Genomic DNA, 115343 nt, shown 5'->3' on the forward strand with positions numbered 1-115343 from the left:
CTCCCGGTCGACCCCGCCCGGGGCACCGCGACTGGCGCCCCGGGCGGGGTCGACCGGGAGCGTGGGGTTCATCGGCGTCCTCCACGACCACGGCGTCCGCCCAGCAGACCGAGGGACTCGACGACCTCGTCTGCTGCCACGTCCTGTCCGGAGACGATGCGCCGCCACAGCTCCGGGTCCGGTACGCCCGCCGGCAGGCTCCGACGTCGTGCCGGCTCGGTGTCGTCCGTGCCGGGCCAGGGGGTGCCAGCCCGCTCGGCCAGGACGACGTCCTTGCGCAGCGGGTGGGGCGGCGTCGTGCCGGGGTGGATGAGGAGCGGGGACAGGTCGTCGCCCTCGAAACGGACGCCGAACTCGTCGTGGACCTCACGCTGCCACCAGGCCAGGCCCGCGATGAGGTCGGACAGGCCCGGCAGGACCGGGTTCTCGCGAGCGACGGCAGTGACGAGACGCCGCCCGGCACCCTGTCGGTCCTCCAGCCGGAGGTGCACCTCGATCGTGGGGAGGGGGTCGTCGGCAGCGTCGTCGCCGGCAGGTCCGTGGGCCGCGCCGATGGCGTCGACACCGACGAGGGCGTCGAGCCAGGTGAACCCGTCGGCCAGGGCCCGGGCGACCTCCTGCCGCCAGGTCTCGGCCGTGACGTGACGGACCTCGTCGCGTCGGGCGGCGTCGGTGCTCATGCGGCCACCCCCGCGCGCACCGTGTCGAGATGGGCCCGGAGTGCCTCGGGGGTGGGCGGGCAGCCTGGTATCCACGCATCGACGTCGATCCCCAGCCGGGTCACCCCGTCGACGACCGGGAGCGAGTCCCAGTAGGGTCCGCCGGCGCAGGCGCAGGCCCCGAAGGCGACGACGTGCACCGACCCGCGGGCCCGCCACGACTCGACCGCGGCACGGACCCGACCGGCGAGCGCCCCGGCCACGGTGCCGGAGACGACAAGGACCACCCGGGCGCCGTCCGCCAACTCCTCGACCGGCCGGACGGGACGGCGTCGCGACGCCGGATCGGGCGTCCAGGCCGCAGCCCCCGACTCCACCCCGCAGCACGCCAGGGCGAGGTCGACGACGGCGACGGACCCGTCCCCGAACCAGTCGATGAAGTGCACCCGGCAAGACTACCGATCGGGCACGGGCCCCGACACCTGCACCGGTGAGGATCGTCGTACCCGAATGCTAGGCTCGAAGGCCGAGTCGAGGTCTCACGGAGGGCCGCCCGTACGGGCGTCGCCCCCGGGGCCGGACCCCGGCGTCGCAGACAGAAAAGAGGTCCCCGTGCCCTCCACCACGGCACCACAGAGCGTCCAGACCCTCGACCGCGTCGTCATCCGCTTCGCCGGCGACTCCGGTGACGGGATGCAGCTCACCGGCGACCGGTTCACCGCCGAGTCGGCCCGTCACGGCAACGACATCTCCACCCTGCCGAACTTCCCGGCCGAGATCCGCGCACCCCAGGGCACCATCCCGGGCGTCTCGAGCTTCCAGGTGCACTTCGCCAACTACGACATCGCGACCCCCGGCGACCAGCCGGACGTCCTCGTCGCCATGAACCCGGCCGCCCTGGCGGCCAACATCAAGGACGTGCGACGCGGTGGGCTCATCCTCGTCGACGTCGAGCAGTTCACCCCCAAGAACCTGCGCAAGGCGAACTTCGACGACAACCCCCTCACCGACGGCACCCTCGACTCCTTCCAGGTCGTCGAACTCAAGCTCACCAGCTTGGCCGTCGGAGCCGTCGAGGGCTTCGACCTGGGCCGCAAGAACTCCGAGCGGGCCAAGAACATGTTCGCCCTGGGTCTGCTGAGCTGGCTCTACGGCCGTCCGCTGGAGCCCAGCGAGTCGTTCCTCGCCTCGAAGTTCGCCGCCAAGCCCGACATCCGCGACGCCAACATCGCCGCCCTGCACGCCGGTGCCGCCTACGGCGAGACGTGCGGGCTCTTCGCGGTGCGCTACGAGGTGGCCCCGGCCCCCATGCCCGCCGGCACCTACCGTCAGGTCACCGGCAACCTCGCCACCGCCTACGGACTCATCACCGGTGCCAACCGGGTGGGCCTGCAGCTCTTCCTCGGCTCCTACCCCATCACCCCGGCCTCCGACATCCTCCACGAGCTGAGCAAACGCAAGGCCCACGGCGTCGTCACCTTCCAGGCCGAGGACGAGATCGCCGGGGTGTCCGCGGCGATCGGCGCCTCCTTCGGTGGTGCCCTCGGTGTGACGACGACCTCCGGCCCCGGCATGAGTCTCAAGTCCGAGGCCATCGGCCTGGCCGTCATGACCGAACTGCCGCTCGTCGTCGTCGACGTCCAGCGTGCCGGCCCCTCCACCGGCATGCCGACGAAGACCGAGCAGGCCGACCTGCTCCAGGCCATGTTCGGGCGCAACGGGGAGTCACCGGTCGTCGTCCTGGCCGCGAAGTCGCCGTCGGACTGCTTCACCACCGCCATGGAGGCGTGCGTCCTGGCGGTGAAGTACCGCACCCCGGTCATCATGTTGTCGGACGGGTACCTGGGCAACGGCGCCGAGCCGTGGAAGGTGCCCGACCTGGCGTCGATCCCCCGCGTCGACCCGCACTTCGCCACCGCCCCCAACGCCAAGGCGGCCGACGGGAGCGACCGGTTCCTGCCGTACAAGCGCAACCCGCAGACCCTGGCCCGCGACCTGGCGCTGCCCGGCACCCCCGGCCTGGAGCACCGCCTGGGCGGCCTCGAGAAGGCCAACGAGCTCGGGTCGATCTCCTACGACCCGGCCAACCATGAACTCATGGTCGGCCTGCGGGCCCGCAAGATCGCCGGCATCGTCCGCGACATCCCCGACCTTGAGGTCGACGATCCCAGTGGCAGGGCCGACGTCCTCGTCCTGGGCTGGGGGTCCTCGTACGGTCCCATCACCGCCGCGGCCCGCCGGGTGCGCGCCGCCGGGCACGACGTCGCCCAGGCCCACCTGCGCCACCTCAACCCCTTCCCCGCCAACCTCGGCGAGGTCCTGCACCGCTACCGCAAGGTCGTCGTCCCCGAGATGAACACCGGCCAGCTCGCCCTGCTGCTGCGAGCCCGGTACCTCGTCGACGTCACCTCGGTGAGCCGGGTGCGCGGCCTGCCGATCTCCCCCGTCGACCTGTGCGAGGTGCTCACCGGGCACTGCGTCGAGGTCGCCGACACCAAGGAGGCCTGATGTCCTCGATCACCGTCCCCTCCGCCGATCTGACCGCCTCGGGCCTGGCCCAGGTGCCGCTCACCGACGTCACCCTCAGGAGGCGCGACTTCGCCTCGGACCAGGAGGTCCGGTGGTGCCCCGGATGCGGCGACTACTCGATCCTCTCGACCTTCCAGGGAGTCCTGCCCGAGCTGGGCATCAAGCGGGAGAACGCCGTCGTCATCTCGGGAATCGGCTGTTCCTCGCGATTCCCGTACTACATGAACGCCTACGGCATGCACACCATCCACGGGCGGGCCCCGGCCATCGCCACCGGGCTGGCCATCGCCCGGCCCGATCTGGCGGTCTTCGTCATGACCGGCGACGGGGACGCCCTGTCGATCGGCGGCAACCACCTCATCCACGCCATGAGGCGCAACGTCAACCTCACGATCCTCCTGTTCAACAACCAGATCTACGGGTTGACGAAGGGCCAGTACTCGCCGACCTCCGAGGCCGGCAAGGTGACCAAGTCGTCGCCCATGGGGTCGGTCGACTACCCCTTCAATCCGCTGTCGGTGGCCCTGGGGGCCGGCTGCGGGTTCGTCGCCCGGGCCCTCGACTCCGACCGCAAGGGGCTCGACGAGGTGCTGCGGGCGGCCGCCTTCCACCGCGGGACGTCGTTCGTCGAGATCTACCAGAACTGCCCGATCTTCAACGACGGCGCCTTCGACGGGTACAAGGGGCCCGAGGCGGCCGAGAACATCGTCCGGCTCGTCGACGGCCAGCCCATCCTCCTGGGCACCGACCGGTCCAGGGGCGTCGTCCGCGACCCGGTCTCGGGCAGCCTCGGTGTGGCCGAGGTGGCCCAGGTCGGCATCGACCACGTCGTCGTCCACGACGCGACCCGGGAGGACCCGTCGCTGGCCTTCGAGCTGGCCCATCTGCACGACTCGGGGCAGATCCAGCAGATCCCGCTGGGCGTCCTGCGCAGCGTCGACCGGCCGACCTACGACGACATGGTCCGCGACCAGCTGCGCCTGGCGGCCGGGGAGCGGACCTCGCAGGCGGAGCGTGACGAGGCCCTCCAGCAGCTGCTGCTCGGCAACGACACCTGGGAGGTCCACGACTGAGTCGGAGGCGACGGGGCGCTGCCGGCGGTCGGCTTGCGCGCCGCGGCAGGGGCCGGTCGAGCCGACTCACGAGTCGTCGGGGGCCCGCTAGGGTGGCTCCATGACAGCGCTCTTCGACGACCTCGACCCCTCCGTCCGCCCCGCCGACGACCTCTTCCGACACGTCAACGGCCGGTGGGCGGCGACGGCGACTATCCCGGACGACCAAGCCTCCACCGGTTCCTTCCGGCAGCTGCGGGACGCCTCGGAGGCCGCCGTCCACGAGATCCTCGAGGAACTGGGCCGTGACGCGGCCGACCTGCTCTCCGCCGCACCGGAGGCCACCGAGCACGAGGTGCAGGTCATGGCCGAGCTGTACCGCCGCTTCATGGACGTCGACGCCGTCGAGGCCGCGGGTGCCGCTCCCCTGTCCCCGCTGCTGGCCCGCATCGACGCGGTGACGACAACGTCCCAGCTCATGACCGTCCTGGGCCAGGAGCATCGCCAGGGCATCGGCGGGCTGTTCTACCTCGAGAGCGAGTCCGACCCGGCCGACCCCACCCGCTACGTGCCGTGGACCGGCCAGGCCGGTCTGGGGCTGCCTGACGAGGCCTACTACCGTGAGGACGACAAGGCGCCGGTGCGCGAGGCCTACCTGGCCCATGTCACCCGGATGTTCGAGTTGGCCGGGCTGGCCGAGCCAGCCACGCAGGCGCGCGCCGTCATGGACCTGGAGACCGAGATCGCCTCGCACCACTGGGACCGGGTTCGCTGCCGCGACATGAAGGCATCGTTCAACCCCAAGGCCTTCGACGACCTGGCCGCCGCCCACCCGGGCCTGCACTTGGACCTGTGGCGGCAGGGGGCGGGCATCCCGGAGTCGGTCCTGGCGACCGTCATCGACAACCAGCCGTCCTTCTTCAACGAGGTCGAGGCCATGGTCGTCGACGAGCGGATCGAGCAGTGGAAGTCGTGGGCCCGCTGGCACGTCGTCTCCTCGCTGGCCCCGTTCCTGTCCCAGGACTTCGTCAAGACGAACTTCGACTTCCACGGCAAGGTGCTCAACGGCACCCCGACCCTCAAGGCGCGGTGGAAGCGGGCCGTCGGCTTCGTCGAGGCCGCCATGGGCGAGGCCCTGGGCAAGCTCTACGTGGCGCGGCACTTCCCACCGGCGGCCAAGGAGCGGATGGACGCCCTCGTCGCCACCCTGCTGGAGGCCTACCGCAGGTCGATCCAGACCCTCGACTGGATGGGCGAGAACACCCGTGCCGAGGCCCTGGACAAGCTGTCGACCTTCCGCCCGAAGATCGGCTACCCGGCCCGCTGGCGTGACTTCTCGGGCCTGACGCTGCCCGAGGGCGGGCTCGTCGACGCCGTGTCGGCGGTGGCGTCGTTCGGCCTCGACCACACCATCGAGAAGCTGTCGGGCCCCATGGACCCCGACGAGTGGCTCATGTACCCCCAGACGGTCAATGCCTACTACCACCCGCTGCGCAACGAGATCGTCTTCCCGGCCGCCATCCTCCAGGCACCGTTCTTCGACGTCGAGGTGGACGACGCGGTCAACTACGGCGGCATCGGTGCGGTCATCGGCCATGAGATCGGCCACGGCTTCGACGACCAGGGCTCGACCTGTGACGGGCAGGGCAGGCTGCGCGACTGGTGGACCGAGGCGGACCGGGCCGCCTTCGAGGAGCGCACCAAGGCGCTCATCGGCCAGTACGACGCCCTCGTCCCGCTGCAGCTCCAGCCCGACGGGCCGCACGTCAACGGGGCCCTGACGATCGGCGAGAACATCGGTGACCTCGGTGGGGTGGGGATCTCCTTCAAGGCCCTCCGGATCGCCCTGGCCGCGGATCCCTCGGTGCCCGAGTCGGGCCCCGAGCCGATCGACGGGTTCACCTGGCAGCAGCGGTTCTTCCTGTCCTACGCCCGGATCTGGCGCGAGAAGGAGCGTGACGAGGCGATGCGCACCGGGATCGCCACCGACCCGCACTCCCCCGCGGAGTTCCGGGCCAACCAGATCGTCCGCAATGTCGACGCCTTCCACGAGGCCTTCGGGGTCGTCGAGGGCGACGGGCTCTGGCTTGATCCCGCCCAGCGGGTGAGCATCTGGTGACGGTGGCTCGGCATCGGTGACGGTTCGGACTCGGCGGTGGCGGCGCGGACCGGCCAGTGGCGCGCAGGTCGCACACGATTAGAAGCCTTTCGACCGGTGTGAGGTCGATTCACGAGTCGACGTCACACCGCACCTACGTGGATTCCTCCGCGACGCGCAGGAATCATCGATCCATATTTCACCTTTTCCAGAATGGTCGTGCCAGGAATGAGCTGCTCCATCAAGCTTTACCGGCTCTTCAGGATCCAGGGTGTAGTTGTGACTTGACTGTGTGAGAGTCTGCTGTAGTTGGCCTGTGGGGCCGGGGTGCGTGGGGGGAGGACCCTGCGCGAGGATCGGAGTGTCTTAAGTCCCGTCCTCGTGAATCGCAAGGTCCTCCATGAACCACGCTACCTTCGGCGCCCCCGACCTGACCACATTCGCCCGTCTCGACGAACTCGGTCTGGAGGTCACCGGCCAGCTGATCAGTGACGAGGAGACGGTCCTGGCCTGCCGGGTCGTCGCCCCCGACGACTGGTGCCACTGGTGCGGATGCCAGGGGGTCCCTCGTGACACGGTGATCCGCCGGCTGGCCCATACCCCGATGGGCCACCGGCCCACGATCCTTCAGATCCGGGTGCGCCGGTACCGGTGCACCGGCTGCGGACACGTGTGGCGCCAGAACACCGACCAGGCCGCCCAGGCCAGGGCGAAACTGTCGCGGGGAGGGCTGGCCTGGGCACTGGAGGGCCTGGTGCTCGATCACCTGCCGGTCTCCCGTATCGCCGCTGGTCTGGGGGTGGACTGGACCACCGCCAACGATGCGGTGCTGGCCGAGGGCACCCGCCGGCTCATCGACGACCCGCACCGCTTCGAGGGCGTGGAGGTCATCGGGGTCGACGAGCACGTGTGGCGCCACACCAGCCGTGGTGACAAGTACGTCACCGTGATCATCGACCTGACACCGAGACGCGACGGCACCGGGGCCTCCCGGCTGCTCGACATGGTGGCGGGACGTTCCAAGAAGGTGTTCAAGACCTGGCTGGCCGGCCGCGACCAGGCCTGGCGCGACCGCATCCAGATCGTGGCGATGGACGGGTTCACCGGCTTCAAGACCGCAGCCGCCGAAGAACTCCCGGCCGCGGTCGAGGTCGTGGATCCGTTTCACGTCGTGCAGCTCGCCGGCGACCAGCTCGATGTCACCCGCCAACGCGTCCAGCAGGACACCACGGGCCATCGGGGCCGGGCGGGCGACCCCCTGTTCGGGGTCAGGCTGACCCTGCACACGGGCCGGGACCTGCTCACCGACCGGCAGGCCGCCCGCCTGGAACAGGTGTTCGCCGCCGACGCCCACGCCCCGGTCCAGGTCACCTGGGCGGTCTACCAGGAGATCGTGGCCGCCTACCGCGCCGAGAACCGTGCCGAGGGCAGACGCATCATGGCCCACCTCATCGACGCGATCGCCACCAAAGTCCCGAAGGCCCTGCCCGAAGTCACCACTCTGGGCCACACCCTGAAGAAGCGGGCCGACGACATCCTGGCCTACTTCGACCACCCCGGGACCTCGAACGGGCCCAGTGAAGCCATCAACGGCAGACTCGAACACCTCCGCGGCATCGCCCTGGGATTCCGCAACCTCACCCACTACATCACCAGATCACTCCTGGAGACCGGAGGATTCAGACCCCGACTACACCCTGGATCCTGAAGAGCCCCTTTGGCCGGGCGTCTCCTCAAACGCGCCCGCCCCTCGAGCCTCGTCGCCGCCGGTATGGCTGGGGCCGGCGTCGCCCTCGTCGCCATCTGTGCCTTGGTACCCAACGTGTTGGCGGTGGCCATGTGCATTGGCATCGGCGGAATCGCCATGACCGTGCTCGATATTGCCTCCGGATATGCCATTCAGAGGCTCACTCCCGAAAACGTCATCGGTCGAGTTCAGGCTGCCTCCAACGCCATGACCCTCGTCCCCGGCGCCGTCGCCGTCACGGCAGGTTCGTTGGCCATCGCCTTCGTCTCGTTCCGCGTCCTCTATCTTGCGTCCGCCGCTGCATGCGCCCTGGCGTGCGTCGTGCTGCTCATGGAGCGACGCGCGGGCGGCACGTCCGCACCGGCACCGGAGGGCCCGCTGATCGGCGCACCGCATCCCTGACACGGGCCCGGGGGCTCACGCGCAGCCTCACCGGGAGCGAAGCAGGTCGTACGGCCGGTTCGACCACACGGCCTTGAGGGCCCCCGGCAGGGACCCGAGCACCAGCCCGACCATGACGATGACCGGCAACCACCCGCCGCGGCTCACGACCTCGCCCACGTCGACGGAGCGGACCGCCAGCATCGCCGGCACACCGCCCATGGAGGTCAGCAGTGCAAGGACCCCTGTCGCCACCGCTGCTGCGACCACCATGCCGACGGCCAGCACGAACCCCATCATCAAGGACTCCGCAGCCAGCGAGGCGAGGATGACCGACGCCCGTCGCCCGAACGCCTTGGCCACCGCGATCTGGGGCCCGCGCTGGCGCACCATCGACGATCCGATGAGTGCTCCAAGCACCGCCGCCGCAATCCCGACGACGACCGCCAGGGCGGTGCGCAACGTCTGGAGATTGGCGGTGATCGGATCGACGAAGCTCACCACGTCCGCTTCACTGGTCACCGAGAAGCCCATCGACACCAACGTCGTATGGGTCGGGCCGACCGCGTCACGCCCGGTGGCCTCGACGTAGAGCTTCCCATAGCCGTCGCGATGGAAGGTCGCGGCGTCAACCCCCGCCATTGCCTGCTCCCACGACTCAGCATCGCTGTGCGCCACATAAGCCACCTGGGGCCCGTCATTGTTGGGCGCGGTCGCGTCGAAGGCGCCCACGACGGTCAGCGTGACCGGCACACCGTCGACGTTGTCGGCCTTGACCCGTCGTTGGTATGTGAACGTCACGTGCTGACCGACGAGGTCGAGCAGTGACTTTCCGTTGGCTCCGACGGACGGAAGGAGGATCTCGCCGGGCCGCAACGGACGTACCGACCCTTGGAACTTCACGATGGGCGGGTCGACGGCATGGATCTGCGATGTGGCCCAGACGACATCTGGCAGCCGACTGGCAGCCGCCCCCTCAGGAAGCAGCCCTGCCTGACTCCAACCCACGACGGACCTGACAGTCCGAATACCCTTGATCTCGGCGATGGCTTCGGCGTTCAATGTCGAGCGCGTGCCCTTTCCGGCGGCGTCGACCACCAGATAGTTGAGGCGGGTTCCGTGGTCCACGCGGGCGAGGGACTCACTGATGTGGCTGACGACGACGGCCTGCACGGTGAGTGCCAGCCCGCCGAAAACGGCAATGACGACGAGAAACGTCCGGAACCGCGGCACGCTGGAGCGCCACAGGCTGATCCACGCACTGCGCACCACACCAGTCGTCATGACGCCACCGCCTCGACATCGACTTTCACATGGGGAAGATCCACGGATTCATGCGTGGCCATGAGCAATGCCCCGCCATCCTCGACGTGCCGGGCCAACAACTCGGTCACCAGCCGCGCATTCTCCTCGTCGAGCTGAGACGTCGGCTCATCGGCGAAGAGCACCTGAGGCCGTGACGCAAGGGCCCGCACCACGGCGACTCGGCGCTGCTGTCCTCCCGACAAGGTGCCGGCGCACTGGGACATACGCCCGGCCAACCCGCATGTTTCCAGGAGCGACGCGGCCACGTCACCGTCACGAGAGAACATCGTCGCGTTCTCCCACACCGTCAGATACGGGGTCAGGCACGGATCCTGGAAGACGAAGGCGAGCTCTCGCCGCCCAGTGGTCCGGGACGCCTCCTTCGACCAGGTGACGGCGCCGTCGGTCGCCGGTAGAAGACCGCCGATGATGGCGAGCATCGTCGATTTCCCGGAGCCAGATGGCCCCGCCAATCGGTACACCTGTCCCGCCTGCACCTCCGCGTCCTGGCAGGTCACCACACAGTGCGGCTTGGAAAACACCTTCTTCAGCCCTCGCCACGACACGAGGATCGCCGAATCCGTCACCATGGAAATCCCCCTGCAAGTCTGAGCTGAGCTGCGGCATGGATGGTGCACACCGAGGCACCCGGCGTTCCATTGCGCATGAGCGCCGGTGCCATCGCCGGCGACGGGCACCCCTCACGACGCGACAACGTGTCGAGGACCTTCGAGGTGACGCCCGCCGGCAGGTTCGAGGCAACATTACTCGCCTGAAGCGCCACCAGGAGTGTCTCGGTCGGTCCGGTGTAGGAACTCGCCTTCCTGATATACCCATCGGAGATTGCCGCCCACGACCACTTGGCCAAGACGTCGCCATTGTCCAGGACATCGCTGTGCGCGAGGGCGAACATCGCCCAATAGGCATCGTCATGCGGCACCGAGAAGTCCGTGACCACGACCCTCCACGGCGCGATGGCGAGTCCTCGGGTCGACAGGTTCATGTGCTGCCGCAGAACTGCAATCGGAAGGAGGAGCGGAGCCAATGACGCGGTGACAACCTTTCCAGACACCGACGTCATGTGGTCGACGCTCGTGCGTTGCGCGTCCGTCAATCGTCCGAGCCGATTCAGCACCGTGGCGGCCATGAGCGCTCCGACCTGACTCTGGTCATCTGATCCGTGGGCGCCTGCGCGAAGGTCGTCATCAAGTTCGGCCTTGGCCTCCGCCGCCATCGCGTCACGATCCGGCCCTGCTGGCGGGGCTCCGTCGTCCTCGACGACGCGAAACACATCGTAGGTCGCGGAAATGGTTCCAAGAATAGTATGCGGTGGGTACCCCAGCCCGGACGCAGAATCCAGCCTCGCCGAGGCGGCCTCCTTGAGGCGGTGAACGCAGTCCTGTTGACCCAGATCTCCAGACACGAGCGCATCAACAAGCGTGTACATCGTCAGCGAATCAAGGCTCTCCACTCCCTTGTCTTGGACCTGGTCACACCAAGAAGCCACCACGAGCCGTTCACTGTCATTGATGGCTCGTTTCAGATGAATCTCCCCTTGAACATCCATCAACTGTTCAGTCGGCGAATCGTCGCGATCCACATCTTTCGCACTTCCGGACCCGCCGGAACAACGCAAGGAAATCCCTTGGCTGGCATATCTCCACGTCAGATACGGGCTCGCACACGCTATTTCCATCATGCTCGCGCGAGTCAGATCCTGCCGAACACTCGCCGCGTCATTGGCATGTACCGCACCAGACTGCATAAATGCCTCACGAATGTTCAACTCGAGGCCAATGCGATTTGCACTCTCCGGCATCCCACGGATGGTTTCAAAGCCATCCGCGACGATGAAATATTGCGCGGACGCTCTGGTCGCATCAATTGATTGGCCGACGTCACCAGCAGGAAGTGACGATCGCAGCGCCGACAAATCCACGGGGGGCAGCTTTGAATCATCAAGCTTGGTGAGCGCTCGACGGATGTAAAGTGTGTCGGTTGCCGTGGCTCGGGCCTGGGCTGCATCATTCGGTTCATAATAGAGGTGGTTCGCGCCGCTGACATATCTTCCAAGGCTCAATCCTGCGGCATGACGAGCTTTTTCATAACCGGGCTTCGCACCAGGAGTGGAACACCCTTGCACCGCGGCGAGAGCACCGAGCAAGGCGATCACGATCACCCTGCTCGGTGCACCTCTGAATCGCACCATCAGACCGACGCCGATGCGATTCGAATATTTCCGTATGCCAGCGCACTCGCCGTTGCTGTGTACCGGACAGAGATCGCAGTCAGGCCGGCGCACACACGACCTGAAAGATATGCGCCGGTTTGTCCGCGATTATTGGTCACGGTTGCATGGCCATTAGCGCCACTGAAAGTAGCACCTGCACCGTGGAGTGCGACGTTGAAGCCAGTGGCATGTATATCCACGGCATCTTTGATCCACGTCGGTTTGATCGAACTCACCGCGCTCGACTTGAAGTCGTTGCACGAACCCATGTTGAACTCGCTGCTCACCCAGATATTGGCAGTCAATGTTCCACCATTGTCAAAACGAGCCGTACTAGAACTTGACCATGCCCATGCTTGAGACGCGCCCAGCATGGAGAGTGCGACAGACCCAGCAACGGCGATGGCACCACATGACCGCTTCCACATGGCTCCTCCTTGAGAGCAGGTGACGGGACCGCTGGCGCAACCTTTGCGCCTCCGCCCGGGAGGACGTTATATCGCCCCAGTGGCAGTGTCAACTCCCCGACGAGACTCACGTAAAAGGTCCGGATGCGGCAGCACGTGCCTCAGATGAGGATGTCCGCGTACTGACGGTGTAGGCCCGGGCCATGGATCGGGAGCTGTCGATGGCCGCACGCCGTGAGATCACCAAGAAGTACGCCCACCAGTACCGGGCCGCATCGAAGAAGGACAAGTCGGTGCTGCTGGACTCCCTGACCGCCACCACAGGCTGGACCCGTGACCACGCCCGCCGCGCGATCCGGGCAGCCCTGACGCGGAAAGGTGCCGCGTCCCAGCAGAAGCGCCGGCCCCGGCCCCGCAAGTACTCCTACGACGCCGTGAAGGTCCTCCAGCACGTGTGGAGCGTGACGGGTCAGCCCTCCGGGAAGTACCTGGCCCCCGTGATGGACGACACCCTGAACAGGCTGGAACGCTTCAAGGAGTTCGGGAAAGTCACCCGCCGGGCCACCCCCGCGGTGCTGACCGAACTGCGCTCCATGTCGGCGGCCACCATCGACAGATACCTGAAACCCTTCAAGGACGCCGCCTCCCCGGCCGCCGGCCTGTCGGCCACCCGACCCGCCCCTCACATCCTGCGTGCCGCGGTGCCCCTGCGCACCAGCCTGGACGGGCCGATCACCGATCCCGGGCTGGTAGAGGTCGACACCGTGGCCCACTGCGGCCACACCCTGGTCGGGGAATTCCTGTGGACCTTGTCGGCCACCCTGCCCGTCTCCGGCTACACGGTCCTGACCACGGTCAAGAACAAGGCATTCGTCCACATCGGGGCCGGCATGGACCGGATCGTCGACCAGATGCCCGTGCCCGTGGCGGAGGTCCACGTCGACAACGGGTCGGAGTTCATCAACTGGGGCCTCATCGACTGGGCGAAGGGCCACGACATCGCGATGTCCCGCTCGCGGCCCTACAAGAAGAACGACAACGCCCACGTCGAGCAGCGCAACGGCGACTGGGTCCGCCGCCACGCCTTCAGATACCGCTACGAGACCGCAACCGAGCTTCAGCTGCTCAACCAATTGTGGCCCCCGGTGATGGCCCGCAAGAACCACCTACTACCCTGCGTCAAGGCCATCGGCTGGACCACCACCTCCGCGGGGCGCAAGAAGCGGGTCTACGACAAGCCCAAGACCCCTTACCAGCGGCTGGTCGACTCCCGTGTCCTGGACCCCGCCACACGGGCCCGCCTGGCAGCCGAGCACGACAGGCTCAACCCCGCCGATCTGGCCCGGCGGATCACCGACATCCAGAACCAGCTCATCCGCCTAGCCGAACGTCGCACCCAGACCGACCAACCCGCCGCCTGACTCATCTCCATCCGGACATTTCAGTTGAGGCAAGCGCTGCGCTCATCCGGACATCTTGACATGAGGCAAGACGCTCCCCGACGAGACTCACGTAAGGTCCCCGCGTGGTGGGGGCCCGTGCCTCACATGCTTTTCCCCGCGAAGGGGTGGGAGCGACGACGATCGGGGGTACGGACGTAGGGGGGTGTAGATGGATGCACGTGTCGCGGGGACCACGCGGCGTCGGCGAAGCTCGACGGCTGGGTCCTGGGCCATCTGGCCGAGGTCACGGGCTGGGACCGGGACCATGCCAGCGCCGGGATGCATTACCCCTGGGGCCGGGCAACGGCCGGTTCGACCGCTACCTGGCCCCGTCCGGCCGGTGACCCGATCCACGGCACACGACCACCGGACCCGGGGACCTCGACCAGGATGCGGCGAGCCGGTGACCAGGTCGAGGCCATACCCGGCTTCGTCGACGTCGACGCCCTCGCCCATTGCGGCCGGTGACGGGCGAGTTCTGTCGCAGCGTGCACGCCACCGAGATCCGCACCGGGTGCGTCGTTACCCGCTCCGGAGCCTGCACCTCGGTGTGGTCCGGCACGCGCCCCGCTCCGGAACTGGCAGGTTCATGGCATCGGAGACCCACTTTGCTCCCGACCCTGCGCACTGGCGACATCCGGGACCCACCTTGCTCCCGACCCTGCACACTGGCGACGTCCGGGACCGACTGTGCTCCGGAACCTGCACCTTGCTCCGAGAACCACCACTCCACCGTCCCCCCGAACCCACCAAGCGCCAGAAAATGCACCTTGCTTCTGAAATACACGGCGCAGAGTGCAGATTCTGGCGCAAGGTGACGACAAGGCGAGAAAAGGTGGTCGTTTCCGGAGCAGAGTGCCAGGACGCGGGAGCACCAGGTCGTTTCCGGAGCAGAGTGCCAGGACGCGGGAGCACCAGGTCGTTTCCGGAGCAGAGTGCCGAGGAGGCCAAGCCGACCGGTCGTTTCCGGAGCAGAGTGCGAGGTCAAGTCCCTTTGAGTGGTGTCACTTCGTCTGCTGGGTGGGGGTCAGGCGGTGAGGTGAAGTTGGGGTCTGGTGGCGTCGTGGTGGTCGGTGAGGGTGTGGATGAGTTTGCGCATGGAGGTGTCGGAGAAGTAGCGNGTCAAGTCCCTTTGAGTGGTGTCACTTCGTCTGCTGGGTGGGGGTCAGGCGGTGAGGTGAAGTTGGGGTCTGGTGGCGTCGTGGTGGTCGGTGAGGGTGTGGATGAGTTTGCGCATGGAGGTGTCGGAGAAGTAGCGGCGTTCGCCGTACTGCCATTCCTCGTGCTGTTCGATCAGGACGGCTCCGATGAGGCGGGTGACGGACTGGCGGTCGGGGAAGATCTGGACGACGTCTGCGCGGCGCTTGATCTCGCGGTTGAGCCGCTCGATGGGGTTGTTGGACCAGATCTTCTGCCAGTGCTCCCTGGGCAGGGCCGCGAAGGCCGTCAGGTCGGCCTCGGCGTCGGCGAGCATGTGGGCGATCTCGGGGAAGGAGCCGGTCAGGGAGTCGGTGACCGCTTGGTACTGGGCGGTGACGGCCTCGGGCGTGGTCTGGGCGAAGATTGTGGAGATCAGCGCGTTCACGGGCTTGGAGCGCGCCGACCCCAGGCGCTGGGTGACGTTGCGCGAGAAGTGCACACGGCACCGCTGCCAGGCCGCTCCCGGCAGGATCGCCTTGACCGCGGCCTTCAGGCCGGCGTGGGAGTCGCTGGTGACCATCGCGACCCCAGCGGGGTCCGCCGGAGAGGCGACCTTCAGGCCCCGCTCGCGCAGGGAGCGCAGGAAGCTTGTCCAGAAGTCGGTGGTCTCGGCGTCCCCCAGGCTGATCCCGAGGATCTCGCGGCGCCCCTGACCGGAGACGCCGGTGGCGACCACCAGGGCCTGGGAGACGACGCGGCCCCGCACCCTGACGTCGAGGTAGGTGGCGTCCAGGAACAGGTAGGGGAACCAGGTGTGGTCCAGGGGTCGGGTCAGGAACTGCGCGACGGTCTCGTCGATCTCGGTGCAGATCCGCGAGACCGTGGAGCGGAAGATGCCGGTGTCGTTGCCCAGGGCGCGCACCAGCTGGTCGACCTTGCGGGTGGACACGCCGTCGATCCAGGCAGTGGCGATCACGGCGTACAGGGCCTTGTCGACCCTCCTGCGTGGGGACAGTAGGGACGGGAAGAACGACCCCTCCCTCAGCTTGGGGATCGCAAGGTCCACCTCGCCGGCTGGAGTGGCCAGCGTCTTGGAGCGCGTCCCGTTGCGGCGGGTCGTGCGCTCCGGGGTGCGCTCGTGCGGGGCCGCGCCGATCCTCGCGGTCGCCTCGGCGTTGATCAGGTCCTGCAGCCCCGCCTGCAGCATCCGTCGGAACACGTCCGAATGAGCGAGGTCGGGATCGGTCAGGACTTCCTGAATCAGCGCGGACAGGGCAGACTGGTTGTGGGTCATCGTGAGATCACTTCTTTGCTTCTTGCCGGAAACAACAGGTCCTCCCACGATGACCCCTCTACGTCAACGCCGACGAGGGACCCGCAGGAAGTGACACCACACTAAGAGACGCACCCGAGTGCGACAGGTCCGGGCGGACTGGCCACAACGATGGCTTCGGCATCACGGACCAGGCCCTGTCCACGGCGGGGCTTCCTGCCGATCCTGTCGCTCCCCGCCGGCCCCGAGCAACCCGTGTGCGTGTGGGCCGTGACTACATGGCCCACACGCACGGAGGTCGGAGCACTTCGAGCTCCGAGGGGACCCAGCAGGGTGGGACACGGCCCAAACGCACAGCGGTCGGAGCCGTGAGCTCAGTCGAGGGGCTGGCCTGCCGCCTCGGCCAGGGCGAGGATGCGCTCGGCTTCCTCGACGTGGAGCTGCTCGATCATCCGACCGCGGTACGTCGCCACCCCGCCATTGCCGGCCTGCCAGGCCTCGATGAGGCCGCGGGCGTCGTCGATCTCGTCATCGCCGGGGGTGAAGACCTCGTTGGCCGGGCCGATCTGCGAGGGATGGACGAGGGTCTTGCCGTCGAACCCGAGCAGCCCGGCCTCGCGGGCCTGCTTGGTGAAGCCGATGGGGTCACGCACGTCGTTGTAGACCCCGTCGAGGATGACCTTGTCGGCGGCACGGGCGGCCAGGACGCAGGTCTGCAGGGCCGTGGCCAGCGGGGCCCTGCCGGGGACGTGCCTGGTGTGGAGCTCCTTGACGAGGTCGTTGGTACCCATGACGAGCACCTGCAGGCGTGGCGAGGCCTCGGCGATCGCCAGGGCGGACAGCACGGCCCGCGGCGTCTCGATCATCGCCCACAGGGCCAGCTGTGGGCCGGCACCGGCGGCCTCCATGTCGGCGACGATGCGTCGCACCTGCTCGGCCGAGTCGACCTTGGGCACGGCGATGGCGTCCGGGCCAGCGGCGACGGCCGCCGCCAGATCGTCGGCGTACCACGGGGTGTCCATGCCGTTGACCCGGATGACCACCTCACGGCGACCGTAGGGGTGCTCGGCGACGGCCCTGGCGGCGGCGGCCCTGGCCTCCGGCTTGGCCTCGGGGGCCACGGCGTCCTCCAGGTCGATGATGATGGCGTCGCACGCCAGGGTGCGGGCCTTCTCGAGGGCGCGGGCATTGGCGCCGGGCATGAAGAGGACGGAACGACGAGGACGCAGCACAGGATCCATGGACCCATTGTGCCGCAGGGCGGTCGTCGAGGACGCCCGACGGTGTCGATGGTCGGCAGAGCCTGCACGCCGCGACGGGACTGGCCGCCGAGCCCTCAGCGACGCCGCAACAGGTACGTGTCGAAGACCCAGCCGTGCTCGGCCAGGGCGGTGGCCCGGGTGGCGAGGATCTCGTCACGGACCTCCTCCAAGGGCCCGGACCGGAGGATCTCGTCGGGAGTGCCGATGTAGGCCGCCCAGTAGATGTCGATCCCGGTCGGGTCGATGAGGCTGAAGGTCTGCTTGCCGTCGAGCATGACGAGGACGTCGTCGACACCGACCGGCATGCCGCCCTCGAGCAGTCGGGCCGGGCTGATCTGGACGGCCCTTCCCTGACGGTTGATCGGGATCCGGAACCGCGAGGCCAGGGACAGCGAGGAGCTGATCCCCGGGATGACCTCGAGTTCGATCGGCACCTCACCGGCCTCGTCGACCTGCTCGATGAGCGATGTGACGATGGCCAGAGTCGACTCGAACAGTCCCGGGTCTCCCCAGACGAGGAACCCGCCACGCTGACCGTCGGCCAGGGCCTCACCGACCGCCCGGCTCCACTGCTCGAGGCGCTGGGCACGCCACGTGGCGACGGCCCGCGGGTAGTCCGGGGTCGACCGCCAGGGGCGGGGCGAGTCCTGCAGCTCGACGATCCGCAGCCCCGCGGCGTCCGGCCGGTGCCGACGCAGGATCTCGCGGCGGAACTCGACGAGGTCGTCGACGTCGTGCTCCTTGAGGACGACGAAGAGGACGTCGAGGCGCTCGATGGCGTGGACGGCCGCGAGGGTGATCCACTCAGGGTTGCCCGGGCCGATCCCGATGAGGTCGAGGTGTCTGGTCATGACGCTGTCCTGCCCCGACGCTCAGGACGAGCGGGTGACGACCTCGTCGCACAGGGCCTCGAGGGCCCGGCGGGACTCTCCGTCCGGCAGGGTCGACAGGAGGGACCGGGCCCGGTCGGCGCGTCGCTGGATCTCGGCCCGGGCCTCCTCGATGACGTGGTTGGACCGCAGCCCCGCCAAGGCCCGGGCCAAGGTGGCGTCGTCGGACAGGTCGGCGTCGAGCAGCCCCTGGAGCTCGGCATCGGCGGGGTCCGTCGAGGCGCGCAGCATGAGGGTCGGCAGCGTGGGGACGCCCTCGCGCAGGTCGGTGCCGGGGGTCTTGCCGGTGCGGGTCGAAGTGACGTCGATGATGTCGTCGGAGAGCTGGAAAACCTGCCCGATCTCCTCGCCGAAGCGGCCCAGGGTCTCCAGCACGGTGGCGTCGGCCCCCGAGACCATGCCGCCGAAGACGGCCGCCGCGGCGATGAGGGAGCCTGTCTTGTCGGCGACGACCGACAGGTAGTGGGCCAACGGGTCCTGCCCGTCCTGCGGTCCGCGGGTCTCGGCGATCTGTCCCTGGACGAGTCGGGCGAAGGTGCGGGCCTGGAGGCGCACGTAGTCGGTGCCCAGTTCGGCGACGACCTCGGAGGCGCGGGCGAAGAGGAAGTCGCCGACCATGATGGCCACCGAGTTGCCCCAGCGCAGGTTGGCCGACTCGGCCCCCCGTCGCATCGACGCCTCGTCCATGACGTCGTCGTGGTAGAGCGAGGCGACGTGGGTGAGCTCCATGACGACGGCCGCCCGCACGAGGTCGGCGTCGTCGACCGGCCCCCCGAACCGGGAGCACAGGACGACCAGGAGCGGGCGGAAGCGCTTGCCACCGGCGGAGATGATGTGGTTGGCGACCTCGGTGACGAAGGGGGTGTCGGCGCCGGCCTGGCGGGACAACTCGTCCTCGACCAGGGCGAGTTTGGCGGCGACGTCGTCGGTGAACTCGCTACTCACGTTCTGCGACACGGTACTCCTTGCCGTCGGGCCGCCGGGCGACCGAACGGATGGTCAGGACGAGCGCGGCGCCGGTGGGCACCACGGTCCCACCTTAGTGCCTGGCATCGGGACCTGCCCACCCGAGGCCAGCGACCCTCGGGACGGGCCCGGGAACGGACGAGGGGGTCGGGGCCACCGGCCCCGACCCCCAGCGCTCACCGGATCGGCCTCACCTCAGGAAGGTGGCCGCGTGGTTGAACATGTCGATGATCGGCTGCGGGAACAGGCCCAGGGCCAGGGTGCCCAGGGCGCAGACGACCAGGACGATCCAGCCGACGGTGCTCGGACTGCCCACCTCGACGTCCTCGGCCTGCTCACCGGGAGCACGGAAGAAGACGACGACGATGACCCGCAGGTAGAAGAACGCCGCCACCAGCGAGAAGATGACGCCGAGCAGGACGAGCCAGGCGAAGCCGCCCCGCCACCCTGCCAGGAAGACGACGAGCTTGCCGGTGAACCCGGCCGTGAGCGGGATGCCGGCGAAGCTCAGCATGAAGAGGACGACGAGCGCACCCAGAGCCGGGTGGGAACGACCCAGACCGGCCCACGAGGCGATCTCGGTCGACTCGCCGCCGGCCTTGCGCACCATGAGGACGATGACGAAGAACCCGATCGTCGCCAGACCGTACCCGGCCAGGTAGACGAGCACCGAGGACACCGACCCGGTCTGGCCGGCGGTCATGCCGGTCTGCACGGTGAAGGCGCCGACGACGCCGACGAGGATGAACCCGGCGTGGGCGATGGACGAGTACGCCAGCAGACGCTTCATGTCGGACTGGGCCAGGCCGACGATCGACCCGACGGCCATGCTGGCCACCGCGACGACCGCCAGGATGATCTGCCAGTCCCACCTCATGCCGCCCAGGGCGACGTAGAGGACGCGCATGAGGCCGACGAGGGCCACCATCTTCGTGGCGATCATCATGAACGCCGTCACCGGCGACGGGGCACCGGTGTAGACGTCGGGGGTCCAGTTGTGGAAGGGCACCGCACCGACCTTGAAGAGCAGCCCGACCGCCACGAGGATCATGCCGGCGGCCAGGAGCCTGGACCCCCCGGCCACGCCCATGACGGCCTGCGCGATGGCTCCGAGCTGGAACGAGCCGGAGGCCCCGTAGAGCAGCGCGATGCCGTAGAGGAAGATCGCCGAGGACAGGGCGCCCAGGAGGAAGTACTTGAGCGCCGACTCCTGGGAGACCATACGGCGACGTCGCGCCATGCCACACAGGAGGTAGAGCGGCAGGGAGAAGATCTCGAGGGCGACGAACATCATGACGAGGTCGTTGCTGGCCGCGAAGGCCATCATGCCGAAGATGCTGAAGAGCAGCAGCGGGTACACCTCGGTGTGCTCCTGGTGGGCCTCGACGGCTTCCTGCTCCAGCGGCGAGCCGGGGACGGTGGAGGCGCTGGCCACGAAGGAGGTCTGCACCCCACCCATCCGCTCGGCGAAGAGGGCGACCGTCCCCAGCGAGAACACCAGGAGCAGCAGCCACGTCGCGTAGGTCGGGGCGTCGAGGGCCAGGGAGCCCACGCCGGCCAGCTTGTAGCCGGCGTGCGTCCACCCGGTGAGCACCGAGCCGAGCGCGGCGAGCAGGACGATCGTCGTGAGGCCGAGCTGCACCGGACGGCGGGAGGCGCGGGGCACGAAGGCCTCGACGAGGGTCTCGATCGCGGCTCCCCCGACGACGAGGAACAGCGGCATGAGCGCCGACCACTCGATGTGGGGCGCCTGGATGTCCAGGGGAACGATCTGCATGGCGGTCAGGCCGAGGATCGCGGACTGGGAGATCACTTGACACCCTCCTTGACGACCGGGGCCGGATCAGTCATGCCGATGGCCGACATGGTCTGCTGGGCGACCGGTTCGATGACGTGCAGCATGGGCCGCGGGAAGAAACCGAAGACCAGGAGCAGCAGGACCAACGGCGCCAGGGCCGCCTTCTCCAGACCGTCGAGGTCGCGGTTGACGTGCTCGGCGGTGGCCTCGGTGACCGGCCCGGTCATCGTCCGCTTGTAGGCGAGCAGGACGTAGACGGCGGCCAGCACCATGCCGAGGGTCGACACGGCGACGTACACCGGATGACGCGACCACGACCCGGCCAGGACCATGAACTCACCGACGAAGTTCGACAGGCCCGGCAGGGACATCGTCGCCAGGCCGGCGAAGAGGAACAGCCCGGCGAGCACCGGGGCCGTCCTCTGGACGCCACCGAAGTCGCGCACGTCGGCCGAACCGCGCCGCCGCACAAGGAAGCCGAGGACGAGGAAGAGGGCCGCGGTGGAGAACCCGTGGTTGAACATGTAGAAGACCGATCCGGTGATCGACGTCGTCGTCACCGCGAAGATCCCCATGACCATGAAGCCGAAGTGGCTCACCGAGGTGTACGAGACGAGCCTCATGAGATCACGTGACGTGGCCGCCATGGCGGCACCCCACAGGACCGAGATGATGGCCAGGACGAGGACGAACGGCGTCGCCCAGTGGGAGGCCTGCGGGAAGAGCCCCAGGCACAGCCGGAGCATCCCCAGGGTGCCGATCTTGTCGAGCAGGCCCACCAGCAGGGTCGAGGCCCCGGGGTTGGCCTGTTCGGCGGCGTCCGGCAGCCAGGTGTGCACCGGCACCATCGGGGCCTTGACCGCGAAGGCGATGAAGAAGCCGACGAAGAGGTACTTGCCGATGGCTCCGTCGAAGGACACCTTCGCCAGGTCGGACAGGAGGAAGGTCCCGCCGTGGACCCCGACCCCGATGACCGCGAAGAGCATGACGAGCCCGCCGGCCAGGGAGTACAGGAGGAACTTCATGGCCGCGGCCCGACGACGGGGTCCGCCCCACCCGCCGATGAGGAAGTACATCGGCAGCAGGCTGGCCTCGAAGAAGAGGTAGAACAGGAGGACGTCGACCGAGGTGAAGCAGTAGATCGCCAGGCCCTCGGTCATGAGCGCCAGACCGAAGAAGGCGTTCGTCGACCACGGGGCGGTGCCATCGCCCAGGGTGCCCTCGCCGACGTTCCACTCGGCGAGCAGGACCACCGGCACGAGGATGACGGTGAGCAGGACGAGGGTCATCGACAGACCGTCGGAGCTCAGCGCGTACCAGGCTCCGATGGCGCGGATCCAGTGATGCGTCTCGGAGAGGTTCGTGCCGGTGGCGGCCATGACGAAGGCGATGATGCCCAGGACGAGGGTGACGACCGAGATCGCCAGGCCCAGGGTGCGTCCGGCACGGCCCTTGAGGGCGATGACCACGGCGCCACCGATGATCGGCAGCAGGGCCAGGATCGAGAGGATCGGGAAACTCATCTCATCTCCTCCCTCAGGCCATCCGGCCGAGGATCAGGACGAGGCCCACGAGGATGGCCCCGTAGACCATCGTCAGGCCGTAGGTGCGTACGGACCCGTTCTGGAGCTTGCGCAGGCCGCTGGAGGCGGCGGCGACCACCCCGGCCGAGCCCATGACGAGGCCGTCGAGGACGCCCTTGTCGAGGGCCCGGACGCCGCGTCCGGTGGCCCGTGCCGGGGTCAGGACGAGGACGTCGTTGACGGTGTCGCCGTACACGTAGTTGCGGGACGCCAAGGCCAACGGATTGCGCGTGGCCGGCTCCTCGTCGGGGACGTCCCGACGGTTGAGCAGCCAGCCCAGGAGGATGCCCAGGGCCACGACGACGAGGTTGACGATGCCGATGAGGCTCCAGTGGAAGGCCCCACCGGACTCGGCCTCGGCTCCGGTCGCCGGGGCCAGCCAGCCGAGGATCCAACCGTTCATCGCGAATCCCATGACGATCGAGAGGATCGCCAGGATGATGAGCGGCACGGTCATCGTCAGCGGCGACTCGTGCGGGTGGACGTCGTCGCGCCACCGCTTGGACCCCAGGAAGGTGAGGACCATGAGGCGGGTCATGTAGTAGGCGGTGATGCCGGCACCGATGAGGGCCAGCAGACCGAAGACCCAGCCCTTCTCCCAGGCGGCCTCGATGATGGGGTCCTTGGAGAAGAAGCCGGAGGCACCGGGGAACCCGATGATGGCCAGGTAGCCGCAGGCGAAGGTCCAGAAGGTCACCGGCATGACCCGGGCCAGGGCCCCGAAGTGGTACATGTCGGTGTCGTCCTCGGTGCCGTGCATGACCGAGCCGGAGCCGAGGAACATGTTGGCCTTGAAGGCGCCGTGGGTGATGAGGTGGAAGATCGCCAGGGCCGCGCCGGCCGGGCCGAGGCCCGCGGCGAGCATCATGTAGCCGATCTGCGACATCGTCGAGCCGGCCAGGACACGCTTGATGTCCTTGTGGGCCGAACCGATCCAGGCACCGGTGAGCAGGGTCACCGTACCGACGACGGCCACCGCCAGGGAGGCCGCGGCGGTGTGCGCGTAGATGGCGTGCGACCTCACGACGAGGTAGACGCCGGCCGTGACCATCGTCGCGGCGTGGATGAGGGCCGAGACCGGGGTCGGGCCCTCCATGGCGTCCATGAGCCAGGCCTGCAGCGGCACCTGGGCCGACTTGCCGCAGGCGGCGAGCAGGAGCATGAAGCCCAGCAGGGTGGCCCAACCGCTCGACAGCCCGCCGGCGGCGGCGCTCACCTTGGCGAAGTTCACGGTGCCGAACTGGGCCAGCATGGTGAAGATCGCCATCGTCAGGCCGAGGTCGCCGACGCGGTTCATGATGAACGCCTTGTTGCCGGCCGCGGCGGCCGCCGGGCGCTGGAACCAGAACCCGATGAGGAGGTAGGAGCACAGGCCCACGCCCTCCCAACCGACGAAGAGGATGAGGTAGTTGTCGGCCAGCACGAGGGTCAACATCGAGGCGATGAAGAGGTTGAGGTAGGCGAAGAAACGACGGCGGTCGGTGTCGTGGGCCATGTAGGCGATGGCGTAGACGTGGATGAGCGAGCCGACGAAGGTCACCAGGAGGACGAAGAGGATCGACAGCTGGTCTACGAGCAGGCCGACCCGCAGATCCCACGACCCGGTGTCGATGAACGAGTACAGCGGCACCGACACCGCCCGACGGGAGGCGTCCCGCCCGAGCAGGTCGAGGAAGAGGACGAGGCCGATGACGAAGGACACCATCGGGGCGACGGTGGCCAGCAGATGGCCCCAGGCGTCACTGCGGCGTCCCAGGACGAGCAGCAGGCCGGCGACGACGAGCGGCACGGCGATCATGAGCCACGACAGGCTGAACAGACCGTCGGCCGGGACCGGAGTCACGGATTCCAGAAGGTACACGCCGACACCCCTCAGAACTTCAACAGGTTGGCGTCGTCGACCGAGGTCGTGCGACGGGATCGGAAGATGGTGACGATGATCGCCAGACCGATGGTCACCTCGGCGGCGGCCACGATCATGACGAAGAAGGCACCGATCTGGCCGTCAAGGGCCCCGTGGACGTGCGAGAAGGTGACGAGCACGAGGTTGGCGGCGTTGAGCATGAGCTCGACCGACATGAGCGCGACGATCGCGTTGCGCCGCAGCAGGAAGCCGAGCATCCCGATGGCGAAGAGGATCGCCGACAGGACGAGGTAGTCGTTCGGGTTCATTCGAGCTCTCCTTCGACCTCGTGCCGGGCACTCGCGATGGAGGCGAAGGTGCTCTGGGTGGGCGCCTTGAGCTCTCCGGCGTCGATGATGCCGCCACGCGAGCGGATGGCCTGCGAGATGGAGTCGGGGGCGGGGGTGCCGTCGGGCAGCAGCGCCGGGGCACCGATGGCATTGCTCCGGGCGAAGACGCCGGGGCTGGGCTTGGAGGCGAGCTGCTCACCGCGGGTGAGGTAGGCCTCCATGCGGTCGGCCAGACGCTCCTTCTGGCCCTTCTTGCGACGCAGCCGTTCACCGTGGGCCAGGACCATGGTGCCGATGGCCGCGGTGATGAGCAGCGCCGAGGTCGCCTCGAAGGGGATGACGTACTGGGTGAAGATGAGCTCGGCCACCGAGTGGACGTTGTCCCCACCGGCCGCATTGGCCTTGTCGAGCCCGACCGCGGCGTCCTGCCCGATGCTCGCCACCGTCACCGCGTGGCCGACGGCCACGATGAGCATCGCCGCGATGCCCAGCGCGGCGACGACCGAGGCGACCCGGTGACCCTTGAGGGTCTCGACGATCGAGTCGGTGGTGTCGACGCCGACGAGCATGACGACGAAGAGGAAGAGCATGAGGATCGCGCCGGTGTAGACGATGATCTGCACGACGAAGAGGAACGGTGCCTGGAGGCTGGCGTACTGCACCGCCAGGCACACCATGACGACGGCCAAGGACAGGGCCGAGTGCACCGGCTTGCGGGCCAGGACCATGGCCAGGGCGGCCAGCACCATGATCGGCGCCAACAGCCAGAAGGCCACCTGGGATCCGGTGACCAGAGGTGCCACCATGAGCGGGTTCATCGGGTCGCCCCCTGGGAGTCATGGGCCTCGTCGGAGCGGGTCCGCGCCGACCGGGTGGGGGCACCCGTGCGGGTGTCCGGCTGGCCGGTGGGCGGCAGGCCGAGGAAGTAGTCCTTCTCGTCGTCACCGAGACGACGCGGATGGGGCGGCTGCTCCATGCCGGAGACCAGCGGGGCGAGGAGCTCGTCCTTGGTCCAGATGTGCTTGGCACGGGTCGTGTCGGCCATCTTGAAGTCGTTGGTCATGGTGAGGGCCCGCGTCGGGCAGGCCTCGATGCACATGCCGCAGAGGATGCACCGCAGGTAGTTGATCTGGTACACCCGGCCGTACCGCTCGCCGGGCGAGTACCTCTCGTCCTCGGTGTTCGAGGCGCCCTCGACGTAGATGGCGTCGGCGGGGCAGGCCCAGGCGCACAGCTCGCAGCCGACGCACTTCTCGAGTCCGTCGGGCCAGCGGTTGAGCTGGTGGCGCCCGTGGAAGCGGGGCGCCATGACCTTCTCCTTGCCCTTCTGCGGGTATCCTTGGGTGAAGGTCTTGCGGAACATCGTCCGGAAGGTGATTCCGAACCCGGTCCAGGCTCCCATCAGTTCTCTCCCCTCATGGTCGCTCCGGTGGTCGGTGTCGGCTCCTCGGTCGTCCCGGACAGCACGCGGGTGCCGGACAGGCTCTGGCCGGGCAGCGGGGGCACCGGGTAGCCGCCGGCGAAGGCGTCGAACGGCGCCTCGGTCGCGACCGGCTCCGGCTTCTCCTTGCCGCCGAGGAAGAGGTAGGCCAGCAGGGCCAGGACGACGACGCCGAGGATGACGACGAAGATCGGGCTGCCGAACCATCCCTGGTCACCCGCGGTGCGCATGAGCGCCACGAGGAGCACCCACACCAGGGAGATCGGGATGAGCGCCTTCCAGCCCATCTGCATGTAGTGGTCGTAGCGGAAGCGCGGCAGCGCACCGCGCACCCACACGAAGAAGAAGATGACGAGCTGGGCCTTGATGAAGAACCACAGCAGCCCCCACCAACCCTGGTCGATGAAGGCCAGGTGGTTGAACGGCCACGGGGCCCGGTAGCCCCCGAGGAAGAGGGTGACGCAGACCGCCGAGAGGGTCGCCATGTTGATGTACTCGGCGAGGTAGTACATGCCGTACGGAAAGCCGGAGTACTCGGTGCTGAACCCGGAGACGAGTTCCGACTCGCACTCGGGCATGTCGAACGGGGTGCGGTTCGACTCGCCGAGCATCGTGATGACGTAGATGACGAAGCTCGGGGCCAGGAGCAACCAGTAGTGCCCGGGGATGCCGGTGCTGAAGCTGCCCAGCATGATCGGGCGGGCCTGGGCGGTGACGATGCCGGAGGTCGACATCGTCCCGGAGAACATGAAGACCGCGACGAGGGACAGGCCCATGGCCACCTCGTAGGAGATCATCGAGGCCGAGGAGCGCAGGGCACCGAGCAGCGAGTAGCTGCCGGCCGAGGACCACCCGGCCAGGACGATGCCGTAGACGCCGATCGACGAGATCGCGATGATGAAGAGGACGGCCACCGGCACGTCGGTCACCTGGAGGTTGGTCTGGTGGCCGAACATCGAGACCCGTCCGCCCAGCGGGATGACCGCCCAGGAGCTGAAGCAGGCGATGCCGGCGATGACCGGGGCGAGGTTGAAGACGAACTTGTCGGCCCCCTTGGGGGTGATCATCTCCTTGAAGACGAGCTTGAGGCCGTCACCGACGGCCTGGAAGACGCCGCCGGCCCAGGCCGAGTTCATGACCGGTCCGATGCGGTTCTGCATCTTGCCGAGGACCCGACGCTCGAACCACACGTTGAAAATGGTCCAGGCGAGCAGGATGACGAACAGGACGACGACCTTGATGAGGACGAGCCACCAGGGATCGGTGCCGAAGGGGGCCACATCGAGGGGACTCATGCCACACCTCCCTCACTGAGATCCGACTTCGGGGTCTTGTCGACGCTGACCCGGACGACGTCGCCGAGGGCCAGGCCGGTGGTCTGCACGAGCGGGGTCCCGGGATGGGCGGGCACCCACACGGCGCCGTCGACCATCGTCGGCTCGACCTCGACGGGCAACTCGACGGAGCGCCCGGCGTCTCCGAGGACGACGAGGTCGCCCGTGACGGCCCCGAGCTCGTCCGCGGTGCGCTGACCGATCCGGGCGACGAGCGGACGAGCGGTGGCGCGCAGCGCCTCCTCCCCGTCCAGACAGGCGGAGTCGTCGAGGAGTTCGCGCCAGGTGTCGAGGACGAGGCCCCCGACCTGTGCCGAGGCCGCGTCGTCATCGGACCTCGCGGGGGCCGTGACGACGTCGACGCGCTGCCCGGTCCACGGTCCGATCTCCTGCCAGGCCTCGTGGGCCTCGACGACGGTCCGGAACCCCAGCGGGGTGCCCATGGCGTCGGCCAGGGCGGCCAGCACCCGGATCTCGTTCATCGGGGTGGCGGGCTGCCGGTTGACGACCCGCACCCGACCCGGTCGGTGCTCCCAGTTGAGGAAGGTGCCTGAGGTCTCCTCGAGCAGGCTCACCGGAAGGACGACGTCGGCCCGCTGGGCGACCTCGCTGAGTCGCTGTTCGAGGCTCACGAGGAAGCCGACCCCCTCGAGGGCGGCGCGGGCGGCGTCCGGATCGGGCAGGTCGGCGGGCTGGACGCCGGAGACGAGCAGGGCGCCCAGCGTGCCGTCGGCTGCACCGGCCAGCATCCCGGCAGTGTCCAGGCCCTCGGTCGCGGGCAACTGGTCGACGCCCCAGGCGGCGGCCAGGTCGACGCGGGCGGCGGCGTCGGCCACCGGGCGTCCACCGGGCAGCAGCGAGGGCAGGCACCCGGCCTCGACCGCACCGACCTCACCGGCACGACGCGGCACCCAGGCCAGCCGGGCACCGTGTTCACGGCACAGGTCGACGACGGCGCCCAGGGTTCCGGGGACCGCAGCGGCCCGCTCCCCCACGAGAATGATCGTCTCGGCGTCGACGAGGCCGTCGGCACCGAGCCGCTCCAGCGATGCAGGCTCCTCACCGGGCAGGGTCGGCACGAGCGTGGCGCCCATCTTCACCGACCCACGCGAGAGGTGGGTGCCCAGGACGTGCACCGGCAGGTGCTTCTTGCGCCAGGCCTTGCGCAGCCGCAGGAAGATGATGGGGCACTCGTCCTCGGGCTCCAGGTCGACGAGGACGACCTTGCCGGCCCGCTCGAGGTCGGCGTACTGGACCGACTCGGCAAGTTGACGTCCGGCCACCTGCGAGGCGAGGAAGGACTCCTCCTCGGCGCTGGCGACGCGGGCCCGGAAGTCGATGTCGTTGGTGCCCAGGACGGTCCGGGCGAATCGCGACCATGCGAGGTTCGTCTCGACCGTGAGGCGGCCACCGGTGAGGACGCCGACCCGTCCGGCGGCCTTGAGCCCGGTGACGGCGGCGTCGATGGCCTCGGCCCAGGAGGCCGGGCGCAGGACGCCGTCCTGGCGCACCAAGGGCGTCGTCACCCGGTCGTCACCGCGGCCGGAGACGAAACCGAAGCGGCCGCGGTCGCAACTCCACTCCTCGTTGACCTCGGGCAGGTCGCCTGCCTGACGGCGCATGACCTTGTAGTGCCGGTGGTCGGTGCGCAGCTCGCACCCGGCGGCGCAGTTCTCGCAGGTCGTCTTCGTCGAGACGAGGTCGAACGGGCGGCTGCGGAACCGGTAGGCCTCACTGGTGAGGGCACCGACCGGGCAGATCTGGATGACATTGCCCGAGAAGTACGAGTCGTACGGGTGCTGCGCGTAGGCGCCGATCTGCGAGACGGCGCCGCGCTCCTGGAGGTTGATGAACGGGTCGCCGGCGATCTGGTCGGAGAACCTCGTGCACCGCTGGCAGAGGATGCAGCGCTCACGGTCGAGGAGGATCTGCGCCGAGATGTTGATCGGCTTGGGGTAGGTCCGCTTGACGCCGCCGTACCGCGACTCCCCCCGACCGTGCGACATCGACTGGTTCTGCAACGGGCACTCGCCGCCCTTGTCGCAGATGGGGCAGTCCAGCGGGTGGTTGATGAGGAGGAACTCGAGCATCCCCTCCTGGGCCTTGCGGGCCACCGGGGAGGAGTCGGCGGTGTTGACGACCATGCCCTCGGCCACCGGCATGGTGCAGGCGGGCTGCGGCTTGGGGAAGCCGCGACCGTTGCCGGCGTCGGGGATGTCGACGAGGCACTCACGGCAGGCGCCGGCCGGGTCGAGGAGGGGATGGTCGCAGAACCGCGGGATGACGGTGCCCACGGTCTCGGCGGCGCGGATGATGAGGGTGCCCTTGGGCACGCTCACCGGTCGGCCGTCGATGGTGAGGGTGACGAGGTCCTCCTTGGGGACGACGTCGCCGGTCTTGGTGTCGACGCTCATGCCTTGACTCCGAACTCGTTGACGGCGCCACCGTGGAGGTCCTCCGCGGTGTAGATGGCGCTCCTCTCGTACGGCAACAGCTCCCAGGCCGGGGTGCCGTGGCATCCGGCCTCGAACTCCTCGCGGAAGTGACCGACCGCGCCGCGCACACAGCCGACGGCGCCGTCGGCCAGGGCGCAGAAGGACCGGCCACCGATGTTGTCGGCCACGTCGAGCAGCTTGTCGACGTCGCCCTCCTCGCCCTTGCCGGCCTCGATCTTGCGGAGCATCTGGACGAGCCACCAGGTGCCCTCGCGACACGGGGTGCACTTGCCGCAGGACTCGTGCTTGTAGAACTCGACCCACCTCAGGGTGGCGCGCACCACCGAGGTCGTCTCGTCGAAGCACTGCAGGGCCTTGGTGCCGAGCATCGTCCTGGCCCCGGCCATCGACTCGTAGTCGAGCGGCAGGTCGATGTCGTCGGCGGTGAGGATCGGCGTCGAGGACCCGCCCGGAGTGAAGAACTTGAGCTGGTGACCCTCACGCATGCCGCCGGACAGGTCGAGCAGCTCGCGCAGGGTGATGCCCATCGGTGCCTCGAACTGGCCGGGGTTGGCGACATGGCCGGACAGCGAGTACATGGTGAAACCGTCCGACTTCTCGGTGCCCATCGCCTTGAACCAGTCGCGTCCGTTGCGCAGGATCGCCGGGACCGAGGAGATCGACTCGACGTTGTTGATGACCGTCGGGCTGGCGTAGAGGCCGGCGACCGCCGGGAAGGGCGGACGCAGCCGAGGCTGACCGCGTCGACCCTCGAGCGAGTCGAGCAGGGCGGTCTCCTCGCCGCAGATGTAGGCCCCCGCACCGGCGTGGACGACGACGTCGAGGTCGTAGCCCGAGCCGAGGATGTTGGTGCCGATGTAGCCGGCCGAGTAGGCCTCCCGGACCGCCTGCTGCACCCGTCGGATGACGTGCAGCACCTCGCCGCGGACGTAGATGAACGCCATCTTCGCCTTGATGGCGTAGGAGGCGATGATGACCCCTTCGACGAGGGTGTGCGGGGAGGCCATCATGAGCGGCATGTCCTTGCACGTGCCCGGCTCCGACTCGTCACCGTTGACGACGAGATAGGTGGGGTTCGGGTTGCCCTTGGGGACGAAGGACCACTTCATGCCGGTCGGGAAGCCGGCACCGCCACGGCCGCGCAGGTTGGCGTCCTTGACCAGCGCGGTCACCGCGTCGGGGTCCATGGCCAGGGCCTTGCGCAGGCCGTCGTAGCCACCTCGGCGCTCGTAGTTGGACAGCTTCCACGACCGCTCGTCGGCCCAGTTGGCCGAGAGGATCGGGGTGATGCGGGCCGGGCCCGCCGTCGTCTCGACGCTCACTTCTGCTCCTCCGTCGACTCGGGAGCCCTGACGTCCTCGGGGTTCGGGGCGCTCCAGCCGCGCTCGTTGGCGATGCGCAGGCCGCGCAGCGAGGCCTCACCGGCCGAGGGACCCTCGTCGGCACGCCCGTCGGGGAACCCGGCCAGGACGCGCTCGGCCTCCTTCCAGCTCGTGATCGTGGCGCCGCGGGTGGCGTGGACCTCCTGCCCGGCGGCCAGGGCGTCGAGGATCTCCTCGGCCCGGGCCGGAGTCATGTTGTCCATGTACTCCCAGTTGACCATCATGATCGGCGCGAAGTCGCACGCGGCATTGCACTCGACCCGCTCGAGGGAGAACATCCCGTCGGGGGTCGTCTCCCCCTCCTTGATGCCGAGCTTGCGCTCGACCCGCTCGAGGAGGACGTCGCCGCCGAGGATGGCGCACAGGGCCGTAGTGCACACCCCGATGTGGTGGCGCCCGGCCGGGCGACGCTTGTACATCGTGTAGAAGGTCGCCACCCCGCTGACCTGGGCCTCGGTGATCCCGATGACCTGGGCGCAGGCGGTGATGCCGGCCGGGGAGACCCGCCCGTCGACCGACTGCACGAGGTGCAGCATCGGCAGCAGGGCCGATCGGGGGTCCGGGTACCGGGCCGCCAGCGACCTCATCTCCTCGAGGGTCTGCTCGGTGATGTTCGTCGACTGGTCGGTCTGGTCGACGCCGCCCGAGCCGGTGAAGTCCGAGTGGAACTCCTCGGAGTACGGGTAGTGGAACTCTTCGCTCATCGGTCGACCCCTCCCATGACCGGATCGATGGACGCCAGCGCCGGGACGACGTCGGAGAGCATGCCGCCCTCACACATCGCCGGCAGGGACTGCACGTGGATGAATCCCGGGTCGCGCAGGTGCGACCGGTAGGGACGCACCCCACCGTCGGAGACGAGGTGGCAGCCGAGCTCGCCGCCGGCACCCTCGATGCCCTGGTACACCTGACCGGCCGGCACCCGGAAGCCCTCGGTGATGATCTTGAAGTGGTGGATGAGGGCCTCCATGGACTCACCCATGATGTGCTTGATGTGCTCGTTCGAGTTGCCCTGGCCGTCGGCCCCGATGGCCAGCTCGGAGGGCCAGGCGATGTGCGGGTCGTCGACCATGTGGCGCTGGCCCTTCGTCGCCTCGAGCTTCTTGAGCACCTGCTTGAGGATGCGGACCGACTGGTTCATCTCCTCGAGGCGGATGACGAAGCGGCCGTAGCAGTCGCAGCTGTCGGCGGTCGGCACGTCGAACTCGTAGTCCTCGAACCCGCAGTAGGGCTGGGCCTTGCGCAGGTCCCACGGCAGTCCGGTCGAGCGCAGGGTCGGGCCGGTGACGCCCAGGGCCATGCAGCCGGCCAGGTCGAGGTAGGCGACGTCCTTCATCCGGGCCTTGAAGATGGGGTTGGCCAGGGTGAAGTCACCGATCTCGTGGAGGTTTCCCTCCATCCGCACGATGAGGTCGCGCAGCAGGTCCATGCCGTTGTCGGGCAGGTCGGTGGCGGTGCCGCCGGGACGGATCCAGGCGTTGTTCATGCGCAGGCCGGTGACGGCCTGGTTGAACTCCAGGCAGATCTCGCGCTCGCGCAGGCCGACCTCGGCCACCGAGCTGGCACCCAGCTCGAGGGAGCCGGTGCCCACGGCGATGAGGTGCGAGGAGATGCGGTTGATCTCGGTGATCATGACGCGCAGCGCCTGGGCGCGCTCGGTCACCTGGTCGGTGATGCCCAGGAGCTTCTCGACCGCCAGACAGTAGACGAGCTCGTTGAAGAAGTTCGCGACGTAGTTGGCGCGGGTCATGAAGGTGACGCCCTGGGTCCAGGTGCGGTACTCCATGTTCTTCTCGATGCCGGTGTGGAGGAAGCCGATGCCGACCTTGATGTCGGAGACGGTCTCGCCGTCCAGCTCGAGGATGAGGCGCATGACGCCGTGGGTCGACGGGTGCGAGGGACCGAAGTTGATGACGACGGTCTCGTCACCCCGCTCGGCGGCCTCGGCGACGATCTGGTCCCAGTCCCCACCCTGGGTGAGGTACTCCTGAGGCCCCTCGGCCACGTTCGTGGCCCGGTCACTCATGTGGTTCTCGCTCATCAGTTGTAGCTCCTGCGCTGGTCCGGCGGAGGGACGACCGCACCCTTGTACTCGACGGGGATGCCGCCGAGCGGGTAGTCCTTGCGCTGCGGGTGCCCGACCCAGTCGTCCGGCATGAGGATGCGGGTGAGGGCCGGGTGGCCGTCGAAGACGACCCCGAACATGTCCCAGGCCTCGCGTTCCTGGAAGTCGGCGTGCGGGTACACGGCGACGACGGAGGGGACGTGGGGGTGATGGTCCTCGGGGTCGGCCAGGGCCACCTCGAGGCGGATCATGCGGTTGTGGGTGAACGACCGCAGGTCGTAGACGACGTGCATCTCCTGGCCGGTCATCTGCGGGTAGTGCACGCAGGTGAGGCAGGCGCAGGACTCGAACCGCAGCTGTTCGTCGTCGCGCAGGGCGGTGACGAGGTCGACGAGCTTGTCCGGGAGGACGAAGAAGGTGATCTCGCCGCGGTCGACGAGGGTGAGTCCGGCGGAGAACCCGGGGACGAGCTGTTCCATGCGGTCGGCGACCTCGTCGAACCAACCGCCGTAGGGGCGCTCGCTCGACCCGGCCATCTCGACGACCCGGGTCATGCCGCCGTAGCCGGAGGTGTCACCGGAACCGGAGGCCCCACCCCACATGCCGTGCCGGGTCCCGATGACCGGACGCGCAGCGGCCTGGGCGGAGGTGGCCTCGAGGGTGCCGTCCTCGGGCACCTCGGGGGTCAGCGGGGATCCGTCGCTCATCGCATGAGTCCCTTCATCTCGAGGGTCGAGGGTGCCTCGAGGGCGATCCTCTCCTTGGCCTTCTCGACCTCGGCCATGTGGCCGAGCAGCGGCCAGTGCTGGATCTGCTCACGGAGCTTGAAGATGGCGTCGATGAGCATGTCGGGGCTGGGCGGGCACCCGGGCAGGTAGATGTCGACCGGGACGATGTGGTCGCATCCCTGGACGACGGCGTAGTTGTTGAAGATGCCGCCCGAGGAGGCGCAGGCCCCCATCGAGATGACCCACTTGGGATTGGGCATCTGGTCGTAGAGCTGTCGGACGACGGGGGCCATCTTCTGGCTCACCCGACCCGAGACGATCATGAGGTCGGCCTGACGGGGTGAGGCGCGGAACACCTCGTGGCCCCAGCGGGCGGCGTCGTGGCGGGGACCGCCGTAGGAGATCATCTCGATGGCGCAGCACGCCAGGCCCATGGTGAGGGGCCAGAACGAGGTCTTGCGCAACCACCCGACGATGGCCTCCATGGAGGTCATCATGATGCCGGCGGGGACGTCGGCGTCGTACTCGGCCATGGTGTCCTTCCTTCCCTGCTCAGTCCCAGTCCAGGCCGCCGCGGCGGTAGATGTACAGGTACGAGACGAACACCGTCACGATGAACAGGAGCATCTCGACCATGCCGAAGACACCCAACCGGGTGAAGTCGGCGGCCCAGGGGTACAGGAAGACGATCTCGATGTCGAAGACGATGTAGAGCATCGCCACGACGTAGTACTTCACGGGGAACCGGCCGCCACCGGCCGGTTGGGGAGTCGGCTCGATGCCGCACTCGTAGGTCTCGTGCTTCGACCGGTTCTGCCTGGTCGGGCTGAAGACGTGGTTGAGCGTGATCGTCGCCACGACGAAGAGCGCAGCCAGGATCGCCAGTCCGAGCAGGGGCAGGTACGAGTTCATCGTTGGGTACCACCTTGTCCGACGTGATGTCTCCGACCGGAGAGTACGCCCATCGGGTCGAGTGCCGTGCAGGTACTCATGCCGAGGGCGCCAATCTGGTGAGGGCGTTGATGACGTGGTCGTACACGTCGCCGTCCCGCGCATCGGTGAGATTCGCGAGAAGTTTGTTGACGAACCTCATGAGTGAGGCCCGTGGAAGGCCGTAGGTCGTGCACAGACGCATGACCCGCGGGTCGCCGATGAGCTTGACGAAGATCGTCCCCAGGCGGAAGTACCCGCCGAAGTGGGAGCGCAGAGCCGTGGGGTAACCCTCGAGGGCCCGCTCGGCGGAGCGGGAACCCACGCCGCGGTAGTGCGCCTGGGCGATGGCCTCGGCCGCCAGGGCTCCGGCCTCGAGGGCGTAGTCGATGCCTTCTCCGTTGAAGGGGTTGACCATGCCGCCGGCGTCCCCGACGAGCAGCAGCCCGCGGGTGTAGGCGGGTTTGCGGTTGAAGGCCATCGGCAGCGCCGCGCCGCGGATGGGCCCCTCCTGGTTCTCCGAGGTCAACCCCCACTCGGCCGGCTGGTGCGAGAGCCAGCGGGTCATGAGGGCGCGGTAGTCGGTCTTGCGGAAGGCGTCGGAGGAGTCGAGCATGCCCAGGCCGACGTTGACGGTGCCGTCGCCCACCGGGAACACCCAGCCGTAGCCGGGCAGCAGATCGGACTGGTGCGGGGCACCGTCCCACAGCTCGAGCCAGCTCTCGAGGAACTCCCCGTCGCTGAGCGAGGAACGGTAATAGGTGCGCACCGCGACCCCCATGGGGCGGTCCTGGCGGCGCTCCAGACCCATGGACACGGCCAGCCGGGAGGAGTTGCCGTCGGCGGCGACGACGACCGGGGCGCGGAATCGGCGTCCGTCAGCGGTGCGGACCCCGACGATCCGGTCGGTGTGCTCGTCGAGGAGGGGCGCGACGACGTTGGCACCGGTGACGAGAGTGGCCCCCTGCGCCGCGGCGTGCTCGGCCAGTCGCTGGTCGAGCTGGGTGCGCCGACACACCATGCCGAAGTTCGGGAAGTCGGCGAGGTCGGGCCAGGGCAGGATGAACGGGGCGACGGTGCCACCGTGGATCCGCAGGCCGTGGGTGTGCTTCCAGCCGGCATCCTCGGAGACGTCGATCCCCAGACCGATGAGCTGCTTGACCGCGCGCGGCGTCAGACCGTCCCCGCAGACCTTGTCGCGGGGGAAGGACGCCTTCTCGAGCAGGGTGACCTGGAGACCGTGGCGGGCCAGGTGCGCGGCCGTAGCCGATCCGCCCGGTCCGGCCCCGACCACGACGGCGTCGGAGTCGACGACGTCGCCGTCGACGGATCCCGTCATGGAAAGCCTCCTCGCTGGTGTGGTTCACCTGAGTCTATGGCCGGTCGTGCTCTTCGTCACAATCGGGCGTGCCGCGGTCTGACTAGGGATGACGCCGTCCGGAGGGGACGCTATTTGGCAATGTTCTCGTGACGTAATTCGGTTCGCGGGGAACCGGACCCGCTCGGGCCATGGCCGCACAGGGTTCCGACATGCGCGCGCTGACCAGCCGTCCGGACGGCTCCGGGTATTGTCGTCCACATGATCGTCAACCCTGGATCGACCCGGTTGCGTGCCCGGACCGTGGTCATCGACGACCCAGGGTCGCTCGGATCCTTCATGACGCCGACCGACTCCACCTGCATGCTCCACCGTGGCGACGGGGTCGTCGGCATCGGCGAGATCGCGCGGTTCGAGACGGACTCCCCCGCTGCGGCCGACGTCTGGTGGGAGGCCTTCTGCGCCGAACTCGAGAACGAGACCGAGCTGCCCGGGGTCTTCGGCACCGGACCGGTGGCCTTCGGCTCGTTCACCTTCGATCCCGACCGCTCCTCCTCACGCTCGGTCATGATCGTCCCGAGAACCATCATCGGACGACGCTACGGGCAGTCCTGGCTCACCCAGTTCTCGTACGACCGGGTCGTCTCGGACCCTCCCCGCAGGCAGATCCGACCCCGACGCCCACCGTCCATCGATCTCACCGATGGGGCGATCAGCGCGCAGCGATGGCGTCAGGTGGCCGCTCAGGCGCAGTACCTCCTCATCCCCGGCGGGCTGGAGCGGCTCGTCATCATGCGCGACATGCTGGCCACCAGCCCCCTTCCCATCGACCCACGCTGGATCGTCGGCACCCTGTCGCGCCGCTTCCCCGACGCCTGGACCTACCATGTCGCCGGCGCCGTGGGGACGACGTCCAAGCTCACCGTGCAGGTGCGCGACGGCCTGGTCACCTCCCGGGCCCTCACCCATGCACCGGGACGGCGTCCGCAGACCGAGGAGCTGCTCCTCGACGCGCTCGTCGGCGACGGCCCGCTGGCCGCCCAGCACGCCGAGATCGTCAACGCGGTACGCGACGCCCTGGCCCCCTTCTGCCAGGCCTGGCACCGACCGGAGACCCCGGGGCTGGTCGCCGGACCGGACGCCAGCTACCTCGTCTCGGACGTCAGCGGGGTGACGACGGGGGCCACCTCCTCCCTCACCATCCTCAGCGCCCTGCACCCGACGGCCTTCGTCACCGGGACCCCACCGTGGCGGGCGCAGGCCGTCCTGGCCGAGGTGGAGGAGCTCGACAGGGGTCGGGTGAGTGGACCGGTCGGTTGGGTCGACGCCATGGGCAACGGCCAGTGGCTGTCGGACTGCCGCGGTGGCCAGCTCGACGCCGTCGACCCACGGATCCTCCACGTCTTCCTCGGCCAGCCGGTCGGGATCGACGACGACCCCGACGCCCTGGCTGCCGACCTCGAGAGTCAGCTGGCCACCCTCACGCGCCTGGTCACCCGGAGCTGACCCCTTCCCGGAGCCGGCCCTTCGCGCGGTGGGCCTCCTCCCGGGGCGGGGCGCGCCGCTCGCGGACCCGGGAGCCACCGGGGCCGGGTCTCAGCGGCGCACGACCCTCTTGTCCCCCTTGGACGGGCGGTCCCCGCGGGCCAGTTCGCGCTGCTCGGCGAGCTGCCGGCGCGACTCCTCCTGCATCTCCTGGAGCTGTTGCTGGTCCAGACCGCCCATCCGCAGCACGGAGAAGGCCACCACCGCGGCGACGACGCTGATCCACGGGGACAGGCCGAGCACCTGCCAGATGGTGATGAGGGCGACCATGTCGAGGCCGCGCACGAGGTTGAACATGAGGCCCGGGGGCATGGCACCGGCCTGGGTGGCGACCATGGGGGCCGAGTAGTCGGCCGGCTTGGCCGAGACCCACCGGACCGCGCCGACGAACCCGGCCGCCGCGGTGACCAGGGCGTTCATCGCGGCGTGGCCCCAGTCCATCCGACCGGCGGCGCCCAGGCCGTGGAAGGCCGGGACGGTGGCGATCGCCCACAACAGCGCGAGCCCCGCCGGCACGGCCGAGGCGGCCGTGCGCACCTGGGAGGTCGTGAAGGGCAGGGTGCGCATGAGTCCCTTGGTCCGGCTCAGCACGCGCAGGCTGGTGAAGAACGGCACGAGCGCGGCGACGAGCACGAGGGCCGAGACCGGCGAGGACAACCTGCCCAGACCCAGGGCCTGCACGGCGTAGGGCACGAGGATCGTCACGACGAGGGTGATGAGCGGACGGGGGAACCGCACGAGACGCTGGACGTCACGCCAGATGAGGGCCTGCAGTCCCATCCCCCGCCCCCGGGTGGGCCGGACGTGGCCCCGTTCGACGGCCTCCCGCTCCTGGAGGATGTCCCGGATGAGGGCGAAGTCGAGGGCGAAGGCGGCACCCTGCATACCGGCGGCCAGCGAACCTCCGGCCATGAGGCGGGCCCGTCGGATCGAGTTGAGTCGCCGGCGGGCCAGGATCGCCGCGACGACGAGGACGACGACGCCGCCGATCCCGATCCCCCAGGCGATGGCCAGGGACAGGTTCGTGCTCAGGGCCACCGGGTACCAGCCGGTGGCGGTCATCACGACCGCGATCATGGCCAGGGTCCCGGCCGCCGCGGCCAGGGACTGCACCGCCCGGACGGTCCAGGCCCGCTCGGCCCCCTGCTCGGCGGCCGCGAAGGCGACGACCGCCGCCGCGCCCAGGCCCATCGCGACGGTCCAGGCCGCGATCGCCACCCCGGACGACCCGGTGAGGGCCGAGACGAGGGCGCCGAGGACGGCCCCGGCGACGAGCGCCACGACGAGGGCGGCGCTGAGACGCTTGCGCAGCAGCCGCGACCGGTCGATCGGGGCGTCGAGCAGCCAGAATCCCTCGGCCGCCGAGGCGAGCACCGGACCGAAGATCCGCGAGGCGGCCAGGGCGAACGCCAGGACGGCCGTCGTCGCCGCCACCGGCAGCATGTCGCGGGCCGTCCGGCACCCGGTCGAGGTGCAGCCCGAGGCCTGCCCCTGGGCCTGGACGACGAGGCTGATGACCATGGCCAGGACGACGACGAGGGAGAAGATGAGGACGTAGCCGTCACCCAGGGCCTGCCAGATGTTGCGCGTCGTGCGGCCCCTGCGCCAGTCGCCCATGAGGAGCTCGAGCTGACGCTCGTCGGCCTGCCCGGCCCAGTACTCCTGCGGATCGTGGTCGACGACGAGGGTCGCGTCGGGAAGTTCCCCTCCCAACTCGCGCTCGGCTGCGGACTCGCTGGCATCGACCTGGCCGGAGGCCGCCCGCGAGTTCTGGGAGGGCTTGCCCTGCCCGGGACGACGGGGGGTGTTGCGGGACCTGCGCCGGCTCATCCGCGCGGCCCTCCCAGCTCGACGATCCGGGCCCCCAGGCTCTCGACGAGGGCCGGCTCGTGGCTGGCCATGACGATGGCCAGGCCCTGGTGGAGTTCCTCCTTGAGGCGCTTGGCGAGCCAGGCGATGCCCTCGACGTCCAGGCGCGCCTCGGGCTCGTCGAGGACGAGGAGCTTGCGCGGACGCACCAGGGCGGTGGCCAGACCCAGGCGACGTCGCTGACCCGAGGACAGGGTGCCGGGCAGCTGACCGGACTGCGGGACGAGCTGCACCTCCTCGAGGACCTCGTCGACGAGCTCGTCGGCGTCGACGAGACCATGGGCCCGCGCCAGCAGGTCGAGGTGCTCGACGACGGACAGGTCGGGGAAGAAGTCGAGGTCGTCGATGACGGTGGCGACATGGCGCCGGAACTCCGGATCGGTCTCCGAGACGCGACGGCCGAGGACCTCGACGGTGCCCGAGGTCGGTCGATCGGCGCCGACGAGGCAGCGCAGCACGGTCGACTTGCCGGCACCGTTGCGTCCGGTGAGGGCCACCGCCTCCCCCTCACGGACGGTGAGGGAGAACCCGCTGACGATGGTGTGGTCACCGTAGGACTTCGTGAGGTCCTTGGCGACGAGGACGGTGCTGCGTGAGGCCATGGGGCACATTGTCCCGCACGGCACACCACCGACCCAAAACCGCCGTCCACGAGCCTGTGCCAGACTGTTCAGGTGCTGACCACCCGAGCCACCCTCGACAAACGCCGTGCGGACGTCGCCTCGATGTTCGACGGCGTCGCCCGTCGCTACGACCTCATGAACTCCCTCATGACCCTGGGGGCGGTCGATCGGTGGCGCCAGTACGTCGTCGACGCCGTCGAGCCAGCACCCGGACAGCGCATCCTCGACCTGGCCGCCGGCACCGGCACCTCCTCGGCCACCTTCGCCGTCCACGGGGCGGAGGTCTACCCGACCGACATCTCCCTGGGGATGCTCGAGGTCGGCCACCAGCGCCAGCCCGACCTGCACTTCGTCGCCGGGGACGCCACCGCCCTGCCCTACGCCGACGACACCTTCGATGCCGTGACGATCTCCTACGGGCTGCGCAACGTCGAGGACACCCGGGCGGCGCTCACCGAGATGCTGCGGGTCACCAGACCGGGTGGGCGGGTCGTCGTCTGCGAGTTCTCCACCCCGACCTGGGGGCCGTTCCGGCACGTCTACAAGGACTACCTGCTGGCGGCGATCCCCGCGATGGCCCGGATGGCCAGCTCGAACCGCGACGCCTACGACTACCTGGCCGAGTCGATCCTCGCCTGGCCCGACCAGGACCACCTGGCGGCTCTCATGACGGAGTGCGGGTGGAGGGCCGTGGCCTGGCGCAACATCGCCGGCGGCGTCCTGGCGCTCCACCGCGCCTGGAAGGCCTGAGCCGCGTGCGCCCCGTCGACCACCCGGTCCTCCTCGACGCCTGGGCAGCCAGATCGTGCCCGGTCAAGACGCAGAACGCCTTCGACCCGACGATCCCCGGCCCGCCGGAGCGTCCCGACCCCGCCAACTCCGAGCTTTTCGACGGCGCGCAGGCCTTCACCGACCGCGTGCTCGACCTCCTCGCTGCCCTTCCCGGGGCGATCGACCTGCGGCCGTGGCGTCAGTCCAGCGCCCAGAGCCACCGCATCGCGACCCGTCGCGCCCTTGATTCCCGGGCCCCGGTCGTGCTCGCCCCGCTCCTGCCCTCCTCACCCCAGGGCCATCGCACCGGCAGCCCCGACCTCCTCGTCGCCGCCGGTGAACGGTCCGACGGCGGCCCGGGCTGGTTGCCGGTCATCGTCAAGAACCACCTCGTCCTGGAGCGCCACCACACCCTGGCCGAGTTCACCTGGGTCTCCCCGCTGACCGACCCCGACCCGCGCCGCTCCCACCTGTCCCTCGACCAGACCTTCCGTGCCGGGCGCGAGGGGGCCCTCCTCCAGGCCGCCCACCACTGGCGTCTGCTCGAGGACCTCGGTCTGCTCGCCGACCCGGCGAAGGTCCCGGGGCACCGCCGCCTCACCGGCATCATCGGCACCGACACCATCGACATGCTGCGCAACCTTCCCGGGTACCGCCCCTCCGAGGGGCCCACGGCGAGCGAGGACTCCCTGCTCGGTGTCGCCTGGCTCGACCTGGGGCATCGGTTCATCCGTACCTTCTCCCGGTCGGCGGCGTCCGGGTGGCGCCGGCGCTCGGTGCTCGACCGTTACGACCACGAGCACACCTTCCGGGTCAGCGTCGCCGAACACGCCGCCCGGCGCACCGGCGGTCCCGACGACCCCGAGCCGATGGTGCTGCCGATCGTCGTGCGCGAGTGCGAGTCGTGTCCCTGGTGGACGGTGTGCGAGCCGGCCCTGGGCGACGACGACCTGTCCCTGCGCATCTCGAAGGCTCCGCTCGACGTCCGCGAGATCGCCACCCTGCGCCGCCTCGGGGTCGCCATTGTCGACGACCTGGCGACCGCCGACCTCGACTCCCTCCTGCCGCGCTACCTGCCGGAGGTGCAGCACCGACCGCAGCCGGAACGGCGGGTGCGGCTGGCCGCGCGGCGTGCGCGTCTCATCCGCGACGGGGTCGTCCTGGAACGCAACGACGACGACCCCATCCACCTGCCGAGTGGTCCGGTCGAACTCGACCTCGACATCGAGACCTCACCGGACGACCGGGTCTACCTGTGGGGGGTGTGGGTCGACGACCCGCACCAACTGCTTCCCGACACCACCGACGAGCGCCCCTACTACGTCTCGTTCAGCTCCTTCGTCGACATGGATGACGCCGCCGAGGCCGCTCTCGCCGCCCAGGCCATTGGCTGGCTCGACGAGGTCGTGCGCCGGGTGCCCGAGTGCATCATCGTCCACTACTCCGACTACGAACTGGTCCACCTGAGACGGTTCGGACACACCGCCACCGACCCCGAGGTGACGCGCGCGGTGCAGCGTCTGATCGACTCCGGCTGCTTCGTCGACATCTTCAGGACCGTGCGTCAGCACTTCTTCGGGGTGCACGGCATCGGCCTCAAGGTCGTCGCCCAGGCCGGGCCCGGGTTCCACTGGCGCGACGCCGACCCCGGCGGCCTCAACTCGCAGACCTGGTGGGACCAGGCGGTCCACGACCCCGACCCGCAGGCCCGGCAGGCCGCCGAGCGGCGGGTCATGGAGTACAACGAGGACGACGTCCGCGCCACCCACGCCCTGCGCGCCTGGCTTCGCGAGGTCCACGGCGCCCGTCCCTGAGGCGGACCTGCTCCTCGACCGCCACGATTTGCCGCGCAACCGGCCGATCCGCCCCGGACGCGCCGTGTCCGGAGGTTGCGCGGGGAATCGTGGCGGTCGGTCCCGCTGTCGTCGAACATCCTTGGGTCGCCGCACCGGCCCGGGGTAGCGTTCCCACGGCCGGGAGCGCCCCGGCACCCCTCGCCCAGGGAGCCCCATGCACTCGCTCGTCCGCATCCTTCGCTTCACCGGTGTTCTGTGGCGCTACTACGTCGGGATCGTCGTCACCGCGATCCTCACCGCCACGGCCGCCCTGGCGGTGCCCTTCGTCGTGGCCCGCGCCACCGACCTGGCCGTCGACGGGGTGCGCACCGGCAACCACCACATCGGCCCCATCATGGGGTTGGCGGTGGCCCTGCTCGCCCTGGATCTGCTCAACACCGCCGCCACCAACGCCAACGGATGGCTCGGCGACGTCATGAGCGCCCGGATGCGCCAGATCCTCTCGTCGAAGTACTACGAGAAGCTGCTCAGCCTGCCCCAGTCGTGGTTCGACGAGGAGCTCACCGGCTCGATCACCTCCAAGCTCACCCGGTCGATCACCAATGTCACCGACTTCGCGAAGAGCTTCTCGAACAACTTCTTCACGATCCTCCTCACGACGATCGCGGTGCTGGCCATCTCGGCGCTGTACTACTGGCCGTTGGCGGTGCTGCTGGCGGTGGTCTTCCCGCTCTACGTGTGGCTCACCGCCCTCACCTCGCGCAACTGGCAGGCCCACCAGGACGTCATCAACACCCACCTGGACACCGCCGGAGGACGGTTCCAGGAGGTCATCTCGCAGATCCGCGTCGTGAAGTCCTTCGTCACCGAGGCGCAGGAGCAGGCCTCCTTCGACCGCCACTACGACGAGACGATCACCTCGACCCGTGCCCAGGCCGACCACTGGCACCGGATGGACACCGTGCGTCGAGCGGTGCTCAACGTCATCTTCTTCGGCTGCTACGCCCTCATCTTCGTCCAGACGGCGACCGGGCGGTTCAGCGTCGGCGACATGGTGCTGCTCATCCAGCTCATGAGCATGGCCCGCCAGCCGGTCATGATGATGAGCTACATCATCGACACCGCCCAACGCGCGGTGGCCGGCTCGCGCGACTACTTCGCCGTCATGGAGACCCCCTCCCCCGACCGGGTCCACGCCCCCGCCCTCGGCTCGGCGCGTCACGAGCCCATCGAGGTCGTCGAGTCGCGGCCGGCGGTGAGCTTCGACGACGTCGTCTTCAGCTATGACGGCGTCAACCGGGTCATCGACCACGTGACCTTCGACGTCGCCCGCGGTGAGAAGGTCGCCCTCGTCGGCGAGTCCGGCGGAGGCAAGTCGACCCTCGTCAACCTGCTGCTGGGGCTCTACCCGGCATCGCAGGGCCGGATCGAGGTGCTCGGCCACGATCTGTCGAGCCTGCCGGTCGACGAGCTGCGCCGGTCCATCGGCGTCGTCTTCCAGGACCCGTCACTCTTCTCCGGCACCATCCGCGAGAACATCGCCTACGGCACCGAGGCCGACGACGAGCAGGTGCGGATGGCTGCGCGCAAGGCCTTCGCCGACCGCTTCATCCATCGCTTCCCGGAGGGCTACGAGACCGTCGTCGGCGAGCGCGGGATCAAGTTGTCCGGCGGGCAGAAGCAACGGATCTCCATCGCCCGGGCCATCCTCAAGGACGCCCCCATCCTCGTCCTCGACGAGGCGACCTCGGCCCTCGACACCAAGTCGGAGCGCTGGGTGCAGGCCGGCCTGGAATCACTCATGGCCGACCGGACGAGCCTCATCATCGCCCACCGGCTCTCGACGATCTCCTCGGTCAACCGCATCGTCACCCTCGACGCCGGCCGGGTCGACGAGATCGGTACGCCGGACGAGCTGGCCCGCTCCGGCGGTATCTACGCCGAGTTGTTGGCCCTCCAGGCCTCGAGCTCGAAGGCGGACCGCAAGCGGCTGGAGAAGTTCGGGATCACCGTCTGAGCGCTCGGCATCGACGCCTCACCCCAGCGCGACCCCGAGCGCCAGCCCGATCGCGCAGAGGAGTTCGGCCAGGCCGGTGTTGCGCAGGGCCGGGACGAGGGCCATCCCCTCCGCCCGGGTCACCATGGCCCGCACCGGGCCGACGAGCAGGACGACCATGGCCAGCCCGAGCAGGGCCCACCAGGTCGTCAGGGCCGCGACGACGACCACACCGACGGCGGCCACCGTGACGAGGACGACGTAGAGGGCCCGCGTCCCGTCGTGACCCATCCGGGTGGCCAGGGTCCGTTTGCCCGAGAGCCTGTCGCCGTCGATGTCGCGCAGGTTGTTGGCCACGAGGACTGCGCAGGCCAGGGCCCCGATGGCGACCGCCGTCACCCAGGTGGCGGCGTCGACCCGGTCGGCCTGGGTGTACGTCGTCCCGGCGACGGCGACGAGCCCGAAGAAGATGAAGACGAAGACCTCTCCGAGCCCGACATAGCCATAGGGGTGGTCGCCGCCGGTGTAGAACCATGCGGCGAGGATGCAGGCCGCGCCGACGGCGATGAACCACCAGTGTCCGGTGAGGACGGTGAGGACGAGCCCGGCGACCGCGGCGACGCCGAAGCAGCCGAAGGCCGCAGCCTTGACGTGGCCAGGCTCGGCCACTCCCGAACCGACGAGGCGCAGCGGCCCGACGCGGTCCTCCCCGTCGGAGCCACGGACCCCGTCGGAGTAGTCGTTGGCGAAGTTCACCCCGACGACGAGGGCCAGGGCCACGACGAGGGCCAGCAGGGCGTGGCCGAGATCGAACCCGCCCATGGCCGCGGCCGTCGCCGAACCGGCCGTCACCGGGGCGATGGCCGTCGGCAGGGTCCTGGGCCGGGCTCCCTCGATCCACTGGGCCGTCGTCGCCATCGGACCTCCTCACGCTCCTGCCCGTGGTCGGCGCACCGGGGACGGCACCGCACGGGTCAGGGGAACCCTAGACCGTCCCGACCGGCCGATGCACGAGGGCGTAGCGTTGCTCACACGTGTCCGGTCCCCGATCAGGTCCGCCGTCGCATGAAGGAGGTCGCGGTGAGTTCGATGTTCGCCAGCATGTCGGTGCCGAACTACCGCACGTACTTCTGGGGCACCGTCCTGGCGAACATGGGTCAGTGGATGGCGCGGACGGCCCAGTCCTGGCTCGTCCTGGTCATCCTCACCCACAACAACGCCTCGGCACTGGGCTGGATGACCGCGGTGAACTTCGCCCCCATGCTCGTCCTCACTCCGTGGGCCGGCGCTCTGGCCGACCGACTGCCCAAGCGGCGCATCATGGTCATCGCCCAGATCGTCATGGGGATCGACGCCACCATCCTGGCCACCCTCGTGCTCACCGGTCACGTGCGGCTGTGGCACGTCTTCGTCCTGGCCGCCATGGACGGGATCGCCGGGGCCTTCTACAGCCCGGCCATGCAGGCCTTCGTCTCGGAGGTCGTCCCGCTGTCCCAGCTCCCCAATGCCATCAGCCTCAACAGCGCCTCCTTCAACGGCGCCAGGCTGCTCGGACCGGGGCTGGCCGGGGTGCTCATCGCCGTCATCGGCACCGGCTGGGTCATGGCCATCAACGTCGGCTGCTTCATCGGCTTCATCGCCTGCCTGCTGCTCATGCGGGCCGATCAGCTGCACCCCTCCCCGCCGGCCAAGGAGAAGTCGGGGGTCATGGACGGGGTGCGGTACGTCAACAACCGCTTCGACCTCAAGGTGCTCCTGGCGATCGCCTTCATGATGGGCACCTTCGGCTTCAACTTCAACATCTCGGACGCCGTCATGGCCACCGCCGAGTTCGGCAAGGGCCCGGGCGAGTACGGCCTGCTCGGCTCGGTCATGGGTGTCGGCGCCATCATCGCCGCCTTGGGAGCGGCTCGCCGGGCCCCGAGACTGCGGTGGGTCGAGCTCGCCCTCGTCGTCTACACGATCTCCATGGCGGCTGCCACCTTCGCCCCGACGTACCCGATCTTCGCCGTCCTCATGGCGCCGGTGGGCTGGGGGGCGATCTCGTCGATCATCATCGCCAACTCCCTCGTGCAGACCTCCGTGTCCCCGCAGATGCGCGGTCGGGTCATGAGCCTGTGGTCGGCCCTCGTCATGGGCGGCACCCCGCTGGCCTCTCCCCTCATCGGCTGGTTCGGGGACGCCCTGGGGCCCCGCTGGACGGTCGGCGTGCCCTGCCTGTCGATCGCCGCGACCTTCGTCGTCGTCACCGTCTTCATCATGAGGGTCGATTCACTACGGGTTCGGATCGATCCGTCGAAGCATGCCCCGTGGTTGCGGATCGTGCGGGGTCGGGTCACCGTCAACTACACCCAGACGATCCGCTGAGACCTCTCCCCCAATTCCACGGCCTGGGCGCTCGGGGGCTTGACCGCTCTGGTTGACTTGACCCCATGAAGAAGCTCATCAATGCCGTTGAGAATGTCGTCCTCGATTCCCTCGTCGGTGTGGCCGCTGCGCACCCCGACACCCTCCGTGTCGACCTCGAGAACCGTGTGGTGCTGCGCGCCGATGCGCCGGTCCAGGGCAAGGTCGGCCTGGTCTCGGGTGGCGGGTCCGGCCACGAGCCCCTGCACGGCGGGTACGTCGGTCTCGGCATGCTCGATGCCGCCTGCTGCGGTGAGGTCTTCACCTCACCCGTCCCCGACCAGATGATGGCCGCGACCCATGCCGTCGACGGTGGCGCCGGCGTCATCCACATCGTCAAGAACTACACCGGCGACGTCATGAACTTCGACATGGCCGCCGAGATGGCCGCCGCCGAGTCCGGCGTGCGCGTCGAGTCGATCGTCGTTGCCGACGACGTCGCGGTCCAGGATTCGCTCTACACCGCGGGTCGTCGCGGTGTCGGTCTCACGGTGTTCATGGAGAAGCTCCTCGGCGCCGCGGCCGAGGCCAAGCAGGACATCGACTCCCTGCTGGCCCTGGCAGCTCGGATCAATGACGCCGGCCGCTCCTTCGGTATCGCCCTCACCTCGTGCACGGTGCCCGCCGCCGGCAAGCCGACCTTCGAGCTCGGCGAGGACGAGATGGAGCTGGGCATCGGCATCCACGGCGAACCCGGCCGCGAGAAGGTCAAGCTCGGCACCGCCGCCGAGGTCGCCGAGCAGCTCGTCGAGCCCATCCTCGCCGACCGCGACTACACCGGGGCCCCGGTCATCGCCATGCTCAACGGCATGGGTGGCACCCCGCTCATCGAGCAGTACCTCGTCTACGGCGAGGTCGCCAAGATCCTCGACGGCAAGGGCATCAAGATCGCGCGCAGTCTCGTCGGCAACCACATCACCTCCCTGGAGATGGCAGGATGCTCCCTGACCCTCTTGGGTGCTGACGACGACCTGCTCGCTCTGTGGGACGCGCCGGTCAACACACCCGGACTTCGTTGGGGATGCTGATGTCAGAACTGACCGTCGAGACCGCCGCCGCCTGGCTCAAGGACTACTCGCAGGTTGTCGCCGAGAATTCCACGATGCTCACCGATCTGGACCGCCAGATCGGTGACGCCGACCACGGGTCCAACATGACCCGCGGCATGGCCGCCGTGGCCGCCCTCGACCCGGCCACCTTCGCCGATGCGTCGAGCCTGCTCAAGAAGGCCGGCATGACCTTGGTGAGCACGGTGGGCGGGGCGTCCGGCCCGCTCTACGGCACGCTCTTCCTGCGTCTGGGAACCTTCCTGGCGCCTGGCCACGAGTTCGACGCCGCCGCCTTCGGTGCCGCGCTCAAGGCCGGACTGGAGGGGATCGTCGCTCGGGGCAAGGCCGAGCGTGGCGACAAGACGATGGTCGACGCCCTCGCGCCGGCCGTCGAGGCCTGCTTGGCCGCCGCCGAGAAGGGAGCCGGGCTCAAGGAGGCCCTCGATGCGGCCTCGGCCGCCGCGAACGAGGGGCGCGACGCCACCGTCGAGATGATCGCCCGCCGCGGGCGCGCGTCCTACCTGGGCGAACGGTCCAAGGGCCACCAAGACCCGGGGGCGACCTCCCTGGCCCTGCTCATCGAGTCGGCAGCCCGCTGCCTGGCCTGAGATCCGGAAAGGTAGACATGAGCAAGGTCGGAATCGTCGTCGTCTCGCACAGCCGAGCCCTCGCCACCGCGGCGGTGGACCTCGTGTCCCAGATGGTTCCCGAGGAGTCGCGCCCGCCGATCCGGGTGGCGGCGGGCCTCGACGACACCACCCTGGGCACGGACGCCACGGCCATCGGTCGGGCCATCGGCGAGTTGTCGGACTGCCCCGGCATCCTCGTCCTCGTCGATCTCGGGTCGGCCATCCTCTCCACGGAGATGGCCCTCGAGTTCATCGACGAGGACCTCGCCGCCAAGGTGTGCCTGTCCCCCGCGCCGCTGGTCGAGGGGCTCTTCGCTGCGTTCATCACCGCCTCGACCGAGGCCAACCTGGCGACGGTCGAGCGGGACGCCCTCGAGGCGCTCAAACCGAAGCAGGCGCAGATCTCCCAGTGAGCCCTCCGCCGTGCCGCGTCACGGCTCATGAGGGTCGAGCCCGTCCGGTCCTGCCGGGCGGGCTCGATCGCGTGACGGTTTGGGCCCGCTCCCCTCAGCGGGTCCAGTCGACGAGGCCGTCGGCGTCGAACTCCCCGCCCGGCCAGACCGCCCGCACCACCCCGGCGGCGGCCAGGGCCTTGCGACAGCCCGGGCAGGGCTGGTCGGTGATGTAGGCCGTCGATCCGGCAGTGTCCCGGGTGGCGAAGAGCAGGGCGTTGACCTCGGCGTGGATGGCGATGCAGAACCCGGGACTGCCGGGGACGTCGTAGTCGGAGAAGGCCGGCACCTCGCCGTAGCCCAGACGCCCCCGTGGACAAGCCCCCTCGAGGCAGTCGGGACGTCCCGGGGCGGCGCCGTTGTACCCGGTGGCGATGATGCGGTGTTCGTGGACGAGGACCGCCCCGACGCGCCGTCGGGTGCACTTGGCGCGGGCCGCCACGGCCCGGGCGATGCCCAGGAAGTACTCGTCCCAGCCGGGAACGGTGACCGGGGTGCCGGGTTCAGGACGCATGGGGTCTCCCTCGTCGATGTCTCGCGACATTGTCGCACCCTTTCGTCACTCGTCGGCCCCATCCCCCATCGGCCCCATCCCTCATCGGCCCCATCCCTCATCGGCCCGAGTGCCTCATCGTCCGGCACGTCCGCCGAGCCGCGCAGCCGTGCTGCGCATTCGCGCACCCGGACGCGCTCAACGCTCAGCGGGGCGCACCTGCCCAGTAGGATCACCGGCATGACCGACAGCACCGCCGCGAGTCAGCACGTCGCAGATCCCTCCGCCGCCGCGGACGCCAGCCCGCACAAGGTCGTCATCATGGCCCGAGGGCTCGGCACCCGGATGCGCAGGGCCGCCGAGGGGGTCGAGCTCACCGCCGGCCAGGCCGACGCCGCCAGCGCCGGTGTCAAGGCGATGATCCAGGTCGGCGACGACCGTCCCTTCCTCGACCATGTCATCTCGACCCTGGCCGACGTCGGCTACGACGAGTTCTGCCTCGTCATCGGGCCCGAGCACGACCTCATCCGCAACTACTACGACTCGGTCGAGAAGACTCGCGTCACGGTGACCTACGCCATCCAGGAGCAACCCCTCGGCACCGCCGACGCCGTCGCCGCCGCCGAGTTCTTCGCCGCCGGCGACCGGGTGCTCGTCATCAACTCCGACAACTTCTACCCTTCCGGGGCCGTGGCCCGCCTGGCCGAGGCCCCGGCCTCGGCCACCCTGGGGTTCACCAAGGAAGCCATGATCGCGAGGTCGAACATCGACCCGGAGCGGATCAAGGCCTTCGCCCTGCTGCGCGCCGACGAGACCGGTCAGCTCGTCGACATCGTCGAGAAGCCCGACGAGGCCACGGTCGAGGCGGCCGGTCCGCGCGCCCTGGTGTCCATGAACTGCTTCCTCCTGGGGCCGCGCGTCTTCGAGGCCTGCCGAGCCATCGACCGGTCACCGCGCGGGGAGTACGAGATCGTCGACGCCGTCCGCTGGATGGTCGAGCACGGGGAACGGTTCGACGTCATCGGGGTCGACGACGGGGTGCTCGACATGTCGAACCGGGGCGACATCGCCTCGGTGGCGGCGGCCCTGGCGAAGGCGCAGGTGCGGCTGTGACGAGGTGGTTCGTCCCCGGGCGCATCGAGGTCCTCGGCAAGCACACCGACTACGCCGGTGGTCGTACCGTCGTCGCCGCGGTCGATCGTGGAGTGACGACGACCTGCGAACCCGCGGTGACGACGACCGCTGAGCCCGGCGGCCCACGCTTCACCGCCCGCAGCACCGCCGTCCCCGGCGCCCTCGACCTCACCCCCGGGTCCCGCCCCGATCTTCCCGCCGGGCACTGGGGAGGGTACGTCCAGGCCGTCCTCGACCGGCTGACGGACAACTTCGGGCCGCTGGCCCCGGCGTCCATCACGGTCTCCGCCGATCTGCCCCTGGCCAGCGGGATGAGCTCCTCCTCGGCCCTGGTGAGTTCCCTCGTCCTGGCCCTGGCCGATGCCAACGACCTGCGCAGCGACCCGCGATGGACCTCGAACATCACCGACGAGGCCGATCTGGCCCAGTACCTGGCCTGCTACGAGAACGGGCTGAGCTTCAAGGACCTGCCCGGGGCGGCCGGGGTCGGCACCTTCGGCGGCTCGGAGGACCACACCGCGATGGTCTTCAGCGAGGACGGCCGGCTCGGCCAGTTCCGGTTCTGTCCGATCCGACTCGAGCGACGGGTCGGGTTGCCCCCCGAGCTGTCCTTCGTCGTCCTCGTCAGCGGGGTGGCCGCCGAGAAGACCGGCGCGGCCCGCGACCTGTACAACCGTGCCTCCCTGGCCACCCGCGAGATCGTCCGGCGCTGGAACGAGGCCACCGGCAGGCAGGACGCCGTCCTCGCCGACGCCCTCGCCGCCGATCCCGGCGCCTCGCGGCTCCGGGCCCTGGTGGCCGACGACGACTACCTCACCCGGCGTCTCGAGCACTTCCTGGCCGAGTCCGAGCGGATCATCCCGGCCGCCATGGACGCCCTGGCGGTCGACGACCTGGCCGGCTTCGGGTCGGCTGTCGACGAGTCGCAGGAGATCGCCGACCGGTTGCTCGGCAACCAGGTGCCGCAGACCATCGCCCTGGCCCGCGGCGCCCGCCGACTCGGGGCGACGGCGTCGACCTCCTTCGGGGCGGGTTTCGGCGGGTCCGTGTGGGCCCTCGTGCCGACCGCGGACGCCGAGGCCTTCGGTGCGGCCTGGCTCGAGGACTACCGCGACCAGTACCCCGCCGAGGCCGCGCAGGCGACGACCCTCGTCACCCGGCCGGGGCCCTCGGCGCGCCGGATCGACTGAACCGGCGCCGGGCCGCCGACGTCGAGGACCTCGCGGGGCTCAGACGTCGAGATCCTCGTACGAGCGCGGGTCCTCGATGGGTTCGAGGTGTCCCATGACCCGCATCTCGGGCCAGCGCTCGAGGAGTTCGTCGATGATGTCCTCCATGGCGTCGTGTCCCTGGCGCACCGTCCAGGCCCCGGGGACGAGCATGTGGAACTCGAGGAACCGCCGGTAGCCGGCCTCGCGGGTACGCACGGCGTGGAAGATGACCTCATCACTGCTGTGCTGGGCGAGGAACTCGCGGATGGCGGCGTTCTCCTCCTTGGGCAGGGAGACGTCCATGAGGGCGTCACCGGAGGCCATGACGAGCCTGGCACCGGTGACGAGGATGTTGACGCCGACCGCCATGGCGACGATGGCGTCGAGCCGGTCCCACTTCGTCAACCACACCAGGGCGACCCCGACGAGGACCCCGACCGAGGTCCACACGTCGGTCATGAGGTGCTTGCCGTCGGCCACGAGGGTGGCCGAGCGCCGCTTGCGACCGTTCGACAGCAGCACGGCGGCGACGACGCCGTTGATGACCGAGGCCACCACCGAGACGAGCAGACCGATGCCGACATCCTCGAGGGGCTGGGGGTGCAGGAACCTCAGCACGGCGGTGTAGACGATGACGGCAGCGGCGACGAAGATCATCGACCCCTCGCTCGCCGCAGAGAAGTACTCGGCCTTGGAGCGTCCGTAGTGGAACTTCTTGCTCGGCGGGCGGATCGAGACCTTGAGGGCGATGAGCGCGATGATCGCGGCGGCGAGGTTGACGAGGGACTCGGCGGCGTCCGACAGCAGACCGACCGACCCGGTGATCCGCCAGGCGACGGTCTTGAGGACGATCGTCGCCACTGCCGCGGCGATCGACAGCCACGCGAATCGTGACAGGTCCTCGGGCGGGTTGTGGCGCGGCACCGAGGTCTTCTGGTCGTCCGAGGCGATCGAGACGGTGGGGACACCCTGGGCTGGACTCACCGTCCCATTGTCCCACCGGGCACCGTTTACGATCGAACCCATGGAACTGCCCTCCTGGCTCGGCCTGCCCATGCTGCGTTTCGGTCATGACGCCCCCGCCCCGGTGCAGGGACTCGTCCTGGCCGGTGGCGGAGCACGCGCGTCGTTCCAGATCGGTGCCCTGCGCTACCTGTACGACGCCGTCGGGGTCGCCCCCCGCGTCGTCGTCGGCACCTCAGCCGGCTCGATCGTCGCGGCGACCCTGGCCCAGTGGACCGATCCGGCCCTGCAGGCCCGGGCCCTGCGCCGGCTGGAGACGATGTGGCTGGGCATGCAGGAGGGAACCGACATGTTCACCCCGCGCGGCTGGTTCTCCCGGCTGCTCGACAAGGGACCCGAGTGGGTGCGTCTGCTCGACCGGGAGGCCGAGACCCCCGAGGAACGTCGTCCGGCCCTGCCGTGGTGGTCACGCCCGTCGGGACACCACCCCGACGAGGACGTGGTGGAGGAACTCACCGGACAGGCCGCCACGCTGGCCCTGGCCACCCGTGACGACCCGGTCGAGGCCGGCACCTGGTCGGCCTCCGAGGTGCTCCAGACTCTCTCCACCCTCACCCGACTCACCCGGGACGGGTCGGACATCGCGACGATCCTGCGCGGGGCCGACCGGTCGTCGTCGACCCACCGCGCCGGGCCGATCCTCGCCAAGCTGCTCGATCCCGAGTTCTTCCGCAGCGACCTCCTGTCGGGCTCGGGCATGAAGGTGCGGATCGCCACCGTCGGCCTGGAGTCCGGCGAACTGCGGTTCATGACCGAGTCCGGGACCCTCGTCGACCGCAACAACGACCCCATCGGGTCGTCGACCTTCGACGTCTCCAAGGGCGTGCTGGCCTCGTGCTCCCTGCCCGGGGTGTTCCGCCCGGTCGATCTCGACGGGGAGCACTACGTCGACGGTGGGGTCCGGGAGAACGTCCCGGCCGAGATGGCGATCGGCCACCTCGGCGTCACCCATCCCTACGTCGTCACGTGCGCCCCGTCCGGCATCGACCCTGCCCAGAGCTTCGCCGGACGGACGATGCTCGACCTGGCCTCTCGGGCCATCTCGATCCTCACCGACGAGACCGAGCGCGACGAGGTCGCCTATGCCCGCACCGCGGGGGCGGTCGTCGTCAACCCCGAGGTGTCGGTGCACGACGCCATGACCGTCGATCCCGGGTTGCTGGCCATCAACCGCGACTACGGCTGGATGCGCGCCGCGCAGGTGCACCTGGGGGTGGACGACGCCGACCACGACCGGGTGCTGCGCATCGTCCGGGCCCGGATGCACGCCTGGCAGCTCGAGAAGGACTGGCTCGCCGGCTCCCGCGCCGCCCTCGACGAGCTGTGGCGGACGAAGGGACGCATCGGCGAGCTCGTCCGACATGTGCCACACCGATTGTTGCCCTGGCAGCCCCATGACTGGCCCGAGGGGATCGACGGCTCCGGGGGATTCACGACGAGCGATCCGTCGACCTGGGGGACGGCCGTCGAACGGCACGGGCACCTGGGCAGCGCCCCGGCGGCCCTCGTCCCGCACGACTGAGGGCCGTGCCCCGGCGATCTCAGAGCAGGTCGACGAGGTCGGCCACCGAGTCGAGGACGATGTTGGGCCGGTACGGGTAGCGCTCGATGTTCTCGCGCTTGGTGATCCCCGACAGGACGAGCACGGTGAGCAGGCCGGCCTCCATCCCCGCCACCATGTCGGTGTCCATCCGGTCACCGATCATGGCCGTCGTCTCGGAGTGGGCCTCGATGCGGTTGAGGGCCGAGCGGAACATCATGGGATTCGGCTTGCCGACGATGTAGGGCCTGCGGCCCGAGGCTGCCTGGATCATCGCCGCGACGGAACCGGTGGCCGGCAGCGGCCCCTCCTTCGACGGCCCGGTGGCATCCGGGTTGGTGCAGATGAACCGCGCCCCGTCGACGATGAACCGGACCGCCTTGGTGATGGCCTCGAAGGAGTAGGTGCGTGTCTCGCCGAGGACGACGTAGTCGGGTTCGGTGTCGGTGAGGATGAAACCCGCCTCGTGCAGGGCCGTCGTCAACCCGGCCTCACCGATGACGTAGAGCCGGGCCCCGGGCTGCTGGTCGGCCAGGAACCTCGCGGTGGCCAGGGCGGAGGTCCAGATGTTCTCCTCGGGGACGGTGAGTCCCGAGGCCTCCAGCCGGGCCGACAGGTCCCTGGGGGTGAAGATCGAATTGTTCGTGAGGACGAGGAACCGCCGGGAGGTGTCGACCCACTGCCGGATGAGGTCGCCCGCCCCCGGGATCTCGTGGTTCTCCTTGACGAGGACGCCGTCCATGTCGGTGAGCCAGCACTCGATGTCAGCCGGATTGCGCATGACCCCAGCGTATCCGCGGCGTCGGGGACGGGGTCCCCATCAGTTCGAGGCTGCACGAACGACCACGGGCCCCTCCCCCGACCGGAACGGGAGGGCCAGGACGACGGTCGAGGACGCGGGCTCACGACGGAATCACGGGAACAGCCGACCCGGGGTCGGTGTTGCACCCGGTGACACCTCGTGGAAGGGCACACCCGTGAAGCTCAGCGTCCTGGAACAGATTCCCCTCTTCGTCGACCACGACGTCACCACGACGCTCGCCGAGACCGTCCGGCTCGCCCAGGGTCTCGAGCAAGCAGGTTACGGACGGTTCTGGCTGGCCGAGCACCACGGGACGCAGCACTTCCTGTCCAGCGCCCCCGATCTCCTCATGACCGCCGTGGCCTGCGCGACGTCGTCCATCCGGGTCGGCTCGGGCGGCGTCATGGCCATGCACTACGGGTCGCTGCAGATGGCCGAGCGGTTCGCGACCATGGCCGCCCTCTTCGGCGACCGGATCGACCTGGGGCTGGGGCGGGCACCCGGTGGCGACATGCGCTCGGCCCACGCCCTCAACCAGGGTCGGGTCATCCGCCCCGAGGACATCGACGCGCTCATCGCCGAGACCGTGGGGTTCGTCCGAGGCACCCTGCCGCCGGAGCATCCCTGGGCGAGCGTCCCGGTCACTCCCCCGGCCACCGCCCGCCCGCAGACGTGGTTGCTCGGCTCCTCCGGCCAGTCGGCCGCCTGGGCCGGCCAGCACGGCATGGACTACGCCTACGCCCAGTTCTTCACCGGCCGGCAGAACCCGCGGATCATGGACCACTACCGCGCGCACCTGGCCGAGGGAGCTGCCGGTCGGACCCTCTCGGCGGTGTGCGTCTCGGCCGCACCGACGCGCGCGGAGGCCATCGACCAGGCCCTCATGGCGGCGAACTTCCGGGTGAGCCTGGGCACCGGCCGACCGGTGACCTTCCTGCCGGTCGACCGGATCGACGCCGACACCCGCGCGCTGCTGCGCAACTACGTGCTGTCGAACGAGGAGACGATCCTCGTCGGCGACTACGACGAGGTCGCCGGGAAGCTCACGGCCTTCCGTGACGCGCACCGCGTCGACGAGCTCATGCTCATCAGCTACCTCGACGACGTCGAGATCAAGCTCGAGCAGTACCGACAGCTCGCCGCGCGTCTAGGCTGACCTCGTCCCACACCGTCGCCGCCGGGCCGACTCCGGGGAGGAGCCCCATGTCCCAGCACCGCTCTCGTCCCGCAGTCGCCAGCCGGGTCGTCCCGACCCCCATCGGACCCCTGCTGCTGGCCGCCACCGACATCGGCCTGGTGCGGGTCGCCTTCGAAGGTGAGGGGTTCGACGCCGTCCTGGCCGAGATGGGCGGCGCGGGGACCCCGGGCGAGCAGGCGGCGCGGCACCTGGCGACCGCGCAGGGGCAGATCGACGAGTACCTGGCTGGACGGCGTCGCTCCTTCGACGTCGACGTCGACCTGTCGGCCGTCGCCGGGTTCCGACGCCGCGTCCTCGACCATCTGCCGTCGATCGGGTACGGGACGACGTCGACCTACCGTGAGGTGGCCGGGGCGCTCGGGTCACCGGGGGCCTCCAGAGCGGTCGGTTCGGCCTGTGCGACCAACCCGCTGCCCATCGTCATCCCTTGTCACAGGGTGATTCGGACGGACGGCGGGTGGGGAGGCTATCTCGGTGGGCTCGAGGTCAAGCAGTGGTTGTCGGAGCTGGAACGTGACTGAGCCCCTCGCGGCGACCGGCCTCGTCGTCGGGGAGGACGGGGTGGCACGCCCGAGCTGGGCGGCGTCCGACCCCCTGCTGCGCGACTACTACGACACCGAGTGGGGCGTACCGGTGCGCGACGAGCGCGGGGTCTTCGAGCGCCTGTGCCTCGAGGTCTTCCAGGCCGGGCTGTCCTGGGCGACGATCCTGCGCAAGCGGCCCGCGTTCCGGCGCGCCTTCGACGGATTCGACGTCGATCTCGTCGCCGACTACGGGACCGACGACGTCGACCGACTCCTGGCCGACCCCGGGATCGTCCGCAACCGGGCCAAGATCCTCGCCGCGGTGACCAATGCCCGAGCCACGGTGGCCCTGCGGGAGCATGGCGGGCTGGCGGAGCTCGTGTGGTCGTTCCGGCCGAGGTCATGGGCACGTCCGCGCAGCCAGGCGGAGATCCCGACCCGCAGCCCGCGGTCAGCGGCCCTGGCCTCGGCCCTCAAGGAAGCGGGTTTCGTGCGCGTCGGGCCGACGACGATGTTCGCCCTCATGGAGGCGATCGGCATCGTCGACACGCATGTCGTCGGGGCCGGACCCACAGGTGCCCCCACCGGGGCTCGAACCCGGGACCCGCGGATTAAAAGTCCGCTGCTCTGACCAACTGAGCTATAGGGGCCTGTCAAGTCTAGCGGCGACGCGTCGAGGCGGGGCCGCGGCGACGAGACTCACGTAAAAGGTCCGGATGCGGCAGCACGTGCCTCAGATGAGGATGTCCGCGTACTGACGGTGTAGGCCCGGGCCATGGATCGGGAGCTGTCGATGGCCGCACGCCGTGAGATCACCAAGAAGTACGCCCACCAGTACCGGGCCGCATCGAAGAAGGACAAGTCGGTGCTGCTGGACTCCCTGACCGCCACCACAGGCTGGACCCGTGACCACGCCCGCCGCGCGATCCGGGCAGCCCTGACGCGGAAAGGTGCCGCGTCCCAGCAGAAGCGCCGGCCCCGGCCCCGCAAGTACTCCTACGACGCCGTGAAGGTCCTCCAGCACGTGTGGAGCGTGACGGGTCAGCCCTCCGGGAAGTACCTGGCCCCCGTGATGGACGACACCCTGAACAGGCTGGAACGCTTCAAGGAGTTCGGGAAAGTCACCCGCCGGGCCACCCCCGCGGTGCTGACCGAACTGCGCTCCATGTCGGCGGCCACCATCGACAGATACCTGAAACCCTTCAAGGACGCCGCCTACCCGGCCGCCGGCCTGTCAGCCACCCGACCCGCCCCTCACATCCTGCGTGCCGCGGTGCCCCTGCGCACCAGCCTGGACGGGCCGATCACCGATCCCGGGCTGGTAGAGGTCGACACCGTGGCCCACTGCGGCCACACCCTGGTCGGGGAATTCCTGTGGACCTTGTCGGCCACCCTGCCCGTCTCCGGCTACACGGTCCTGACCACGGTCAAGAACAAGGCATTCGTCCACATCGGGGCCGGCATGGACCGGATCGTCGACCAGATGCCCGTGCCCGTGGCGGAGGTCCACGTCGACAACGGGTCGGAGTTCATCAACTGGGGCCTCATCGACTGGGCAAAGGGCCACGACATCGCGATGTCCCGCTCGCGGCCCTACAAGAAGAACGACAACGCCCACGTCGAGCAGCGCAACGGCGACTGGGTCCGCCGCCACGCCTTCAGATACCGCTACGAGACCGCAACCGAGCTTCAGCTGCTCAACCCATTGTGGCCCCNGTCCCGCTCGCGGCCCTACAAGAAGAACGACAACGCCCACGTCGAGCAGCGCAACGGCGACTGGGTCCGCCGCCACGCCTTCAGATACCGCTACGAGACCGCAACCGAGCTTCAGCTGCTCAACCAATTGTGGCCCCTGGTGATGGCCCGCAAGAACCACCTACTGCCCTGCGTCAAGGCCATCGGCTGGACCACCACCTCCGCGGGGCGCAAGAAGCGGGTCTACGACAAGCCCAAGACCCCTTACCAGCGGCTGGTCGACTCCCGTGTCCTGGACCCCGCCACACGGGCCCGCCTGGCAGCCGAGCACGACAGGCTCAACCCCGCCGATCTGGCCCGGCGGATCACCGACATCCAGAACCAGCTCATCCGCCTAGCCGAACGTCGCACCCAGACCGACCAACCCGCCGCCTGACTCATCTCCATCCGGACATTTCAGCTGAGGCAAGCGCTGCGCTCATCCGGACATCTTGACATGAGGCAAGACGCCGCGGGCCCGGGCGCACGTCCCGACACTGGCCACCGCCCGCGGGCTCCGACCCGAGACGCGCCACCCGTGCCACAGTGGGGACATGGTTCTCGCGACGGTACCGACGGGGATGTGGGTCATCCTGGCCATCGGCGTCGGCGTGCTCCTCGTCGCCGCCCTCGCCGACCGTCGCAGCGCACGCCCCGCCTCCGGCACCGTCACCCTGGAACCCGGCACCGCGACGGATCCGAGGGCCCTGCCTCCGATGACCCAGGACCTGTGTGACGAGGTCGACGAGCTCATCACACAGCCGGGCACCGTCACCGTCGAGGCGCCCCTGGCCGATCCCCGCTGCGCCACCCATCGGGCCCCCGACGGACGGCCGACGAGCGTCGTCCGACGGCCGGCGGTCATCGTCCTCGTCGATCCCCTCGAGGGGGCGCGGATGGCACAGGCGATCCTCCGCGGCGCCCCGCGGAGCCGGCCCCTCGTCGTCGTCGCCCCGAGGATCGACGAGTTCGCCGCCGGGGTGCTCGTCGTCAACGACGTGCACGGAAGCCTGGACATCACGCCTCTCACCGCCGACGACGACGCCCACGCCGCCATCCGCAGCTGCGCCGGCGCCCAGGAGGTCCGAGGTGCTGACCTGCGCCGTGGCTGGCTGCCGGCACCGGCCTGGGGACAGTGTGCCCTCGTCCTGTCCGACGGCATCTCGTCCACCGTCGTGCCCGTGGACGACTCCCCCGCCTCAGCCATGACGAGCCCCGTCGACGATCCGGCCACTGGCTCGTGACTAGGGACGTCGAGCCGGATCGAACCCTCAACCCGTGCTCTAGGGTCTGAAGATTCTCTGAGGAACTCTCATCGTCGACCGCCTGCCGCGTCCCCTGCGCGAGGGACATCCCCACCGGTGATGGCTGAGGGCAACGCACCTAGTCACGCTTGCATCCAGAGAATCCCTCCGAAGACATCGCCCCGAATGACAATGATGTGTTTTCTACCCCTTCGTCGGCGTGTCCCGTTGACTCGGGCAACCCACGTTCTCAGTACAGCTGGACCCGAGCTGTCCGATCGTCCTACGTTGGCCGTGCCGTGAGGATCTGCCTCCTGGTTGGACCCGTGGACGGGTCCGGGGAAGACCCAGGGACAGATCGGTTCAAGTGCGGGTCCACCCGCCGGAAGGAGTTCATCCATGGGTGTGCCACGCCCTCTTCGGATCGGCGCGACCGCATTGGCGTCGGCCGGAGTCATCACCACCGGGGTCCAGTTGACCGCCATCGACGTCGCCCACGCCGCGTACGGCTCCGTCACCGCGACGACCGCTGTCAACGTGCGTTCCGGCCCGAGCACGTCGAATCGCATCCTCGGCGTCCTCAACCGGGGCCAGAGCCTGACGCAGGCCGGTCCCGCCAGCAACGGCTGGGTGCCCGTCACCTGGCAGGGCTCGACGGCGTACGTCTACGGGCAGTACCTCACCGGCACGTCCGCGACGACGTCGCCGGTCGCGTCGACCCCGTCGACCCCGGTCATCCGCAAGGTCGTCGGCCAAGTGCGCGGCACGACCGCCCTCATGATCCGGACCTCGTACACCAACCACTACAACTCCGAGGGTGACGCCCCTGCAGGCACGATCTTCGACATCACGGGCCGCCAGGCCAACGGCGTCGCGGAGATCATCTGGCACGGCCGCGTCCGGTGGATCAATGCCCGCTACATCGTGCCAGTGGGCTCGACCTCGGGCTCGTCGACCCTGCCGGCGGTCGTCGGCACCCGCTATGCCCGCGTCGCCCTCGACATCCGCACCGCCTCCGACTCCACCTCCGTCACCGTCGGAGAGGTCCCCGCAGGCACCGCCCTCAAGATCACCGGCGTCTACGCGGGAGGACGAGCCCAGATCGTCTACAACGGCGCCGTCCGCTGGGTCACCGCCCAATGGCTCACCTCCACCGCACCCGGCACGACCTCGGGCTCGACCGGGTCGACGAGCACCTCCTCGTGGGCGGCACTCATGGCCGGCGGGTCCTCGGGCCTCCAGGGTCTGCGCCCCAGCGCCACGAAGATCGTCAACGACGTCATCGCGCACTTCCCGCGGATCCGCACCATCTACGGAATTCGTGCCGACTCGTTGCCCGACCACCCCAGCGGCCACGCCGTCGACCTCATGCTGCCCAACTACCGGGCCAACGAGACCCTCGGCTGGACGATCGCGAACTACTACAAGGCCCACGCCAAGGCACTCGGGGTGCAGTACATCATCTTCCACCAGCACATCTGGAACATCGCCCGGGACTCCGAGGGATGGCGCCTCATGGCCGATCGTGGCGGCGACACCGCCAACCACATGGACCACGTGCACATCACGACGATCTGGGACTGATCGACCGACGACCCGACCCCGGTCCGGCCGCGCCGACGCCATCCGTGACGCTCGCCGCCAGCCGGTCAACCGAGGCCAGGACCCGAACCCGTGGGCGGGGCGCATCGGCGCCCCGCCCACGGCGATTTCCCGCCCCCGCCGCGCCCCGCTACCATGGCAGCACCTGTCCCGATCGTCCAGAGGCCCAGGACACCGCCCTTTCAAGGCGGCAACGCGGGTTCGAATCCCGTTCGGGATACCAGTGTCGGCACGTGCCCCCACCACCTCTCGCCCCGCGAGGGCGTCGGGCCGCCCGACGGCGTCAGGAAAATCCCCTGAGCTCGACCATCCTCCCCTGACGGGGAACAACCTCCCGCTCAGGGGATTTTCGTGACACTCCACCGACCACGACCCGCTCGCGACAGCACCTCACCCCTCACCGCCCGAGCGATGGGACAGGGCCCCGTTCCCCTGCATCACCCCTTGTCACAGCCCTTGAGGATCGAGATGTCGCCTCGATTTCACTTTTCCCGCGGAACCTTGCTAAGCTTCTCGAGCTGCCTGAGAGCAGCGGTCAAGGACTCGAGAGAGTTCGAGGCCCCGTAGCGCAGTTGGTTAGCGCGCCGCCCTGTCACGGCGGAGGTCGTGGGTTCAAGTCCCATCGGGGTCGCTGGAGCGGTGATGTCGACATCACCGCTTTCGTGTTGAGTGGCTCCGGTCACACGACGCGGATGGCCGGGTAGCTCAGTCGGTACGAGCGTTCGCCTGAAAAGTGAAAGGTCACCGGTTCGATCCCGGTCCCGGCCACCATGAGCCCCTCCCCGTGAGGGGCTTCTTCCATGTCCGGACCGAGTCCCCCATCGCTCCTGCGCCCCATTCCGCGGGACCGACATGCGCCCTCCGGCGCGGGCCCACGGCCGCCCGTCCCGGAGCAGCGTGACGGACCGCCGACCCCCGGCCTCCCCCGCGACCGCCGTCCCCCGGACATGCCGAGGGCCGGCCGGGACGCTCCCGACCGGCCCACCAGGCTCCGATGGCCTCAGCTCACTTGACCGAGCCGCTCATGAGCCCGGACACGAAGTACTTGCCCAGGGCGATGTAGACGATGAGCGTCGGCAGGGACGCCACCAGGACGCCGGCCATGATCTGCGGGTAGTTCGGGTTCTGCCCGGACGCCAGCGCATTGAGGCCGAAGGTGACCGGGCCGTTGCTCTGGTTGGTGAGGAAGAGGGCGAAGATGAAGTCGTTCCAGGCGCTCGTGAACTGCCAGATGAGGGTGACGACGAATCCCGGGATCGACACCGGCAGAACGACCCTCGCGTAGGTCGAGAAGGTCCCGGCGCCGTCGACCCTGGCCGCCTCGATGATCTCGCTCGGCACCGCCGTGGCGTAGTAGTTGCGGAAGATGAGGGTGCAGATCGGGATGCCGTAGACGACGTGACACAGGATGAGGGTGGGGATGCCGGCGAACCAGGGGGCGGCCGTCTGGATGTCGAGCATCATCCCCGACAGCGGGATCATGATCGCCTGGTACGGGATGAACATCCCGAACAGGAAGAGCACGAAGATGACGTGGGCCCCCGGGAACCGCCACTTCGCGAAGACGTAGCCGTTGAGCGAACCCAGGATCGACGACACGATCGAGGCGACGATCGCCAGGACGAGGGAACGCCCCAGAGCCGGGGCCAGGGTCGTCCAGGCCGCCTGCCAGCCCTCCACCGACCACGTGCTCGGCAGGTTCCAGGCCGTCGCCTGGCCGTAGTCGGAGGCCCTCTTGAAGCTCGTGACGAGCAGGGCGTACAGGGGCGTGAGGATGAGGACCGAGAAGACGACGAGCAGCACGTAGCGCGTACCGGTCCAGGCCTTCTCGCCCGGCGTCGTGTGGCGGCGGCGCCTCGGTGCCGCGGTGACCTCGTTGACGGCCAGTGCCGAGGTGCTCATGCCCGACCCCCCTTCTCGGTGCGGTTGGTGTAGATGAGGTAGGGCACGACGACGACGGCGACGATGACGAGGAGGATCGTCGCGTTGACGGCGGCGGCGGTTGAGTCGTTGAGCTGGAACATCTGCGCCCACATGAGGGTCGCCGGCACTTCGGCGGTGTACGAACTCTGGCCGGCGATGGCGTAGATGAGGTCGAACATCTTCATGGACATGTGTCCGACGATGATGAGCGCACTGAGCGCGATGGGCGACAGCTGTGGGAACAACACGTGGCGGTAGAGCTTCCACTCGCTGGCACCGTCGACGCGCGCCGCCTCACGCTGGTCCTCCGAGATGCCCCGGAACCCGGCCAGGAAGAGCGCCATGATGTAGCCCGAGAGCTGCCAGATGGCCGGGATGGCCATGGCCGCCATGTTGAACCTGCCTGCCGAGTACCAGGACGACTGCAACTGCGGCATGCCCATCATCTGGAAGAGCTGGTTGAGACCCACCGCCTGGGCGCCCTTGGCCGGTGAGAGCAGCCATCGCCAGATGACGCCCGCGGCGATGAACGACACCGCCATGGGGAAGAGGAAGATCGACCGGAAGACCGACTCGGCCCGCACCCCCTTCTCGAGGAGGAAGGCCCACAACAGCCCGAAGAACATCGTCCCGGCCACGAAGACGACCGTGAGGACGAGCAGGTTCCACATGGCGTGCTGGTAGCGGTCGTCGGACAAGAGCCGGCTGTAGTTCTCCCACCCCCCGGGGGCCTTGATCCGGCCGGACCTCGTCTGGACCCGCTGCAGGGACGTGACGATGTTCTGGCCGATGAACCCGTAGACGAAGATCCCCACGAGGATCATCGACGGGAGGACGAAGAGGAAACTGGGCAGCCAGCGCCTCACCTTGTGCATGTCCCTTGCTCCTGGTCGGCGACGATTCGATGGCTCGGCGTCCGCTCCCCCACCGGGGTGGGACGCCGCCGGGCCGGGTGGCCCGCGTCAACCGCGGACCACCCGAATGATCGGGAGGTCCCCGCCCGGCATGGGGACCTCCCGAGTGACGTCACTGGGCGTACTTGTCGTGCGCCGCGACGAGCGCGGAGGCCAGGTTGTCGGTGTTCTTGTCCTGGTAGAACTTGCTCATCGCCGTGTTGATCTCCGAGCTCCAGGCCAGCGGCACCGCGGCGCCGTGGGCGATGGAGGACACGATCTTGAGCGACTTGAAGTCCTTCATGGCGTCCTGCTGGTACTGGCTGAAGCCGTCGGCGGAGACGTCGGTCCGGGCCGGGATGGAGCCCTTGATCTGGTTGAAGGTCGTCTGGGCGTCCTTGGAGCCGACGAACCGCAGCCAGTCCTTGGTGCCCTCGGGGTTCTTCGTCCCGACCGGCAGGGTGAAGGAGTCGGCCAGGAAGTCGTAGACAGGCTCCTTGCCGGGCACGGCGAAGGCCGTGTAGTCGGTGCCGTACTTCTTGCCCTTGGACACGAACTCGGCCACGGCCCAGTCGCCCATGACGTTGTAGGCGGCCTTGCCGTCGGAGACCATGTCGGTCGCGTTCGGCCAGTCGTCACCGTCGGAGGCGGTGTTGGCGAAGGTGAGCGCCTTCTTGTAGTCCTCGATCGCCGCCTTGACCTCGGCGGAGTCCCACTTGCCGTCCTTGGCGAAGAGCTTGGTGTAGCCATCGGCGCCCAGATCGGCCATGAGGATGGACTCGAAGAGCTCGGTCTGGGTCCAGGTGCCGCCGACCGACAGCGGCGTGGACACCCCGGCGGCCTTGACCCTGGCCATGTCGGCCAGCCAGCCCTTGACGTCGGTCGGCGTCTGGGTGATGCCGGCCTTCTTGAGGATGGCCGTGTTGGCCCACACGACGTTGGCGCGGTGGATGTCGACGGGCACCGAGTAGATGTGACCGTCCACGGTGAGGCGGTCCATGAGCGTCTTGGGGAAGACCGACTCGCCGCCGAGCTCCTTGATGATGTCGTCGACGGGCTCGATCTGGTCGTTGTCGATGTAGTCGGACAGCTCCGCGCCGGCATGGCCCTGGAAGGAGCCGGGCGGGTTGCCGTTCTTGAGGTCGGAGGCCAGCTTGGCCTTGGCGTTCGAACCGGAACCGCCGGCCACGGCCAGGTTCTTGAAGGTGTCGTTGGGGTACTTCTCCTTGAACATCTTCTCCAGGGCGTCGAGGCCCTTCTTCTCCGACCCGTCGGCCCACCAGGTGAAGACGCCGACGTCGCCACCCGCGCCACCGGCCTTCGGCGTCGACATCGCGGACGCCGAACCGCTCGTCGAGCTACCGCCCTCGGTCTTCGTCGTCGAGCTGCACCCGGCGAACACGAGCAGTGTCGCCGTCGCCAGTGCAGCGAGCTTCCTACCGTTCATCACTACCTCCATGGGAGTTGACCGGCTCGCATCGACGACACCTCTGCCTCGTGCATCACCAGCCGCCGGGCGCCCTCGTCCAGCGGGTTCATGATGTCAGATGACGACGCCGGTCACAACGTGTGCGCAGGTTCTCGGAGCGTCCTGTCAACAGGCTGGGTTTCCCGCGCCCGCTAGGGGCTCCGTCGAGGCCACGGATCACGCCGCGAGGTAGGCCCGGACCCACCGACGCATCTGCGCGAAGACCTCGGCGCGCACCGGCGGGGCCGACAGGACGAGGTCGTGCAGGCCACCGTCGATCCGCACCAGGGTGAGATGGCGTCCCAGATGGACCGACGCCGCCGCGAGACGCTCGACGTCGAGCACCGTGTCGGCGCGGCGCATGCCCTCGTTCCACGGCGTCGACAGGTCGCTGCGGGCGGACATGAGGCACAGCACCGGCACCTGGATGCCCAGACCACCGGCGATCTCGTCATGGCCACCGGTGATCGCCGCCAGCCAGCCGGCCCGCACCTTGAACGGCGCCCAGGGCGGGTCCTTGATGACCGGGATCGACCACTCACCACCGAACTCCGCGCGCACCGAGCGGCCGAAGTTGTCGCGTTCGGGCAGCGGCAGGACCGTTCCCGGGTCGGCGCGTCGGATGGTCCGGGCCAGCGGCCCCATCGTCGCGCGGGTGAGGGCCGACCCCTGCATGTCGATCCACGGGGAGTTGAGGATGACGCCGTCCACCGCACCGGGGTGGCGGGACACCCACAGCGGAACGGTGAGGCCCCCGGTCGAGTGACCCATGATCGTCACGGAGTCGTGGTCAGCCGCCAGCAGACGGACCGCGGCGTCGATCTCCTCGTCGTACTCCGACAGGTCACCCACCCAGCCGGACCGCTGCCCGGGCACGAGATTGCGGCCGTAGCGGCGCAGGTCGAGGGCGTGGAAATCCATCCCCCAGGACTCGACCTCGTCGGCCAGATGGCACTGGTAGAAGCAGTCCGACCAGCCGTGGACGTAGAGGAGGGCCCGTCGTCGAGGACCACCGTCACGACGGCGTCGCACCAAGGTCGCGGTGAGGGGCCCCTCGGGATCACCGGGAACCCGCTGGGCGTCGGGCAACTCGACGGCGGCGCTCTCGAATCCGTCGACCACCGTGTCGGGTCGCCACGAGAGGGCCGTCATCGGCCGGCCTCGTCGGGGGCACTGGGGGTGTCAGTCGTCCTCACCGTAGTGGGCATACTTCTCGGCAAGATCGGCGTACTCGTCGGACAGCCCCTCGTCCTGCTGGGGGTCCTCGTCGTGGCCTCGGTCGCCTCGGAGCTCACGCTCCAAGGACTCCAGGTCCATGTCCACCGAACGGTACTTGAGATCGCGAGCGACCTTGGTCTGCTTCGCCTTTGCACGGCCGCGCCCCATGTGGGTCGACCCCCTCGCTCTGTCATCGCGGCATTGCCGCCATAGGTCAAATAACTGTCGTGAGGCACAGGCTACCCGAGGCAGTGGGCACCTGCCAAAGCACGCCCACCACCTGTCCGGGTGCCGTCGGGGATCAGGACACCGGATGGTCCCCCACGAGCTCGACCACCGCCGGCTCCCCGGCGGACGAGGCCTGCACCGTTCCGCACGGCCAGGCCGGCAATCCGCGTCCGGCAAGGAACTCGATCGCCCCGGGCAGCTGCGACGCCGGGAGGACGAGCACCATCCCGACCCCCATGTTCAAGGTCGCCTCGATGTCAGCCCGTGAGACGCCACCCACCTGTTGGACCAGGCCGAAGATCGGCGCCGGGGCCCAGGAGGCCCGCTCGACGGTCGCTCGGACGCCCTCGGGAAGCACCCGCACGAGGTTGTTGGCCAGGCCCCCTCCGGTGATGTGGCTCATGGCGTGCACCTCGACCTGACGTAGGAGGGCCAGCAGGTCGGCGGCGTAGACGGTGGTGGGGGTGAGCAGCTCCTCGCCGAGCGTGCGTCCGAGCTCGTCGACGTGCCGGTCGAGGGACCAGCCGGCGTCCGACAGGAGGACCTTGCGCACGAGGGAGTAGCCGTTGGAGTGGAGGCCCGAGGAGGCCACGGCGAGCAGGGCGTCACCGGGGACGATGCGCTGGGCGCCGAGGATCTCGTCGTGCTCGACCGCCCCGGTCGTCGCCCCGGCGACGTCGTACTCGTCGGGGGCGAGCAGCCCGGGGTGCTCGGCGGTCTCCCCGCCGAGCAGGGTGCAGCCGGCCTTGCGGCAGGCGGCGGCGATGCCCTTGACGATGCCGGCGATCCGCTGCGGGTCGACATGACCGCAGGCGATGTAGTCGGTGACGAACCAGGGCTCGGCGCCGACGACGACGAGGTCGTCGACGAGCATGCCGACCAGGTCGAACCCGATGGTGTCGTGGACGTCCATGGCCCGGGCGATGGCGACCTTGGTGCCGACGCCATCGGTCGAGGTGGCCAGGACGGGGTGCCGGTACCGCTGGAGGGCCGAGGCGTCGAAGAACCCGGCGAACCCACCGAGTCCGCCGAGCACCTCGGGACGGCGGGTGCGGGCGACGTGGTCCTTCATGAGGTCGACGGCGCGGTCCCCCGCCTCGATGTCGACGCCGGCGCGGGCGTAGGCGGACTGTTCGGTCATGGCTGGGTGCCCTCCTGCGTGGTGTGGGTCAGGTGCGCCTCGGCGAGCATCGGTTCGGCGCCCCGTGGCACCTCGACCGGGTAGACGCCGTCGAAGCAGGCCCGGCACAGGTCATCGGTCGGGACGTGGGTGGCACGGACCAGACCCTCGAGGCTGATGTAGGCCAGCGAGTCGGCGCCGATGGATCGGCAGATCTCGTCGACGCTGAGACCGGGGGCGATGAGCTCGGCCCGGGTGGCGAAGTCGATGCCGTAGAAGCAGGGCCACTGGACCGGCGGGGAGGAGATGCGCACGTGCACCTCGGCGGCCCCGGCCTCCCGCAGCATCCGGATGAGCTGGCGCTGGGTGTTGCCACGGACGATGGAGTCGTCGACGACGACGAGCCGCCTTCCCTCGATGACGTCGCGCAGCGGGTTGAGCTTGAGCCGGATGCCGAGGTTGCGCAGGGTCTGGGAGGGCTGGATGAAGGTGCGTCCGACGTAGTTGTTGCGCACCAGTCCCATGCCGTACTTGATGCCGGACTCGTCGGCGTAGCCGATGGCCGCGGGGGTCCCCGACTCGGGCACCGGGATGACGAGGTCGGCCTCGGCCGGCGCCTCCTGGGCGAGGATCTTGCCGATCTTCACCCGCACGTTGTGCACCCGACGTCCCGAGATGACGGTGTCGGGGCGGGCCAGGTAGACGTACTCGAAGATGCAGCCCTTGGGGCGGGCCCGGGCGAAGCGGCAGGTCCGCAGGCCTGCGGCGTCGATCGTCACCATCTCGCCGGGCTCGATCTCGCGGACGAAGGTGCCGCCGACGATGTCGATGGCGGCGGTCTCGGAGGCCACCACCCACCCCGAGTGGAGGCGTCCGAGCACGAGGGGCCGGATGCCCTGCGGGTCGCGGGCGGCGTAGAGGGTCGTGTCGTCCATGAAGACGAGGCTGAACGCACCCTTGAGGAGGGGAAGGACGGTCATCGCGAGCTTCTCGACGGGCTCGTCGTAGGTCGTCATGAGGGCGGTGACCAGGGAGGTGTCGTTGGAGGAGTCCATCCGGTCCTTGTGCGGGACCTCGTGCCCGGGGTCGCGGGCGGCGATGAGGGCCTCGAGCTCCTCGGCGTTCGTGAGGTTGCCGTTGTGGGCCAGGGACAGGCCGCCGCCCCCCGGGCGCGACCGGAAGGTCGGCTGGGCATTGTCCCAGACGCTCGAGCCGGTCGTCGAGTAGCGGGTGTGGCCGATCGCCAGGTGACCGACGAGGGAGTTGAGGGTGGCCTCGTCGAAGACCTGGGAGACCAAGCCCATGTCCTTGAAGACCATGGTGCGACGACCGTCGGACACGGCCATCCCGGCCGACTCCTGCCCGCGATGCTGGAGGGCGTACATGCCGAAGTAGGTGAGCTTCGAGACGTCCTCGCCCGGGGCGTAGATCCCGATGACCCCGCAGGCGTCCTGCGGGCCGTGGTCGAGGGGGTCGAGGTCGGCGGTGAGCCGTCCGTCAGCGCGCGTCACGGGGTCCACACTATCCCAGCGGTTGCGGTCGCGGGCCGGGCGAGATGCTCAGGCGGAGGCCTCCCGGGTGGCGAGGCCGGCACCCGAGACCGGGGCCGCCGTCGAGGCCATGTCGACGCCCGGGGCGCCCGCCGTCGGCACGTCGACGCCCGAGACGGCAAGTGCATGGAGGAAGGCCGCGACCCCGACCCCCACGGTGAGGGCGTAGGCGGCAGTGCATCCGCCCCAGTCGGACAGGCGTCCGGCGATCGATGCCCCGACGGCGTACCCGAGGCTCGTCGTGGCGGCCAGGAGGGTCATGACGGTACCGATCCGGGCCGGGGACGCCGCCCGCTCGGCGACGCTGAAGAGGGTGATCATGTACGGGGCCGCCGCCATGCCGAGCACGAGCATGGCCGGGATGAGCAGCCCGATGGTGTGGATGAAGAGCAGTGGGACGGCCAGCACCCCCAGGGCCAGGGCGAAGAGCTTCCATCGCGCCGTGAGCCCGAGACGACGGGCCAGACGCGGCAACATGAGGCCCGCGGTGGCGCTGCCGACCGACAGGAGGGCGTGCATGAGTCCGGCGACCCCGGGACGACCCGCCTCGGTGGCCAGGCACGTCGTGCCGGTCTGGACCGACCCGAAGACGAGTCCCATGAAGAAGATGCCGGCCACCGTGTGCACGACCCCCCGGGTGAAGAGGGGTCCGGCGTCGGCGCTGGTTCGCACCGGTCGGGCCGGGACGAGTCGGACGGTCGGGTGGAGCGCGAACCACGTGCCGAAGACGAGCAGCAGGACACCGGCGACGGCCAGGGCCGGGACCGGACCGAACGCCACCGCCAGCACACCGACGAGGGCGGGGCCCAGGGCGAAGGAGGCCTCGTCGGCGGCCCCCTCCCAGGCGAACGAACTCTCGAGCACCCCGGCCCGGAGCTGCGGGTTCTCGGCGGCCAGGGCGCGCCAACGCACCCGGGCCATGGTGCCGATCTGGGGCAGGAAGAGCCCGGTGATCGCACCGATGACGGCGATGAGCGGCCACGGGGCACCCATGACCGCCGCGAGGGCCTCGAGGATGAGACCGACGCCGGAGATGAGCGACTGGGCGAGCATGATCTCGCGCTGGCCCCGGCGATCGGTGAGAGCGCCGGCGATCGGTGCGCCGATGGCGATGCTCGCCGCGATCGCCCCGGCACAGACCCCGCCCGGACCGAGCCGTCCGGCGACCATTGGGCTGGCGACGAGAAGCATGGTGCCCATCTGGCTCATCGCCAGGGGCATCCGACCGATGAGACCGGTGATGACGAAACTGGGGCCCGACAGGCCGAAGAGGCGGCGATAGGGCAGGGCGGTCACGGGGACACCTTTCGAGGACGAGGACGATGTCGCGTCTCCCCACCCTGCTGACGCGTCCTGCGAGATCTGCGATGCAGCCTCGCCCCTGCCGGGGCAGCACCCCCGACGGGGGCATTCTACGCGAGAGACGTCGAGGTCTCTGGGACCGACCGCCATGACACGACGGGTCGAGCAAGCAGCCATGGGCAGGAACGGCGGGCGCCGGGCGGACACGAGGACGGGGCCCGGCCGGGCCCCGTCCTCGTCCTCAGGTGTCCGGTGATGCCCTCACCCGCCACTGCAGAAGGGTCTCAGCGCGCCAGACCGGCCAGCAGCAGCGCCTCGGTGAGGATCGCCTTGTGGAAGTCGCCCAGATGGAGCGACTCGTCGAGACCGTGCATCCGCGAGTCCGGGTCGGTCACCGCCGTGACGAGCACCGTCGCCTCGGGGTAGGCGTGCTGGAGGTCGGTGACCAGGGGGATCGCCCCGCCGGTGCCCATCTCGACCGGGTCCATGCCCCAGGCCGCCCGGAACGCCTCCTTGGCGACCTGCGCGTCCGGCCCGGAGAAGGGGACGACCCCGGGGGCCCCGGCCTCGCCGGGGGTCACCGTCACCCGAGCGCCGAAGGGGGCGTGCGTGCGCAGGTGTTCCATGAGCGCCTCGAGCTCCACCCTGGGGTCGGCGCCGGGAGCCACCCGCAGCCCGACCTTCGCCCGGGCCACCGAGGGCAGGATGTTGATGGCCTGGTCGACCGGGGTGGCGTCGAGAGCCAGGACGCTCACCGACGGGCGGGTCCACATCTTGTTGGCGGCATTGCCGGTCCCGAGCCACTCGACCCCGTCGAGGATGGCCGTCTCGACCCGCAGCCGGTCCTCGGGGTACTCGACCTCGGCCGGGGCGGCGGGGTGGAGGCCGGCGACGGCGACGTCACCGTGCTCGTCGTGAAGGGTGGCCAGGAGCCGGCACATGCTCGTGAGCGCGTCCGGCACCACCCCACCGAACTGGCCGGAATGCAGCGGGTGGTCGAGGGTGCGCAACTCGACGACGCAGTCGGCCACCCCTCGCAGGGTCGTCGTCACCGACGGCTCCCCCTGGTCCCAGTTGACCGAGTCGGCGATGACGATGACATCGGCGGCGAGCTCGGCCTTGTGCCGCTCGATGATCGAGACCATCGACGGGGAGCCGATCTCCTCCTCTCCCTCGACGAAGAGCGTCACCCCGACCGGGGGTCGGCCGTCGAAGGCCTTGAGGGCGGTGAGGTGGGCGACGACCCCTCCCTTGTCGTCGGCGGTGCCGCGGCCGAAGAGTCGGTCCCCGCGCCGGGTCGCGACGAAAGGCTCGGAATTCCACAGGGTGACATCACCGGTCGGCTGGACATCGCCGTGGGAGTACAGGAGGACGGTCGGCTGTCCCTCGGGCGCCGGCCAGTGCGCGATGACCGCGGGCAGGCCGTCGTCCTCGGTGACGACGGCGGCGTCGGCGGCTCCGGCGGCCAGGGCGGCATCGGCCACGGCCCGGGCGTTGTCACGCACTCCTTGCGGGTTGAGGGAACTCACCGACTGGATCGCGACGAGCTCGGTGAGCTGCTGGACGGCGGGCTCGAGGAGCTCGTCGACCTTGGCGGACAGACTGGGGAGAACGGAAGTGACATCCATGGTCCGAGCCTAGTTGTTGGTGACCGCCCCCGTGCTCGGAGCCCGGTGGCAGCCCCGGGCGTCCGGGACGCCGTCACCATGGACGTCGGACCCGGATGTCGCCGACCTCCGGATAGCCGGGCGGACTCCGTGAGAGAATTCACCAGTCCTCGGGTCCACCGACACCGGGCCCAGCAGAGACGACATTTGTCCCCTCCCTAGGAATTCATGACTCGCACGCCACCGATGCCCCGGACCGAACCGACCGCCGCCGAGACGCCACCGGAGGTGAGATCCTCCCTGGCCTCCAGGGTCTTCTGGCCCGCCGCCGGACTCATCGTCCTCTTCGTCCTGCTGGCCCTCGCCCTGCCGGGCCCGACGAACGAGGTCATCTCGGTGCTCAACAGGACGGTCGTCCACTCGGTCGGGTGGTACTACGTCCTGGCGGTGAGCGGATTCGTCATCATCGCCCTGGTCATCGCCGCCTCCCGACTGGGCGACACCCGACTCGGCCGTGACGACGACTCCCCCGAGTACTCCCTGGGATCGTGGTTCGCCATGCTCTTCGCGGCCGGCATGGGCATCGGCCTGGTCTTCTGGGGAGCGGCCGAGCCGCTCTCGCACTTCGTCACACCACCACCGGGCACCGGAGGTGACGCCGCCGAGCGTGCCCGTCAGGCCATGCAGACGTCCTTCCTGCACTGGGGCCTGCACGCCTGGGCCATCTATGTCATCGTCGGTCTGGCGGTGGCCTACGCGTGCCACCGCAAGGGGCACCCCATCTCCCTGCGCTGGACCCTCGAACCGCTCCTGGGCGACCGCGTCCGCGGCTGGGTCGGCGACCTCATCGACATCGTCGCCATCATCGGCACCCTCTTCGGCGTCGCCACCTCGCTGGGGCTCGGCGTCACCCAGGTGTCGTCCGGACTCACCTTCCTCACCGGCATCACGGGATCACGGGGGCTGCTCGTCGGCCTCGTCGTCCTCTTCGCCGGACTGGCCGCGGTGAGCGTCGCCACGGGGCTGGACGCCGGCATCAAGTTCCTGTCGAACACCAACCTCGTCATCGCCGCCCTCCTCGCCCTGGCCCTGCTCGTCGTCGGACCGACCCAGTTCCTCCTGTCCAGCGCCGTCCAGAACATCGGGGAGTACGTCCAGTCCCTCATCGAACTGTCCTTCCGGACGATGCCCTTCGAGGGGGACGCCGGCCAGTCCTGGATGGCCGGGTGGACGACGAACTACTGGGGTTGGTGGATCTCGTGGTCCCCCTTCGTCGGGATCTTCATCGCCCGCATCTCCAGGGGACGCACGGTGCGCGAGTTCATCATCGGCGTCATGCTCGTCCCCACCCTGGTGAGCGTCCTGTGGTTCACCGTCTTCGGTGGCAACGCCATCTGGCAGCAGATCTTCGGCACCAAACTCACCGTGGACGGCGCGGTGGACGCCAACACGACCCTCTTCCGCATGCTGGAGACCCTGCCGGGAGGCACCGTCATGGCGTGGGTGTCGATGGCCCTGCTGGCCATCTTCTTCGTCACCTCGTCGGACTCGGGCTCCTACGTGCTGTCCATGCTCTCGTGCGGCGGCGACCCCGACCCCAGCCTGTGGGTCCGACTCACCTGGGCCGTGCTGTCCGGGACGATCGCCGCGGTTCTCCTGTCGGGGGATCCCCGAGGGCTGTCGGCCCTGCAGACGATGGCCATCCTCACCGCACTGCCCTTCTCGGTCGTCATGATCGGGATGTGCGTGGCGCTGTGGCGGGAGCTGTCGCGTGAGGTGACGGTGCGCCGTCACAACCGGATGAGCGACTTCGGCGAGGCCGTGCGCCGGACGGTCCGCGAGGACCTCGTCGACGAGTTGCGGAACCCACCGTCCCGACCGGGACGACCGATCGAGGTGTCGCCGGAGGTCCGACGCCTCATCCGGGTCCTGCGCCGCGGTCAACGCAAGCGCGACAGGGCCTGAGCCGGCCCGGCGGCCCGTCGTCGACCCGGCCCGAGGTGCCTGGCCGGGTGGACCCGCGCCCTCACTCCCCCATGACGGCGGGGATGGGGGCGCGCCAGGCTCGACGCACCTCGTCAAGGCCGAGGGTGAGGAGCCCCTGCACCTCGATCTCACCGGAGTCGATGACCTCGCCCAGCCGGGTCACGGGCACCCCGGCCTCCCGGCACACGTCGACGAACCGGCCGTAGGAGGACGCCGGCAGGGACACCAGCGCCCGGGCCGGGGTCTCGGAGAACAGCGCAACGGTGGGCTCCCCCTCCAGGGTGAGCGAGACGCCGTGGCCGCCCTGGAGGCAGGACTCGACGAGCGCCTGCGACAGTCCGCCCTCGGACAGGTCGTGGGCCGAGCTGAGCAGCCCCTCGGCCGCGGCGGTGGCCATGACGTCCGCCAGCGCCTTCTCCGCCCCCAGGTTCGGCATCGGGGGCATGCCGCCGAGGTGCCCGTCGTGGAGGACGTCCTCCCACACCGATCCACCGAGCTCGCATCGCGTCTCGCCGAGGAGGAGGACGGCGTCTCCCGCGTGGGCGAATCCGGTGCGGATCCGGGTGCGCACGTCGTCGAGGATCCCCAGGACGCCGACGAGCGGGTTGGGGCGGATCGACTCGTCCCCGGTGCGGTTGTGCAGGCTGACGTTGCCGCCGGTGACGGGGACGCCGAGTTCACGGCAGCCGTCGACCAGTCCGAGGATCGTCTCGGAGAACTGCCACATGACGGCGGGCTCGTAGGGCGAACCGAAGTTGAGGCAGTCGGTGATGGCCAGCGGCGTCGCCCCGGTGACGGCGACATTGCGATAGGCCTCGCTCAGCGCCAGCTGGGCGCCGAGGTAGGGGTTGAGGAGGCTGTACCGTCCGTTGGAGTCCAAGGACAGGGCGATGCCGAGGTTCGTCCGCTCGTCGACGCGGATGATGCCGGCGTCCTCGGGCTGGGCCAGGACGGTGTTGCCGCGCACGAACCGGTCGTACTGGTCGGTGATCCACGAGCGGTCGCACAGCGCGGGAGAGGACGCCAACGCCACCATGGCCCGGGCCAGGGCCTCGCCGGAGTTGTCCCTGGGCAGGGCATTGGCGTCAGCGGCGTTGACCTCGTCGATCCAGCCGGGACGGGCCTTGGGCATGTCGAGGACGGGCCCGTCGTGGGCAACGGTACGCGGGTCGACGTCGACGATCCGCTCCCCGTGCCAGTCGATGAGCAGCCGGTCGCCGTCGGTGACCTCGCCGATGACCGTCGCCTGGACGTCCCAGTGGCGGCAGATCTCCATGAAGCGGTCGATGTTCGCCGGCGTGACGACGGCCATCATCCGCTCCTGGGACTCGCTCATGAGGATCTCCTCGGGGGCGAGGTTGGGGTCGCGCAGGGGGACGCGGTCGAGTTCGACGTGCATGCCTCCGTCCCCGGCACTGGCCAGCTCGCTGGTGGCACATGAGATGCCGGCGGCGCCGAAGTCCTGGAGGGCCTCGCAGACGCCGGCATGGAAGAGGTCGAGGGTGCACTCGATGAGGAGCTTCTCCATGAAGGGGTCGCCGACCTGGACGCTGGGCCGCTTCGACTCCCCCTCGGCGGCGAAGGACTCCGAGGCCAGGATGGAGGCACCGCCGATGCCGTCGCCCCCGGTGGCCGCACCGAAGAGGACGACGAGGTTGCCGGCCCCGGACGCCTTGGCGAACTGGAGGTCCTCATGGCGCAGGACGCCGACGCACAGCGCGTTGACGAGGGGGTTTCCGTAGTAGGTGGGGTCGAAGAGGGTCTGGCCGCCGATGGTCGGCAGGCCGAGGCAGTTGCCGTAGTCGGCGATGCCCGAGACGACCCCGGGCAGGACGCGGGCGGTGTCGGGGGCGTCGAGCGGACCGAAGGCCAGGGCATTCATGACGCCGATCGGGCGGGCACCCATGGCCATGATGTCGCGGACGATGCCGCCGACGCCGGTGGCCGCGCCCTGGTGCGGCTCGACGTAGGACGGATGGTTGTGGGACTCGGCCTTGAAGGTCACGGCCAGGCCGTTGCCGATGTCGACCACCCCGGCGTTGTCACCGATGCCGGCCAGCAGTGGACCGCGCGGCGTCTCCTGGGGCAGGGCGGCGAACTTCCTGAGGTAGATCTTCGACGACTTGTACGAGCAGTGCTCCGACCACATGACCGAATACATGGCCAACTCACCACCGGTGGGACGCCGCCCCAGGATCTCGCGGATCCTCGTGTACTCGTCCCGGTTGAGGCCGAGGTCGGCCCAGGGCTGGTCGAGGTCGGGCGTGCTGACGGCGTTCTCCACTGTGTCTGCCACGGCACCAATTTAGCGAAGCGGTCGCCCGTGGCGCAGCAGGTCGGCCGGGGCGACCGAGGTGCAGGGTCGTGCCGTCGTGGCAGGCTCGGTGATGGGGACCTCGCTCCGGAAACCACCACCCACCGACCGCCGGACGCCACTTGGCGCCAGAACATCCACCTTGCTCCCTGTATTCCGGGCGCAGGGTGCAGTCTTGGGAGCAAGGTCGAAGCCGGCGGCCATTCCCGGAGCAGAGTGAAGAGGGCGTCCCCGGGGCGCGAGGCCTGACAGCGCCGCCACCGGATGCGCCAGGTTCTCGACATGGGCGTCCCGGGGGGCGCGAGGCATGACAGGGTCCCACGGGTTCCGTGCCGCCGACACCGACCTCCGCCACCACCCGGACAATGCCCCTCCCCCGCGCCACGGACCTACGATGGTCCTTCGTGGACACCCCGGGCTCGACGCAGGATCCAGCGTCCAGCCGTCCCCCGACGCCCACGGCCCGGGCCTGGATCGTGTGGCTCACCGGGGTGCTCGTCTACGGCGTCGCGATCATGCACCGCACCTCGCTGGGGGTCATGGGACTCACCGCCGCGCAGCACTTCGGGGCCCCCGCCTCCGTCGTCTCGACCTTCATGGTGCTCCAGCTGGCTGTCTACGCCCTCGGCCAGATCCCCGCCGGACTCCTCCTCGACCGCTTCGGGCCCCGCCGCGTCCTCACCGCCGGAGCCGCCCTCATGACCCTGGGCCAGGTGCTCATCGCCGTCGCCCACTCCCCCGCCGAGGCCATGGCCGCCCGCACCCTCGTCGGCCTGGGTGACGCCTGCACCTTCGGCTCGGCGATCCGGCTCGTACCCCTGTGGTTCCCCGCCCGTCAGGTACCGCTCCTCACCCAGCTCACCGGGCTCCTGGGACAGGTGGGCCAGATCGTCTCGGCCGTCGTCCTCGTCCCCCTCGTGGAGGACGCCGGCTGGCGCACGACCTACCTCGTCGCGGCCGCGGTCGGCGTGGCGGCCGTCGTCGGCGGAGCCCTCCTGCTGCGGGACGCCCCACCGGGAGTCCGCCGATCCGCCTCGACGACGAGCCTGCACGACCTGCCGCGCGAGCTCGTCGACATCGCCCGCCACCCGGCGACCCGGCTGGCCTTCTGGGCACACTGGACGACGAACTTCCCGGCCATCGTCTTCTCGATGATGTGGGGCATGCCGTACCTCACCCGCGCCGAGGGCCGGTCGACCGCGACGGCGTCGGCCCTCATGACCCTCTTCGTCCTGGCCAATGCGGCCGGCGGCCCGGTCGTCGGCATCCTCACCAACCGGTATCCCCTGCGGCGTGACTCGCTCATCCTCGGCACTATCGTCCTGTCGGTCATCCCGTGGACCGTCGTGCTGCTCTGGCCGGGCCGCAGCCCGCTGTGGCTGCTCGTCGTCCTCGCCGCCGGACTCGGGCTGACCCTGCCCGGCGGGGCGGTCGGGTTCGACGTCGCCCGCACGAGTCACCCCGGCCACCGGCTCGGTACCGCCACCGGGATCGCCATCATGGGCGGGTTCATCGCCGGGCTGGCCGACATCCAGATCATCGGCCTGCTCCTCGACCGGCTGTGCCCGGGCGGGCGCTACACCCTCTCGGGGTTCCGCTGGGCCATGGCCACGCAGCTGCCGTTCTTCGCCGTCGGGATCATGGGGATCATCGTCAATCGGGTGCGGCTGCGGCGCATCCTCGCCGCGCACGGCGTCGTCGTGCCCACCTGGCGCCAGGCTCTGGAGCGCAATCGCAGACTGCGCGCCAACCGGCACGGCTGACCCCCCGGACAGCCGTGGGCCGACGCCCCTCAGCCGGTGAGCTCCCCGGCGATGTTCCGCCCGATCCAGGCTGCGACGTCGGGCCCGCCCAGCCCCTGGGACAGCAGGAAGCACACCTTGGCGTAGGCCGCCTCGAGGGTCATGTCGCGCACCCCGACGGCCCCTGCCGCGGCCAACTCGTAGCCCGCAGCGTAGCGCCCGGGAGCGACATCGGACTGGTAGCACTGGGAGGCGATGAGCACCGGCACCCCGGCCCGCACCGTCGACCTCAGCACCTCGAGCACCCCGGGCTCCTCGGAGGGGATGTTGCCGATCCCGAAGGCCCGGATGACGACGGCCTCGGGCAGCGGGGTGAGCATCGCCGCGAGACGCTCGGCGGTGATTCCCGGGGCCACCGAGACGACGGCGACGTCACAGCGCCGGTACGGCCGTGGGTTCGTCCAGCCCTCCCCGCCGGCGGGACGCCCGGTCCACTGCCAGGGCGACCCTTCGTGGGCCAGGGCGGGCACGTTGGGCGAGTCGAAGGCGCGCAGGTCCCAGGACGAGATCTTGGTGACCCGTGGACCGTCGAGCAGGGTGTGGGCGAAGAAGACCGCGACCGAGGAGAACCGGCCCGCCGACGCAGCCCGCAACGCCCCGATGACGTTCGGGGCGGCGTCCGAGCCCGGCGCCCCCAACGGCCGTTGCGAGCCGGTGAGGACGACCGGCAGGCCCAGCTCGGTGAGGGCGTAGGACAGCGCGGCCGAGGTGTACGCCATGGTGTCGGTGCCGTGGAGGACGACGAACCCGTCGGGCCGCTCGCCCTCCTCCCGGGCGTCGTGCACGACGTCGACGATCCGCTGCCAGAACAGCGGGGTGGTGTTCGAGGAGTCGACGAGGGGGTCGAGCGACGTCACGCCCGTGCCGTCGGCCAGGTCGGTGCCGGCCAGTACCTCGGCTAGCCAGCCGCGCAGGTCGGCCCCGGGGGCGAGCCCCCGGGGCGTCTCGATCATGCCGACGGTGCCGCCGGTGTAGACGACACGAAGCCTCACGAGGCCAGCCTCTCGACGCGGTACCGGGGCAACCTCACAGGCGTGCCGAGTTGTACGCCCGGGCCGTCGTCGCCCGGGCCGCCAGGTCGCGGCGTTCGCGCACCAGACGCCCGAGGGCCCCCGGCGCGGTGGGGTGCTCGTCGATCCACCGATGGGCGTCGTTGGCGTTGCGCTCCGGATCGTCGGAGGGGAACAGCCCGACGACCAGACGGCTGGCCATCTCGATGGGGAACTCACCCCAGATCCGCTCGAGATCGTCGAAGTAGCCCGCGTCGAGGTCGGTGAACAGGTCGGCACCCAAGGGTGTGCGCAGGCCGGCGATGACGGCGTCCACGTGCTCATTGGTGAGCTCACCGGGGGTCATGAGGCGGTCCCAGGCGGCCTTCTTGGCCTGCGCGTCGGGGCGGGCGGTGAGCGCCTCGAGGTGGGCGTTGACGCCGTCCTTGGTGCGATCCTGCTCGAGCTCGGCGTCCAGCTCCTCGATGGTGGCCTGTCCGAGCGCCGCCAGGGTGATCCAGGCCGACCAGCGCAGCTCGGGGCCGACGGCCAGGCCGGCGGGGACGCCGCTGCCGTCGAGCAGGGACCGTACCCGATCGGCGCTGCTCGGGTCACCGGCGCTGGCGGCCAGCGCATGACGGGCCCAGATGATCTGGACGTCGGACCCGGCCGGGACGGCGGCCAGCGCGGCCCAGGCATCCCGGGCCAGGCGTCCCCGGGCGCCTTCGACGGCCCGCGGCGGCAGGTACTGCTCGACCGCCTGCCTGGCCTGGGAGAGCACCTGGCGGAGGATGGCCGGATCGGTCTCCTTGACGGCATGGGCCTCGACGGCGTCGAGGTAGGAGTGGACGGCCAGCTTGGCGTCGCGCACGGCATTCCAGAGGATCGACCAGACGAGGGCTCGCGCCAAGGGGTCGGCCAGTCCCGACAGGTGCTCCAGGACGGTACGCGTGCCGGCGGGGTCGAGCCGCACCTTGGCGTAGGACTCGTCCCCGTCGTTGATGAGGACGAGGTCCGGGGCCGGACACCCGCGCAGGGCCTTGACCGGAGTGCGCGGGCTGGTGAGGTCGACGGTCACCAGGTCGGTGCGGACGAGGGCGTCCCCCTCCACCTTGTACAGACCGACGCCGAGGGTGTGCGGGCGGTTGACCGGCTGGTTGGTGCGCCCGTCGAGGGAGTCCCGGATGACGGTGAGCTCGGTCATGACGCCGTCGGTCACGGCGACGTCGGGCAGCAGGGTGTCGAGCCCACTGGTGCGCAGCCAGGCCTTCGACCAGCCGGAAAGGTCCCGTCCGGAGGCCTTCTCGAGGTGCCTGAGCAGGTCGTCGAGGGTGGCCGAGGAGAAGGCCAGGTCGCGGAAGTAGGCGCGAGCTCCGGCGAAGAACTTGTCGACGCCGACATGGTGGACGAGCTGCTTGAGCACCGAGGCGCCCTTGGCATAGGTGATGCCGTCGAAGTTCTGGCTGGCCGCCTCGAGATCGGTGATGTCGGCGCTGATGGGGTGGGTCGTCGAGAGCTGGTCGGCGGTGTAGGCCCAGGCCTTGCGGCCGACGGCGAAGTCGACCCAGGCGTCCTTGTAGCGGGTGGCGGCCACCGAGGCGTGGGCCCCCATGTACTCGGCGAAGGACTCCTTGAGCCAGTTGTCGTCCCACCAGCGAGGGGTGACGAGGTCGCCGAACCACATGTGCGCCATCTCATGGAGGATGGTGTTGGCACGGCTGGCCAGTTCGGCGCGGGTCGGCTTCTCCCGGTGGATGTAGCGCTCCGAGAAGGTCACGCAACCGGGATTCTCCATCGCCCCCAGGTTGTACTCGGGAACGAAGATCTGGTCGTACTTGCCCCACGGGTAGGGGTAGGCGAAGGCCTTGTGGTAGAAACTCAACCCCTGCTTGGTGATCTCGAAGATCTCGTCGGCATCGAGGTACGGGCGCAGGGACTTGCGACACAGCAGACCCAGCTCGACGGTCTCGGATCCGTCGGCGCTCGTCCAGGAGTCCTCGATGCGCTCATAGGGGCCGGCGGCGATGGCCGACAGATAGGTCGACAGCCGTGGGGTGAGGGCGAAGTCGTGCAGGACTCCCCCGTCCGGCAGATCGCTGGTGTCGGAATGGGGCTGGTTGCTGATGACCCGCCAACCCTTCGGGGCCTTGACGTCGACGTCGATGTGGGCCTTGAGGTCAGGCTGCTCGAACACCGCGTAGGCATGACGGGAATCGGCCGGCTCGAAGTGGGTGTAGAGGTAGGTGTTCCCGTCAGCGGGATCGACGAAACGGTGCAGGCCACGGCCCGAGTGGGAGTAGGGCAGGGTGGCGACGACGTCGACGCAGTTCTTGCCGGGAGTCAGACCGTGCAGGCCGACGCGGGCACCGTCGTACTCGACCTCGGCCGGGGTGCCGTTGATGGTGACGGACTCGACCTCGGCGTCGAGCAGGTCGAGGAAGGTGTCGGTGATGGCGGAGGTGAACCGCACGCGGGTGCGGCTGGCGAAGCGTGTCTGCTGCGGGTCGGCAGCCTGACGGATGTCGAGGGTGACGTGGTACCGCTCGACGGTCAGGTTCTGGCTGCGGTGACGGGCCTCGTCGCGGGTCAGATTCTTCGAACTCACGAGGCCACCCTATTGCAGGACAGCCGGCCTCTCCATCGATGGGGGCAGGTCCCCTGAGCGACTGCCGCGGGGCTGCAGGACCGATGTCGCCGGCGTCCTCCGGCGGCCCCCTCGGGCTCGGGGAGGACGCCACCGCGCATCCTGTCCCAGCGGCGCCAAGGCACGATCAGTCCAGCGGCGCCAAGGCACGATCAGTCCAGCGGCGCCAAGGCACGATCAGTCCAGCGGCGCCAAGGCGCCGAGGACCTCGTTGAAGGCCTCGGTCGACGACGGATGGGTCCAGATCCCGTCACGCAGGGTCTCGTAGGTGACTCCCGCCCTCATCGCCAGAGCGACGAGGTTGACGAGCTCCTGGGAGTCGATGCACCACAGGGTCGCGCCGAGGATCGTGTGGTCGTGGGCGTCGACGAGCAACCGGATGATCCCGTCGGTCTGGCCGACGATGTTGGGCCGCGGCATGGCGGCGACGGCCGCCACGTCCTTGGTGGCCACGAGAACCTCTCGCCCGGACTGCCGCGCCTGCTTCACCGTCATCCCGACCTGGGACAGCGGCGGGGTGATGAAGGTCGAGGTGGGCACGGCGACCCGGTCGCTGCGGCGTCGCGGGCCCTCGTGCAGGGTGTCCCAGAGGATGCGGTTGTCGTCGAGGGAGACGTACGTGAACTGCGGGCCGCCGTTGACGTCGCCGACCGCGTAGACCCCCTCGACGGTGGTGCGCAGCTGGTCATCGACGACGATGTAGCCCCGCTCGTCGGTGGCGACCCCGGCCGCGGCCAGGTCGAGGTCCTCGGTGGCCGGACGCCGTCCGGCGGCCACGAGCACGGCGTCGGCGGCGACGACACCGCTCCCGGTGACGACGTCGACGTGGTCACCGGCGTCGTCCAGGCTGGACACCGTGGCCCCGGTGACGACCTCGACGCCGTCGCGCCCGAGCACCTCGAGGACCCGAGCGGCGACGTCCTCGTCGAGGGCCGGGGCGAAGGTCCGTCCGGCCTCCAGGACGGTGACCTTCGACCCGAACTTCGCGAACATCTGGGCGAACTCCAGACCGATGAAGCCGCCGCCGATGACGACGAGCCGGCCCGGCAGCGGGTCGACGTGCTGGATCGACGTCGAGTCGTGGACGCGGGGCCCGTCCGCCCCGGGCAGCGGCGGGGAGGCCGGATGGGAACCGGTGTTGATGATGATCGTCGGGGCGGTGACGAGGACCTCATCATCGCCGCCGACCACCTTGACGGTGTGCGCCCCGGTGAAGCTGGCCAGACCGTCGAGCAGGGTCACCTTGCCCTCGAGCATGCCGTGGTTGGCCTTGTTGAGCTTGGCGATGAGGGCGTCCCGACCGGCGACGGCCGAGGCGAAGTAACTCACCGGATCCTCGTCGCGGCGCTTGGAGGCCGAGTCGATGAGGTCCTTGGTGGGCACACAGGCGATGTTGATGCACGTGCCGCCGTACATCTGCGGGGACCGCTCGACGAGCGCGACCTTGCGCCCCTCCCCCGCGAGGCGTCCGGCGATGGTCTTGCCAGCCTTGCCCCATCCGATGACCAGCACGTCGACGTCGAGGTTCTCGCTCATTGGTGTGCGTTCCTTTCCCTGGCAGTGTGCAGATGTCGTGTGCAGAGTGGCTGGGCGTCCACCCGCTGTGACAACCTGCCGGACCCCCTCCTATTCCGACCACCGGCCCGGCCGAGCCCACCCGACGAGCACGGGGTCCGATGAGGCGGACGAGCGCGGGTTCGATGAGGCGCTACGAGCGCGGGTCCGATCACCCGCGGCGAGCGCGTGGGGCCTGCCGGGACCACCCCGGGCTAGCCTGACGCCATGACGAACGACCAGGTGCTCCTCGCCTGCGACGCCGGCCAGTCGAGCACGAGGATCCGCAGCGAGCAGGACGGATGGATCGAGACCCTCGAGGGGGTCCACACCGACCACCCTCTCGGCCCCCAGCTGGCCGCCCTCGTCAGCCGGGTCGTCGAGCGACATCCCGACCTGGGCACCCGCGGGTTCGACGTCGCCCTGGGCTCCTCGGGGGCGACCGACGACGAGGACGCCGAGGGTCCGGCGGCCGCCCTGCGCCCCCTCGGCCTGGGCCGGCTGCTGCTGGCCCACGACTCGACGACGAGCTACCTCGGCGCCCTCGGGGAGCGTCCGGGCGTCGTCACCGCCGCCGGGACCGGGGTCATCACGCTGGCGGTGGGACGCCAGGAGGTCGCCCGGGGCGACGGCTGGGGATGGATCATCGGCGACGAGGGCTCGGCCTTCTGGCTGGGTCGGGCCGGACTGCGCGCGGTCCTGCGCGCCCATGACGGGCGTGGGCCGGCCACCGCCCTCACCGGTTCCATCGGCGCCGACTTCGACGACATCGAGGCCGCCTACCTCGCCATCCAGGCCGATCCGCTCAAGGTCTCCCGCCTCGCCGGGTACGCCGCCCTGGTCACCAAGGCGGCCGATGCCGGTGACGAGGTCGCCCGACGGATCTGTCTGGACGCGGCCCACGAACTGGCCCACACGACGGCGACCGGGCTGCGTCGGGTCGGCCTGGGCCCCGAGGACGAGCCTCCGGTGGCCCTTCTGGGCGGCGTCATGGGTTCCGAGCTCATCCGCACCGCGATCGGTGAGGACCTGGCCAGGCTCGCCCCCGGCGCCCGGATCGTCGAGCCCCTCGGGACCGGGCTGGACGGGGCGGCGGCCCTGGCCACCGTCGATCCGAGCTCGCCCCTGGGACGGCGCATCGCCATCGCCTGAGACCCCGGACGGGGACACTGCCCGACCGGCCGCGCGGTGCTCAGGAGGCCTGGGCGGTGAGGAAGCGCAGCAGTGAGGAGAAGAACGCCAACCCGTCGGTCGACCCACCGGTGAGTTCCTCGACGGAGTGCTCCGGGTGCGGCATGAGTCCGACGACGTTGCCAGCCTCGTTCGTCACCCCGGCGATGTCGTGGGCCGACCCGTTGGGGTTGACGCCGTAGCGGAAGACGACCTGGTTGTTCGCCTCGATCCGGGCCAGAGTGGCCTCGTCGGCGACGTAGTTGCCCTCCCCGTGCTTGGCGGCGATGCGAAGCCGCTCGCCCTGGGTCATGGCACAGGTCCAGACGGTGTCGTTGCTCTCGACGACGAGTTCGGGAACCGAGCAGTGGAAGCGGCGCTTCTCGTTGCGCATGAGCGTTCCGGGCAGCAGATGGGCCTCGCAGAGCACCTGGAACCCGTTGCAGATGCCCAGCACCGGAAGGCCCTCGGCAGCGGCGGCCTTGATCGAGGACATCACCGGCGAGAGGGCCGCGATGGCCCCCGCCCGCAGGTAGTCCCCGTAGGAGAACCCGCCGGGCAGGACGACGGCCTCCACCCCGTGGAGGTCGGTGTCGGCATGCCACAGGGGCACCGGCTCGGCGCCGGCGATACGCACGGCGCGGGCGGCGTCCTGGTCGTCAAGGGTGCCGGGGAAGGTGACGACCCCGATACGTGCGGCCATCGTCACTGCTCCACGCGCACGTCGTAGGACTCGATGACGGTGTTCGCCAACATCTCCTCGGCGATCCTGCGCACCTCGTCGAGGCGGTTCTCGACGCCGTCGCCGGTGATCTCGAAACGCTTGCCCTGCCGCACCGTCAGACCCTCGTGCCCCAGGCGCCCCAGGGCGCCGGTGATGGCCTTGCCCTGCGGGTCGAGGATCTCCGGCTTCGGCATGACATCCACCACAACACGTGCCATGGCCGTGATCCTATCGGTTGTGACCCCGTCGACACCTGCCGTGGCACGAGCCAAGGGGTCGTCGATCCCGGTGAGCCGCGACCACGCCTCGAGGTAGCGGGCCCTCGTCGCCGCGACGACGTCGGCGGGCAGGGCTGGAGGCTCGGCGTCACCGGTGCGATCCCAGCCCGAGGGCCCGGTGAGCCAGTCGCGGACGAACTGCTTGTCGAAGGAGTGGTTGGCCCCGCCCGGGGCCCAGCTGGCGGCGTCCCAGAACCGTGAGGAATCCGGGGTGAGCACCTCGTCCCCCAGGACGATGGTGCCGTCGGCGCGTCGGCCGAACTCCACCTTGGTGTCGGCCAGGATGATGCCTCGCTGCCGGGCGATCCGCTCGGCGCGGGTGTAGATGGCGATCGACAGGCGGCGCAGCTCCTCGGCCGCCTCGGCGCCGACGATGCCCACCAGTCGCTCGAAGTCGATGTTCTCGTCGTGCTCCCCGTAGTCGGCCTTGGTCGCCGGGGTGAAGATCGGTTCGGGCAGCCGCGACCCGTCCTGGAGGCCGTCGGGCAGGGCGATCCCGCACACCGACCCGCTGCGCTGGTACTCGGCCCACCCCGACCCGGTGAGGTAGCCGCGCACGACGCACTCGACCGGGAACATCGCGAGCTCCTCGACGACCATCGCCCGGCCGGCGACCTCCTCGGGGACGTCGGTGGACACCAGATGGTTGGGGACGACGTCGGCGAGCTGGTCGAACCACCACAGGGAGATCCCGGTGAGGACCCGGCCCTTGTCCGGGATCCCCGGGGTGAGGATGTGGTCGTAGGCGCTGATCCGATCGGTGGCGACCATGAGGAGCCGACCAGGTTCGGGGAGCCGGTACAACCGACGCACCTTCCCCTCCGCGATGAGTGGCAGGTCCGGGGCGGCGTCAGGAGTGGCCATGGTCGAATCATGCCACCGCCACCGGCGAACTGACGTCAGGACTCCGTCACGCCGACGTCACATAGACGTCATCGATGACATGACCCATGCGCTATAGGCTGGCACTATCGACATCCACGACGAGAGGAAGACATGAGCCTCATCAACACCCAGATCCAGCCCTTCACGGCGAACGCCTACCGCAACGGAGACTTCATCGAGGTCAGCCAGGACGACATCGCCGGTTCCTGGGCGATCTTCTTCTTCTACCCGGGAGACTTCACCTTCGTGTGCCCCACCGAGCTCGCCGACCTGGCCGAGCACCACGACGAACTCGAGCGGATGGGGGTCAAGGTCTACTCCGTCTCCACCGACTCCCACTTCGTCCACAAGGCCTGGCACGACACCTCGGCCGACGTGTCGAAGGTCCAGTACGCCATGATCGGCGACCCGGCGCTCACCCTGACCCGCAACTTCGACGTCGAGCGCGTCGGCGCCGGCCAGGCGGACCGCGCGACCTTCCTCGTCGACCCGGACGGCGTCATCCAGTTCTACGAGCTCACCGCCGAGGGCATCGGCCGCAACGCCACCGAGCTGGTCCGCAAGGTCAAGGCCGCGCAGTACATCCGCTCCCACCCCGGCCAGGTGTGCCCCGCCCACTGGGAGGAGGGGGACGACACCCTCGCCCCGTCCATCGACCTCGTCGGAAAGATCTGAACCCGAGACCCCCTCGCGACGCCGGTCGTCGCGACTCCGGCAGGGGCCGCCACGTCCCTGCCGGGGGCCCACGACCGGGGCCCCTCGTCCCACATCACCCCACCGATCCGAACAGGAACACCATGCTCGACGCCAACCTCACCGGACAGCTGCGCAGCTACCTCGACCTCGTCACCGAACCCGTGGTCCTCGTCCCCTCCCCCTACCGGGGCGACGAGACCGCGCTCACCTCCCGCTCGCACCAGATGGACGAGCTGCTCGGGGAGATCGCGGCCCTCTCGGACAAGGTGAGCGTCGGCGAGCCGGTGACGGACCGGTACGAACCCTCGTTCGCGATCACCCGCCCGGGCACCGACATCGCGGTGCGCTTCGCAGGGCTGCCCATGGGTCACGAGTTCACGTCCCTGGTGCTGGCGCTGCTCCAGGTCGGCGGCCACGGGATCAAGGAGGACCCCGCCCTCCTCGAGGCCGTGGCCAGGGTCAAGGGCCACCACGAGTTCACGACCTACATGTCGCTCACCTGCGTCAACTGCCCGACCGTCGTCCAGGCCCTCAACGCCATGAGCGTCATCAACCCCGGCATCCGGCACACCGCCGTCGAGGGGTCGACGTTCCGCGAGGAGGTCGAGGCCAAGGCCATCCAGTCGGTCCCGGCGATCTTCCTCGACGGTCAGGAGTGGGGATCGGGCCGCATGACGATGGCCGAGATCCTCGAGAAGCTCGACTCGACCGCCGCCGCATCGGCCCGTGAGGACCTGTCGGCGAGGGATCCCTACGACGTCCTCGTCGTCGGCGCCGGTCCGGCCGGGGCCGCCGCTGCCGTCTACGCAGCCCGCAAGGGCATCCGCACCGGGGTGGTCGGCGAGCGGGTCGGCGGCCAGGTGCTCGACACCGAGGACATCGAGAACCTCGTCTCGGTGCCGCACACCACCGGGCCCGCCCTGGCGAGCGCCCTGGCGTCGCACATGGGGCGCTACGACATCGACCTCATCGACCACCAGGTCGCCACCGGCCTGGAGTCCGCCGATGGCGGCACGACGATCGTCCACACCAGGGACGGGGACCTGCGCGCCCGAGCCGTCATCCTGGCGACCGGAGCCCGCTGGCGCCACCTCGGCGTGCCCGGCGAGGAGGCGTACCGCACCAAGGGCGTCACCTACTGCCCGCACTGCGACGGGCCCCTCTTCAAGGGCCGTCGGGTCGCCGTCGTCGGGGGCGGCAACTCCGGGATCGAGGCCGCCATCGATCTGGCGGGGGTGGCCGAGCACGTCACCGTCGTCGAGTTCCTCGACGACCTCAAGGCCGACGAGGTGCTCCTGCGCACCCTGCGTGGACTCGACAACGTCGACGTCGTCACCGGGGCGCGAACGACGCGGATCGACGGCGACGGGGCGTCGGTCACCGGTCTGACCTACGAGGACCGCACGAGCGGGCAGGAGCACACCATCGAGTTGTCCGGGGTCTTCGTCCAGATCGGCCTCCTCCCCAACACCGAATGGCTCGGTGACACCGTCGAACTGACCGAACGGGGCGAGATCGTCGTCGACGACCACGGTGCGACGTCGCTGCCCGGGGTGTTCGCCGCCGGCGACTGCACCTGTGCCCCGTACAAGCAGATCATCATCTCGATGGGTTCGGGGGCGACCGCCGCACTCGGCGCCTTCGACCACCTCATCAGGCAGAATTGAGGTCCATGAACCTGCGCGACCTCGGCTATCTCGTGGCCCTGGCCGACACACGGCACTTCGGCCGGGCCGCAGCCTCCTGCGGCGTGAGCCAACCCACCCTGTCCTCCCAGATCCGCCGGCTCGAGGCGGACCTGGGAGCCCCCTTGGTGCGGCGCGACGGCGGGGTCGACCTCACTGCCCTGGGCCAGCGGGTCGTCGAGTCGGCCCGGACCATGCTCGCCCTCGCCGACGACATCCGTGACATGGCGCGAGCCCAGAAGGGCTACGGCGGCGACCCCGTGCGCGTGGGGATCTTCCCCACCCTCGCCCCCTTCCTCATCGGACACCTCTTCTCCGGGGCGAAGGCACGCCACCCGGGTCTGCGCCTGGCCGTCGTCGAGGAGAAGACGGCAGGGCTCCTCACGGCCCTGAGTCAACGCCGCATCGACGTCGCCCTCCTGGCCTCCCGGGTGCCCGCGCCCTTCGTCGGCGTGCCGGTGTTCCGTGAGGAATTCGTGCTGGCCACCCCGGCTGGGTCCGCGCTGTCCCGGGGCGGCCCGGTCGAGCCGTCGTCACTGGCCGGCGTCGACCTGCTCCTCATGAGCGAGGGACACTGCCTGCGCGACCAGACCCTCGACCTCTGCTCGACCACCGGGGCCTCCTGCCGGGTTGACATGTCGGCGGCGAGCATCGGGACCCTGCGCGAACTCGTCGCGGCCGGGTCGGGGCCGGCCCTCCTGCCCAGGCTCGCGGTGAGTGGACCCATCCCCGACGATCCCCGCGTCGTCCTGCGGGAGTTCACCGAGCCGCGACCCCACCGTGACGTCCAACTCGTGGCGAGGCCAGCTGTCCTCGAGCGCGTCGAGGTCCAGAACGTCCTCGACGTGTGCCGTCATCTGCCGACCGATCTGGTCAGCCCCTGCATCGCGCAGTCCCCGTCCGCCTGAACCGGTGACCGGCGGCGGGATGACGCCCTCGACCTCCCGACCCGTCGCGAGGAGGCACCGGGTCGTGCCGGACGGGCACCCCGGGGAACCCACATCCTGCCTTGTCGACGCGCACATCCGGTGACACTGGCCATCAGCGGGGACATCGTGCTCCTTCTTATTGAGAATCGTTCTCATTAAGAAGGAGCACGATGAAGAAGTCAGTCGCAACCCTCGCCGTGGCCGCCGCACTCGCCGCGCCGCTGGCCGTCTCGGCCCCGGCCCACGCCGCCGAGGGTGGACAGCGGGCCGACAACCCCGGCCTGGTCTCCCTCGTCGACTCCGAGGGCAGGCACCAGTGCACCGCCGTGCTCGTCAACGAGTCGTGGGCCCTCACGTGGTCCGACACCGCCCGGTGCGGGTCGTCGTCCACCGTCAGGGACGCGAGCGGCCACACCACCGGTGTCGTCGAGCGTCGCTACAACGTCGCCCGCGACGGCGTCACCCACACCGATCCGACGAAGTCCCAGGCGATGCTCGTGCGTCTGGCCCAGCCCCTGGCCGGCACCCGGGTCGCGCAGCTGTCGACCGAGGCCCCCAGGGCCGGGGAGAAGCTCACCATCGCGGCCTTCAACGATCGCGCCGCCACCTCGGTCGGCCACTCGCCGGTGACCATCGAGGGCCATCACGGCTGGATCAGCTGGTTCGACGCCCCCTCGGCCATGACCTTGGAACACTCGGACGCCGGCGCCGCACTCCTGCGCGGTGACAAGGTCGTCGGATTCCTCGGCCTGGCCCAGCACGACGGTGGGGACGCCGAGGACATCGCCAACGTGAGCTCGTGGGTCGACTCGGTCGTCCATTCCTGAGGCCCATCCGCCTGCGACGATCATCGTCGGATCCTGCCCCGGGCCGCAGCAGCGGCCCGGGGCAGGATCCGTCAGCGGTGCGGACCCTCCCGGTTCACAGCACCATGCCGGGTTCGTAGGTGGCCGCCTCCGGATGGTCGGCGACGATGTCCTCGACCTTGGCCAGCAGGGCCTCGACCTGGTCCCGGGCGGCCCCGGTCAGCTCGAGCGGCTCGGAGACCAGCTCGGCGAGCTCCTCGGCCGTCAACGGAATGCGCGGGTCGGCACCGAGACGGTCGTACAGGTCGTTGTCGCTGCGTCCGGTCTCCCTCATGTCGAGGGCGACGGCCACCGCGTGCTCCTTGATGGCCTCGTGGGCGTCCTCCCGACCGACGCCGGCCCGCACGCAGGCCATGAGGATCTTCGTCGTCGTGAGGAAGGGCAGGTATCGCTCGAGCTCGGCACCGATGACCGCCGGGAAGGCCCCGAACTCCGACAACACGGTGAGGAAGGTCTCGAACATGCCGTCGATGGCGTAGAAGGCGTCCGGCAGGGCCACCCGACGCACCACGGAGCAGGAGACGTCGCCCTCGTTCCACTGCACCCCGGCGAGGCCCTCGACCATGGTGAGGTACCCGCGCAGGACGACGAGGAAGCCGTTGACCCGCTCGCAGGACCGTGCGTTCATCTTGTGTGGCATCGCCGAGGACCCCACCTGACCGGGCCTGAACCCCTCGGTGACGAGTTCGTTGCCGGCCATGAGCCGGATCGACGTCGCCAGGTTGCTCGGGCCCGAGGCCACCTGGACGAGGGTGGACACGACCTCGAAGTCGAGGGAACGCGGGTAGATCTGACCGGTCGAGGTGAGCACCTTGTTGAACCCGAGCTGATCGGCGACACGGCGCTCCAGCTCGTCGAGCTTGGTGGCGTCCCCCCCGAGCAGGTCGAGCATGTCCTGGCTCGTGCCCATGGGGCCCTTGATGCCACGAGCCGGGTAGCGGTCGATGAGCTCGGTGAGGTGGTCCCAGCCCACGAGCATCTCGTCGATCGTCGTCGCGAAGCGCTTGCCGAGGGTCGTCACCTGGGCGGGGACGTTGTGCGAGCGTCCTGCGATGGGCTGGTCGCTGAAGCGCACGGCCAGCCGCGACAGGGCCACCAGGGTCGCCACCATGCGGTCACGGACCAGTCGCAGGGAGGCGAGCACCTGGGCCTGTTCGATGTTCTCGGTGAGGTCCCGGCTCGTCATCCCCTTGTGGATGTGCTCGTGACCGGCCAGGGCGTTGAACTCCTCGATCCTCGCCTTGACGTCGTGCCGCAGCTGGACCTCGCGTTCGGCGATGGAGTCGAGGTCGATGTCCTCGATGACGTCGCGGTAGTCGGCGATGACCTGCTCGGGGTCGTCGTCACCGAATCCGACGCCGAGGTCGGCCTGGGCCTCCATGATCGCCACCCACAGCCGGCGTTCGGCCATGATCTTGTTCTCCGGACCCCAGATGGCCCGCATCTGCGAGGAGGCGTACCGGGTCGCCAGGACGTTGGGTGCACTCATGAGTTCTCCTTGTCGGTACCGACGCAGGTCGGGTCGGGGCTCGAGGTGTCGTGGAGACCGGCACGGGCCTGCTCCTCTGCCGCCCTCAGCGCGATGTCGTGGCGGTGGAAGCCGCCGGGAAGGTCGATCCGGGCCAGCCGCTCGTAGGACTCCTGTCGAGCACCGGCGAGGGTCTCCCCGTGTCCCAGGACGACGAGCACCCGTCCGCCGGACGACGTCATCCGGCCGTCGACGAGCCTCGTACCGGCATGGAGGACGTCCGGGTCGCCCGGTTCCAGGCCGGTGAGCGCCCGACCGGTGACCGGGCAGGCCGGGTAGCCCTCGGAGGCCAGGACGACGCCGACCGCGAATCCGGAGCGGACCCGCAGACCCTCAACCCCGCTGAGATCGCCTCGCGCGGCGGCGCGCAGGATCGACGCCAGGGGCGAGTCGACGAGGGAGAGGAGGGGTTCGGTCTCGGGGTCGCCGAAACGGACGTTGAACTCGACGACCTTGGGGCCCGAACTCGTGAGCGCCAGTCCGACGTAGAGCAGTCCGACGAAGGGCGTCCCGCGGTCCTGCATCTGCGCCAGGGTCGGGGCGATGACCGTCCGGGACACCTCGTCGACGAGGTTCTCGGGGGCCCAGGGCAGCGGGGTGTAGGCCCCCATGCCACCGGTGTTGGGGCCGGTGTCGCCGTCCCCGACCCGCTTGAAGTCCTGGGCGGGCGGCATGGGCAGGGCATGGTGCCCGTCGCAGATGGCGAAGAGGCTCACCTCGGGGCCGTCGAGGAACTCCTCGACGACGACCCGGTGGCCCGACTCCAGGCAGTCTCGGGCGTGGTCGAGGGCGGCCTGTCGATCCGCGGTGACGACGACCCCCTTGCCGGCGGCCAGACCGTCGTCCTTGATGACGTGGGGTGCCCCGAAGGTGTCGAGGGCGGCGGCGACCTCGTCGAGGGTCGTGCAGGTCCGCGAATCCGCGGTGGGCACTCCGGCCGACGCCATGACCTCCTTGGCGAAGGCCTTGGAACCCTCGAGCCGGGCGGCCGCGGCGCTCGGGCCGAAGCAGTCGATCCCGGCGGCGCGCAGGTCGTCGGCCACGCCGGCGACGAGCGGGGCCTCGGGTCCGACGACGACGAGGTCGGCGCCGATGCTCCGGGCGAGGTCGACCACGGCGGCGCCATCGGTGGGATCGACCGGATGGTTGGTCGCGAAGGCAGCGGTGCCCGGATTCCCCGGAGCCACGTGGACCTGCCCCACCGCAGGATCGCGGGAACATGCCAGGGCGAGGGCATGTTCGCGACCGCCGGAACCGAGCACGAGAACTGTCATCTGGGCCACGGGTCCAAGACTAGAGGTTCCCGGTGACAGGTTCGCGGGCATGTCATCGGGGGTCCGCCGGCCAGGGGAGCCCGTCGTATTCCTGTCGGAACGATCTTCAGTCGATGAGGTCGTGGATCGCCACCGACTGCTCCCGGCCGGGCCCCACCCCGATGCCCGAGATCCGGCACCCCACGAGCTCCTCGAGCCGGTCGACGTAGGCCCGGCAGGCGGACGGCAGATCCGACAGGGTGCGCGCCCCCGAGATGTCCTCGGTCCACCCCTCGAGGTACTCGTAGACCGGCTTGGCATGGTGGAACTGCGACTGGGTGAGCGGCATGACATCGGTCCGTTCGCCGTCGACCTCGTAGGCCACGCAGACCGGGATCCGTTCGATCCCGGTGAGGACGTCGAGCTTGGTGAGGAAGAGGTCGGTCGTCGCGTTTACGCTCACCGCCTGCTCGACGACGAGGGCGTCGAACCAGCCGCAGCGACGCGGTCGCCCGGTGGTGGCACCGAACTCCCCGCCTGCCTGACGGAGCATCTCGCCGTCGGCGTCGAGCAGCTCGGTCGGGAAGGGACCCTCGCCGACGCGCGTCGTGTAGGCCTTGGCGATCCCGATGACCCGGTCGATCCGGGTGGGTCCGACGCCGGTGCCGGTGCACGCGCCGCCGGCGATGGGGCTCGACGACGTGACGTAGGGGTAGGTGCCGAAGTCGATGTCGAGGTGGTGGGCCTGGGCCCCCTCGAAGAGGACGACCTTGCCCTCGTCGAGGGCCGAGTTGAGCAGCCGGGAGGTGTCGACGACGTGCCCGTGCAACCGCTCGGCGTGGGCCAGCAGCCCCTCGATGATCTGCTCGGCGTCGATGGCGCGGCGGTTGTAGATCTTCACCAGGGTTTGGTTCTTGCGCTCGAGGGCCGCCTCGACCTTCTGGCGCAGGATCGACTCGTCGAAGAGGTCCTGGACGCGGATCCCGATCCGGTTGATCTTGTCGGAGTAGGCCGGCCCGATGCCACGCCCGGTGGTGCCGATGCGTCGCTTCCCGAGGAACCGCTCGGTCACCCGGTCGATGGTCTGGTGGTAAGGGGTGATGATGTGGGCGTTGGCGCTGATGAGCGGATGTGGCACCTCGACCCCGCGCTCGATGAGGGCGTCGAGCTCGGAGTGGAAGACGTCGAGGTCGATGACGACCCCGTTGCCGAGGACGGCCGTGGAGTTGGGGTTGAGGATGCCGGCCGGAAGGAGGTGCATGACGAACTTGTCGTCCCCGACGACGACGGTGTGACCTGCGTTGTTGCCGCCGGAGTAGCGCACGCAGTAGTCGACCCGCTCGGCGATCTGGTCGGTGGCCTTGCCCTTGCCCTCGTCACCCCATTGAGCTCCCATGACGATGATCCCAGGCATGTTGTCCTCGTTTCCTCGATGATCGGCCGGCCCGACCACACCGGGCCAACTTTACGGGCTCAGGCTGTCGTGCCATCCAGCGGTACGGGTATCTCGAGCAGGTGGAGTCGGGCTCCGTCCAGCGGGAGACGTGCGGCGAGGGGGCCGAAGTGCGGGTCGGACTCGTGACCGTCGAAGGCGAGGCGGTGCAGCCCCCGGCGCCGGGCGTCGGCGACCACCCAGGACACCGCCCGCGCGAGCGCGTCGTCGCCCTCCGGGGCGTCGCGGGTGATCGTCTCGGCGCAGACCGTCGGGGCACCCTCGTCGTCGAAGAGGAACGCGGCCGCCACCGGTTCCCCCTCGAGGAGGGCCACCCCGGTGTGGTCGAGGTCGAGCTCGCCGGCCTCGGCGCGCACGGCCTCGTGGGCCTCCGTCGAGTCGTCCACCGGCGACCACGGCTCGTGGATCCACGTATAGCACTGCTCCCACAGGTTCTCGGCCGCCCCCGGGCTGAGCGTCGATGCGGGGACGACGTCGCGGGCCCGGCCGAGGGTCTCGACGACCTTGACGAAGTGCCGCGAGGAGAGCTCCAGGGGAGGGCAGACGGCATAGGAGGTCGCGCCCAGGGAGCGGAGGAACTCATGGGCGTCGGACTCCTCGATGGCCTTGGTGGCCAGGGGCCGGTCCGACCGTTCGGCGATCTGGGTGAGCAGCCTGGTCCCGATGCGGTGGCCGCGGGAGTCCGGCGCGACCTGGACGTCGAAGAACCGGCGGGTGCGATGGACCACCGCCAGCCACGACACGGCGTACCCGACGATGTCGCCACGCCACACGGCGATGCGGGCCATGGACCCGGGACGGTCCATCCGTTCGGCGAGGTCACCGGGCCCGCCGAAGCCGATGGCCGTGACGTCCCGCGGTTGGAAATCCCTGAACTCGACGTGCTCGGTCATGGTGGCTCCTCGTCTCGGTCCCCGTCGCCGTCGACGGGAGGTCTGCCCTCATTGTCGTGCATCCGGCGGGCACCGACACGATTCCCCGCGCAAGTCGGCCCAGGTGGGGTCAGGGCCGGCCCATGGAACGTGCCGCGGGGAATCGTGGCGGTCGCAGGCCGGGACGGCCCCCGGGGCACGTCCCGAGGGGGACGGTGAGGGAGCCGGACCGGCGGACGCGTGACCCGGGGGGGACCTCAGTCGGCCAGATCGGGGGCCAGGGACCTTCGTTCGGCACGAACCCGCTCGGCACGATCGACGTCCCCGAGGCGGGTCGACGCCTCGGCGAGGGCGGCGAGGCACCTCAGGAGGCCACTGTTGACCTCATCACCCCAGACGATCCGATCCCCGGCGGTCCACCCGGCCGCCCGAAGGGCCTCGATCCCCAGCGCCCGGCCCGTCATGGCATGGGAGTACGCCGCGACATCGGCCTGCGGGGTCCGGGCCAGCAGGGATCCCTCGGCCAGGATCGCCCACGCCAGGGGGGAGTCGAGATGGCGACGCAGCACCGCCGGGAAGTCGGTCCGGCCGTGACGGGCCAGGTCCTCGATCGCCGGATCCCGAGGAGCTCTGGTGCCCTCGCGTTCGACGGCGCTGATGCGGGAGCCCTCGTGTCGTTCGGCCATGGCCCCACCCTATGACCCCAGGTCATCGACGGTCCCGGCGGCCGGTGATGGCCTAGACTGGACGGCGGTCCGCCCTCGGACCGTCCCCTCCCCCGATCAGACCGGAGTCCTGCATGCCCGTCCGCACAGACCTGCGCAACATCGCCATCGTGGCCCACGTCGACCACGGCAAGACCACCCTCGTGGACGCGATGCTCTGGCAGTCGGGAGCCTTCCGTGAGGGAGCCGAGGTCGAGAACCGCGTCATGGACTCGATGGACCTCGAGCGCGAGAAGGGGATCACCATCCTCGCCAAGAACACCGCCGTCACCCACCGGATGAGCGACGGCGAGGAGATCACCCTCAACATCATCGACACCCCCGGGCACGCCGACTTCGGCGGCGAGGTGGAGCGTGGTCTCGAGATGGTCGACGGCGTCATCCTCCTCGTCGACGCCTCCGAGGGCCCCCTGCCGCAGACCCGCTTCGTGCTGCGCAAGGCCTTGGCCAAGAAACTGCCCCTCATCCTCGTCATCAACAAGGTCGACCGGCCCGACGCCCGGATCGACGAGGTCATCGAGGAGACCTACGACCTCTTCATGGACCTGTCGGACGACGACGACGCCTCCCTCCTCGACGTCCCGGTCGTCTACGCCTCGGCCAAGGCCGGACGGGCGTCCATGACCAAGCCCGCCGACGGCGCCATGCCCGACTCCCCCGACCTCCAGCCCCTCTTCGACTGCATCCTCGAGCACATCCCGGCCCCCTCCTACGAGGAGGGCGGGGTGCTGCGTGCCCACGTGACGAACCTCGACGCATCCCCCTACCTCGGCCGCCTGGCCCTGTGCCGGATCGTCTCGGGGACCCTTCGCAAGGGCGAGATGGTGGCCTGGTGCAAGCGTGACGGGTCGGTCGAGAACGTCCGCCTCTCCGAACTGCTCATCACCAAGGCCCTCGAGCGGATCCCCGCCGAGTCGGCCGGCCCCGGCGACATCGTCGCCATCGCGGGCATCCCCCAGATCACCATCGGCGAGACCCTGAGCGACCCGGACAACCCCCAGCCGCTGCCGCTCATCCATGTCGACGAGCCGAGCATGGCCATGACCTTCGGCATCAACACCTCGCCGCTGTCGGGGCGTTCCGGGGACAAGCTCACCGCCCGCCTGCTCAAGGCGCGGCTCGACCAGGAGCTCATCGGCAACGTCTCGATCCGCGTCAACCCGACCGACCGACCCGACCAGTGGGAGGTCCAGGGGCGTGGCGAACTCCAGCTCACCGTCCTCGTCGAGCTCATGCGCCGCGAGGGCTTCGAGCTCACCGTCGGCAAGCCGCAGGTCGTCACCAAGCAGATCGACGGCAAGCTCCACGAGCCCTTCGAGCGGGTCACGGTCGACGCCCCCGAGGAGTTCATGGGCACCGTCACCCAGATGATGGGCCTGCGCAAGGGCCAGATGATGCACATGGTCAACCACGGCTCGGGCTGGGTGCGCATGGAGTTCCTCGTGCCGGCCCGAGGCCTCATCGGATTCCGCACCGAGTTCCTCACCCAGACCCGCGGCCAGGGGATCATGAACCAGGTCTTCGACGCCTACCAGCCCTGGGTCGGTGAGCTGCGCACCCGCCAGACCGGCTCCATGGTCGCCGACCGGCAGGGGGTCGTCACGAGCTATGCCCTCTTCAACCTCCAGGAGCGCGGGACGATGTTCGTCTCCCCCGGCGAGGACACCTACGAGGGGATGGTCGTCGGCGAGAACTCCCGGCCCGACGACATGGACGTCAACCCCACCAAGGAGAAGCACCTCACCAACGTGCGGTCGTCGACCGGTGACGAGCTCGAGCGACTCATCCCGGCCACGAAGATGTCGATGGAGCAGCAGCTCGAGTTCTGCCGTGAGGACGAGTGCCTCGAGGTGACGCCGAGCGTCGTGCGCATCCGCAAGGTCGAGCTCAACGCCCACGAGCGCGCCAAGACCCGGGTCCGCAACAAGCAGGCCTGAGCCGACGGACGGATCGGCCACGGTCGACCACGGATGGTGGGGTCCTCAGGAGGGGACCCCACCATCGGTCTGACGAGCGCCGCCGGGGCGTCCCCCATGCGGGGGACCCCAGCATCCGTCTGAGAACTGCTGTCCGAAGGATTAGGAAGTTCTCACCCTCCGCAGAGACTCATGTCTCCCTCGAAACAGCTTCCTGACTAGGAACGATACTCAACAGATGGGCGTGACAAGGAATGTCACCGAGAACCCCCGTCCGGATATGGTGAATCCACTGGTTACCCGGACATGCCTTGCCGGCCCGGCAAGGCCACACGGAAAGGTTCATCCATGCGCACCCCGAGCAGGACGTCGGCCGCCCTGGCTGTGACACTGTCGGCGATCCTCAGCCTCAGCAGCCTGGCCGTGGCCCACGCCGAACCATCGGACTCACCGACTCCCGACCCCACCGCCTCGGCGAGCACCACGGCCCGCACCGGTGCGACCGCCGCTTCGGACGCGACCGGCGGAGCCATGGGACCTGGGTCATCCGCGTCCGCGACGTCGTCAACTCCGACTGAGACGCCGACGCCGACCACCCCCGCCTTCGTGTCACAGATCGTGTATGCGACCAAGGTCGTCGAGGTGCGCTCGAGTGCCAGCTCGACCTCATCGGTCATCGGGACCATGCAGGTCGGCTGGCACGTCGGCACGCGGGGCCCAGCGGCCGGAGCCTGGACGCCGGTGAGCTTCCGTGGCCGGGCAGGATGGCTGCCGAGCAACGCGCTGAGCCTCACCCGCCCGGCCCCCGCCCCGGTGACCCAGATCGTCTATGCGACCCGGAAGGTCGAGGTGCGGTCCATCTCGAGCCTGTCCGGACCGGTCATCGGAACGATGCAGGTCGGCTGGTACGTCGGCACGCGGGGCCCAGCGGTCGGAGCCTGGATGCCGGTGAACTTCCGTGGACAGAACGGTTGGATTCCCACCAACTCCCTGTCGACGTCGAAGCCATCCGCCCCCGCCCCCACGGTCACCAAGCGGATCGTGTGGGCGACGACCACCGTCAACGTCCGATCGGCGGCATCGACCTCCTCCTCCGTCCTGGGCCAACTCCAGCGCGGCTGGTACGTCGGCACCCGCGGCAACACCGTGAACGGCTGGGTCCCCGTGACCTACCGGGGCCGCAGTGGCTGGGTTTCCTCACAGTACGTGTCGACCAGCTACATCGCCCCGACGTCATCCCTCCCGTCCCCGAGCACCGCGCCGGTCAAGATCGACTCGCGGTGCAGGACCGGCAGGGCGGTCTGCATCAACAAGTCCGAGCGCAAGCTGCGACTGCTCAACGGTGGCAAGGTGCTCATCACCCTGGACGCCCGCTTCGGCGACGAGAACAACCCGACCCGCGAGGGCCAGTTCACGATCTACTGGAAGAACAAGGACCACGTCTCGACCCTCTACGGCTCGAAGATGCCCTACGCCATGTTCTTCAGCGGTGGTGAGGCCATCCACTACTCCTCGGACTTCGCGGCCCGGGGCTACGCCGGCAACTCCCACGGTTGCGTCAACATCCGCTCCTGGAGCGGCATCCAGTACCTGTGGAACAACGTCCCGGTCGGTACCAAGGTCGTCGTCTACCACTGATCCGAGCGTTCACGAGCACGGGAGGGGCCTCGCACGCGGGTGCGGGGCCCCTCCCGTCTCCCGTGTCCGGGCCGGCGACGTCCGTCAGGACAGGTGCTGCACTCCCGCCGGGAGGGTGACGTCGTCACCGGGCTCCTCGGTCTCGTCGACCCCCCGGCTCGACACCTTGTCGAAGAGGATCTTCACGGTCTGGATGAGGATCTTGACGTCGAGCACCAGGGTGTACTGCTTGATGTAGATGAGGTCGAAGTTGAGCTTGGCGGCGAAGTCGGAGGCGTACTTCCCGTACACCTGCGCATACCCGGTGATCCCGGCCCGGACGTTGTGTCGCAGGGCGTAGTGGGCGTTCTGCTCCTGGAACTGGTCGACGAAGAACGGCCGCTCCGGGCGCGGTCCGACCATCGACATGTCCCCGACGAGGACATTGATGAGCTGGGGGATCTCGTCGATGCGCAGGCTGCGCAGGTACTTGCCGACCGGGGTGACGCGCGGATCGTTCGAGGTGGCGAGCATCGGGCCGGAGTCCTTCTCGGCGGTGACCCCCATGGACCGGAACTTGAGGATGCTGAACTCGCGCCCACCCTTGGTGATGCGCGTCTGCTTGTAGAACACCGGTCCGGGCGAGGTCGCCTTGACGAGGATCGCCGTGACGAGCATGACCGGGGAGGCGATGATGAGGCCGATGAGGGCGACGAGGATGTCGAAGAACCGCTTGACGAGGTCGAGCTCGGCCGGGATCTTGAACGGGCTGGCCGCGATGATGGCCTCGTCCTCGATGCTCATGATGGTCGGGTTGACCAGGAGGAGGTGCTCGAAGCTCGTCGACAGGAAGATCTCCTTGTCCTCGCGCAGCAGCAGGTCGTAGATGGCGGTCCGTTCCTGGGCGCCGATGGCGTCGGAGACGTGGGCGATGTCGAACTCGTCGAGGTGGCTGCGGATGTGCTCGAGGTAGTGCCCGTCGACGACATGGGTGAGCCGGTGCCGACGGCTGCGGTTGCCCAGGTAGTTGATGACCGCACGGCTCAGCATCGGCGCCGGACCGACGACCATGACCCGCTTGACCCCGCGGAATCGCCGATAGGCGATGAACTCGACGAGCCGCCACACCATGAGCAGGGCGATGCTCACCGCCAGGTTGATGAGCAGCACCGACCGTGGGAACGCGAACCAACGTCCCATGAAGGTCAGGGCCATGATGAGGAGGGTGACGAGCACCTGGTCGACGACCGTGATGATGCCGACATCGAGGATCGTCTTGTTGTAGAGGACGTAGATGCCCGACAGGACGTTGACGACGAGGAAACCCAGGACGCTCATGAGCATCGCGGCCTTGGCGTCGTCGAGATTGCGCGCCGGGATGGTGAACCCGAACCGCAGGTAGAACGACAGGTACAGACCGACGACGAAGACGACGACGTCCACCAGGGCCGTCAGCAGCTTCTGGGTGCGGCTGAAGTCAACCTTCGACGACACGCGACAACTCCTCCCGTGACCCCGGTCCGACCGGGGCGCCCGCGACATGCGCGGTCATGTTCAGCAGATGGGCCTGTTCACAGTATCGGCCTGACGTGCAAGCCGACCCGGGGATCGACCAGCGGCTCCTGGGATGCGGCTCGACCGTCCACCTGGAGGACGGCGTCGACCGGCGTGGCGCGACGCAGCAGCGCCAGCCCCACGGGGCCGAGGTCGTGATGGAGACCGACGGTCCCCAGGGCCCCGACCACCCTCTCCCCGAGGGTGACCGGACCGGGTTGGGGCAGGTCACCGGGGGATCCGTCGATGAGCAGGAGGGTGAGACGCCGCGGCGGGCGCCCGAGGTTGTGAACCCTCGCGACCGTCTCCTGACCCCGGTAACACCCCTTGTCAAGGTGGGTCCCGTAGAGGCCGATCTCGTTGGGGATGGTCCTGTCGTCGGTGTCGGGGCCGATTCTCGGCACCCCGGCGGCGATGCGCAGGGCCTCCCAGGCGCGCACCCCGACCTGGCTCGTCGCGCCGAGCAGTGACGTCGTGCCTCCCGCCTTGGTGAGGAGGGACGACAGCGCGTCACGCGGCACGAGGAGCTCGGTCCCCCCGGCGACCTCGGAGTCCAACCGGACGGCGTCGACCCCGGAGCGGTCGACCTCACGCCCGATCCACAGCACCGTGAGGTCCTCACGGGCCCGGACCTCGACCCGGAGCAGGAACCGCATGGAGTCGAGCCAGGCCACGAGCTCGGCCAGCCTGCCGGCCTCGGTCCACGCCCAGGTCGTCGTGCCGTCGTCGACCAGGTGCAGGACGTGCTCGACGTGACCGGTCGGCGACAGGACGAGGGTGGTCGTCGTCACGCCGGGGACCAGTGCCTCGAGCGCCTGACTGGTGATCGAGTGCAACCAGGTGAGCCGATCAGGTCCGCTCACCGTGAGCACTCCGCGGTTGGCCAGGACCAGGGCACCACCGCCCGACTCCATGAGCCGCTGTTCGGCGATCGGGTTGACGATGTGGGAGACGAGGCCGGCGTCCGGCCCGTCCTCGAGCAGGACGGTCACCTCAGGCCCTCGTCAGCTGGGCCCACATGTAGGGCTGGAGTCCCTGGCCCTCGACGGCGCGGTCGAAGGTCCACAGGAGGTTCGAGTTCACCTGACCGTAGAGCCGCTGACCCGCGGTGTAGTCGACGCCGGCGTCGTCGGCCCGCACGACGGTGTCGGTGCGCAGCTCGATCCGCGCCCCGTCGATCGACCCCGACCACAGCTCGGACCATCCCTCCTGGGCGCACATGACGACGGTGAGGGAGCGGTCGTCGACCTTCGGCCGCCAGAATCCGGTCTCCATCCGCAGCGGCGCCGCCGGGGTGCCGTCGGGGTTCTTGGTGAAGGCCTGGCAGAAGTAGTGGAGGAAGTCGCCGCCGTTCTCGGTGAAGTCGACCTGGCACCCGAACTCGAAATCGGTTCCGTCGGCCTCGGTGCCGTGTCCGTCGCCCTCCCAGTGGCCGATCATCCAGGCCAGGGGCATGAGGTCGCGGTGCAGGTCGTCGGGGATGTGGAAGGCCATGGGTCCTCTGTCGGTCGAAGGGTCAGCGTCGACCATCAAGGATCGTCCGGACCACCCACCACAGGAGGGCCGCGGTGCAGCCCAGGCAGGCCGCCACGAGGAGGACGAGATCGGTCATGGCCATTGCGCCAGTCTAGTGGATCGCCGGGGACACGACCCCGCACGCACGTCCTCGACCCGGCCTACCATCGGAACATCCATGCCGCAGCCGGACCCGAGGAGTCATCATGTGCCATCGCATCACCTGCCCCCTGTGCGGGCGACCGAGCTGGGAGGGGTGCGGCCGCCACGTCGAGGACGCCCTGGCCGGCGTCGCCCGGGCCGACCGCTGCCCGGGCCACGACCCCGGCGAGTACGCCAGGGCCCACGTGCCGGCCCCGATGCAGGGCGACGGTCGCCCGTGAGGGTCGTCGTCCAGCGCGCCCGGCAGGCCCGGGTCGAGGTCGACGGCGAGGTCGTCGGGGCCCTGCCCTCCCCCGGCCTCGTCGTCCTCGTGGGAATCACCGACACCGACACCCCGGCCGATGTCGAGAAAGTCGCGGCGAAGGTGTGGGGCCTGCGGATCCTCGAGGAGGAGCGCAGCGCCTCCGACATCGGGGCCCCGATCCTCGTCGTGAGCCAGTTCACGCTCTACGCGAGCACGCGCAAGGGCCGGCGTCCGTCCTGGAGCGCAGCGGCTCGCGGACCGGTCTCCGAGCCGCTCGTCGAGCACTTCGCGGACCACCTGCGCACCCTGGGAGCGCACGTGGAGACCGGCATCTTCGGCGCCGACATGCTGGTGCACCTCGTCAACGAGGGCCCCATGACGATCCTCATCGACTCCGACCGCTGGGAGTGAGCCTCGTCTCAGGACGCCGCCAGCACCTGCACGGACGAGATGAGGACGGCGTCCCTGGTCGGCTCGCCGGGACGCCCGGGCTGGCTCGAGGAGATGATCGTCATGAGGATCGGCCCGCGCACGACCACCGGACGGATCATGACGGTCTGCATGGTCTCGATGTCGTCGGTGAGGTCCTGGGTGAACCACGATCCGTCGGGCATCGACCAGCGCACCTTGAGCACCCGTCGGTACTGCCGGTAGAGGTCCTGGTCGCCGACCGTCTTGGAGTACCCGTTGACCAGTCCGACGCCGACGACCTTCGTGCCCTGCGGGACCGTGAGGGTGATGCGCTGGCCGGTGGCCGACCCGTCGCACCGCCACGCGGTGTCCTCCTTGCCGTCGACGAGGTTGCTCGCCTCGTAGCTCACGAGGCCCCCTCCGCTGCCGGGCTGCGGGTCCGCCGTGCACGACGCCGTCGCCGTCATCCCGGTGACCGGGTGGCTTGCTCCCTGCCATGGCGCCTCCCCGGCCGAGGACGCCGGGCCGGCGGCCGGCTGGTCGAGGGCCACGGACGGAACGGAGCTGAGGACGGAGTTGTGCACGAGGGTGCCGGCCGCCAGACCGACGGCCAGCGCCAACGCGACCCACAGCACCCACACCGGGACGTGCCGGCGACGTCGCGGACGGGACACGCTCGGGGCGGCCACGGAACTGCCGATGACGACGCTGGCCCCGTGCTCGTCGAGGTCGATCCTCATCCGGCCGGTCGTCTCCGGGTCGCGTGCCGTCCCCTCGGTGGCCACGGTCGGCGGCGTCGACACCTCCTCCTGCCGCCCCTCACCGGACACCTCGTCCTCGGTGGGGCGGAACCAGTCGTCGGGAAGGTTCGTCGCCACGGGTCGATGGTACCGACCCCGCCATCCGCCCACCGGACCATCGAGGTCGGGTGGGGGGTTCCTGCGGCACAATGATCGACGAGGACCCGACGACTCGACGGGCCCGCGGCAGGTTGGACCGGAAGGGGGACGCCGTGGCGAGGATCGCCTTCTTCGGCCCGGCGGACGCCGCCCCCGCCGAGTCCTTCGAGCTGCTGCCCCACGAGATGACCCGGTGGACCGACATCGAGGACTGCCTGGCCCATCTCGACATGACCGACGTCGTCGTCGTCGACTGCCGTACCGAACCGGCCCGGGCCAGGGAGGCATGTCTGCGGCTGGCGGCCCACGAACCCCGGGTGCCGCTGCTCCTGCTCGCCTCGGCCGGGACGATGTCGGTGCTCACCCCGCAGTGGGGCGCCGACGACTTCATCGTCGAGGGGGCCTCGGCCCTCGAGGCCGACACCCGGGTGAGGTTCCTCCTGTCCAACGCGGACGACGGCCTCATCTGCGCCGGCCCCTTCGTCGTCAACGAGGACGAGTACACCGCCTCGGTGGGTGGACACGACCTCGACCTCACGTACACCGAGTTCGAGCTGCTCAAGTTCCTCGTCGGCCACCCGGGCCGGGTCCTCACCCGCGAGGTCCTCCTGTCCGAGGTGTGGGGCTACGACTACTACGGCGGCACCCGGACCGTCGACGTCCACATCCGCCGCCTGCGGGCGAAGATCGGACCGGAGTACGAGGCGCACATCCACACCGTGAGATCGGTCGGGTACCGGTTCCAGGTGCAACGCTGAGGCATGACTTCCCCCTCGCCGGGCGGCCCTCGTCCGGTAGATTGTGCGGGTGCGGTCACACCCCTCGACCGCCTCAGGAGCGATGCACATGGCCAGGAAGACGGCGCCCACGACGACCGCCGAGGAGACGACCGACAGCGGCCTTCCGCGCGACCGGTACAGCGACCGTGAACTGTCCTGGCTGGCCTTCAACGAGCGTGTCCTCGATCTGGCCAGTGATGCCGAGCGCATCCCGCTGCTCGAACGTGCGAAGTTCCTGGCCATCTTCTCGTCCAACCTCGACGAGTTCTTCATGGTGCGGGTGGCCGGGCTCAAGCGTCGCATCGCCGCCGGGGTCGCCGTGCCGACGGTCACCGGACGGATGCCGCGAGACCTGCACGAGTCGATCCTCGATCGCACCCATGAACTCGTGGCCGAACAGGCCCGCGTCTTCAACGACGACGTCCGCCCGGCGCTGGCCGCCGAGGGCATCCACATCCTCACCTGGTCGGGCCTCGACGAGGACGAGAAACAGCGGATGAGCACCCTCTTCGCCGAGCGGGTCTTCCCGGTCCTCACCCCGCTGGCGGTCGACCCGTCCCACCCCTTCCCGTACATCCGGGGCCTGTCGATCAACCTCGCCGTCATGCTGCGCAATCCCATGACCGGGGTCGAGCAGTTCGCCCGGGTCAAGGTGCCCTCCGTGCTGCCTCGTCTCGTGCCCCTGGGCCGGGGCCGGTTCCTGCCGCTGGAGGAGGTCATCAGCCGTCACCTCGACCAGCTCTTCACCGGGATGCACGTCCTGCAGCACACGACCTTCCGCGTCACCCGCAACGAGGACCTCGAGGTCGAGGAGGACGACGCCGAGAACCTCCTCTTCGCCCTGGAGAAGGAGCTGCTGCGTCGCAAGGTCGGACGTCCGCCGGTTCGTCTCGAGGTGGAGGACGACATCCAGGCCGACATGCTCGACCTGCTCATGCGCGAGCTCGACATCACCGAGCACGAGGTCTTCAAGCTGCCCGCGCCTCTCGACCTCACCGGCCTCTTCGCCCTGGGTGACGTCGACCGGGACGACCTCAGCTATCCCAATTTCCTGCCCATCACCCATCCGCACCTGGCGGAGGTCGAGACTGCCCGGCCGGCCGACATGTTCGCGGCCATCCGGCGTCGGGACGTCCTCGTCCACCACCCCTACGACTCCTTCGCCACGAGCGTCCAGAGGTTCATCGAGCAGGCTGCGGCCGACCCCCAGGTCCTGGCCATCAAGCAGACCCTCTACCGCACCTCGGGCGACTCCCCCATCATCGACGCCCTCGTCGAGGCCGCCGAGGCGGGCAAGCAGGTGCTGGCCGTCGTCGAGATCAAGGCGCGATTCGACGAGCAGGCGAACATCGCCTGGGCACGTGTCCTCGAACGCGCCGGGGTGCACGTCGTCTACGGCATGGTCGGCCTCAAGACGCACTGCAAGCTCTCGCTGGTCATCCGGGACGAGGGGGACGGACTGCGCCGCTACGCCCACGTCGGAACCGGCAACTACAACCCCAAGACGGCGCGGCAGTACGAGGACCTGGGGCTGCTCACGAGCAACCCCATCATCACCGACGACGTCGCCCGCCTCTTCAACCACCTGTCGGGGATGACCGCCGAGAAGCGGTACCGGCGTCTGCTCGTGGCCCCCGACGGGATCCGCTCGGGGATCATCGAGGCCATCGAGTCCGAGATCGCCCACCACGCCGCCGGCCGACCGGCCCGCATCCGGATCAAGGTCAACTCGATCGTCGACGAGCGCGTCATCGACGCCCTCTACCGGGCCTCAGCGGCCGGGGTCCCGGTGGACCTGTGGGTCCGCGGCATCTGCGCCATCAAGGCGGGCGTGCCGGGGTTGTCCGAGAACATCCGGGTGCGCTCGATCCTCGGGCGCTTCCTCGAGCACTCGCGGATCTTCTGGTTCGAGAACGCCGGGACGCCGGTCGTGGCCATCGGCTCGGCCGACCTCATGCACCGCAACCTCGACCGGCGGGTCGAGACCCTCGTCGGGCTGTCGAACCGGGCCCACGTGGCCGAGATCGACGACCTGTTCAACCTGGCCTTCGACCCGTCGACGGTGTCCTGGCAACTCACCGGGGACACGTGGGCCCAGGTGTCGCGGGACGCCGAGGGCCACCTGCTCACCGACATGCAGGAGGAGCTCATCCGACGCACCCGGGACCGTCGGAAATGACACCGGCCATCCCGCGACGGGAGGAGCAGTAGTCATGCCGCGACGGGAGGAGCAGTAGTCATGCCGCGACGGGAGGAGCAGTAGTCATGCCGCGACGGGAGGAGCAGTAGTCATGCCGCGACGGGAGGAGCCATGAGCCAACGCGGCCCCATCCAGGCTGCCGGGGCGGTTGTGCTGCGCACCGGCCCGGACGGCCGCCGCCTCGTGCTGGCGGTGCACCGGCCCCGCTACGACGACCTCACCCTCCCCAAGGGGAAGATCGAGTCGGGCGAGGTCCTGGCGCACACCGCGGTGCGCGAGGTCGGCGAGGAGACCGGGCTGCGGGTACGGCTGGGGGCGAGCCTGCAACCGATCGAGTACTCGGTGCCACGTCAGGGCCCCAAGGTCGTCCGATGGTGGGTCGGCCACGAGGTCGACGGCACCCCCGACGAGCCGGACGGGCAGTCCACGGATGCCCGGGACACGGGCGGGGAGGTCGACGCCGTCGTCTGGGTGCCGGTCGACGCGGCCCCGGATCGATTGAGCCACGGCACCGAGGTGCAGGTCCTCGAGGAGGCCCTTGCCCTGCCGACGACCGCCACCGTCATCCTGGCGCGTCATGCCAAGGCGATGAGCCGAAAGGACTGGGTGTCCCGGGGCAACGGCGCGGCGGACGCCCTGCGCCCCCTCGACCGGCGCGGACGGCGTCAGGCCCGCGAGTTGGCCCAGCTCCTCGACGCCTACGGGGTCCGACGACTCGTGAGTTCCACCTCGACCCGGTGCCTGGAGACCCTCGAACCCTATGCCGACCTCACCGGGCTCGAGGTGGAGTCGCGGGAGGAGTTCAGCGAGGAGAGCCACAGCCTCGACCCGCGCAGCACGGCCCGGGCGATGGACCGGATCATCGGCGAGGCCATCGTCGACCCCTCCGGACCGGTGGCGATCTGCGGACACCGGCCGGTGCTGCCGCTCATGCGCGACCTCCTCACCGCCGGCAAGCATCCGATGTCGACGGCCGAGTGTCTCGTCGTCCACCTCGACGAGCGCGGGGTGGCGGTCCGCCAGGAGTGGGTGGTCTCGCCGGTCTGAGACCTCTCGCGCTCCACCTCCCCTCTGTGCGAAATGTCACAACAGCGGCGCCCTGCCGGCGGCTCGGGACCGCACGAATCGGCCAGGAATCGGACTGTGAACGCCTTGTTCACCCTGCGTTCATCTTCGTGGGGCCGTCCGTACACATCGGTCTCCTAGCGTGTGCTCTGCACGAGGTCCGCGCAGGCGGCCTCGACGCGGAAATCCTGTTCCCCGATCTTCAAGGAATTCCTGTGACGAACCGTCTCGCCAAGATCACCGCCCTCGCCGCCGTCGGCGCCCTCGCCCTCACCGCCTGTGGCTCCAACTCGAGCAACTCCGGCTCCACCCCTTCCGCCTCCGACAGCGCCTCGGCGATGGCCACCTCCTCGGCCTCCTCGATGGACTCGAGCTCGGCCAGCGCCTCGACCGATTCCAGCTCGTCCGCCATGGGCGCCGACTACAAGCCCACCTGCCCCGGCGGCAGCATCTCCGGCGGCGGCTCGTCCGCTCAGGCCAATGCCATCAACGAGGTCATCAAGGACTACCTGGCCGCCTGCTCCGGCGCCAAGATCAACTACTCGGTGACCGGCTCGGGCGCCGGCATCCAGGCCTTCATCGGCAAGCAGACCGACTTCGCCGGCTCCGACTCGGCCCTCAGCGCCGACAAGGGTGAGGTCGCCAAGGCCAAGGCCCGTTGCGGTGGCAACGACGCCTGGCACCTGCCGCTGGCCGCCGGCCCGATCGCCGTCATCTACAACCTCGACGGCGTCGACAAGCTCACCCTGACGAGCGAGACCCTCGCCAAGATCTTCGCCGGCAAGATCACCAAGTGGGACGATGCCGAGATCAAGAAGGAGAACCCCAGCGCCACGCTGCCCTCCGCCGCGATCTCCGTCTTCTACCGTTCGGACGAGTCGGGCACCACCGACAACTTCACGAACTACCTCAACAAGGCCGCCGGCGACGTCTGGACCGAGAAGCACTCGAAGTCCTGGAAGGGCACCGGCAAGGGTGCCGACAAGTCGGCCGGTGTCTCCCAGGCCGTCAAGTCGACCAAGAACTCGATCTCGTACACCGAGTGGAGCTACGCCACCAAGAACAGCCTGTCGATGGCCGCCATCGACAACGGCAACGGTGCGGTCGAGCTCACCGGCGAGACCGCTGGCAAGGCCGTGAGCGCCGCCAAGGCCGCTGGCGAGGGCAACGACCTCAAGCTCGACCTGCAGTACAAGGACACCCCGGCCGGCGTCTACCCCGCCGTCCTGGTGACCTACGAGATCGTCTGCTCGAAGGGCCTCGACTCGGCCAAGACGGCGCTCATCAAGGACTTCATGTCCTTCTACGCCTCCTCGACCGAGCAGAAGAAGATCCAGGAGCTCGGCTACGCCCCGCTGCCGTCCGACGTCTCCCAGAAGGTCCTCACCTCCGCTCAGGCCCTCTCCTGACGTCACGACGTCCTTGCCACTGACGTCTCCCTGAGGCGGGAGGGCGAACGGTTCGGGTTCGCCCTCCCGCCCCTTGCGGTTCCAGGAAGGATGCACATGGTTCCCCCCGCCAACCAGCCCGACGCCGTCAGCCCCCGGCGTTCCTCCAGCGCGGCACCCGAGACCTCCGGATCGAGGCCCTCGAGCGCCGTCGCGCAGATGAAACCCGTCTCGCGGGTGGGCGACCGAGTCTTCTCGGGCTTGTCCTCGACGATCGCGATTCTCCTGGCCGTCCTCGTCCTCGTCATCTTCGCCTTCCTCATCTGGCGCGCCGTCCCGGCCCTCAGTGATGACAGCGTCAACTTCTTCACCAGTCGGCAGTGGGTCACCGACGAGTCGCCGCTCCAGTTCGGCATCCAGGCCCTGCTGTGGACGACGGTCATCTCGTCGATCCTCGCTCTCCTCGTCGCCGTGCCCCTGGCCATCGGCATCGCCCTGTTCATCACCCAGCTCGCCCCGAAGAAGCTCGCCGGCCCGGTGGCCTTCGTCGTCGACCTGCTGGCCGCCGTCCCCTCGATCGTCTACGGCCTGTGGGGCGGCGTCGTCCTCGGTTCCTCGGGAGTCGTGCGCTGGATCCGCGACATCATCACCGGCGCCCTGGGCTGGATCCCCCTGTTCAAGCCCGTCGACGGCTGGGCCGACCCGACCGGCACGATCTTCCTGGCCTCCCAGGTGCTGGCCATCATGATCCTGCCCATCATCACGGCCGTGAGCCGCGACGTCATGTTGCAGACCCCGCGCGACCAGATCGAGGCCGCCATGGCCCTCGGGTCGACGCGCTGGGAGGTCATCAGGCTGGCGGTCCTGCCGCACTCCAAGTCGGGCATCATCTCCGGTTCGATGCTCGGTCTGGGTCGTGCCCTCGGTGAGACCCTGGCCGTCACCCTCATCCTCCAGACGATCAGCCCGATGCAGCTGGTCCAGAAGCTCGACCTGTCGATCTTCACCGGTGGTGAGACCTTCGCCTCGAAGATCGCCCGCGACTTCTCGGAGGCGACGAACGATCCGAAGGCCCTGGGAGCCCTCGTGGCCTCGGCCCTGTCGCTCTTCGTCATCACCTTCATCGTCAATGCCGCGGCCCGGCTGATCGCGGAGAGAGGGGTCAAGCGATGAGTGCCCCCACCACACCCGAGAACGGCACCCTCGACCTGACTCGTCCCTCCGGGATCCGCACCACCAAGAGCGCCCTCGCCTCCGGGTTCATGGTCTTCGCGACGGCTCTGGCCGTCATCCCCCTCGTGTGGCTGTTGTGGTCGGCCCTGAGCAAGGGGTTCAAGGCCCTCCTGCACGTCACCTGGTGGACCAACACCATGGATCCCGCCCTCGACTCCGCCAAGCAGGGAGCCATCCACGCCATCGTCGGAACCCTCGAGATCGGCCTCATCACCTCGGTCATCTCGATCCCCATCGCCCTGCTCACGGCCATCTACCTCGTCGAGTACGCCCGCGGCACGAGGACCGCCAGGATCATCAGCTTCTCGGTCGACGTCCTCACCGGCGTCCCGTCGATCGTCGCGGCCCTCTTCGTCTTCGCCGTGGTCGTGACGACCCTGCGCGGCACCCAGTCGGCCTGGGCGGCGTCCCTGGCCCTCATGATCCTCATGGTGCCGACCGTCCTGCGGTCGACCGAGGAGATGCTCAAGCTCGTGCCCGACTCCTTGCGCGAGGCCTCCTACGCCCTCGGCGTGCCCAAGTGGAAGACGATCATGAACGTCGTCCTGCCGACCTCGGTGTCCGGCATCCTCACCGGCATCGTCCTGGGCCTGGCCCGAGTCATGGGCGAGACCGCCCCGCTCATCGTGCTGCTGCAGTACAACACGAACTTCACCGCCAACCCCGACGTCCCCAACTTCGCGACGATCCCCACGATCATCACGGATGCGTACACCCGAGGAGGAGTGGACACCCCCTCCGTCTGGGGTGCCGCGGTGACCCTCATCATCCTCGTCATGGGACTCAACCTCATCGCCCGAGCTATCTCTCGCCGGTACCTGCGCCGGATGGGCAAGTGACACGAAAGCGAGCTGAACACACATGGCCAAGCGGATCGAGGTCAAGGACCTCAACATCTACTACGGCGACTTCCATGCCGTCGACTCGGTGAACTTCACCGTCGAGCCGCGAACTGTCACCGCCTTCATCGGACCCTCCGGCTGCGGCAAGTCGACGGTGCTGCGCACCCTCAACCGCATGCACGAGGTCATCCCCGGCGCCTACTGCAAGGGCCACGTCCTTCTCGACGGGGTCGACCTCTACGGCAAGGGGGTCGACCCGGTCGCCGTGCGGCGCAACATCGGGATGGTCTTCCAGCGGGCCAACCCCTTCCCGGCGATGTCGATCCGCGACAACGTCGTGGCGGGGCTGCGACTCAACGGCGTCAAGGACAAGAAGAGCCTCGACGAGGTGTGCGAGAAGGCCCTGCGCGGGGCCAATCTGTGGGACGAGGTCAAGGACCGGCTCGACCGGTCCGGCGCCTCCCTGTCGGGCGGTCAGCAGCAGCGTCTGTGCATCGCCCGGGCCACCGCCGTCGAGCCCGAGGTGCTCCTCATGGACGAGCCCTGCTCGGCCCTCGACCCCATCTCGACCCTGGCCATCGAGGACCTCATCGGTGAGCTCAAGGAACGCTTCACCGTGGTCATCGTCACCCACAACATGCAGCAGGCGGCCCGCGTCTCCGACCAGACCGCGTTCTTCAACCTGCGCGCCCAGGGCGAGCCCGGCCACCTTGTCGAGATCGACACGACCGACAAGATCTTCTCCAACCCCAAGGAGAAGGCCACCGAGGACTACATCTCGGGTCGATTCGGCTGATCCTTCCCCGGCCCCGGGGTCCGTGACGTCAGGAGGGCCCCCGCTGGAGCGGGGGCCCTCCTGACGTCGGTCGTGCGGGAGAGCGACCCCGCACGACCGGTCCGTTCAGGATTTCTGCTCGAGCAACCTGTGGAGTTCCTTCGCTCCCTCGAGCGACAGCGGGGTCGGCGGATCGGTGAGGGCGAAGGGCATGGCGACGACGTGACCGGCCTTGACGGCGCGGAGACTGGACGCCCCCTTGAACCCGAGGAAGGCCGGGGTGACCTTGTCCACCGCCCCGGTCTGCGCCAGCAGGACGATCCACTCCGGATCGCGCTTGAGGACGTCCTCCATCGTCGCGTCGAAGACCCGCTTGGACTGGTCCCCGTAGACGTTGGTCAGACCATTGGCCTCGAAGATCGGTTGCACCATGCTCGAGGACCCGTAGGTGTAGAACGTCGAGGCCCCGGGGTCGATCCAGAACGCCGCTGCGCTCCCCCGCCGGGTCGCCGACCTCGTCAGGGCCGTCTCATCGGCGGCCAGTTGGGCGTTGACCTTCCTCGCCCGGTCCTGGACACCGAAGATCTGCGCGACCTTGGTCACCTCGTCCCTGGCCAGCCCGAAGGTCGCCCTGGCGGCGCTGGGCGACTCGCACCAGGCATCGGGGGAGTAGAGCTTGATCCCGGACCGGCGCAGCGCGTCCCGGTCGACCCCGCTGTCGTAGCCGATGACGAGATCGGCGCGGCTGGCGACGATCGTCTCGGTGGAGATCCGGGCCCCGCCCGTGGCGAGTTTGGTGGAGGAGACCACCGGGATGGCCTTGAGCCTGGC

95 protein-coding genes, 4 tRNA genes and 1 pseudogene (1 of these 100 cut by a window edge) are annotated in these 115343 nt (G+C 69.4%); 43 read left to right on the top strand and 57 right to left on the bottom strand.

Going from position 1 to position 115343, the window contains the following annotated elements:
• Positions 1 to 68: 68 nt before the first annotated feature.
• Both E0E30_RS09835 and E0E30_RS09840 read right to left on the bottom strand, forming a co-directional pair.
• Positions 69 to 680 (bottom strand): NADH-quinone oxidoreductase subunit C, encoded by a 612-nt coding sequence (locus tag E0E30_RS09835; protein WP_130866121.1) that lies wholly within the window; start codon positions 678 to 680, stop codon positions 69 to 71.
• Positions 677 to 1105: an NADH-quinone oxidoreductase subunit B family protein gene (locus E0E30_RS09840; protein ID WP_130866122.1), complete on the bottom strand. Its 429-nt coding sequence runs from the start codon at positions 1103 to 1105 to the stop codon at positions 677 to 679. Before E0E30_RS09840 ends, E0E30_RS09835 begins: the two co-directional genes overlap by 4 nt.
• 166 nt (positions 1106 to 1271) lie before the next feature.
• Here E0E30_RS09840 and E0E30_RS09845 point away from each other — a divergent pair, with 166 nt between their 5' ends.
• From E0E30_RS09845 to E0E30_RS09865, 5 genes are all read left to right on the top strand, one after another.
• Positions 1272 to 3167, top strand: a complete 1896-nt coding sequence (locus tag E0E30_RS09845) for a 2-oxoacid:acceptor oxidoreductase subunit alpha (protein ID WP_245306564.1) — start codon at positions 1272 to 1274, stop codon at positions 3165 to 3167.
• Positions 3167 to 4261 (top strand): 2-oxoacid:ferredoxin oxidoreductase subunit beta, encoded by a 1095-nt coding sequence (locus tag E0E30_RS09850; RefSeq protein WP_130866124.1) that lies wholly within the window; start codon positions 3167 to 3169, stop codon positions 4259 to 4261. The genes E0E30_RS09845 and E0E30_RS09850 overlap by 1 nt, the downstream gene beginning before the upstream one ends.
• A gap of 100 nt (positions 4262 to 4361) precedes the next feature.
• Positions 4362 to 6359 (top strand): M13 family metallopeptidase, encoded by a 1998-nt coding sequence (locus tag E0E30_RS09855; RefSeq protein ID WP_130866125.1) that lies wholly within the window; start codon positions 4362 to 4364, stop codon positions 6357 to 6359.
• A gap of 379 nt (positions 6360 to 6738) precedes the next feature.
• The gene (locus E0E30_RS09860; RefSeq protein WP_130866126.1) at positions 6739 to 8046 is read left to right on the top strand and encodes an ISL3 family transposase; all 1308 of its coding nucleotides are present in this window, start codon (positions 6739 to 6741) and stop codon (positions 8044 to 8046) included.
• Positions 8047 to 8055: 9 nt separating this feature from the next.
• On the top strand, positions 8056 to 8487 hold the full coding sequence (locus E0E30_RS09865; protein ID WP_130866127.1) for an MFS transporter: 432 nt from the start codon (positions 8056 to 8058) through the stop codon (positions 8485 to 8487).
• 27 nt (positions 8488 to 8514) lie between these two features.
• On the opposite strand, the gene E0E30_RS09870 is transcribed toward E0E30_RS09865, so the two are convergent.
• The 4 genes from E0E30_RS09870 to E0E30_RS09885 form a co-directional block, all read right to left on the bottom strand.
• A complete protein-coding gene (locus E0E30_RS09870; RefSeq protein ID WP_130866128.1) occupies positions 8515 to 9564 on the bottom strand; it encodes an ABC transporter permease in 1050 nt (349 codons plus the stop codon).
• Between the two features lie 182 nt (positions 9565 to 9746).
• A complete protein-coding gene (locus E0E30_RS09875; protein WP_130866844.1) occupies positions 9747 to 10343 on the bottom strand; it encodes an ABC transporter ATP-binding protein in 597 nt (198 codons plus the stop codon).
• Between the two features lie 11 nt (positions 10344 to 10354).
• On the bottom strand, positions 10355 to 11950 hold the full coding sequence (locus E0E30_RS09880) for a hypothetical protein (protein ID WP_210115814.1): 1596 nt from the start codon (positions 11948 to 11950) through the stop codon (positions 10355 to 10357).
• Between the two features lie 29 nt (positions 11951 to 11979).
• The gene (locus E0E30_RS09885) at positions 11980 to 12429 is read right to left on the bottom strand and encodes a hypothetical protein (RefSeq protein ID WP_130866130.1); all 450 of its coding nucleotides are present in this window, start codon (positions 12427 to 12429) and stop codon (positions 11980 to 11982) included.
• Between the two features lie 182 nt (positions 12430 to 12611).
• On the opposite strand from E0E30_RS09885, the gene E0E30_RS09890 reads away from it, so the two are divergent.
• Entirely contained in the window at positions 12612 to 13829 is a 1218-nt protein-coding gene (locus tag E0E30_RS09890) for an integrase catalytic domain-containing protein (RefSeq protein ID WP_130866131.1), read from the top strand.
• Between the two features lie 1186 nt (positions 13830 to 15015).
• Here E0E30_RS09890 and E0E30_RS09895 read toward each other — a convergent pair.
• The 19 genes from E0E30_RS09895 to E0E30_RS09985 form a co-directional block, all read right to left on the bottom strand.
• Entirely contained in the window at positions 15016 to 16284 is a 1269-nt protein-coding gene (locus E0E30_RS09895; protein ID WP_130866132.1) for an IS256 family transposase, read from the bottom strand.
• A 353-nt stretch (positions 16285 to 16637) separates the two neighbouring features.
• Positions 16638 to 17504, bottom strand: a complete 867-nt coding sequence (locus E0E30_RS09900) for an HpcH/HpaI aldolase/citrate lyase family protein (protein WP_280953277.1) — start codon at positions 17502 to 17504, stop codon at positions 16638 to 16640.
• 95 nt (positions 17505 to 17599) lie between these two features.
• Positions 17600 to 18376: a precorrin-6A synthase (deacetylating) gene (gene cobF, locus E0E30_RS09905; RefSeq protein WP_130866133.1), complete on the bottom strand. Its 777-nt coding sequence runs from the start codon at positions 18374 to 18376 to the stop codon at positions 17600 to 17602.
• Positions 18377 to 18397: 21 nt separating this feature from the next.
• A complete protein-coding gene (locus E0E30_RS09910; protein ID WP_130866134.1) occupies positions 18398 to 19372 on the bottom strand; it encodes a polyprenyl synthetase family protein in 975 nt (324 codons plus the stop codon).
• 199 nt (positions 19373 to 19571) lie between these two features.
• Positions 19572 to 21158, bottom strand: a complete 1587-nt coding sequence (gene nuoN / locus E0E30_RS09915; protein ID WP_130866846.1) for an NADH-quinone oxidoreductase subunit NuoN — start codon at positions 21156 to 21158, stop codon at positions 19572 to 19574.
• Positions 21159 to 21190: 32 nt separating this feature from the next.
• Complete coding sequence (locus tag E0E30_RS09920) at positions 21191 to 22702, bottom strand: NADH-quinone oxidoreductase subunit M (protein WP_130866135.1); 1512 nt, start codon at positions 22700 to 22702, stop codon at positions 21191 to 21193.
• Positions 22703 to 22715: 13 nt separating this feature from the next.
• Positions 22716 to 24605, bottom strand: coding sequence for an NADH-quinone oxidoreductase subunit L (nuoL, locus tag E0E30_RS09925; protein WP_280953278.1), 1890 nt, complete (start codon positions 24603 to 24605; stop codon positions 22716 to 22718).
• A gap of 29 nt (positions 24606 to 24634) precedes the next feature.
• Positions 24635 to 24934 carry an NADH-quinone oxidoreductase subunit NuoK gene (nuoK, locus tag E0E30_RS09930; RefSeq protein WP_130866136.1) on the bottom strand — a complete coding sequence of 100 codons (300 nt, stop codon included), beginning with the start codon at positions 24932 to 24934 and terminating at the stop codon, positions 24635 to 24637.
• Positions 24931 to 25761, bottom strand: coding sequence for an NADH-quinone oxidoreductase subunit J (locus tag E0E30_RS09935; protein WP_130866137.1), 831 nt, complete (start codon positions 25759 to 25761; stop codon positions 24931 to 24933). The genes nuoK and E0E30_RS09935 overlap by 4 nt, the downstream gene beginning before the upstream one ends.
• Before the next feature lie 8 nt (positions 25762 to 25769).
• Positions 25770 to 26357, bottom strand: coding sequence for an NADH-quinone oxidoreductase subunit NuoI (nuoI, locus tag E0E30_RS09940; RefSeq protein ID WP_130866138.1), 588 nt, complete (start codon positions 26355 to 26357; stop codon positions 25770 to 25772).
• A complete protein-coding gene (nuoH, locus tag E0E30_RS09945; protein ID WP_130866139.1) occupies positions 26357 to 27691 on the bottom strand; it encodes an NADH-quinone oxidoreductase subunit NuoH in 1335 nt (444 codons plus the stop codon). Before nuoH ends, nuoI begins: the two co-directional genes overlap by 1 nt.
• The gene (locus E0E30_RS09950; RefSeq protein ID WP_130866140.1) at positions 27688 to 30144 is read right to left on the bottom strand and encodes an NADH-quinone oxidoreductase subunit G; all 2457 of its coding nucleotides are present in this window, start codon (positions 30142 to 30144) and stop codon (positions 27688 to 27690) included. The genes nuoH and E0E30_RS09950 overlap by 4 nt, the downstream gene beginning before the upstream one ends.
• Positions 30141 to 31475 (bottom strand): NADH-quinone oxidoreductase subunit NuoF, encoded by a 1335-nt coding sequence (gene nuoF, locus E0E30_RS09955; protein WP_130866848.1) that lies wholly within the window; start codon positions 31473 to 31475, stop codon positions 30141 to 30143. Before nuoF ends, E0E30_RS09950 begins: the two co-directional genes overlap by 4 nt.
• 29 nt (positions 31476 to 31504) lie before the next feature.
• Complete coding sequence (gene nuoE / locus E0E30_RS09960; protein ID WP_130866141.1) at positions 31505 to 32272, bottom strand: NADH-quinone oxidoreductase subunit NuoE; 768 nt, start codon at positions 32270 to 32272, stop codon at positions 31505 to 31507.
• Positions 32269 to 33609, bottom strand: a complete 1341-nt coding sequence (locus E0E30_RS09965) for an NADH-quinone oxidoreductase subunit D (protein ID WP_167853926.1) — start codon at positions 33607 to 33609, stop codon at positions 32269 to 32271. Before E0E30_RS09965 ends, nuoE begins: the two co-directional genes overlap by 4 nt.
• On the bottom strand, positions 33609 to 34340 hold the full coding sequence (locus E0E30_RS09970) for an NADH-quinone oxidoreductase subunit C (RefSeq protein ID WP_130866142.1): 732 nt from the start codon (positions 34338 to 34340) through the stop codon (positions 33609 to 33611). The genes E0E30_RS09965 and E0E30_RS09970 overlap by 1 nt, the downstream gene beginning before the upstream one ends.
• A complete protein-coding gene (locus tag E0E30_RS09975; protein ID WP_130866143.1) occupies positions 34337 to 34894 on the bottom strand; it encodes a NuoB/complex I 20 kDa subunit family protein in 558 nt (185 codons plus the stop codon). Before E0E30_RS09975 ends, E0E30_RS09970 begins: the two co-directional genes overlap by 4 nt.
• 19 nt (positions 34895 to 34913) lie before the next feature.
• Positions 34914 to 35273 (bottom strand): NADH-quinone oxidoreductase subunit A, encoded by a 360-nt coding sequence (locus tag E0E30_RS09980; RefSeq protein WP_130866144.1) that lies wholly within the window; start codon positions 35271 to 35273, stop codon positions 34914 to 34916.
• A gap of 76 nt (positions 35274 to 35349) precedes the next feature.
• Positions 35350 to 36630 (bottom strand): geranylgeranyl reductase family protein, encoded by a 1281-nt coding sequence (locus tag E0E30_RS09985; protein ID WP_130866145.1) that lies wholly within the window; start codon positions 36628 to 36630, stop codon positions 35350 to 35352.
• A gap of 240 nt (positions 36631 to 36870) precedes the next feature.
• On the opposite strand from E0E30_RS09985, the gene E0E30_RS09990 reads away from it, so the two are divergent.
• Positions 36871 to 38115 carry an isochorismate synthase gene (locus E0E30_RS09990; protein WP_210115815.1) on the top strand — a complete coding sequence of 415 codons (1245 nt, stop codon included), beginning with the start codon at positions 36871 to 36873 and terminating at the stop codon, positions 38113 to 38115.
• Positions 38116 to 38205: 90 nt separating this feature from the next.
• Here the strand turns inward: E0E30_RS09990 and E0E30_RS09995 are convergent, their stop codons facing one another.
• A complete protein-coding gene (locus E0E30_RS09995; protein ID WP_130866146.1) occupies positions 38206 to 39984 on the bottom strand; it encodes a DUF6297 family protein in 1779 nt (592 codons plus the stop codon).
• The gene (locus E0E30_RS10000) at positions 39981 to 40634 is read right to left on the bottom strand and encodes an ABC transporter ATP-binding protein (protein ID WP_210115883.1); all 654 of its coding nucleotides are present in this window, start codon (positions 40632 to 40634) and stop codon (positions 39981 to 39983) included. Before E0E30_RS10000 ends, E0E30_RS09995 begins: the two co-directional genes overlap by 4 nt.
• A 63-nt stretch (positions 40635 to 40697) precedes the next feature.
• Here E0E30_RS10000 and E0E30_RS10005 point away from each other — a divergent pair, with 63 nt between their 5' ends.
• The 3 genes from E0E30_RS10005 to E0E30_RS10015 all read left to right on the top strand — a co-directional run bounded on the left by E0E30_RS10005 (position 40698) and on the right by E0E30_RS10015 (position 45230).
• Positions 40698 to 41396, top strand: coding sequence for a demethylmenaquinone methyltransferase (locus tag E0E30_RS10005; RefSeq protein WP_130866148.1), 699 nt, complete (start codon positions 40698 to 40700; stop codon positions 41394 to 41396).
• Positions 41397 to 41401: 5 nt separating this feature from the next.
• Positions 41402 to 43231: a TM0106 family RecB-like putative nuclease gene (locus E0E30_RS10010; RefSeq protein ID WP_130866149.1), complete on the top strand. Its 1830-nt coding sequence runs from the start codon at positions 41402 to 41404 to the stop codon at positions 43229 to 43231.
• 196 nt (positions 43232 to 43427) lie between these two features.
• Complete coding sequence (locus E0E30_RS10015; protein WP_130866150.1) at positions 43428 to 45230, top strand: ABC transporter ATP-binding protein; 1803 nt, start codon at positions 43428 to 43430, stop codon at positions 45228 to 45230.
• Between the two features lie 18 nt (positions 45231 to 45248).
• Here the strand turns inward: E0E30_RS10015 and E0E30_RS10020 are convergent, their stop codons facing one another.
• Positions 45249 to 46127 carry a 1,4-dihydroxy-2-naphthoate polyprenyltransferase gene (locus tag E0E30_RS10020; protein WP_130866151.1) on the bottom strand — a complete coding sequence of 293 codons (879 nt, stop codon included), beginning with the start codon at positions 46125 to 46127 and terminating at the stop codon, positions 45249 to 45251.
• Between the two features lie 171 nt (positions 46128 to 46298).
• On the opposite strand from E0E30_RS10020, the gene E0E30_RS10025 reads away from it, so the two are divergent.
• The 4 genes from E0E30_RS10025 (at position 46299) to dhaM (ending at position 49706) form a co-directional block, all read left to right on the top strand.
• The gene (locus E0E30_RS10025; protein WP_130866851.1) at positions 46299 to 47576 is read left to right on the top strand and encodes an MFS transporter; all 1278 of its coding nucleotides are present in this window, start codon (positions 46299 to 46301) and stop codon (positions 47574 to 47576) included.
• Positions 47577 to 47641: 65 nt separating this feature from the next.
• Positions 47642 to 48643: a dihydroxyacetone kinase subunit DhaK gene (dhaK, locus tag E0E30_RS10030; protein WP_130866152.1), complete on the top strand. Its 1002-nt coding sequence runs from the start codon at positions 47642 to 47644 to the stop codon at positions 48641 to 48643.
• A complete protein-coding gene (gene dhaL, locus E0E30_RS10035) occupies positions 48631 to 49272 on the top strand; it encodes a dihydroxyacetone kinase subunit DhaL (protein WP_130866153.1) in 642 nt (213 codons plus the stop codon). The genes dhaK and dhaL overlap by 13 nt, the downstream gene beginning before the upstream one ends.
• A gap of 17 nt (positions 49273 to 49289) precedes the next feature.
• Positions 49290 to 49706 (top strand): dihydroxyacetone kinase phosphoryl donor subunit DhaM, encoded by a 417-nt coding sequence (gene dhaM, locus E0E30_RS10040; RefSeq protein ID WP_130866154.1) that lies wholly within the window; start codon positions 49290 to 49292, stop codon positions 49704 to 49706.
• 94 nt (positions 49707 to 49800) lie between these two features.
• Here the strand turns inward: dhaM and E0E30_RS10045 are convergent, their stop codons facing one another.
• Complete coding sequence (locus tag E0E30_RS10045; protein ID WP_130866155.1) at positions 49801 to 50259, bottom strand: deoxycytidylate deaminase; 459 nt, start codon at positions 50257 to 50259, stop codon at positions 49801 to 49803.
• A 219-nt stretch (positions 50260 to 50478) separates the two neighbouring features.
• Here E0E30_RS10045 and E0E30_RS10050 point away from each other — a divergent pair, with 219 nt between their 5' ends.
• Together E0E30_RS10050 and E0E30_RS10055 are read left to right on the top strand one after the other, a co-directional pair.
• A complete protein-coding gene (locus E0E30_RS10050; protein WP_130866156.1) occupies positions 50479 to 51351 on the top strand; it encodes a nucleotidyltransferase family protein in 873 nt (290 codons plus the stop codon).
• Complete coding sequence (locus tag E0E30_RS10055; RefSeq protein WP_130866157.1) at positions 51348 to 52562, top strand: galactokinase family protein; 1215 nt, start codon at positions 51348 to 51350, stop codon at positions 52560 to 52562. The genes E0E30_RS10050 and E0E30_RS10055 overlap by 4 nt, the downstream gene beginning before the upstream one ends.
• 39 nt (positions 52563 to 52601) lie before the next feature.
• Here the strand turns inward: E0E30_RS10055 and E0E30_RS10060 are convergent, their stop codons facing one another.
• Positions 52602 to 53609, bottom strand: coding sequence for a cation diffusion facilitator family transporter (locus E0E30_RS10060; RefSeq protein ID WP_130866158.1), 1008 nt, complete (start codon positions 53607 to 53609; stop codon positions 52602 to 52604).
• On the opposite strand from E0E30_RS10060, the gene E0E30_RS10065 reads away from it, so the two are divergent.
• Positions 53608 to 55128: a patatin-like phospholipase family protein gene (locus E0E30_RS10065; protein ID WP_130866159.1), complete on the top strand. Its 1521-nt coding sequence runs from the start codon at positions 53608 to 53610 to the stop codon at positions 55126 to 55128. The two genes, E0E30_RS10060 and E0E30_RS10065, sit on opposite strands and share 2 nt — an antisense overlap.
• Positions 55129 to 55147: 19 nt before the next feature.
• Here the strand turns inward: E0E30_RS10065 and E0E30_RS10070 are convergent, their stop codons facing one another.
• A complete protein-coding gene (locus E0E30_RS10070) occupies positions 55148 to 55927 on the bottom strand; it encodes an HAD-IIA family hydrolase (RefSeq protein WP_130866160.1) in 780 nt (259 codons plus the stop codon).
• A 196-nt stretch (positions 55928 to 56123) separates the two neighbouring features.
• On the opposite strand from E0E30_RS10070, the gene E0E30_RS10075 reads away from it, so the two are divergent.
• The 3 genes and pseudogenes from E0E30_RS10075 to E0E30_RS10085 form a co-directional block, all read left to right on the top strand.
• The gene (locus E0E30_RS10075) at positions 56124 to 57104 is read left to right on the top strand and encodes an MsnO8 family LLM class oxidoreductase (protein WP_130866161.1); all 981 of its coding nucleotides are present in this window, start codon (positions 56124 to 56126) and stop codon (positions 57102 to 57104) included.
• A 47-nt stretch (positions 57105 to 57151) separates the two neighbouring features.
• On the top strand, positions 57152 to 57667 hold the full coding sequence (locus tag E0E30_RS10080; RefSeq protein WP_130866162.1) for a methylated-DNA--[protein]-cysteine S-methyltransferase: 516 nt from the start codon (positions 57152 to 57154) through the stop codon (positions 57665 to 57667).
• Between the two features lie 40 nt (positions 57668 to 57707).
• Positions 57708 to 58220: pseudogene (locus tag E0E30_RS10085) on the top strand (DNA-3-methyladenine glycosylase I); the annotation flags it as partial.
• A gap of 26 nt (positions 58221 to 58246) precedes the next feature.
• Here E0E30_RS10085 and E0E30_RS10090 read toward each other — a convergent pair.
• Positions 58247 to 58320 (bottom strand) — tRNA-Lys (locus E0E30_RS10090).
• A gap of 1638 nt (positions 58321 to 59958) precedes the next feature.
• On the opposite strand from E0E30_RS10090, the gene E0E30_RS10100 reads away from it, so the two are divergent.
• The 5 genes from E0E30_RS10100 (at position 59959) to E0E30_RS10120 (ending at position 63021) form a co-directional block, all read left to right on the top strand.
• The gene (locus E0E30_RS10100) at positions 59959 to 60648 is read left to right on the top strand and encodes a hypothetical protein (RefSeq protein ID WP_130866163.1); all 690 of its coding nucleotides are present in this window, start codon (positions 59959 to 59961) and stop codon (positions 60646 to 60648) included.
• 399 nt (positions 60649 to 61047) lie between these two features.
• Positions 61048 to 62232 (top strand): SH3 domain-containing protein, encoded by a 1185-nt coding sequence (locus E0E30_RS10105; protein ID WP_130866164.1) that lies wholly within the window; start codon positions 61048 to 61050, stop codon positions 62230 to 62232.
• Between the two features lie 165 nt (positions 62233 to 62397).
• Positions 62398 to 62473: transfer RNA gene (locus tag E0E30_RS10110), tRNA-Glu, on the top strand.
• 334 nt (positions 62474 to 62807) lie between these two features.
• Positions 62808 to 62881, top strand: a tRNA-Asp gene (locus E0E30_RS10115).
• Positions 62882 to 62944: 63 nt separating this feature from the next.
• Positions 62945 to 63021 (top strand) — tRNA-Phe (locus E0E30_RS10120).
• Positions 63022 to 63255: 234 nt separating this feature from the next.
• Here E0E30_RS10120 and E0E30_RS10125 read toward each other — a convergent pair.
• From E0E30_RS10125 to E0E30_RS10165, 9 genes are all read right to left on the bottom strand, one after another.
• Positions 63256 to 64152: a carbohydrate ABC transporter permease gene (locus E0E30_RS10125; RefSeq protein ID WP_130866165.1), complete on the bottom strand. Its 897-nt coding sequence runs from the start codon at positions 64150 to 64152 to the stop codon at positions 63256 to 63258.
• Positions 64149 to 65048 (bottom strand): carbohydrate ABC transporter permease, encoded by a 900-nt coding sequence (locus tag E0E30_RS10130; RefSeq protein WP_130866166.1) that lies wholly within the window; start codon positions 65046 to 65048, stop codon positions 64149 to 64151. Before E0E30_RS10130 ends, E0E30_RS10125 begins: the two co-directional genes overlap by 4 nt.
• Positions 65049 to 65199: 151 nt before the next feature.
• A complete protein-coding gene (locus E0E30_RS10135) occupies positions 65200 to 66513 on the bottom strand; it encodes an ABC transporter substrate-binding protein (RefSeq protein WP_130866167.1) in 1314 nt (437 codons plus the stop codon).
• A 198-nt stretch (positions 66514 to 66711) separates the two neighbouring features.
• A complete protein-coding gene (locus E0E30_RS10140; RefSeq protein WP_130866168.1) occupies positions 66712 to 67686 on the bottom strand; it encodes an alpha/beta hydrolase in 975 nt (324 codons plus the stop codon).
• A gap of 30 nt (positions 67687 to 67716) precedes the next feature.
• Entirely contained in the window at positions 67717 to 67920 is a 204-nt protein-coding gene (locus tag E0E30_RS10145) for a DUF3073 domain-containing protein (RefSeq protein ID WP_130866169.1), read from the bottom strand.
• Between the two features lie 133 nt (positions 67921 to 68053).
• The gene (gene purM, locus E0E30_RS10150; RefSeq protein ID WP_130866170.1) at positions 68054 to 69121 is read right to left on the bottom strand and encodes a phosphoribosylformylglycinamidine cyclo-ligase; all 1068 of its coding nucleotides are present in this window, start codon (positions 69119 to 69121) and stop codon (positions 68054 to 68056) included.
• Positions 69118 to 70611: an amidophosphoribosyltransferase gene (purF, locus tag E0E30_RS10155; RefSeq protein WP_130866171.1), complete on the bottom strand. Its 1494-nt coding sequence runs from the start codon at positions 70609 to 70611 to the stop codon at positions 69118 to 69120. The genes purM and purF overlap by 4 nt, the downstream gene beginning before the upstream one ends.
• A 48-nt stretch (positions 70612 to 70659) precedes the next feature.
• Complete coding sequence (locus E0E30_RS10160) at positions 70660 to 71946, bottom strand: MFS transporter (RefSeq protein ID WP_245306567.1); 1287 nt, start codon at positions 71944 to 71946, stop codon at positions 70660 to 70662.
• Positions 71947 to 72236: 290 nt separating this feature from the next.
• Complete coding sequence (locus E0E30_RS10165) at positions 72237 to 73580, bottom strand: dipeptidase (RefSeq protein ID WP_130866173.1); 1344 nt, start codon at positions 73578 to 73580, stop codon at positions 72237 to 72239.
• A gap of 207 nt (positions 73581 to 73787) precedes the next feature.
• On the opposite strand from E0E30_RS10165, the gene E0E30_RS10170 reads away from it, so the two are divergent.
• The gene (locus tag E0E30_RS10170) at positions 73788 to 75524 is read left to right on the top strand and encodes a BCCT family transporter (RefSeq protein WP_210115816.1); all 1737 of its coding nucleotides are present in this window, start codon (positions 73788 to 73790) and stop codon (positions 75522 to 75524) included.
• Positions 75525 to 75585: 61 nt separating this feature from the next.
• On the opposite strand, the gene purL is transcribed toward E0E30_RS10170, so the two are convergent.
• Positions 75586 to 77841 (bottom strand): phosphoribosylformylglycinamidine synthase subunit PurL, encoded by a 2256-nt coding sequence (purL, locus tag E0E30_RS10175; RefSeq protein ID WP_130866174.1) that lies wholly within the window; start codon positions 77839 to 77841, stop codon positions 75586 to 75588.
• Between the two features lie 422 nt (positions 77842 to 78263).
• Between purL and E0E30_RS10180 the strand changes: the two genes are divergently transcribed.
• Entirely contained in the window at positions 78264 to 79622 is a 1359-nt protein-coding gene (locus E0E30_RS10180; RefSeq protein ID WP_411914001.1) for an MFS transporter, read from the top strand.
• A 29-nt stretch (positions 79623 to 79651) separates the two neighbouring features.
• Here E0E30_RS10180 and E0E30_RS10185 read toward each other — a convergent pair whose 3' ends face one another.
• From E0E30_RS10185 to E0E30_RS10195, 3 genes are all read right to left on the bottom strand, one after another.
• Positions 79652 to 80653 (bottom strand): asparaginase, encoded by a 1002-nt coding sequence (locus E0E30_RS10185; protein ID WP_130866176.1) that lies wholly within the window; start codon positions 80651 to 80653, stop codon positions 79652 to 79654.
• Positions 80654 to 80687: 34 nt separating this feature from the next.
• A complete protein-coding gene (pepN, locus tag E0E30_RS10190) occupies positions 80688 to 83255 on the bottom strand; it encodes an aminopeptidase N (RefSeq protein ID WP_210115817.1) in 2568 nt (855 codons plus the stop codon).
• Between the two features lie 216 nt (positions 83256 to 83471).
• Positions 83472 to 84830 carry an FAD-dependent oxidoreductase gene (locus E0E30_RS10195; protein WP_130866177.1) on the bottom strand — a complete coding sequence of 453 codons (1359 nt, stop codon included), beginning with the start codon at positions 84828 to 84830 and terminating at the stop codon, positions 83472 to 83474.
• 246 nt (positions 84831 to 85076) lie between these two features.
• On the opposite strand from E0E30_RS10195, the gene E0E30_RS10200 reads away from it, so the two are divergent.
• Positions 85077 to 86000: an N-acetylglucosamine kinase gene (locus tag E0E30_RS10200; RefSeq protein ID WP_130866178.1), complete on the top strand. Its 924-nt coding sequence runs from the start codon at positions 85077 to 85079 to the stop codon at positions 85998 to 86000.
• A 40-nt stretch (positions 86001 to 86040) separates the two neighbouring features.
• Here E0E30_RS10200 and purQ read toward each other — a convergent pair whose 3' ends face one another.
• The gene (purQ, locus tag E0E30_RS10205; RefSeq protein ID WP_130866179.1) at positions 86041 to 86721 is read right to left on the bottom strand and encodes a phosphoribosylformylglycinamidine synthase subunit PurQ; all 681 of its coding nucleotides are present in this window, start codon (positions 86719 to 86721) and stop codon (positions 86041 to 86043) included.
• Between the two features lie 2 nt (positions 86722 to 86723).
• Positions 86724 to 87884: a phosphoribosylaminoimidazolesuccinocarboxamide synthase gene (locus E0E30_RS10210; RefSeq protein ID WP_130866180.1), complete on the bottom strand. Its 1161-nt coding sequence runs from the start codon at positions 87882 to 87884 to the stop codon at positions 86724 to 86726.
• A gap of 132 nt (positions 87885 to 88016) precedes the next feature.
• On the opposite strand from E0E30_RS10210, the gene ahpC reads away from it, so the two are divergent.
• The 4 genes from ahpC to E0E30_RS10230 all read left to right on the top strand — a co-directional run bounded on the left by ahpC (position 88017) and on the right by E0E30_RS10230 (position 92042).
• Entirely contained in the window at positions 88017 to 88580 is a 564-nt protein-coding gene (gene ahpC, locus E0E30_RS10215) for an alkyl hydroperoxide reductase subunit C (protein WP_130866181.1), read from the top strand.
• A 122-nt stretch (positions 88581 to 88702) separates the two neighbouring features.
• Entirely contained in the window at positions 88703 to 90268 is a 1566-nt protein-coding gene (ahpF, locus tag E0E30_RS10220) for an alkyl hydroperoxide reductase subunit F (RefSeq protein ID WP_130866182.1), read from the top strand.
• Positions 90269 to 90273: 5 nt separating this feature from the next.
• Positions 90274 to 91194 carry a LysR substrate-binding domain-containing protein gene (locus E0E30_RS10225; RefSeq protein ID WP_130866183.1) on the top strand — a complete coding sequence of 307 codons (921 nt, stop codon included), beginning with the start codon at positions 90274 to 90276 and terminating at the stop codon, positions 91192 to 91194.
• Between the two features lie 191 nt (positions 91195 to 91385).
• Positions 91386 to 92042, top strand: a complete 657-nt coding sequence (locus E0E30_RS10230) for a trypsin-like serine protease (protein WP_130866184.1) — start codon at positions 91386 to 91388, stop codon at positions 92040 to 92042.
• Positions 92043 to 92136: 94 nt separating this feature from the next.
• On the opposite strand, the gene purB is transcribed toward E0E30_RS10230, so the two are convergent.
• The 5 genes from purB to E0E30_RS10255 form a co-directional block, all read right to left on the bottom strand.
• Positions 92137 to 93570, bottom strand: coding sequence for an adenylosuccinate lyase (gene purB / locus E0E30_RS10235; RefSeq protein ID WP_130866185.1), 1434 nt, complete (start codon positions 93568 to 93570; stop codon positions 92137 to 92139).
• Positions 93567 to 94883: a phosphoribosylamine--glycine ligase gene (purD, locus tag E0E30_RS10240; protein ID WP_130866854.1), complete on the bottom strand. Its 1317-nt coding sequence runs from the start codon at positions 94881 to 94883 to the stop codon at positions 93567 to 93569. Before purD ends, purB begins: the two co-directional genes overlap by 4 nt.
• A gap of 106 nt (positions 94884 to 94989) precedes the next feature.
• Positions 94990 to 96276, bottom strand: coding sequence for an adenylosuccinate synthase (locus E0E30_RS10245; protein WP_130866186.1), 1287 nt, complete (start codon positions 96274 to 96276; stop codon positions 94990 to 94992).
• Between the two features lie 59 nt (positions 96277 to 96335).
• Positions 96336 to 97208 (bottom strand): GNAT family N-acetyltransferase, encoded by an 873-nt coding sequence (locus E0E30_RS10250; protein ID WP_130866187.1) that lies wholly within the window; start codon positions 97206 to 97208, stop codon positions 96336 to 96338.
• Between the two features lie 236 nt (positions 97209 to 97444).
• Positions 97445 to 97873 carry a DUF3151 family protein gene (locus E0E30_RS10255; RefSeq protein WP_130866188.1) on the bottom strand — a complete coding sequence of 143 codons (429 nt, stop codon included), beginning with the start codon at positions 97871 to 97873 and terminating at the stop codon, positions 97445 to 97447.
• A gap of 113 nt (positions 97874 to 97986) precedes the next feature.
• On the opposite strand from E0E30_RS10255, the gene typA reads away from it, so the two are divergent.
• A complete protein-coding gene (gene typA, locus E0E30_RS10260) occupies positions 97987 to 99849 on the top strand; it encodes a translational GTPase TypA (RefSeq protein ID WP_130866189.1) in 1863 nt (620 codons plus the stop codon).
• A gap of 327 nt (positions 99850 to 100176) precedes the next feature.
• Entirely contained in the window at positions 100177 to 101466 is a 1290-nt protein-coding gene (locus E0E30_RS13660) for a L,D-transpeptidase family protein (protein ID WP_245306568.1), read from the top strand.
• A gap of 84 nt (positions 101467 to 101550) precedes the next feature.
• Here E0E30_RS13660 and E0E30_RS10270 read toward each other — a convergent pair whose 3' ends face one another.
• The 3 genes from E0E30_RS10270 to E0E30_RS10280 all read right to left on the bottom strand — a co-directional run bounded on the left by E0E30_RS10270 (position 101551) and on the right by E0E30_RS10280 (position 104493).
• On the bottom strand, positions 101551 to 102939 hold the full coding sequence (locus E0E30_RS10270; RefSeq protein WP_245306569.1) for a sugar transferase: 1389 nt from the start codon (positions 102937 to 102939) through the stop codon (positions 101551 to 101553).
• 77 nt (positions 102940 to 103016) lie between these two features.
• The gene (ygfZ, locus tag E0E30_RS10275; protein WP_245306570.1) at positions 103017 to 103991 is read right to left on the bottom strand and encodes a CAF17-like 4Fe-4S cluster assembly/insertion protein YgfZ; all 975 of its coding nucleotides are present in this window, start codon (positions 103989 to 103991) and stop codon (positions 103017 to 103019) included.
• 1 nt (position 103992) lies between these two features.
• Positions 103993 to 104493, bottom strand: a complete 501-nt coding sequence (locus E0E30_RS10280; protein WP_130866192.1) for a nitrobindin family protein — start codon at positions 104491 to 104493, stop codon at positions 103993 to 103995.
• Between the two features lie 227 nt (positions 104494 to 104720).
• Between E0E30_RS10280 and E0E30_RS13335 the strand changes: the two genes are divergently transcribed.
• Together E0E30_RS13335 and dtd are read left to right on the top strand one after the other, a co-directional pair.
• Positions 104721 to 104897, top strand: coding sequence for a hypothetical protein (locus E0E30_RS13335; RefSeq protein WP_167853928.1), 177 nt, complete (start codon positions 104721 to 104723; stop codon positions 104895 to 104897).
• The gene (gene dtd, locus E0E30_RS10285) at positions 104894 to 105331 is read left to right on the top strand and encodes a D-aminoacyl-tRNA deacylase (RefSeq protein WP_130866193.1); all 438 of its coding nucleotides are present in this window, start codon (positions 104894 to 104896) and stop codon (positions 105329 to 105331) included. The genes E0E30_RS13335 and dtd overlap by 4 nt, the downstream gene beginning before the upstream one ends.
• Before the next feature lie 8 nt (positions 105332 to 105339).
• Here the strand turns inward: dtd and E0E30_RS10290 are convergent, their stop codons facing one another.
• Positions 105340 to 106209: an NADase-type glycan-binding domain-containing protein gene (locus E0E30_RS10290; RefSeq protein WP_130866194.1), complete on the bottom strand. Its 870-nt coding sequence runs from the start codon at positions 106207 to 106209 to the stop codon at positions 105340 to 105342.
• 71 nt (positions 106210 to 106280) lie between these two features.
• Between E0E30_RS10290 and E0E30_RS10295 the strand changes: the two genes are divergently transcribed.
• The 7 genes from E0E30_RS10295 (at position 106281) to pstB (ending at position 114533) form a co-directional block, all read left to right on the top strand.
• On the top strand, positions 106281 to 106988 hold the full coding sequence (locus E0E30_RS10295; RefSeq protein ID WP_130866195.1) for a winged helix-turn-helix transcriptional regulator: 708 nt from the start codon (positions 106281 to 106283) through the stop codon (positions 106986 to 106988).
• Positions 106989 to 107070: 82 nt separating this feature from the next.
• Positions 107071 to 109188: an RNA degradosome polyphosphate kinase gene (locus E0E30_RS10300; RefSeq protein WP_411914029.1), complete on the top strand. Its 2118-nt coding sequence runs from the start codon at positions 107071 to 107073 to the stop codon at positions 109186 to 109188.
• A gap of 132 nt (positions 109189 to 109320) precedes the next feature.
• Positions 109321 to 110256 carry an NUDIX hydrolase gene (locus tag E0E30_RS10305; protein WP_130866197.1) on the top strand — a complete coding sequence of 312 codons (936 nt, stop codon included), beginning with the start codon at positions 109321 to 109323 and terminating at the stop codon, positions 110254 to 110256.
• 233 nt (positions 110257 to 110489) lie between these two features.
• Positions 110490 to 111683, top strand: coding sequence for a phosphate ABC transporter substrate-binding protein PstS (gene pstS, locus E0E30_RS10310; protein WP_130866198.1), 1194 nt, complete (start codon positions 110490 to 110492; stop codon positions 111681 to 111683).
• Positions 111684 to 111881: 198 nt separating this feature from the next.
• Positions 111882 to 112835, top strand: coding sequence for a phosphate ABC transporter permease subunit PstC (gene pstC, locus E0E30_RS10315; RefSeq protein ID WP_130866856.1), 954 nt, complete (start codon positions 111882 to 111884; stop codon positions 112833 to 112835).
• Positions 112832 to 113734, top strand: a complete 903-nt coding sequence (gene pstA, locus E0E30_RS10320; protein WP_130866199.1) for a phosphate ABC transporter permease PstA — start codon at positions 112832 to 112834, stop codon at positions 113732 to 113734. Before pstC ends, pstA begins: the two co-directional genes overlap by 4 nt.
• Positions 113735 to 113756: 22 nt before the next feature.
• The gene (gene pstB / locus E0E30_RS10325) at positions 113757 to 114533 is read left to right on the top strand and encodes a phosphate ABC transporter ATP-binding protein PstB (protein WP_130866200.1); all 777 of its coding nucleotides are present in this window, start codon (positions 113757 to 113759) and stop codon (positions 114531 to 114533) included.
• Between the two features lie 105 nt (positions 114534 to 114638).
• Here the strand turns inward: pstB and E0E30_RS10330 are convergent, their stop codons facing one another.
• A protein-coding gene (locus tag E0E30_RS10330; RefSeq protein ID WP_210115818.1) for an ABC transporter substrate-binding protein crosses the window boundary here: on the bottom strand, positions 114639 to 115343 show its 3' portion. The gene runs 318 nt beyond the window's last position; the window shows 705 of its 1023 coding nt (coding positions 319-1023); its start codon lies beyond the right edge, outside the window — the gene reads right to left on this strand; the stop codon is at positions 114639 to 114641.

The sequence above is a fragment of the Acidipropionibacterium timonense genome (assembly GCF_900605005.1).
Taxonomy (GTDB): Bacteria; Actinomycetota; Actinomycetes; order Propionibacteriales; family Propionibacteriaceae; genus Cutibacterium; species Cutibacterium timonense.

What these genes read in the sequence shown, in the direction of transcription:
- E0E30_RS09835 (WP_130866121.1), bottom strand. Translation starts at nt 680, where the DNA reads ATGAGCACCGACGCCGCCCGACGCGACGAGGTCCGTCACGTCACGGCC.
- E0E30_RS09850 (WP_130866124.1), top strand. Translation starts at nt 3,167, where the DNA reads ATGTCCTCGATCACCGTCCCCTCCGCCGATCTGACCGCCTCGGGCCTG.
- E0E30_RS09855 (WP_130866125.1), top strand. Translation starts at nt 4,362, where the DNA reads ATGACAGCGCTCTTCGACGACCTCGACCCCTCCGTCCGCCCCGCCGAC.
- E0E30_RS09860 (WP_130866126.1), top strand. Translation starts at nt 6,739, where the DNA reads ATGAACCACGCTACCTTCGGCGCCCCCGACCTGACCACATTCGCCCGT.
- E0E30_RS09885 (WP_130866130.1), bottom strand. Translation starts at nt 12,429, where the DNA reads ATGTGGAAGCGGTCATGTGGTGCCATCGCCGTTGCTGGGTCTGTCGCA.
- E0E30_RS09890 (WP_130866131.1), top strand. Translation starts at nt 12,612, where the DNA reads ATGGATCGGGAGCTGTCGATGGCCGCACGCCGTGAGATCACCAAGAAG.
- E0E30_RS09895 (WP_130866132.1), bottom strand. Translation starts at nt 16,284, where the DNA reads ATGACCCACAACCAGTCTGCCCTGTCCGCGCTGATTCAGGAAGTCCTG.
- E0E30_RS09900 (WP_280953277.1), bottom strand. Translation starts at nt 17,504, where the DNA reads ATGGATCCTGTGCTGCGTCCTCGTCGTTCCGTCCTCTTCATGCCCGGC.
- cobF (WP_130866133.1), bottom strand. Translation starts at nt 18,376, where the DNA reads ATGACCAGACACCTCGACCTCATCGGGATCGGCCCGGGCAACCCTGAG.
- nuoN (WP_130866846.1), bottom strand. Translation starts at nt 21,158, where the DNA reads ATGCAGATCGTTCCCCTGGACATCCAGGCGCCCCACATCGAGTGGTCG.
- E0E30_RS09920 (WP_130866135.1), bottom strand. Translation starts at nt 22,702, where the DNA reads ATGAGTTTCCCGATCCTCTCGATCCTGGCCCTGCTGCCGATCATCGGT.
- nuoK (WP_130866136.1), bottom strand. Translation starts at nt 24,934, where the DNA reads ATGAACCCGAACGACTACCTCGTCCTGTCGGCGATCCTCTTCGCCATC.
- E0E30_RS09935 (WP_130866137.1), bottom strand. Translation starts at nt 25,761, where the DNA reads ATGGTGGCACCTCTGGTCACCGGATCCCAGGTGGCCTTCTGGCTGTTG.
- nuoI (WP_130866138.1), bottom strand. Translation starts at nt 26,357, where the DNA reads ATGGGAGCCTGGACCGGGTTCGGAATCACCTTCCGGACGATGTTCCGC.
- nuoH (WP_130866139.1), bottom strand. Translation starts at nt 27,691, where the DNA reads ATGAGTCCCCTCGATGTGGCCCCCTTCGGCACCGATCCCTGGTGGCTC.
- E0E30_RS09950 (WP_130866140.1), bottom strand. Translation starts at nt 30,144, where the DNA reads ATGAGCGTCGACACCAAGACCGGCGACGTCGTCCCCAAGGAGGACCTC.
- nuoE (WP_130866141.1), bottom strand. Translation starts at nt 32,272, where the DNA reads ATGAGCGAAGAGTTCCACTACCCGTACTCCGAGGAGTTCCACTCGGAC.
- E0E30_RS09965 (WP_167853926.1), bottom strand. Translation starts at nt 33,609, where the DNA reads ATGAGCGAGAACCACATGAGTGACCGGGCCACGAACGTGGCCGAGGGG.
- E0E30_RS09970 (WP_130866142.1), bottom strand. Translation starts at nt 34,340, where the DNA reads ATGAGCGACGGATCCCCGCTGACCCCCGAGGTGCCCGAGGACGGCACC.
- E0E30_RS09975 (WP_130866143.1), bottom strand. Translation starts at nt 34,894, where the DNA reads ATGGCCGAGTACGACGCCGACGTCCCCGCCGGCATCATGATGACCTCC.
- E0E30_RS09980 (WP_130866144.1), bottom strand. Translation starts at nt 35,273, where the DNA reads ATGAACTCGTACCTGCCCCTGCTCGGACTGGCGATCCTGGCTGCGCTC.
- E0E30_RS09985 (WP_130866145.1), bottom strand. Translation starts at nt 36,630, where the DNA reads ATGACGGGATCCGTCGACGGCGACGTCGTCGACTCCGACGCCGTCGTG.
- E0E30_RS09990 (WP_210115815.1), top strand. Translation starts at nt 36,871, where the DNA reads ATGATCGTCAACCCTGGATCGACCCGGTTGCGTGCCCGGACCGTGGTC.
- E0E30_RS09995 (WP_130866146.1), bottom strand. Translation starts at nt 39,984, where the DNA reads ATGAGCCGGCGCAGGTCCCGCAACACCCCCCGTCGTCCCGGGCAGGGC.
- E0E30_RS10000 (WP_210115883.1), bottom strand. Translation starts at nt 40,634, where the DNA reads ATGTGCCCCATGGCCTCACGCAGCACCGTCCTCGTCGCCAAGGACCTC.
- E0E30_RS10015 (WP_130866150.1), top strand. Translation starts at nt 43,428, where the DNA reads ATGCACTCGCTCGTCCGCATCCTTCGCTTCACCGGTGTTCTGTGGCGC.
- E0E30_RS10020 (WP_130866151.1), bottom strand. Translation starts at nt 46,127, where the DNA reads ATGGCGACGACGGCCCAGTGGATCGAGGGAGCCCGGCCCAGGACCCTG.
- E0E30_RS10025 (WP_130866851.1), top strand. Translation starts at nt 46,299, where the DNA reads ATGTTCGCCAGCATGTCGGTGCCGAACTACCGCACGTACTTCTGGGGC.
- dhaK (WP_130866152.1), top strand. Translation starts at nt 47,642, where the DNA reads ATGAAGAAGCTCATCAATGCCGTTGAGAATGTCGTCCTCGATTCCCTC.
- dhaM (WP_130866154.1), top strand. Translation starts at nt 49,290, where the DNA reads ATGAGCAAGGTCGGAATCGTCGTCGTCTCGCACAGCCGAGCCCTCGCC.
- E0E30_RS10045 (WP_130866155.1), bottom strand. Translation starts at nt 50,259, where the DNA reads ATGCGTCCTGAACCCGGCACCCCGGTCACCGTTCCCGGCTGGGACGAG.
- E0E30_RS10050 (WP_130866156.1), top strand. Translation starts at nt 50,479, where the DNA reads ATGACCGACAGCACCGCCGCGAGTCAGCACGTCGCAGATCCCTCCGCC.
- E0E30_RS10065 (WP_130866159.1), top strand. Translation starts at nt 53,608, where the DNA reads ATGGAACTGCCCTCCTGGCTCGGCCTGCCCATGCTGCGTTTCGGTCAT.
- E0E30_RS10060 (WP_130866158.1), bottom strand. Translation starts at nt 53,609, where the DNA reads ATGGGTTCGATCGTAAACGGTGCCCGGTGGGACAATGGGACGGTGAGT.
- E0E30_RS10070 (WP_130866160.1), bottom strand. Translation starts at nt 55,927, where the DNA reads ATGCGCAATCCGGCTGACATCGAGTGCTGGCTCACCGACATGGACGGC.
- E0E30_RS10080 (WP_130866162.1), top strand. Translation starts at nt 57,152, where the DNA reads ATGTCCCAGCACCGCTCTCGTCCCGCAGTCGCCAGCCGGGTCGTCCCG.
- E0E30_RS10100 (WP_130866163.1), top strand. Translation starts at nt 59,959, where the DNA reads ATGGTTCTCGCGACGGTACCGACGGGGATGTGGGTCATCCTGGCCATC.
- E0E30_RS10105 (WP_130866164.1), top strand. Translation starts at nt 61,048, where the DNA reads ATGGGTGTGCCACGCCCTCTTCGGATCGGCGCGACCGCATTGGCGTCG.
- E0E30_RS10125 (WP_130866165.1), bottom strand. Translation starts at nt 64,152, where the DNA reads ATGAGCACCTCGGCACTGGCCGTCAACGAGGTCACCGCGGCACCGAGG.
- E0E30_RS10130 (WP_130866166.1), bottom strand. Translation starts at nt 65,048, where the DNA reads ATGCACAAGGTGAGGCGCTGGCTGCCCAGTTTCCTCTTCGTCCTCCCG.
- E0E30_RS10135 (WP_130866167.1), bottom strand. Translation starts at nt 66,513, where the DNA reads ATGAACGGTAGGAAGCTCGCTGCACTGGCGACGGCGACACTGCTCGTG.
- E0E30_RS10140 (WP_130866168.1), bottom strand. Translation starts at nt 67,686, where the DNA reads ATGACGGCCCTCTCGTGGCGACCCGACACGGTGGTCGACGGATTCGAG.
- E0E30_RS10145 (WP_130866169.1), bottom strand. Translation starts at nt 67,920, where the DNA reads ATGGGGCGCGGCCGTGCAAAGGCGAAGCAGACCAAGGTCGCTCGCGAT.
- purM (WP_130866170.1), bottom strand. Translation starts at nt 69,121, where the DNA reads ATGACCGAACAGTCCGCCTACGCCCGCGCCGGCGTCGACATCGAGGCG.
- E0E30_RS10165 (WP_130866173.1), bottom strand. Translation starts at nt 73,580, where the DNA reads ATGGATGTCACTTCCGTTCTCCCCAGTCTGTCCGCCAAGGTCGACGAG.
- E0E30_RS10170 (WP_210115816.1), top strand. Translation starts at nt 73,788, where the DNA reads ATGACTCGCACGCCACCGATGCCCCGGACCGAACCGACCGCCGCCGAG.
- E0E30_RS10195 (WP_130866177.1), bottom strand. Translation starts at nt 84,830, where the DNA reads ATGAGCGAGAACCTCGACGTCGACGTGCTGGTCATCGGATGGGGCAAG.
- E0E30_RS10200 (WP_130866178.1), top strand. Translation starts at nt 85,077, where the DNA reads ATGACGAACGACCAGGTGCTCCTCGCCTGCGACGCCGGCCAGTCGAGC.
- purQ (WP_130866179.1), bottom strand. Translation starts at nt 86,721, where the DNA reads ATGGCCGCACGTATCGGGGTCGTCACCTTCCCCGGCACCCTTGACGAC.
- E0E30_RS10210 (WP_130866180.1), bottom strand. Translation starts at nt 87,884, where the DNA reads ATGGCCACTCCTGACGCCGCCCCGGACCTGCCACTCATCGCGGAGGGG.
- ahpC (WP_130866181.1), top strand. Translation starts at nt 88,017, where the DNA reads ATGAGCCTCATCAACACCCAGATCCAGCCCTTCACGGCGAACGCCTAC.
- ahpF (WP_130866182.1), top strand. Translation starts at nt 88,703, where the DNA reads ATGCTCGACGCCAACCTCACCGGACAGCTGCGCAGCTACCTCGACCTC.
- E0E30_RS10225 (WP_130866183.1), top strand. Translation starts at nt 90,274, where the DNA reads ATGAACCTGCGCGACCTCGGCTATCTCGTGGCCCTGGCCGACACACGG.
- E0E30_RS10230 (WP_130866184.1), top strand. Translation starts at nt 91,386, where the DNA reads ATGAAGAAGTCAGTCGCAACCCTCGCCGTGGCCGCCGCACTCGCCGCG.
- purB (WP_130866185.1), bottom strand. Translation starts at nt 93,570, where the DNA reads ATGAGTGCACCCAACGTCCTGGCGACCCGGTACGCCTCCTCGCAGATG.
- purD (WP_130866854.1), bottom strand. Translation starts at nt 94,883, where the DNA reads ATGACAGTTCTCGTGCTCGGTTCCGGCGGTCGCGAACATGCCCTCGCC.
- E0E30_RS10245 (WP_130866186.1), bottom strand. Translation starts at nt 96,276, where the DNA reads ATGCCTGGGATCATCGTCATGGGAGCTCAATGGGGTGACGAGGGCAAG.
- E0E30_RS10250 (WP_130866187.1), bottom strand. Translation starts at nt 97,208, where the DNA reads ATGACCGAGCACGTCGAGTTCAGGGATTTCCAACCGCGGGACGTCACG.
- E0E30_RS10255 (WP_130866188.1), bottom strand. Translation starts at nt 97,873, where the DNA reads ATGGCCGAACGACACGAGGGCTCCCGCATCAGCGCCGTCGAACGCGAG.
- typA (WP_130866189.1), top strand. Translation starts at nt 97,987, where the DNA reads ATGCCCGTCCGCACAGACCTGCGCAACATCGCCATCGTGGCCCACGTC.
- E0E30_RS13660 (WP_245306568.1), top strand. Translation starts at nt 100,177, where the DNA reads ATGCGCACCCCGAGCAGGACGTCGGCCGCCCTGGCTGTGACACTGTCG.
- E0E30_RS10280 (WP_130866192.1), bottom strand. Translation starts at nt 104,493, where the DNA reads ATGGCCTTCCACATCCCCGACGACCTGCACCGCGACCTCATGCCCCTG.
- E0E30_RS13335 (WP_167853928.1), top strand. Translation starts at nt 104,721, where the DNA reads ATGTGCCATCGCATCACCTGCCCCCTGTGCGGGCGACCGAGCTGGGAG.
- E0E30_RS10295 (WP_130866195.1), top strand. Translation starts at nt 106,281, where the DNA reads ATGATCGACGAGGACCCGACGACTCGACGGGCCCGCGGCAGGTTGGAC.
- E0E30_RS10300 (WP_411914029.1), top strand. Translation starts at nt 107,071, where the DNA reads ATGCACATGGCCAGGAAGACGGCGCCCACGACGACCGCCGAGGAGACG.
- E0E30_RS10305 (WP_130866197.1), top strand. Translation starts at nt 109,321, where the DNA reads ATGAGCCAACGCGGCCCCATCCAGGCTGCCGGGGCGGTTGTGCTGCGC.
- pstC (WP_130866856.1), top strand. Translation starts at nt 111,882, where the DNA reads ATGAAACCCGTCTCGCGGGTGGGCGACCGAGTCTTCTCGGGCTTGTCC.
- pstA (WP_130866199.1), top strand. Translation starts at nt 112,832, where the DNA reads ATGAGTGCCCCCACCACACCCGAGAACGGCACCCTCGACCTGACTCGT.
- pstB (WP_130866200.1), top strand. Translation starts at nt 113,757, where the DNA reads ATGGCCAAGCGGATCGAGGTCAAGGACCTCAACATCTACTACGGCGAC.